Below are 94,546 nucleotides of genomic sequence, written 5' to 3'. Positions count from 1 at the left end.
TGGCTGCCACCCTGTTCCCCAACAATTGCTCCTCTTGAGCTCGGCCCACATCAGCTCGGAGCGATACCAGCCATCGGCCAGCCAGATTGTAATACGGTTCACTCCTTCAACGAGCAGGTCGGTGACGTCATAGCGCTGATAGCAAAGACGCTTGTCGTAGCTGGTCCAAGCCCGGTGTGAGCAGATCCTGCCCGACTCTCTTTCCGTTGATGAAAGCGCGATAGAGCCCGAGTGCCGAAATGGACAGAAAACCGCTCCCGGTTTGTTCGACCCAAAAACCTGTCGTAACAAAACTGGCTCTGTTGCCAGTGCCCTTGATCTCGGGAAGGCGCGATCATGTGCGCTTGCCACTCCACGGCACCTGTGTCTACCGATTTTGTCGAACTCATTTTCTTGCCTTCTTGTGCAGGAACTCTCGACCCACTCCCTATTTTGTGGATCGGTTTACATGGATCGTTCCACATTTCATCTTGAATTGCAAGCGCATTCCGATTATTCGTTATTGGCGAAGAGGGAGAGTGAGGCGAAATGACCAACACGAAGCTTGCCAGACCGGCAAAGGCAACAATCAAGGATGTCGCTGAAGATGCGGGTGTTTCCCGGTCTGCCGTTTCCAAGGTGCTAACCAACGCATATGGCGTCAGCGACAGCATGCGCGAGAAAGTGGAAAAGTCGATTGCCAAGCTTGGATATCGACCCAGCACCGCAGCACGTGGCATGCGCGGCAGAACCTACGCCATCGGAGTGCTTCTGGTCGAAATGGAAAACCCGTTCATGGCGGAACTTGTCGAGGGTATCCGGAAGATTCTCAATGATGCCAACTACAAGATGCTGGTCGGAGTGAGCGAGGCTCGTGTCAATATCGAAACATCGCTGATCGAATCCATGATGGATTTCAACCTCGATGGTCTTGGTGATCATTTCGCCGGGTATGGATCCGGATCTTTTGTCAGATTTCGCCCGACAATTGCCGATTGTCGTACTGGGGCAGCATGTGCCAGAGGCAACCACCTTCGATACGGTGAACAGTGACGACAGGATGGGAGCTCTATTAGCAGTCAAGACCCTCATTGAAGCCGGCCACAAGCGGATTCACATGATTTCCATTCCCGAACACGGCTCGAACTCGGACGTTTTCTGCATCCGTGAGACGGGGTATCGGGCTGCCATGGAAGAGGCCGGGCTCGGAGGGCTTGCGAGCGTTCATCGCATGAAAGGCGATACGATCCGCGATCCTTCCATTCGGGACCAACTGGCCCGCTTATTGGCTGAAGACAACCGTCCAAGCGCCTTTTTTTGCTGGAGTGACATTCACGCGCTGGAACTGATCGATCTGGCCGAACAGTCCGGACTTGTCCTGCCCGATGATCTTTCGATTGTGGGCTATGACAACAGCAAACTGGGGGCGCATTCCCGTATCAATCTTTCCAGCGTCGATCAGAAGGGGGAGGAAATGGGGGCCTTGGCTGCGAAGGCCATCCTGTCCCGCATCGAAGGGCGTCAGGATGCCGTGCATCACATCGTGCCGCCAGAGCTGATCCTGCGCAAAAGCTCGGGGCTCTGGACTGGGCAATAAAAGCCGCCCGGACGGGCTGGCTGCTGCTTGGATAGAGTTGGTGAATAGACAATCTGAACTGGAACACATCACATGGCTGAAAATGAGCACAAGGCGGCGGATGCCGAAATAGAGCGGTTGCTGGATGAGCTGACTTTGGAAGAGCAGATTTCCCTGCTGTCTGGTGAAGATGGCTGGTCCTTGCCTGCCGTCGAGCGCCTCGGGATCGGCAAATTGCGGGTGACGGATGGCCCCAACGGAGCGCGAGGCAACAGCGCGCCGCAGAATGGCAAGCCATCCGCAGCCTTTCCTGTCGGAATCAGCATCGGCTCGTCCTGGAACCCCGGGCTTGCCGAGGCGATCGGTGCGGCAATTGCTCAGGAGGTCAAGACCAAGGGGGCCCATGTTCTCCTTGCGCCAACGGTCAACATCCAGCGCTCTGTTACCAATGGCCGCAATTTCGAATGCTATTCGGAAGACCCCGAACTGACCGCAACGCTAGCTGTCGGCTATGTCAAAGGTGCCCAGGGCGAGGGTGTGGCGACAACCATCAAGCATTTTGCGGGCAATGAGTCCGAGTTTCAGCGGACCACCATCAGTTCGGTTATCGACGAACGCTCTTTGCGGGAAATCTATCTGCGTCCGTTCGAGGATGCCGTCAAGGTGGCCCAAACCTGGGGCATCATGACCTCGTACAATCGGCTCAACGGTACATACACCTCCGAGCATGGCTGGCTATTGAGTGATGTGTTGCGGCAGGACTGGGGCTATGACGGCGCGGTCGTCTCCGACTGGTACGGCTCCCACAGCACGGCAGCGACCATCAATGCCGGGCTTGATATCGAAATGCCCGGTCCGAGCCGGGATCGCGGTGCAAAGCTTGTGTCTGCCGTTCAGGAGGGCGAGGTATCTAGGGAGACCATCCGTGAGCGGACGCGCGCCGTTCTTTTGCTGATGCAGCGCTGCGGAGCCTTGTTCGATACCAAGCCTCTCATCGAGCGTTCGGAGGATCGCCCCGCGCATCGCGCCCTGATCCGAAGGGCCGCATCAGAAGGAGCGGTCCTGCTCAAGAATGAGGGAGAGTTGCTTCCGCTTGCCGACAAGGGTCAGACAATCGCGGTCATCGGCCCGAACGCAAAGCACGCTCGCATCATGGGCGGCGGGTCTTCCCAGCTCATCCCGCATTACCAGGTGTCGCCATGGCAGGGACTGGAAAACCGGATCGGCAGCGACCGGCTGCTGTTTGCCGACGGCTGCACCAATCATCGTTGGGAACCGCTTTGGCACGGCGATATTCGCGTTGATTTCTTTGATAATACGCGCTTTTCCGGCGATCCTGTTCACAGCGAGATGATCTCCGAGGCGAGCGCCTTCTGGGAACATGAATTCGCCGAGGGCAAGGTGGAGAAAGGCAATTTCTCAGCACGCCTTTCCGGCATCTTCACAGCCGAGCGCGACGGCATACACCGGTTTGGTCTTGCGACAGCCGGTTATGGCAAGATGTATTGCGACGGGCAGCTTGTGGCCAATGCATGGGACGGCTGGAAAGCGGGCAGAACCTTCTTCGAGGAAGGGTGCGATGAAGTGATCGGTGAGGTGGAACTGGTTGCAGGTCAGACCTACGACATTGTCGTGGAATTCAAGGCCAAGCAGAATATCCTGATGAAAATCGCCGCGCTCAGGGCGGGCATCGGCTTTCCCATGGGGGACGAGGCCATCAGCGAAGCAGCAAGTCTTGCAGCAAAGGCGGATACGACGGTTCTGTTCATCGGACGCAACGGCGAGTGGGATACCGAAGGCAGCGATCTGGACGGCATAGCCCTGCCGGGACGACAGGATGAGTTGGTACGGGCCGTGGCAAAAGCCAATCCGCGCACAATTGTAGTGTTGCAGACCGGCGGACCGGTGGAAATGCCATGGATTGACGACGTGCCAACTGTGCTTGAGGTCTGGTACCCGGGACAGGAAGCAGGCAACGCCATTGCCGACATGCTGTTCGGCGATGTCGAGCCGTCTGGCCGACTGGCGCAGACCTTTCCGCGCAAATGGTCGGACAATCCGGCCTTCAGCAGCGATCCTGCCATCTATCCGGGGGTAGACGGTGTTGTCACCTACGGGGAAGGTCTGATGATCGGCAATCGGCATTATGAGTCTGCCAGACTCGTTCCGTTGTTCCCCTTCGGCCACGGGCTCGGCTACACGCAGTTTGCATTGTCTGACATGAAGGTCACCGCATCGGGAGAGGGTGTGGATGTGACCGTAACACTGAGCAACAATGGCCCAAGATCAGGTGCTAGCGTTGCCCAGATCTATGTGAGAGGCCCGGTAGACAGTGGTATCAAGGGTCAGCGCTATCTCAAGGCCTTTGTCAAGCAGACGCTGGCAAAGGGTGAGCAATGCACGCTTGTCTTCCACCTGCCTGCCCGTTCCTTTGCGTGGTTTGATGCGGAGGCGGGCAATTGGCGCGTGCCTTCAGGCCGGTTCACCATCGAAGCGGGGCTGTCTACTGCCGATATTCAGGGCGTCGCTGATTGCGAGATGGCGAAGCAGACCCTTTCCAACTCGGCTCCAACCCGCTTTACGGTACAGTACATTCTAGCTGGATGAGCGCAAATAAAGCATAACACATTGACCCGCCCACATGCAGAGCATGGGCGGGTCTATTCGCGTATCGTCAGAAGGCGCTTGCGCTTTCAAAGCTGCCCAGTGCCTGCGATGTAAATGACCACCTTGCCTTTGGCGTGGCCCTTTTCGAGATAGGTCATGGCCTCGTTGACCTCGGAGAAGGGGAAGACCCGGTCTATGACAGGACGGAGTTTCTTTGCCGCCACGAGGCTGGCGGTGGTTGCAAGTTGCCCACCGTCGGCGCCCTGATGATGGCACGGGCTATCAATGATGCCGACCTTTCACAAGAAATACTGGAGACAACCCGTGACTGGATCATGATGGGTTAATTGCAGGCGGAAGTGGGACCGATAGACTGCGAAACCATCTGAAAGGTTTCCCATTGCTGCCATTCGTTCGAAACGCCGCAATTTCGTGGTCGGGAAACAGGGCAAATCATCGAAGCCTTTTGCTGACTGATCCTAGGCTATTTTGAGAATGTTTTCAGTGAGCATATCGCTGAGCAACCTTGGGAGAAGATCCTGCGCGGCGTCCACTCCGACAAGATCGATGATCCTTTCAGGAATGACATCGCGCACTTGCTACGCTTTCGCGTCGAACCGATTAGCAAGACAGGCGGGGCACGATGATAAACCACGCTTGCCTTGCTAAACAGCTCCCGTGGGGGGGGAACCGGCTAGAATTTGTATCCAATCGACAGCATCCCGGATGGCTGAAACTTGTCTTGCACTATCGGACTATCTGCAGCATCGCCAAGAAGCTGACCGACACCAGCTTCACCCCGGACCAACCAGTGATCGGTGATCTGGTAAGTGGCCGAGGCGGTAAAGTCGACACGTTTGAAACCGGCCTTGGCTTCATAGGTCGGCAAGCCTGATCGCAGCGACTGGGCTGATGAGACGCCAAAATACTCTTCCATATACTGGTCATCGGCCCATGTCGCGGAAACACCGGCTCCAATCCTAAATCGGTCAAAGCTGTGCGAGACCTCTGCTCCGATCTTTGCCTGGAGACCATCACTTCCGCCTACGATTTTATCGACCGAAGAATAGACTCCGAAATCACCAACGCGATAACCGAGTTTAGCGCCAATCACACCGCCAGCATCGATATCACCCATCCCCTTGAGATAGTCGGAATCGTCTTCCTTGCGACCCAGGTCATAACCTGCCCGAACCGCTAAACTGAACCCATTTGTCTGATAAACACTTGCAGTCAATCCGCTAGGGTCAAAAAAGATCCAGTCCTTGTAGGAAGCGAAAACCACCGGAAACGGCGTACCCTTGAATTTGTCCGATCCTTCGAATTCCGGCGAAAGCAAAGCTCCGCCCCCCAGAACCAGATTCCAGTTGTTGGGCTGATTTTCTGTTCCGCTAGACTGAGGTTCGCTGTAGATTGCTCCCTCCGACGGAAGGTTTGCGGCAAGTAGTCTTTCGGGATGACAGATAACACCCGCAACGCCGATTGATAAACTGACCTGAAGCAGCTTAAGCCCAAGCGGAACACATTTCATAGATTTTCTCCAATAAAGCCGCATTCAGTTGAACACGAAACACTTCGCCCTTGGCGTTGTAACTCGAGTGATTATCCCACGACTGCTATTTTGGTGTGTTTTGAAATGTTAAGTTTTGTTGCTGATGATGTAACAGCGGGCAAATTTCTTTATAGGGTATGGTGTTTCTGCAATGATTGTTCCGGCAGCGAAGACACTGAAAGATGGTAGTCATGATTGACATGGCCTCAGAAAGGACTGGAGACGCCTTCGCGGCTGCGCACTTGGTTGTGGTCGAGGACGACCCCGGCATCGCACAATTGCTGGCAGAACTCCTATCTGAAAACGGGTACTCAGTTTCCTTGGCTGCCTCAAGCATAGAGCTCGACAATTTGCTGAACAGGGGCCGTGTTGATCTCATCCTCCTAGATATCATGTTGCCAGGCGAGGATGGCTTCAGTATCTGCCGAAGAGTTCGAACAACCCGTAAAACTCCCATACTGATGCTCACAGCAATGGGCGAAGATACAGACCGGGTCGTCGGACTGGAACTCGGAGCTGACGACTATGTTACAAAGCCTTTCAAATCGCGCGAATTGGTGGCACGAGTTAAGTCATTGCTTCGAAGGGCATCCTACAATAATCCGCATCAAGTAACCCAGTCGGTCTTGTCTTTTCTCGGATGGAGGCTCGAGCCCAATACCCGCCAACTGTATGATCCGGATGGTGTGGAGATAACCTTGACAACGGCTGAATTTGATCTGTTGCTGGCATTTTGCCAACATTCAGGTCAGGTGATGACACGCAAAAAGTTACTGACACTGACGCATGCGGGATCAGCCGGTCCGGTTCCTCGCAGCATTGATGTTCATGTCAGCCGCCTGCGTCAAAAGCTTGAACCTGATGCAAAGGAGCCGAAATTGATCAAAACTGTGCGTCTGGGAGGCTATTTGTTCACTCCGACGATTACGCGGCTATGATGTTCACTCGCCTGAATTTTTCATCGATGAGAACGCAGATTTTCCTGTTGGCAGTGATCCCTATAGCCCTGCTCGGTTTTTTTGCGTCCATTCACGGTACGTTGCGCGAGGCGCGTCATGAGCAGCAGGAAGCGCTGTTGTCTCAGGCGGCGAAAATCCTTCTGATTGCAAGTCAATGCGCCAATTATTGTTCTGAGGGGCAACCAAAGCTCATTGAGGATGCCGCATCACGACTTGGATTGTCCGTCAGGGTAACTGACGATTTGAGTTCCAATGATATCGATCTTAGGTTTCCTTCACATGTCAATAATGATGATTTCAATAATTTTATTGAACAAATAAGCCGCAAGATTAGTAGTAAGGACACAGATATAATAAAAATAAGAATCAGCGATTCAAACTCTATTGTTTTATATAATAAATTAATTCAGAACGAATACCAAGTAGGGTCATTTTTACCGGTTATGATTCTTACATGCTTAGTTATTCTGCCAATTTTACTCCTTTCTTACTATTTGAGCTATATTTTCACCGCTCCAATTTCTAAATTTGCGGAAGAAGCACAAAGGATCAGCGCGCTTGAAGACACTCAAGAGCTGTTTGAAACAAGAGGGGCCTTGGAATTTTGCAGTTTGAGAGACTCTCTCAACACGATGCAAATGCGTGTCAGAGGCATGGCGGAAAAAAGAACGATGATGCTCCGTTCTCTCGGACACGATCTTCGCACGCCGCTAACGCGCTTGCGCATGCGTGCGGAACGGTCGCTCGATCCTGACTTGAGGCAATTGCTTTTGCGCGACATCTCAACTCTGACGTCCATGATCGATGAGACCATGCTGTATCTGAAATCCGTTGAGCCAGACTCCCCGGACCTGCTTAAGAAAGTAGATCTGAGCAGTCTTTTGCGGACAATCACTTCCGATTTTACTGATACCGGCGTATCAGTTTCATTTTCCGGTCCAGTTCGCCTTGTGTGCAAGTGCCAACCACGCAACATAACACGGGCTGTCGCAAACCTGATCGACAATGCCGCACGGTATTCGGATAAAATAGAACTTGTTCTGGCTCTTTCAGGCCAGGGGGTCATTTCAATTCAGGTTCGAGATTTCGGGCCGGGGCTGGATGACGCTCTCAAAACGCACGTCGTCGAGCCGTTCTTCAAGGCCGATCCATCGAGGCGAGCGGACAAGGGTGGGCTTGGATTGGGTTTATCAATCGTGCGCGGCATTGCCCAAGCACATGGAGGACATCTGACGATCAGAGACAATCTCCCTCATGGTCTGATCGTGGAAGTAGCGTTTCCTAGCCAGGGAAGTGATCCGCAAAGCTGAGATGGGCGCTAAATAATTGGATTATGCTACCGGACGATGGAGTGTCCGCTGATGCCTTGAACTTCGGTAAACGAACGCTTCCTTCCCGACCATGCCGTTGCAACAAGTACAAGTTTCACGAACGTCCGCATCGCAGTGATACTGCAGGAGCAATGCAGCATGGCTGCATGTCTGATTCCCGCCCGTTTTACCAATTCACCTTGCCTGTGGAAGTGCGCAAATGCACGAGTGTTGTCTATTGCGGCCTAGGAGAAAGTCTTCCGTGAGGAAGTTCTGAGTTGGTCATCACCTAACTCTGTTCAATGTCCTGTAAACGGTCGGTCTCGAGACTGCGAAGATTTCGGCCAAGTCGCTGATAGAGTGATCCCCTGTCTCATGCATCCGTTTGAGCCCATTCTGTTGTTTCGGAGATAGCTTCGGCTGTTTCCCGCGCAGCTTACCTTTGGCTTTGGCAATTGCCATGCCTTCCCTCGTTCGCATTCGGATCAGGTCTGCCTCGAATTCGGCAAAGGTGGCCAGAATGTTGAAGAACATCTTGCCCATTGGGTCTGCTGGGTCATAGATGGATTGTCCCAGGGCCAATTTTACACCCTTGCTTTCCAACTGGTCAGCGATTGAACGGGCATCAGGAACGGATCGTGCCAACCGATCCAGTTTTGAAACAATAAAGGTGTCGCCTTCTCGGGATGCAGCAAGGGCTCTCTGGAGGCCGGGGCGGTCCCGGTTGGTTCCGGTCAAACCATGATCCATATGAATGTTCTCTTCCGAGACGCCCAGATCTATCAGAGCCGTTTTCTGGACCATCAAGTCTTGTTTGTCAGTGGAACAGCGAGCGTATCCGATTTTCATGGTGATTTGTCCGTAAAAGGGGCCTTGAATGAGAATTAAATCGTACCACTCTTACGTTACAAATCAAGTGAAGAGAATTCCTCAGATTGATGAATGTTGAAAAATGTACGATGAAGGATCCTCTTACGGACAGGCGAGGGATGCATGATGATTTAAATGAGGCAACCTAATTCTTCTTGACATAGTTAGGTAGCAAACAAAAAGGCTTTCACTTGCAAACTGGCCACCATTAATCCACCGGCGGTTGGGTCAAGAGATATCACTTCGCTGCGCGCTCGGTCATAGAGGCAACGCTGCGACCTTCGTGTAGAGGGCCCTGAAAGGGGATTTGGACAACCGTAGGTCAATACGGTGGACGACGTCTCCATGACAATAGGTGAGTTGAGTGCGATTGCGGGGGCGCCCATGGAACCGAGGGAAGGTTTTCTTGCCAACCCCTGATCTGGAGTTCTTGATGGAACGCTTGCTCAGAGCTTGGGTTTCATTCCGCAGATGGTGACGACCTGGCAGGCCAATCGAGAAAATGCGCGAAAGGGTACCCCTGTTGATGGTCTCTTCAACATGGGATGTTCAATGAAACATCTCTCTCGTGTACGGCGATACTGGATTGTAACCTGCAGCCTAAATTTCTAAAGATTAGAACACTGGCAACATATTGATATAGTTGAACTACTTCTGAAGTTGGCTTTTTCTCTGCCGGATCAGAAAGCTGGCAATTTCGAAATCGATCATTTGACGTCGTTTGCTTTCTGTATCCACCACTAGGTCTTCCCAAACAGTGTTTGCCCGTCTTCGTTGTGAATGCTGTCACTAAACGATTATTGCAGTCATCTCCGGTTGATCAGCAAGAGTCCCAGCAGTTTTTTTGGCGACAATGACAAATCCCTCGAATTCATGCTCAAGGCAGGATACCCTGTTTTCAAGTAGCTGCATAGCCAACTACACTTCTGCACCTTTTTGTTGACAAAAACTACTTTACCAAGAACGTGCCTTGGTGTGAGTAGGGCAGTCTCGCCTCTTCAAAAGGCCGATTAGGATGAGAGTTCCTTTTGGCCAACCAACCGATAGCTGGTGCTGCGCCCACCACCTTCATTCTGAACAAAGATGTCCCACTCGAGAAGAGCCCGGATATCTCTAAGGGCGGTGTCGTTGGAGCAATCGGCAAGTTTGGCGTATTTTGAAGTGTTCATATAACCCTCCCAACGATCATCGAGAATGCGATTGATGATCTGTCGCTGCCTATCGTTGATGGGATTGCTTTTGATGTGATTCCACAGTTGCGCTTTATACAGGATGTGCCCGAGGGCTGTCTCTGCATTGCTTAAAGCGTGTCCCAGACAGTTCAGAAACCATCCCAGCCAGCCGGTGATGTCCAAATCTCCGCGCTGTTGCTTTTCCAGATATATGTAATAGTCCTTTCTTTCCCGCTCGATCTGCGTGGAAAGGCTATAAAAGCGATCAGGCAGACCATCGGCGCGAGCAAGTGCCATGTCACATATTGCCCTAGCTATTCGACCGTTGCCATCTTCGAATGGATGGATGGTGACGAACCACAGATGGGCGATGCCTGCCTTAAGAACCGGGTCGATACTTCCTTTGCTCTCGAACCAGGACAAGAAAGACTGCATTTCCGTTTGGAGCCGTGTTGCGTCTGGAGCCTCAAAATGGACGTTCTCGTTACCTATAGGCCCCGAAATAACCTGCATGGGTCCCGCTTCAGCTGGACGCCATCCCCCAACTAATATGCGATGCATTCCACTTCGTCCGGTTGGGAACAAGGCGGCATGCCAACCAAACAGGCGTTCCTCGGTCAGAGGCATTGCATGATTGCGGGTCGCATCCAGCATCATCTCGACAACACCATCGATATGTCGACTGACAGGAACCATGCCGCCGACGTCTATTCCAAGTCGGCTGGCAATGGAAGACCTGACTTCCATACGGTCCAGATTTTCGCCTTCGATCGCAGAAGATTTGACGATGTCGTTCGTGAGGGTTTCGAGGCTTGCTTCCTGCCGCAGATCAAATCCAAGACTTTCCATACGACCAAGTAAACGTCCTTGACGATACCGAATGTCCGCGAGGTCGAGTGAAATGGCCTCGGCATCCCAGCGAAAATTGGGCCAGTCCTGTCGTTCATGGATCCACGTATTGCTCATCTCACATCCTGCGGCGAAATTGCGGCATAATCGCCGCAAAATTTAATGAGAATATGCATCCCATTCGCCGCAGGGTCAAGGATTTGTTTGTAACTGAGCGTCGAAAAGAAAAGGCATATTTAAAAGGATACCGTGTGTTTCAGAGGTCCACTTCGGTTCAGTCATCGATCCCCTTTCGGATGCTGCATTTAATTTAGAATATAGTTTTTCGAGGGGCTGACAGGCTTTATAGAAAAAAGCCAGGCAATCCTATAATCGCGTCGAGCATCCATCCGTGAGATTGTCACAATTGATCAGCATGAGCGGACCAACTGTGCCGTCGTAACGATAAGAAACCACACGGTCGTTATTGCTCTCGCGTACTATTGATTAGTCCTGCTTATCACCTCATGCGCATCAAAGTGCATATTACGGTTGCCTTTAACGGCCTAAAATCTCTCAGCAATACATAAGTGAATCCAGTTGAACTTTCGAGGCATCAAGCCTGTTGCCGGGGCGGTGATTGATTTTCTCGCCGAACGAAAAGCAGGCATTTCGGTATGTTCGAAGCCAATGAACAAGCCATCCAGTTGGTCCCTCGGAGCACTAGAACAGAAAGCCTCTCTGTACCCGCAAACACCCTTTCCAGTTTCGGGTTCAGGCAGTGGGCTTAACTGGGTATGTCAAAGCAAAAAGTTTGAGAGGCTATTAACAACATGACTGATATCAGATATTCCGACCCGGGCGGTCGTGGACACGAACGGCTTAGGCCACTCCTTCATACCGTCGGAACTATTGCAGTTGCAGCTTTGGCCTGGGCAACGCTTGCTTCGTCATCCTCTGTTGCTCAGTCCGTTAGCATCGACTCAGGATCATTGCGCGGCGTTACCGAGGACGGTGTCACAAGCTTCAAGGGAATCCCCTTCGCCGCCCCGCCAGTTGGCGACCTTCGCTGGCGAGCACCCCAACCCGTAGCGCCGTGGGGTAATGAACTCGATGCGAGCAGTTTCGGCAAAGATTGTGCGCAGATACCATTCGGCGGTAACGGGGAAACGCTGTTGCCGAATTCTTCAGAAGACTGCCTCTACCTCAATGTTTGGCGTCCCTCAGACACTGATACCGATGCGAAGCGTCCGGTGATGGTCTGGATTTACGGCGGTGCATTTCTGGTCGGTAGCGGGGCTCGGCCCAGCTATGATGGCGCTCAGTTCGCCAAGGATGGCATCATTCTGGTGACATTCAATTACCGGCTCGGGCGCCTGGGCTATTTTGCCTTCCCGGCCCTGACACAGGAGTTCCCGGACGAACTCAAAGGCAATTACGCATATATGGATCAGATCGCGGCCCTCAAATGGGTGCAACGGAATATTGCATCATTTGGTGGCGATCCTAACAATGTCACGATTTTCGGGGAGTCGGCGGGTGGTGTCTCCGTGCATACGATGCTTTCCTCTCCTCTGGGACGAGGTCTCTTTCACAAGGCGATCATCGAATCCGGTGGCGGTCGGGATGGTATTCTGACAGGCATACCCCTGAGTGAAGACCAGCCGGGTGTCTTGTCGGCGGAAACGATCGGTGTAAATTTTGCACGCGCACACGGCATAGAAGGTACAGACGCCGCAGCGCTTACCAAATTGCGCACGCTCAGCACACTTGAGATTGTTAACGCAGGCCAGACGGCACCTCGTGCTTCTGAAACATATTCTGGGCCAATTATTGATGGCAAATTGGTGGTTGAGACAGCCCAAAGCGCCTATGAAGCAGGTCGCCAGGCGCGCGTTCCGCTTATAATAGGTGCCAACAGCGCCGATTCCGGTGGTATAAGTCTTGGAAGCACGAAGGAAGAGGTGTTTTCCAGTTTCGGAGAGCGCAAAGCCGACGCCATCGCGGCCTACGATCCGGGCGGAACCCTCTCCCTTGCCACGCTCGACTCGCTAGCCAGTTCCGATCAGGTCCAAGCTGAACCGGCTCGCTTCACCGCCAGAGCCTTCGTGTCGCAAGGCAATCCTGCCTATGTGTATCGTTTTTCCTATGTTGCCACGGCAATGCGTGAGGCACTTCCAATCGGGGCGCCGCACGGATCCGAAATTCCCTATGTTTTTGACACTTTGGGAACGAACGCCTATGGGCCCCCCACCCCACCGTCAACCGCCAAAGATCAAGCTGTTGCCGATGTGATGCATGCCTATTGGGTTAATTTCGCAAAAACAGGAAACCCGAATGGACAGGGCCTTACCAACTGGCCAGCTTACGATCCCAATATGGATGAAATCATGGATTTTCGACCGGATGGATCGCAGTTTGCCGGGCTCGATCCCTGGAAGGCGCGTCTGGATGTGAACGAATACGCCTCGGAACAGGTAAATCACTGAGAGATAATGGCCGCAGGAATAATTGGGCTCGTATCACACGGGCTCAATTATTCCTGCAATGATCTAGAAAAAATTGCTTGGAAGAATAAACTCGATGAAAGTTAACGCTTCAGAGCTAGAAAGCGAACTCCTTGCGTCCTGGACTCAATTCCGTGAAGCTTTAGTACGCGGAGACACTGATGCTCTCAGAACGCTGCTGAATGATGATTTCACACTCGGCCATATGACTGGTTACCTGCAACCACGGCAGGAATGGTTGAAGGAGATAGAGGCGGGAGAAGCTGTATATCATTCCATTCAAGATGCTGAAGTCACTGTCCATCTCGAGACAGAAAACCGTGCCACTATAATCGCGCGCACAATAACAGACGCAACCGTTAGAGGCGCAAAAGGCCAATGGCAGATGAGCTTTGTGACTGAGTTTATGAGAAGACCTGGCGGCTGGGTAGCAATGCAGACCCATGGTTCAACCTGGTGACAAGACCTCATGCAGATTGAAAAGCGTAACCAATAAGGAAGAACAGCAAATGACACAGGGAATTGAAGGAAAAGTCGTTGTTATCACCGGAGCAAGCAGTGGTCTTGGAGCTGAGACCGCGCGGCATCTTGTTCAAGCAGGTGCCAAGGTTGCCTTGGGTGCTCGTCGCCTAGACCGGCTCGAAGCCCTGGCCGGTGAGCTGGGCGACGAGAATTGTGTCGCCGTCAAGGTTGATGTGAGTGATCGCGAGGCAGTTGCCGCATTGGTCGATCAAGCGGTCAAAACTTTTGGACACATCGATGTGATGATCAACAATGCGGGTATCATGCCGCTCGCCCCCCTCGAATTTCTCCGCTTCGAGGAATGGGACCAATGTGTCGATGTGAATATCAAAGGTGTTCTGTGGGGCATTGGTGCCGCTCTTCCGCACTTTAAGGCGCAAAAGTCCGGTCAGTTCATCAACGTCTCGTCGGTTGCGGGTCACAAGGTCGGACCCGGCGGCGTGGTCTATTCGGCTACCAAGACGGCGGTGGGTGTGATCTCGGAAGGGCTTCGCCAGGAGGTCAAGTCCTACAACATTCGCACCACAGTCCTTTCTCCGGGGGCCGTCGCAACGGAGCTACCCGCCTCGGTCAAGGCCGAAGGCTTAGCCGAAGGTGTGGCACAATTCTATGAATCCACGGCCATCCCGGCGTCGAGCTTTGCGCGCTGCGTTCTCTTTGCGATGAGCCAGCCAGAGGATGTCGATATCAATGAAATCCTGTTCCGTCCGACCAAACAAGATCTTTGAGATAGTCATAACCTACGGTGCCCCGCTTCTGGCGGGGCACCACAATATCCTTGGGTCAGCGCGCAGGTTTCCAGTTTCCATCGGGAAAATCGGTGCCAACACTCACGTCTTTCCACGCCTCGAGCTCGGCAAGCTGAGCCTCGAGTTCGGCACGAGCGTTTCTCAAGGCATCACTTCCCAGCAACAAGCGGAAGGGAGGATTGCTACTCCCGACGATATCGATCAGGGCACGCGCACCCCTTGCTGGATCGCCCTGTTGGGTGCCGTCGGTCGTATCGTTTTCCTTGCGCCGTGGACCGGCGGTTGGCGCGTAGTCCTCGATATTTGCCTTTGCCTGCTGTAGCGAGCGGCCTGCAAAATCGGTTCTGAAGGCACCCGGCTCGACGACGATGACACGTATGCCCAACGGTGCCAACTCCTTGCGAAGTGCATCCGACATGCCTTCGACAGCGAATTTTGTTGCCGAGTAATAGCCGGAGCCCGGAGCTGCGAGCCGTCCCGCGATAGCCGTAGCCGGCATTGTTGAGAAGAACGTCAATCGCGCCAAACCGCTGTTCGGCAAGTTTTACGACGCTCTCGATCTGAGCTTTGTCGGTTACATCGAGTTCGGCCGCGACAGCCCTGTCGGGATATTGCGATACGAATTCATCTAGAGCTTGTACGTTACGCGCTGTTACGACAGCATTGAAGCTGGCTTCAAGGACGGCACGGGCAAAGCTCTTCCCGAGACCGCTTGAGCAACCGGTAATCAGCCAGGTCGTCATGGCATTTCTCTTTCGTAGTAATGATGCTTGCTGAGGACTGCAGTCCCAATTGATCTTGTATAATTCTTCATCAATGGTATTTGTCGTCTTTCATAAAGCATCTTCAGATGTTTAAAGGCTATCGGCTTACCACTGATAGTCTGGAGAGAGAATTTTCATAAGGTTCCTGTCATGCCCGTGGACTAGCGAGCTTTCAACATCCAGAATCATCGTTGCTCCATTAGTGCGCTTATATGCTTCCCAAACAGGAAGAGATGCAGCAGAAGGTTGCCCGGTCTTTGCAAAGGAGATCCAGGCACTACTCATAGTATCTGCGATTTGTGCTGCTGCTGCCTTCTGGGCCTCAGTCTTGGTTGCACCGGAAGAAATTGGCGGGTTCTCGTCTGCGTTATTAAATACGAATGGAATTTCCGCTGTATGAATTGCAAGTGGGGATCCATATGTAAATACATACGCGAAAACAGGAGCTCCTTTTTGATCTGCCTTGTGTGACATGATCTTGAGCATCGGGAGACGAAAGTAATTATCTATGTACAGGGCGTCGAGTTTTGACTTAGAGGGATATGCCTTAAGGAATTCGTTGACAGTCACGTCCTTTTTGACCCCATAGGCTGCCTGCAAGCGATCCTCAATCTCTGTTTCAGAGAATTTTTTCCCCTTTTCCTCTCCGACGACCAGATTCATTGATGTCCATTCATTTAGATTCGAGCCGATAAGCAGAGGAATATCTTTTCCGGCGACTGCAAATGAATCGTGTGTTACAGGGTTCGTTGGAAGAAAATCCCCATCGACAACGGGCTCCCACTCCATCGTCACCTGGCCACTAAAGTCATTAACAATCCCAAATTCACCCGCCGTCTCAACTTTTGCTTTCTGGGTGGCTTCGATAAGCTTTTCATATGGAACAGACTGAATAGCTTCTATGTTTACATCAGAGATACCGAGATTTCTGAGCGTCAACTCTCCCAATCGGCTGCTGGGTTCGATCTGAGTAAAATTGACGCCAATTGATTCCGAAGCACCACTTTCAATGATAGCCTTCTGAAATAGTCCTTTCGCATATGGCGTCGTCATCAGAGCCAGAATTTTTGCGCCACCGCCCGACTCTCCGAATACGGTCACATTCTCTGGATCTCCACCAAAGCTCTCTATGTTCTCGTGAATCCACTTCAAAGAATCAACGATATCCAACATTCCCACATTTGCTGAATATCTATATTTTTCACCATAAGCAGAAAGATCAAGGTATCCCATTACATTCAGCCTATGATTGACGGACACTACGACCACATCGCCTTTTCTGCTCAGGTTTTCTCCATTGTAAGCAGGCACTTCTTGTGCAGAGCCGTTCGAAAACCCACCGCCATGCAACCACACCATGACAGCACGCTTCTTTCGATCAATGCCAGGTGTCCAGATATTTAAGTTCTGGCAGTTGTTGTCCAACGTTCCCGTTGGGACAGGAAAACCTGTTATTGAAGATTGCAGCGAGATTGCTCCATATTCGGTCGCATTCCGCACACCATCCCAATGTTTGACGGCTTCTGAAGGCATAAAACGTCGAAGAGCCTCAGCATAGGGTACTCCAAAATAGGTAAAAATGCCCTCACTTACCCCGCCTTGCAGCAATCCCGATTGTGTTTGAACAATCCCGTTGGCACTATTGTCTGCAGACGCCTGTCCGTTAGTCAGTGCCAACACTATGGTTAAGCTAAGCGCTTGTATAAACCTCTTCATACCGAACCTCATTTCGAATTTTTCGACTATATTTATAATTTCAAATATTTATAACTATTTCATTTGCCGTTCCCAAAATTTAACAGCATTATCGAGCCATCCTTCAGAGATTGTTCCTGTTCCAAGACCAAATCCATGTGGAAGCCCTTCAAACACTTCAATCTCTGTGTCGGTCCCGTTTTCTTTAATTGCATTTATCCTTCTTTCCATAATTCTATAGTCTGCTATAGCGTCTCGGCTTCCGACATTATTATATGTTGGAGGTTCGTCACCCGTGACTTCAGACAATGCCGTATACTGCATGACAACGGCAGCGGGCCTGGGATATGTACCTTGCCCATAGCTTTCAGTGCCATTTGCACCGAGCCATGCGGCGATCCGAGCTCCTGCTGACCCCCCCCATAGAGAGTAGTCTTCTGTATCAACCTCTAGTTCATCGGCATTATCGAATATAAACGCAATCGCCCTCGCAAGATCTTCGCAGCCGGTAATCGTTCCTGGACGATAAATCAATGCAAATGCGTTGTAGCCTTTTTTTGACAGCTCTAGGGCATGAGGAAAACTATCGTGCATGGCTCCGACATACACAAAGCCACCGCCCGAATTTGTAATTGCTAGTTTTTCTCCGGGATTACCTTTGAAAAAAAACAAGCCCGTATCCATTTTTGTTGGATCGGCCGCCTTTTCTTCTTTCGTATAGATGTCATAGAATATGGATTTTCCAGCATCTACGTGTCTCTTCATATAATTTACGATTTCTACTGTCTTATCTGGCTGAATATTGTTGTACCAAGTAAATGACAGTGTTCCGAGAGTGTTTCCGCTGAAGTAATCATTTCTCACCGGAAAAATTAACCTACCAAAGTCGCCAAAACCCGGATATGTCATGACATCTTGGGGTGAAGTAATATTTGAAAACACTGGCGCATTGGAAGAAGAATCTCTATGTTTTTCTCCGGCTTTAGAGTTTAAAATTACCTCAGAAAGAACTTCTTCCGACTTCCCAGAAGTTGGCCAATTCCCTATAAAAATCAGAGAAATAAGACCCAAAATTCTTAGCGATACTAATAAATTTAATTTGCTAAATGCTGTGTTTTGGCTTTTCATCTGTTTCTTCCATTGCCATTCATTATTGTTCATTTATTGAGCGAACAACCAAATCGGAAACGTCAACATTTTGAGGCTGAGATACAGCATATAAGACAGCGTTGGCGATAGCGTCAGGCTTTAGAGCAACATTTCGATAGAATTCTTCGACTATTGTTTTTGTGTCTGATGGTGCAATTGTATTCAAGAGTTCCGTCCGAATAGCTCCTGGATAAATCAATGTCGTACGAATGTTCGTGCCCTCCATAACAGATTCAGTTCGAAAAGAATCTAGCATTGCTCGTACAAAATGCTTTGTGCCACAATAAATGGCATTTCCAGGAACACATTTTGTTCCTGCAATAGAAGAATTTACTACGATATGACCACTCTTTTGCGCGATAAATTCAGGAAGAACTGAAGATATTGTATTCAGCACACCCTTGATGTTGATATCAATCATACCCATCCAATCGCCCACCTTCAGTTCTGACATCCGACTCCCTGGCATAATGCCTGCATTTGCAAACACGGCATCTACCTTTCCGAATTTAGACTTTGCCAGTGCAACTATTTCTTTCATGCTATCCGCATCTGCGACATCGGATTTCAGGTATGTTGCGTTTTTGCCAATTGTTGCTGCAACGTCTTTGAGCCGAGATTCACGTCTAGCACTCAAGACGACCTTTGCCCCATTTTTCGCCAATACTTTTGCCGTCTCTTCTCCAATGCCAGAGGATGCTCCTGTGATGATGAAGACCTTGCTTTCAACATTCTGCACTTAGTGTTCCTTCTATTTAGGAAGTTTAGTCGGTTCAAATGTGGTTGGTAATATAGCAAGGTTGTGACGAGGTTCGTTAGTGTGATAGGGCTATTTTCTTGCCTAATAGACCGAAGAAGAGTTTAGAAAATCACAAAGCAAATTTAGACTAGGAGACCCTAATGACGAGCACTGAAATAGTCAGCTTGGAGCGTTCCATCGAAATATTGAAAAGCAAGGTCATTAGATTGACCGAAAGTTGTCCCGTATTTGAAACTCCGGTTTCAGGCCTTTTGCTTTATCAGCATGATCAACCCAGCAAACCAGAAAATGCGGTTTATGAGCCTTGTATTAGCGTAATTCTGCAGGGCGCTAAACGAGCAATTTTGGGAGAAGACAGCTATATATATAGCCGGACTCAATTTCTTATTGCCTCAGTGCATTTGCCTACAGTGGTACAAATTGTCGAAGCTAGCCCAGAGAAGCCTTGTGTCGGATTAGGGTTAAAACTAAATATTCAAGAAATTTCTCAATTGATGACCGATAGCCATCTCCCGAGCGCAATAGGTCAGCAAACCAGCCGGGGATTGATGTTGGGGATGACCACATCCTCTTTGTTAGATGCGTTTTTTCGTCTAGTGGCTTTGCTCGATGAACCGAGAGACATACCCATACTAGGCGACTTGATTAAGCGCGAAATTTATTATCGACTACTGGTGGGAGACCAAGGTGAGAGGCTACGCCAAATTGCATCGATTGGAAGCCAAAGTCATTTCATAGCCCGCTCAATTGATTGGCTGCAAAGCAACTATACTGAACCATTTAGTATAGAAACCCTTTCAGGGTTAGCTAACATGAGCAAATCGACTTTTAATCATCACTTTCGTTTGATGACTGATTTAAGCCCACTCCAATTTCAAAAGAGACTGCGCCTTCAAGAGGCCAAGCGTCTAATGCTTGCAGAACGAATGGATGCAGCAAGTGCTGCCTTTGTTGTGGGTTACGAAAGCCCATCACAATTCAGTCGTGACTACAAAAGATTGTTTGGAAAGTCGCCACTGCGCGATGTGAATGATTTGCTAAAAGATGCAAAAAGAGACCATGAATAGGAAGTTCCGAGATTACTTACTCTACCTTGAAGATGCACTCATAATTTTATTTTGTTCCAATTTGAATTTGCCCTCATCCAAACTTTGGCCACGTATTGGTTGCTTCTTGGTGCTAAAAAAATAGCGGTAGCGCATTAAATAGGTACTCCTGCACGGCCTCAAAATTGTGTCTACCATTCTGCTTTTGATAGTAAACTACGTGATCCGGAGGAAACGCCTTTCTACGTTTCAACATTTCCTGCATTTGTATCTCCACCTGATCGCGGACTACATCCTGAGTTCCCGTTGTTGCATAGATGAAATAACCACGTTTTTTCAGACTATTTTTCTTTATCAAATCTTCAAAAAAATCTGCGGTTTTAACTGGGTAGTAGTTTCCATAACTTCCGTAATACCAAGAGGAACCACTCATTGGCAGAAAGTACCGGATATAATCATAGTCATAGCAGAATTCCATCCACGTTGTGACGGAACCAAGCGAGAAGCCGCCGAAAGCACGATGACCTCTTGATGCGGCAAGATCTTCTGCTGATGTTGACACCGCATATGTATGGAACTGCTCTTCTACAGCAGGCATCAAATTGTTTACAAAATCCTTATGAAAAACACGAAGTTCTCGAATCGATCCTTGAAAGTCAGTTTCGCTATTTTTATTATAAAATGTCGCCGACACAATGATCGATGGAGGAATATCTCTATTTCCTATCAAATGATCAAACATATTGCGAATTTTCTCTAATTTAAAATATTCTCCCGCTCTTCCACCCATTCCATGCATTAGATATATTATGTTGTATTTAGTATTTAAATCATTTTTATCATACCCATATGGAGTATAAACATATGCTTCTTTAATTATATCCGATTTATCCCTAGCGTAATCCTTTGAATTGTACTCTATTCGTGCAACTGTGCCATGGTGATCCATAGGCGTCAGATAGATCAATGGAACAGCTCTTGTCATTCCAGTTTGAGGAAGAACACGTTGGTCATTTTCAATGCCGGAAGCCACCGAGACAACCTCATTATGATTGGTTGCTATTTTTTCCAATACGTTTTTACCACGCGCTTTCCTAGCATCTGACGATAGTACTCCGTGGCTTCCTCCAAAGACGAAAACAGACATTGCAAAAAACGAAAATCTTATGGCTTTCTTCCAAAACATTTCACAATCACCCTGGTAACAACAGTTAATTTCTCCAACTACTGGTAACCCCTTGAATACCAGGGACTGCCAAAGCAGATTTAATTTCAGCGCCTAAAAGAGGCTTTGGAGCGATTACTAACGGTCTTTCAGCCTTTCTCCGGTGCTTCCACCCCAGACATCACCTGAACGGCATCAGGCAAGCGTGCTCCCTCAATCTTGATTGCACGAACAGCGGCGTTGAGTTCTGTGAGCTCGTCGCTTGTAAACGTCACAGACGTTGAGCCCACATTCTCAACCATGTGTGCCATCTGTGTCGTGCCAGGGATTGGCACGATCCAGGGTTTCTGTGCCATCAACCAAGCCAGAGCGATTTGGCCCGGTTGGACATTTTTCCGCTTTGCCCAGCTCTTTACAAGATCAACAAGAATCATGTTCTTTGAAAGGCTTTCCGGCTGGAAACGACCTTCAGTTCCGCGGAAATCACCTGCTGCAAAGCGGGTTCGCTCATCGATTGCCCCATTGAGGAAGCCAACACCGAGAGGGCTCCATGGAACAAACCCGATGCCGAGTTCTTCACAGGTTGCCAGCACATCGTCTTCCGGACCTCGCCATAGCATGGAATATTCACTCTGAACGGCCGTGACCGGAAGAACTGCATGGGCACGGCGCAAGGTTTTCAGTCCCATTTCGGACATGCCCCAATGCAGGATCTTGCCTTCATCCATGAGTTCCTTGACCGCGCCAGCAACATCCTCGATCGGCACTTCTGGGTCTACGCGATGCTGATAAAGAAGATCAATGCGGTCGGTGCGTAGCCGCTTGAGCATGCCTTCCACAGCCAGTTTGATATGGTCCGGTTTGCTATTGAGGCCGCGTCCGAATGCACCGGTTTCAAGATCGACATTGAAGCCGAATTTCGAGGTGATGACGATATCGTCACGGAACGAACTGATTGCTTCTCCCAGAATGCGTTCACATTCGTGAGGACCGTAGGCTTCCGCCGTGTCGAAGAAGGTGACACCGTGGTCGAAGGCCGATTGGATGATCCGATGCATCTCCGAACGATTGGGAATAGTGGTCGGATAGGCCCGATGCATGTTCTGTATGCCGATGCCGATGCTGGAGACTTCAAGTGTTCCAAGTTTTCGGCGGCCCTCAACACGGATCAGCTTATTGTCTTCAGTTTGAGCTTTCGCCTCTGTTACAAGAGTTCCTGCGACCGGGGCGAGCGCCAGCCCGCCAGCAGCAGCCAGTATGCTTCTGCGATCAAAGCCTGATTTTGATTTTTCTTTGTCTTCATGTTTCATGGGATTATTTCCATTTGAAATTTATGGTCAATACTGTCTGCTCTAGAGCTTTTCGCCAAAGAAGGTCGTCAGCTTGGCCATTGCCTGATCGACATATTCAGGAACCCAATAGGTCTGGATGTGTGTTGCCCCATTGATCAGAAACAGTTCCTTATCCTCAGTACCCGTTGCCTTTTCGAAGGCATCTTCCGTCATGTAGAGGCTGTCTGCCTTGCTACCCGCGATCATCAGAAGAGGTTGATTGATCAGATCCATGCTGCTAGACGCATCCCAGCTCATGAGGCTGAGAAGGCTGCTCAGAGGATAGTTGCCTGATGAATTCGGGTGAAAATGGGTCTGGGCGTAATAAATATAGCCTTCGCGATAGAGATCGACCGGGATCTGCGCGATTTGTTCATCTGACAGTGGTGCGGGATTTCCGCTTCTGATACGAGGGATTTCTCCGCCCGCAGCTTCTTGGGCTCGAGCATCGGAGGCCTGCTTCAGGCGTTCCTGCACAGTATCAAGTTGTGAATTCATGTAGCCGTTTCGCCGGACAATGCCAGTGTTGAACATGCTGATCGTTGCGAGCGCTGCAAAACGTTTATCGGTTTGGGTAACTTTCACCGAATAGCCGCCGCCACCGCAAATGCCCAGCAATCCCAGTCGAGCGGCATCAGCACCGGCATATTGGGTGATATAATCAGCCATCCCGCGGATGTCTTCTGTACGGTTTGCGGGGGTATCTGTGCCCCGGGGCTCACCACCACTTCCTCCCTGATAGGCGGCATCGGCGGTAATGGTGATATAACCTTGTTCAGCGAGACGTTGCGCATACAAACCTGCAACCTGCTCTTTCACGCCACCATTGGGATGTGCGACCACGACTGTCGGATATTTTCCATTCGGGTCGTAGTTTGCCGGGGTGTAAATGTTGGCTGCAATGTCAATGCCGTGCAGTTTGTAGGTGACCGGATGGATATTCACGGCTCCTTCCACATTTTGTGTTAGCGCCCCTTCATAGGTCAAGGTGAACGGGTTTTGTTTGTAGTCAGCGGCAATTACGGAACCTGAAGCTGCGGCGAGTGCAGCTGTTGCAGCTACGGTGCTGATAAATAATGATTTCATGCTATTGGTCTCACTCTGATTTGTCATTTTTGTTTGAAGGATTACCGTCTCTACTTGCAAAGACGTCCTTGGCCTGAATGACCGCTGAAACCGCATTGGGCCATCCGGTGTAAAAAGCCAGTTGGGTGAAAACTTCTGCCAGTTCGGATCGTGTCACGCCGTTCTGAAGCGCCAGTCCGATATGACTTCGGAGCTGTTCTGGCCTGTTCAACGCAACAAGGGCGCTGACAGTGGCAAGGCTACGATCTCGCTTTGACAACCCTTCGCGCTGCCAAATATCGGCATAAAGGACGTTGTCGGTAAGCTCGGCCAGCTTGGGCGCCACGTCGCCCATGAGCTGTTGGGCGCGCGAAGGACCGGTTGGCTTTGAAGGTGCCTCCGACGCTTGATAGACAGTATCATTGACTTGATCGAACCACTCCGTGGAATGACCTTCCATTTGTTCCTGCACAGCAAGATGCGTCATTCCATCTGAGGCTGAGGCCCCGTGCCAGTGTTTCTGGTTTGGGGGTATCCAGACCACATCGCCATTGGTGATTGTCTGGCGTAGCCCGCCCTCGAACTGCACATATCCGGTTCCGTCAGTGATCACCAGATGTTGGCCAACAGGATGAGTGTGCCAAGCTGTTCGGGCTCCAGGTTCAAAGGTCACATAAGCAGCAGATGCTCTTGCCGGCGCCTCTGGTCCAAACAACGGCAGCACAGATGCCATTCCAACAAAATGCTCCGCTGGAGCGTTCAGACTGGGGCGTTGTTCGCTTCTTGAAATATGAGCCGCAGTAAGATCATTGGTTACGGGTTCAGCCGCATCGGCCTGCGAAGATATAAAAAGGCCAACAAGCAATGCGAAGGGTATTCTCCGCATTGTATTGGAACTCATTGTGACTGTTCGCATGAGAAATCCTTGATCTGGAGAAACTCGGAATTGACATAGTAGAAAATAGTTTGTCTTATACAATTCAACAATACATCGAACATCGAACAGTCTATGAAATAGGACTAAACAATCATGAAGACATCTCTATCTGAATTGAACGCCTTTATGACGATCGCCGAACATCAGAATTTTCGTGCTGCTGCGCGCGAGCTTGGTATTTCACCCTCAGCATTGAGCCATACGATCAAGAATATGGAAGCCAATCTCGAGGTGCGCCTATTTAACCGGACAACACGCTCGGTTGCCTTGACGGAAGCTGGCACCGAATTTCTTCATAGGGTCGGGCCGGTCATGGAGGAGTTGAAAAATGCCTTGGAGGATGTTTCCTCGATCGGCAACAAACCAAGCGGCACCATTCGGATTAGTGCCGCGGAGAGCGCGGGCAAATTGCTAATCAACGGGTTCCTGCCAGACTTTTTGAAAGCCTATCCCGAAATCCATGTCGAGATTGTCGATGACACTCGCTTCATCGATATTGTCGCTGAGGGATATGATGCCGGCATGCGCATTCTTGACGACATTCCTCAAGATATGGTCGCCATTCGACTGACAAAGGATTTTCAATTCATGGCAGTGGCATCACCACAATATCTTTCTATTCACGAGGCGCCTCAAAAGCCACATGATCTCTTCGACCATCAATGTATTCGCTTTCGCTTCAGGAGCGGAGCACTGTACCCTTGGGATCTGGAGCGACATGGACAAAGTTCCGATATCAATGTCAATGGTCCCATGACACTCGGAAATTCTAATTTGATGGTCGATGCGGCACTGGCCGGGATCGGGATTGCATGGACCCCTGAATATCTGGTTGCGCCACACTTGCAAAGCGGTCGCCTGGTTCAGCTCCTTAAGGACTGGAGTCCAACATTTCCCGGCGTAGGCCTCTATTATCCCGCAAACCGGCATCCACCGGCGGCCTTTCAATTGTTCACTCAAGCCTTAAGAACATGGGCAAATTTCGACAATCAGCCAGAGTTGCCTTCATGAATGGAATATCCAAACAATATTCAATCCATGATGAAAATGGGCAATTTCTCCCATTTGAAATCGCCCATTTCGGATTTCATCCACCCGGTCAGTCCGCGAAGGAAATCGCTTCAGCCCGTTGCCTGATGACATCAGCTCCGCTCGGAAGCAAATAGCCTTCCTCAATCAAGCCCTTTACATCGTCATCGACCGCTTTCAGATAGGTTTCCCGATTTCCATAGCGAGACAGAAGTTCTGCCGTGCTAAGGTCAGTTTGATATCCAGACAAAGTGCAGAATATGGTTGGACCATTGATTTTGTAGCTTGTCGTCGGAACCGAGAATTCAGGAAGCTGGAGCCCGCCTTCAGGAAGACCTTCAGGGTCATGTTTGACTTTTCCAGCTTCATCGCGAGCAAACATTTTGCTTGCTGCTGCTGGCTTGCCTCCAGCAGACCAGACCTCGACAGAGCGAAGTGCTGATGCCAGTACGTTCCCAGTCCCAACCTTGGAATAGGACGGAGGTAGTGTGCAGTTTTGAGATGCCAGCATCTGGGTGAATGTCTGCGGACCCGACGGCCCCTTAAGGGACTTGTCTCTCAAGACCATGCCATCGACATAGTCTCGCCCATAAACTGAGCTATGAGCTGCACCGGCAAGATCCCAAACACGAGTAAATTCGCTCGTTGTCGTTGGTGCAAAAAGGTCTGCTGTCGTTTCAGAATTGACACTGATTGCTGGGACAGTCTGGTCACCACGAAGCTGAGTTGCCAAATCATACATCACGAATCCGTCGAACAGACTGGTGAGCGGTTGAATGGTGTTGTAATAGATCGACAGCCGAGACGCAGATTGTGACTGTCCAATCGCAATAACTGAGCGCACGTCATAGCCATCCAGCGGGGAAACGCCTGCTTCCTTTGATTCCAAAGCTGCAACAGTCTGAGAAAGAATGTCCCAGGAAAGTGGATCACCGGGGCACCCGACGCTCCCACGACAGGAATCTACCCGTGACTCGTCTGCTGGATCCTGATTGTTGGCATCAACTGACAATGTTTCATAGCGTTGAGGGCTCCAGCTGCGAAGGCGATCAACCCCGATTTTCTGCGCAGAAACTGTCGCGATGGCATAGCCTTCTGAGGTGAGAAAGTCATGCATCTCTGCGAATGCGAAGTCGATGTCTTGCCCCGCAGTCACATTCGTCCACTCAACAACCAGTGTCCCGTTGAATTTTTCTGGTCTGGGGGTGCGAAGCAATACGCGGCTTTTATAGGACCAGCCATCGTCAATGATGCTTGCCGTATCCAGAGCGCCGATCGTTGCACCTCTATACCGATGGGCTTTGCCTTCGGTGAAATACTCGGACTCGGTGTAGCCTTTTGACGACAGATCGATTGCAGCGGCAGACATGGGGGATGTTGCGGGAACATCAATCAGCGTCAATTTGGCTGGAATGGTCTCGTCCGCTTGGGCCGATAAAGTGGCAACACTGGCAAAGAACATCGCCGATAAATAGAGAGGAATAGCTCTGTGGGAGTGGGCGTTCATTTTGTGCACCTTCAAGGATTATCCAATTTGTTTCAGAAAGAGAGTTGCTTTTGTTCGTTGGTCTATAGCTAATCAATTAAGTTGAGTGATATAATCCCTGAAAACCAGCAAACCTTATGAAGCAAAACTGAACAATGATAGAGCCCTTAAACGACCTTTCAAGCTTTGCCGTTGTAGCAGAAGAACTCAATTTCAGGCGCGCAGCTGCGAGGCTCAATGTGAGCCCGTCAGCCCTTAGCCAGACAATTCGAAAACTGGAAGAGCGTCTGGGAATGCGATTGCTGACCCGCACCACGCGGTCGGTCGCCCTGACCCCTGCCGGAGAAAGGTTGTCTGCGGCTGTCACCGACGGACTTTCGATTATTCGTCAGGAAATTGGCACCATGAGTGCGCAATCGGACGCTCCTGCGGGGAACATAAGGGTCAATGCATCAGAATATGCGGCTCTCCGCATTTTGGAGCCGGCTTTGCGAGATTTCTTGCCCGATTATCCGAAAATTTCGGTCGAAGTGGTGATCGACAATGGCTTTGTCGATATAGTGGCACAGAAATTTGATCTTGGCTTACGTGCTGGAGAAAGTGTCGAACGAGATATGATTTCGTTTGCTGTCCGCCCTGAAGAACCCTTTCGGATCGTCGGATCACCTGAATATTTCGCCCACCACGCAAGACCTGAACACCCCAACGATCTTCTCCAGCATCACTGCATCAATATGCGCTTCTCAGGTAGCGGAGAGTTATTCCCATGGGAGTTCGAGAAGGATGGATGTGCATTTCGTGTCCGGGTTCCTTCCCGCTTCATCGTCTCAGGAGCGCAAATCGCCAAGAACGCCACATTTGCCGGGATGGGGCTTTGCTATATGCCGCAGAATCTGGTTGAGAAGGATTTGGCGGAGGGAAGGCTCATCTCCGTTCTTGATGAGTGGACTGTTCCTCTCCCCGAATATCACGTCTATTATCCTAGCAGGTCCTATCAAACGACGGCCCTGTCGCTTTTCCTCAAACATCTGCGTGCGTGGGGCAAAGAGCAGTTTCGCGATCTATAGGGCGATAGATTTGCGTTTTTGAAGCATTTCTACCCCACGGAGGATCAGGCAGGAACCGAACGCCAAACCACTCAAAGCTGCCGCCCAATGAAGGAAGAAGGGCAGGACTGATTGGTTGAAATCCCACATCGATAGGGAATACTGAAACGCCAGCCTGTCCCAGAGCCCCACGATCATGCCACTCTTAGCGGCCTGAACGGAAATGGCCATGGCCGTTGCCCATCCTGCCATCTTCAGCCATCGGGGAAAATCGCGCTTTGCAGCGAGCCGCAAAGTCAACGCAACAATCCTGTTCCAGTTCACCCCGACATGCATCGCAGAAAGTGCTATGGCCCAATAGGCCGAGAACCAATGAATTTCCTGCATCACGAATACGCGCGGCAAGGGGAATATCATTGGCAGAATGCGCGATAGAAAAATGCTGCTGACAAGCAGCGCCAACAGAGCAATCGCCAGCAAGACGCCAAGAACCAGATTGAATAATCGCTGAGGCGTCCACTTTCCTTTTGAAAGGCTCTTCCACCAGAATAGATTGTTTGCGACATGTCGAAGGACGAGGAGCAGCCAGGCGCTCCCTATGATTTCATGCACCCCATTGCCCAGCCACCAATAGGCAAATGCCATGACCAGAAGGGCAAGCAACAGCCCGTCCAGCATCACTCGTGGCAATGGCCTTGTCCATTGCATGCTCATTTGCCGAACTGCCAGGCATCGGAATAGGTAAACATATACTGACGGTCCTGCCGGGACATATGACAGGAACGGCAGCGCTCTGTATTCTCATCCATGTTGATCGAGCCATCGGGCCAGAACCATTGGAATTGCCAGTCGTCAGTCCGGCTCCGTTCGTCATAGTCGGCACCGAAGCCTTCGCCCTTCTCCATCACAAACAGGCGATAGACACTCCCCTCACGCCAATCCTGCAGGATCACCTGAGTGCCATCCGGCAACTCCTTGCCTGCCTGTAAAGCATCCAAAGCTTCACGCGAGGTGTACATATATTCGGTCACATCGCCTCGTGTGACAGTGGAATAGTGAGTGAGAGCATCAATTGTCTCGCTATCCGGAAAACGGACCCTGTTCGGCTCGGCGATAGCGGAAAAGACCAGCAAGCCTGAAAGAGCGAGGCTGGCAGAAAGGGTGGCAAATGGCTGTCCCATACGGGTCTCCCTTGGTGTCGGTGCGCTCGGCCTTTCAGGCTCGAGACTGTTATTCTCTAGATGTAGGGCTGCCTGACCGCATGATTAGGCAGCCTGTACGTATAAGCCCTATAAGCAGGGCAGATTAATCAAAGGCCGGTCATTTCCATCAAAGGGGCTGGAAGGCGATCTCCGGTGATGGCAATTGCATCGGCTGCTTTGGTGAGTTGCGCGACGTCCGCTTCGCTCAGAGTTAGGGATAGGGTACCAAGATTTTCGTCCAGTCTGTGCTCCTTCGTGGTACCCGGAATTGGCACGATCCAGGACTTCTGAGCCATGAGCCAGGCGAGAGCGACCTGAGCAGGGGTTGCGCCCTTCTCAGATGCCATCAGACGAACCTGATCGACCAGCGCCAGATTGGCCTTACGGGCTTCGGGCGCAAACCGCGGGACAAAATTGCGAAAATCATCCGGCGCGAAGACCGTGTCCATTGTGATCTGCCCCGTCAGGAAACCTGCACCCAGCGGACTGAAAGGCACAAAGCCGATGCCAAGCTCTTCGAGCAGATCCAGAAGGCCTGCTTCAGGGCCGCGCCAGAAGAGGGAATATTCGCTTTGTACGGCTGATAGAGGCAACACGGCGTGGGCACGGCGGATGGTGTCGAGACCGGCTTCGGACAGCCCCCAATGCAGGACTTTGCCTTCGCGAACCAGATCAGCCATAGCACCTGCAACATCCTCAATCGGAACATTCGGATCGACGCGATGCTGATAGAACAGATCAATATGATCGGTCTTGAGGCGTTTGAGGCTGGCTTCTGCGACCGCCTTGACATGCTCCGGCCTACTGTTGGTGCCACCTCGGCGCTCGCCGGTTTCAAGGTCGATGTCAAAGCCGAACTTGGTGGCAATCGTCACCTTGTCGCGCACAGGAACCAGCGCTTCGCCAACAAGGACTTCGTTGGCAAAGGGGCCATAGGCTTCAGCGGTATCGAACAGGGTCACGCCCTTGTCGACCGCACCCCGGATGAGAGCGATCATGGCGTCATGATCGGCGGCCGGACCATAGGCGGAGGTCATGCTCATGCAGCCAAGACCCATGGCAGAAACTTCCAGAGAACCAAGCTTACGTTTTTCCATTGTGTTTTCCTTTCTTATTGTTTTTCTGATGCTGGACGCAGAATGAACATCCATGAAACGAGGAGAGCGGCGAGAACGAACAGGGCACCACCCTGCAAGGCGTGAGCCGTCCGTTCGGCGATGGCGAGGCGGGTTGCCCCTGTTGTGGAGGTGAGCGCGGCCAGAGCCACCAGCAGGGCAAGACCGAGAGATGATCCAAGCTGATGGGCGACATTCACCGTACCGGATGCAGCGCCCACATCCTCGGTTTCCACTCCAGCAATACCGGATGACGTGAGCGGTGCCATGGCAGCCCCCTGACCAAAGCCGACAAACACCATCGGCAGCATGATCTCGGTCCAGAGGTTGCTGTCTATTCCCAGGAGAGACAGCCAGGCGAGCCCGACCCCGCATGTCAGGTAGCTCACCATCAGCACTGATCCGCGACCGAACCGAGCCATCATCTTGGGCACATTCATCGCGGCAATGAAGTTGACGAAGGTCGCCGGAAAGAAGGCAAGGCCTGTTTCGGCAGCACTGAGCCCCAGAACCTCTTGCATATATTGCGCAACGAAAAAATAGAAACTGACATTGGCACCAAGAAACAGCAACCGAGCGCCATAGGCCCCACCGCGCTCAGCATGGGTCAATAGGCGTAAAGGCAGCAATGGCTCGTGAACCTGCGCCTCATGAACCAGAAATGCCGCCAGAAGGACAAATCCGAGAGCAAGCACGCCGAAGGATCCCCAATTACCCCAGCCTTGTTCTGCAGCATTAACGGATGCGAAAACCAAAGCCCCCAAGCCTATCGTCGACAGGAGAGCTCCCAGAACATCGATTTTACCGGCAAAGCGATCCGTCTCCTTGACGTAGCGAAGCGCGACCACCAGCAGACCGATACTGATCGGGAGATTGATGAAGAAACCTGCCCGCCAGGAAATCATATCTGCCAGCACGCCGCCAAGCACCATGCCAAAACTTGCTGAAACGCCTGCGGCGGCGGCATACCAGGCAACGGCGCGATTGCGCTCTTCTCCTGCCGGAAAAGTCACCTGCAACAGAGATAGCGTGGAGGGAGCAAGAATGGCGGCTCCCATTCCCTGTACAGCTCGCGCGGCGACGATGAACCCGGCGCTCTGCGCGGAGCCAATGGCCAGAGATGCCAGAGCAAAAATGCCGAGGCCAATCATATAGATCCGGCGTCGGCCATAGAGGTCTCCAAGCTTGCCACCCAACAGCAGAAAGCCGCCGAAGAAAAGCGTATAGATGCTGGAAACCCATGTAAGGCCCGCATCGGAAAAGCCAAGATCCGCCTGCAATCGCGGCAATGCGGTCAAGACGATTGAAATATCGAGGACGATCATCGCATAGCTGAGCACGACAAGGATCAGCACTGCTCTGGTATGGAGAGAATTGTCTTTTTGTTGCATTGAGAGGTCCCGCATTTAGTCATTGGCCCTTTTGGCCTTGATACAAATATATATTCTGGGTTATTGATCTATTAGATCGATAATTGCGGATGTCGTTATTAGAAAACAGGCATAATCTATGCGCCGTACTTTCAATGAACTTTATGCATTCACCGTGGTGGCTCGACATCGCAGCTTCACGCGTGCGGCAGCGCAGTTGGGCATGTCTCAGTCGGCCCTGTCCCAGACGGTCAAGAATCTGGAAGAAGATCTGGGTGTGCGGCTGTTAACCCGTTCCACACGTAGCGTCTTTCCGACAGAAGCCGGGGAGCGCTTGCTGTCGCGCCTTGGGCCCCAATTTGACGACATGGAAGAGGCTCTGGACGAGTTGAACAATGTACGGACAAGCCCACGGGGAACCATCCGTATCAGCGCGGGAGAGCATGCCGCGATCACGCTTCTGCAGCCAAAGATCACTTCGTTCCTCTCGGACTATCCCGACGTGTCTGTCGAAATTGCCGTCGATGCTGGAATGATCGATATTGTGGCTGAAGGGTTTGACGCTGGCGTTCGACTTGGCGAACAGGTTGCCAAGGACATGATTGCCGTTCGCATCAGCCCCGATATTCGTATGTGCATGGTAGCCACTCCGGATTATCTGTCCCAATATCCAGCCCCGACCACTCCCGAGGAGCTGACGAACCACCGCTGCATCAATACCCGCATGCCGACACATGGCGGCGTCTTTGTCTGGGAAATGGTGCAGAATGGCGAAGAGATAAGGGTTCGCGTCGAAGGGCCTGCGACCTTCAACAGTCTGCCACTGAGGCTGGCTGCCACCCTTGATAGTGTCGGCATCGGATATATGCCCTTCGATGTTGCGGCGCCCCACATCACCGAAGAGCGATTGTTGCCGGTTCTGGAAAGCTACTGGCCAACGTGGGACGGATACCATCTCTATTACCCGAACCGTCGCCAGATGAGCCCCGCTTTCCGGCTACTGATCGACCACCTGCGCCATCGCTGATGGCAGACAGGGCCGAGCTATTTGGCAGCCATGCCACCTAGTCCCTTTTCTTCGATCCATGCGGTTGCAAGATCAGCGATCTGCTGGTTGTTGAGGTCAGAGAACAGGAAGTGGGTATTGCCATGAATCCCCTGTTCCGGCAGATGCACGAGCGTCGCATCCCCGCCGTGACGGTTGATGGCAGCCACCCAAAGACGCGCCATCACCAGACGAGTGCGCCAGTTGTCGAGACCGAAGTCATCGGTGGGGGCTTCCGGGATATTGTCGCCATAATAGATCACAATTGGGATCTCGGTAAGTTTGGCGAAATCCTCTGCGGACACAGGTTCGGGTTTCAATGTACCTGCAGACCCTGAGATCGGCTCTGGCATCTCGTTTTCCGGAAAGACATAACCACTACCCGGCTCGTAGGAAATGATGGCCTTCACATTGGCATTCTTGATTGCGGTCAGCCAGCCCGGACCACCGGCCTGAGAATGGGTGACAAGAATAGAAGGACCGATCTTGTCGACGAGGGCCGAAACTCCATCGCTGACAACCTCAGGATCAAAGGCACCGGTGTTGGGTGTAACCGAGCGGAGGAATTCGGCAAGCGTATCCTCGGAGGTATCAAACTGGACATTGTCAAAATAGTTCGGCCATTGCCCGATCCGAAACATGTCAAAGAACAACTGGTCAAATGCGGTGGGCTTGACTTCGGCTGTAACCGTACTGTTGCCGGCCTTACCGCGACGTGGCTGGTCAATGGTGTGCACGGCAAAATGACGACGGAGCATCAGCGTCTGGAAACCTTCGCGACCATCCGCAGTAGTCTCCCAGCTTTTACCCGACTGAAAGGCACCATGCCAGAGTACCAGCGGCAGCTCTCTAGGCGCTTCCGGCACCTGATAGAAGCTATAGGCATGATCACCATGGAAGGTTTGACCGGCTGAATTGAGAGGAGCCTTATTGTCGAAGGTGCCTGCTTCTGTGATCACGGTGCCACCAGCACTGAAACTGCCCTGATCAATGATCGTCAGCGGCTCGAAAGCCCAGACCGAAGAGGCCAGCGAAAAGCTGGCAGTTGCCGCAAGAAAGAGTGTTCCCAGCCTCATGGAGCATCCTTGTTTTGAGAGGTTCATGAAAGAAGTCTTGCAGAAACCCTAGCTCAAGTTGCCCAACCCGATTAGCTACATCTTCTCGATCAAGCTTATTAGCAAGATCGATGAATAAGAAATATATTATCGCCATTCATTCAATCTGCTTATGGTCGTTAGAAAGACAAGCTGGCTAATCAGGGATGCTCACCTCTCCTAAATTGAGCATAAGATCGCACAGGAGAGAGCGGAGCCACACCATGGTCCATTCAAAATCTGACTTCCGTACTGGCAAGCATTCGCTGAAGCGCCTTGCCGTCGCAATGACCTGTCTGACCATCGGGTTGGGTGAAGCCGCAGCACAACATTCCCCCACTGGGGATGTCATAAGTCAATCAACGGTTTCCGATGCGCCTCCGATCACTGTGCCTCTGACAGGCGAAAGCACGATCGGCGAACTGCTTGCCCATCCGGCTCTGCGCGCCTTTACCACCCATATATTGCCATGGGCCAACAGGAACTATCAGGAGGATATGCCGCTTACCCAGATCGCCCGGCTGCTGCCCTATCATAGTGCCGTCAACCTGGAGACCGTGCTTTCCGGTGTTAACCGTTTGATCGAACTGCATCAGCAAGGTGTCACCGTCTTCCATGAAATCTACTCAGAGGTAGAGCGAGCACGGCGGTCAGATCTTGATGAAGCGGGGCTGTTCTTCTTTCCCGGCAAACCCGGTGCTCCCTTTGCGGTCATCGCTCCTGGCGGCGGCTTTTCCTATGTGGGTTCAGTGCATGAAGGCTTCCCCTATGCAATGGTGTTGGCGGATCTGGGCTTCAACGCCTTCGTTGTAACCTATCGAACCGGGCAAGGCGGAATTTCTGCGACGGAAGATATGGCCCGCGCGGTGGACTATATCCTGGCCAATGCAGACATCCTCAAAGTAAGCCGCGAAGGTTATTCAGTTTGGGGTAGCTCTGCCGGCGCCCGAATGGCGGCGTATCTCGGAAGCCACGGTCCCTCTGCCTTTGGGGCCAACACCACAAAGCGCCCCAGCACCGTTGTCATGGCATACACCTCCCATAGCGACATCGGCGAGACAGAACCGCCAACCTACGTGATTGTCGGTGAGCGTGACGGCATAGCCCCGCCCTCAAGCATGCTGCCACGCGTCAACGCACTTAAGCAACTCGGCACGGACGTGGCCTTTCGCGTTGTCCCCGACATAGGCCATGGCTTTGGAGCCGGAACGGGCACCGCGGCAGAAGGCTGGATCCAAGAAGCAGCCTCATTCTGGAGGGAGCACCTTCCTAAAAATAGGCTGAGCCCTTTTCCTGCTCTTCCAAATAAAGGCACAAGCAATTGAACGGTACAAAAGGGATCAATCGCCGGAGCGCCTTCTTCCAACTTCTAGGAACGACGCTTGGGTTGGGAGTGGCAACACATAGCGTTGCTCAGGCTGAGCAATTTTGGACAGGCAACGGTTCCTCATCAACGCTCGTCGCCTTTCTGAGCCGAAGCGGCAACACTCGGATGATCGCGGAGACGCTCGCCAGACAAATGTCTGCGGACCTGTTCGAAATCAGGACGTCAGAACCCTATCCCGACGACTATCAGGCCCATGTGCGGCTTGCCCGCCAACAACAGGAAACGGGCGAACTGCCTGCTCTTTCTGGTGGCGTGCCGGGTCTTGAAGGCTACCAATCAGTTGTTCTGGCGTTCCCAGTTTGGGGGCAGGATATACCGGCACCGGTTCGCAGCTTTCTCGCAGGCAGGGACATGGGCAACCGAAACCTTTTTCCTTGCATCACACACGGTGGTTACGGACCAGGCCGCAGTCTCGAAACTCTGGGGCAATTGGTTCCTGACGCCCAGATCAAAGCTGCCTTCATCAAGCAATGTGATTCCGAGCGAGAAACCCTCGGTCTGCTGGCTGATTGGACTGCCACAGTGATGCCCTCCTGAGCCATTCATACATCAGACAGATAAGGCCAATCTTCGAAAGTTCGGTAATCACGAGCCAAATCTGCAGCTACCCAGCGAATGGAGCTGGGTGGGAAGCTCAATCAGAAGCTTTCGAAATAGACGACGAACCTCACCGGAGACAATAGGCCTTGCAAGCATAGTTGTCTCTGTACTTCCTCAGCATAGAAATGGAGATTTCCCATGCAGAAAGACGAAGGCAAAGTCACCAAAAGCCCAATCGCGCGCCGTAGCCTACTCGCTGCAGCAGGTGGACTGGCGCTGACACCTCTGGCCGGTGCTTTGGTCAGCAATGTCAACGCCCAGACAACCAAAGAACAGCAGCCAACGGTCAAAGGCCGCAGAATGCTCGGCTCTCTGGAGGTGTCCGCCATCGGAATGGGGGTGCAGAATATGCATCGCGCCTATCCGACCACCATTCCCAACCGTTCAGAAATGCTCAACATCATTCGCACCGCCTTTGATCACGGCGTCACCTTCTTTGACACGGCCGAAGCCTATGGACCGCATGAATGTGAACGCATTCTTGGAGAAGCAATTTCGTCCTTCCGGGATCAGGTCGTCATCACATCCAAATTCGGTTTTGACGTCGATTTCGAAACGGGTGAACGCCGCGGCGGACGGAACAGCAAACCAGACCATATCAAGCTGGCGGTTGAGGGCATGCTCAAGCGCCTGAAAACGGATCGCATTGACTTGCTCTACCAGCACCGCGTCGACCCTGAAGTCCCCATTGAGGATGTCGCTGGCGCAGTGAAGGATCTCATGGACGAGGGCAAGGTTCTGCATTGGGGCATGTCTGAGATGGGCCTCAAGACCTTGCGTCGCGCCCACGCTGTGCTTCCCCTGACAGCGGTGCAGAGCGAATATTCCATGGTTTGGCGTGGACCTGAGCAGGAGGTTCTGGCGACGTGCGAGGAACTGGGTATTGGGTTCGTTCCGTGGAGCCCACTGGGCGTGGGCTTCCTGTGTGGTGCCATTGATGAGAGAACACGGTTTGCAGAAGGGGACTTCCGCGGTCTTACGAGCCGGTACCAGCCAGAGAACCTTCCCAATAATCTCGCGCTTGTTGATCTGGTCAAGAGCTGGGCAGAACGCAAAGGCGCGCAACCTGGACAGATTGCCCTTGCATGGCTAATGGGACAAAAGCCTTGGATCGTGCCGATTCCGGGCACAACACAGATGGCACATATGCGAGAGAATGTCGGCGCGACATCGGTTGAATTCACAAATGAAGAACTGGCAGAACTCAATACAGCGGTTCGGGCAATCGAAATCAAGGGCGCTCGCCTGCCTGATGCCGTTCAAGCCATGTCCGGCGTTGAGGCCCCGGAAAAGAGTTAAACCGTAAGCGACGAAGCCTTCCAGAAGAAGGCAGAGGAGTGTCCGGTTTATGCCCCATCTCAGTTTTGCAGCAATTCGAACAAAGCAAACTGAGGTGGGGCCTCATCTTCTAAGCCAGGAACGGACGATTGGAGTTCAAACTCTCCTTTGTTCGAATATGAGACTCAATCAGCTTTCAGACATCTTTGACTTTATACGTGATGGCGGTCTCCTCTCGTCTGGCGGTTAGGCTGGCACAGGATTTTTAGAGATCAACGGTTCACCAATAAACTCTCCCCCGGCGCACTGCGCAAACAGGCTGGATAACGCCCGCCGCACGGATGCGGCAGGCATTATTGCTTCAGCTTACTGACCAGATGCCTGAGCGGCGGAGAAGCTGTAGTGCGTGAATTTCCATTCCTCACCATTCTGGCGGGCGAGCAGAAACAGCTCCTTGAAGGCAGCAGGCGCTGCAGGTTGATCAGAGCCATTCACTTTAACGGTTCCGTTCGAATGACTGCGCAACAGGGCAGCGTCTGGTCCCAGAAGCTTCACCTCATCAATGGTGAATGCGAGCTTCAGGGCAATTGCCTTGAATGTTCCGTCATAGGAGGCTGCAACGGCCTTGCTGCCGACCGCAGCGGGAAAGTCCGGCGCCATTTGCACGCCGTCAGCGGTGTAAAGGTCAACAATCGCCGCCGTATCAGCAGCGTTGAGAGCTTTTTCGTAAGAGGCCAGAACATCCCGGATGGCGGCCTTGTCAGATGCTTCATCAGCGAATGCACCTGCGCCGGAAGAAAGAAGCAGAAGGGCCGGTATCGCGGCTTTGAGAATGAATTTCATGGTCTTTCCTTTCGTCCATTCAGGATGCAGATGGCGCGATCCATGCCGGCGCGACCGTCGGGCCACGCCCAAGGAAGAACCCGAAATGGATATTCATTTCGCCAATAGGCTCAAGAAAGCGGGCATTGGAAAGCGGACCGGCATCAACCGGTTCGAAACCGATGGAGCGCGCCAGCTCGGTGACGGTCTGTTTTGCGCCATCCTCATCGGACGCGACGAAGACCTGCAGGGCCGCATTGGAACGCGCCTCTGAAGGCAACAAAGCGGCAAAGATGGTGTTGAAGGCCTTGCCACAGAGGCAGACGGGATGAGCTTCTGAATCTCTTCTGCCGCCGAGCTGGTATGCCCCACGGTCAGTCCCTTGAAGTCTTCTGTGATCGGATTGGTGATGTCAATTACCACCTTGCCGGTCAGGTCCCCGGCCGCTTTCAGTACAGCTGGCACAGCACCATATGGCAAGGCCAGAATGATGATATCGGCTGACTGGCTGGCAGCAGCGATGCCGCCACCATTCGCCGAAGAACCAACAGCTTCAGTAGCGCTGACCGCTTTGGCAATATCCCGCACTCCAATCGTGACCTCGTGCCCCGCTGTAGCGATAAGACTTGCGAGACCAGACCCCATGCTGCCTGCACCCAAAATAGCAACTTGCATATTCGTTTCCTTTCTTAGTTTTGGCTCTGAATGTGAAACGACGTTGCACTGAAAACAAATTTCGATAAATATCTTGATTTGAGATAGATAAAAAACGGATAGTTTATAATGGACCGTTTGACCAGCATGGCTGCCTTCGTTCGTGCCGTGGAACTGGGTTCCTTTTCTGCTGCTGCCGATGCAATGGATATGTCGCCCCAACTTCTTGGCCGTCATTTTCAATCGCTGGAGCAGTCGCTGGGAGTGAGATTGCTCAACCGGACAACGCGGCGTCAGCATCTGACCGATGTTAGTCGCGATTTCTATGAGCGAGTCAAAATCATTCTGAGCGAAGTGGAAGCCGCCAATGCCCTGGCCGAGGAAACCCGTGCCATTCCGCGTGGCCGCTTGCGACTTAGTTGTCCGGTTTCTTTCGGCATTCACAGGCTTGCGCCAGCCCTATCTGACTATCTGCATCAATTTCCCGAAGTCGATATCGATCTGTCGATGTCCAATCGCTATGTCGATCTGATCGAGGAAGGATTTGATCTGGTCTTTCGGGTCGGTGAGCTGACGGACAGCAGCCTCATAGCCCGTGCACTTTCCCCTTACAGGCTGACCCTTTGCGCAGCGCCGTCTTATCTGGCCCGTTGTACCCCGATCAACCAGCCTGAGGATCTGATCCAGCATGATTGCCTTGGCTTTTCCTATTCCAGCCTCAGGACACATTGGACCTTTTCTGCCGTCGACAAGGCCGTTACCGTCCCTGTCTCCAGCCGGGTGATGATGGACAGCGGCGAAGCGCTGCTCCCGCTCTGTCTTGCCGGGCTTGGCGTGATGCTGCAGCCTACTGAATTGGTGGAAAAGGACATCGCGAACGGCAAACTTGTTCAGTTGCTGCCCGACTATCCGATACCAACACGCCCCATGCATCTGGTCTTTGCCCCTGACCGGAGAATGACCCCGAAATTACGCAGCTTTATCGACTTTGCAGTGGAACTATTTGGCGGCAATGGGCACGAGTGAAGCGACTTCGACTGTCGAAACCATATTACATGCCAACGCGATGACATTTCTTGTTCTTCTTCCCGCTTCCGCATGGGCACAGATCATTTGGCTTGGTGTATCTTGGCAAGAGTTTCCTTATTGCCTCTACCTGCGCATATTGAAGGTCTTCCATCTCTTCAGCCAGCGCATTCATAATTCTCCCAGAAAAATCTTTCAAAATGAACTCGACATATTTTGCTGACATATCCGCCTTAGTCGCTTTGCGGAGAGACCTATCACCAGTAAGCAACAGGCCATCTTCAACATACTACAACGTCGTCAAGAAAATGCAGTCGGGGATAGAGAGCGCGCAATACTTGCTATCAAAAGCCATCGCCTGTTCGAGAGCCTCTCTTGGAAAATCGAGAATTTCCACTCCAGAAGCCCAAAGCCTTTCTTTGCCCTCATCAGAAAAAACACCCAACGACGGATCTTTGAATTACTTTCCATCAATATCACCTGCTCTTTCCTCCGCACTTGGTGTGCGGGGATCGTCAGATACAGGTGGGTCTATTTTACACGCCGATTCACACTATTGACAGTCAGGCCAAATCCTTTCATCGTTATAAATAGAGATGTTTAGGGCTTTGATTAATATTGAAGGTTCATAAATGAAGAGAGATGAACTGGGCGATCTCATCGCCTTTCTGGCCGTTTGCGAAGAAAGAAGCTTCACCAAGGCTGCTGCACGACTTGGTACATCCCAATCCTCGCTCAGCCATACGGTTAAGAGGCTGGAAGAGAGATTGGACTTACGTCTTCTGACGCGCACAACTCGCAATGTTTCGCCCACGGAAGTAGGCGAACAACTGGCGTCGACTCTGCGCCCTTCACTCGACAATATCGAGAATGAACTGCGAAGCCTCAGTGTCTTCCGCTCCCGACCAGCAGGGCTCGTCCGGCTGACCAGCTCTCGCAAGGCTGCACAGGATATTCTCTATCCCAAGCTTACCCCGATCATGAAGGAATATCCCGATATCCGCATCGAGATCTCGATTGATGCGAAATGGACGGACATTGTAGAAGAGCGTTTTGATGCCGGGGTAAGGCTGGGCGAGAGCGTAGAGAAGGACATGATCGCCGTGCGGATCGGCCCGGAACTGCGCATGTTGGTGGTTGGCACGCCAGACTATTTCGCAAAATACGGGCATCCGAAAACACCCCATGATCTGACGGAACATACATGCATCAATTTGCGCCTGCCGACGCTGGGCGGGCTCTACCCCTGGGAATTCGAAAAAGACGGCAAGCCGCTCAATGTGCGTGTCGAGGGGCAATTCACGTCCGATGATCCAGACATGATCATTCAGGCCTGCTGCGATGGCCATGGGCTGTGCTGCCTGACCGATCATCATGTTGAGCCCTACCTGAAAAGTGGCGAGCTTGTTGCCACGCTGGAAGACTGGAGCCCGCTCTTTCCCGGCTATTATCTCTATTATCCGTCACGGCGACAGGCCTCTTCGGCCTTTGCCATCGTGCTGGATGCCTTGCGCTGGAAGGTGCGATAATTGCTGACCTTGTAGCGCAGATGCACGGTCTGATGTGGTTTGGCTTCAACAGACAGGAGACTGAGCTTGAGGCTATCCTTCAGGCTCATCTTTCCTGTATCGAAGACATTGCGCGCGCCTTGTGCGCCATCGATAGCCGGCACCATGAGCAAGCTGATCTCGTCAATCAGGCCAGCCTTGAGAAACAGGCCATTGATGATCCCACCTCCTTCGACCATGACCCTTTTTGCGTCAAAATGGATTGCCAGTTGGTCTAGAAGCCAGGACGGATCAATATCTGCCTCGGGCGCAATGAGATAGGAGACGCCCCGCGCTGCCAGTTCTTTCAAATGAAAATCGCTGACCTCTGACCCAAGCACCATTAGCAGATGGTCACCATCGAGCATCCCATCCTTCCAATGCAGTTTACCTTTAGGGTCTAGTACGATGGCAAGGGATTCCTGAGCATTGTCAGCGATATGGATCGTGCGGGATGGTTTGGGCAGCACTTCGACTTCTTCATGGGAGATGATACCAGCTTCAGCATAGGGTTCCATCGTCATGCGACCGACGATATAACCCCTTGCCCCGAAGGTTTCCTGAAGCTTGAAATAGAGTTCGACCTGTTCATCCCGGTCGGCTCCCTCTGTCTGGCACCAGCGATCCACTTCAACATGGGCATCAAGACTGGTGATCATATGGCAAATGGTTTCGGGGCGCTGGCTCATGGCTCTGTTTTCTGATCTCAGGTTTTCAATCCAATGGCCGGATCATCATTCCGGATCCGGCCATTCTGATTCCGTTTTATTGATGCTTCAGCACTCAGGCGAGTGTGGACATGTCGATCACGAAGCGATAACGCACATCGTTCTTTTCAAGGCGTTCGAAGGCCTCGTTGATCTGATCGGCGTTGATCAGTTCGATGTCGGCGACGATGTCATGCTCGGCACAGAAGTTGAGCATTTCCTGCGTCTCCGCGATTCCGCCGATGTTGGAGCCGGAGAAGCTGCGTCGGCCTTTGACCACATTGAAAGCACCCACTTCCAGCGGCTCGGCAGGAAGGCCGACCAGCACCAGAGAGCCGTCGATGGCCAAGAGGTTGAGATAGGCGTTGACTTCATGCTTGGCCGAAACCGTGTCGATGATGATGTCGACCTTTGAGGCAAAGGCCTTCATCTGCTCCGGATCGGTCGACAACACAGCCTCATGAGCTCCGAGGCGTTTGGCGTCATCTACCTTGGCAGCCGAGGTGGCAAAGACCACCACATGCGCACCCATGGCCTTGGCGATCTTGATAGCGACATGGCCCAGACCACCGATGCCAACGATACCAACAGTTTTGCCTGCACCGGCGCCCCAATGCTTGAGTGGAGAGTAGACCGTGATACCTGCACAAAGCAGCGGCGCTGCGGCGGCAAGATCAAGACTTTCAGGCACATGCAGGGTATATTGCTCTTTGCAGACATAAGTCTGGGAGAAACCGCCATAGGTCATCCCGCCCATATATTTGTCCGGCGTGTTGAAGGACAGGGTCGTCCCCTCTTCCCCTTCGCAGAACTGCTCCAGATCATGACGGCAGGCCGGGCAATGGCCGCAGGAATCAACGATACAGCCAACAGCGGCAAGATCACCGACCTTGAAACTCTTGACGTCACTGCCGACAGCGGTCACGCGGCCGACGATTTCATGGCCTGGCACCATTGGGAAACTGCTGCCACCAAAATCATTGTGAACCTGATGCAGGTCTGAATGGCAGATGCCGCAGTAAAGGACTTGGAATTGGACATCGTCCGGCTGCAGATCGCGCCGGGCAATATCCATTACTTCCAAAGGTTTCCTGGCTTCTGTCGTACCGACAGCTTTGATGTGTGTGGGCATATTGGTCCTCTTTGAAATGCTTTGTTGTTGCGATCAGTCTTCAATCACGAAAGGGAAGGCCTTGCGATCGGAATGCTCCGGATCCGGGCCACCACGCTTGCCGGTGTCGAGCGCGTCGATGCTGGCAATGTCTTCAGCTGTCAGAGCAAAATCGAAAATATCGAAATTCTCCAGAATGCGGATCGGGTTGACCGATTTCGGGATGATCGAAATGCCAAGCACCAGATGCCAGCGCAGGATGATCTGGGCCGGGCTCTTGCCGTATTTTTTCGCCAGCGCCGCAATGGCTGGATGAGTGAGCGGGTCGTCCTCGGGCTTGGCATCCTCGCGCCAATAGCGTTGCACGCCACCAATGGGCGACCAGGCTTGTGTGAGAATATTGTGCTTCTTGTGGAAGTCGATCAGCGCTTTCTGCGTGAAGAAGGGATGCAGCTCGACCTGATTGACAGCGGGCACGATGTCGGTCTCTTCCATCAGACGCTCGATATGGGCCGGGCTGAAGTTGCTGACGCCAATGGCGCGGATGCGGCCATCGGCCATGAGTTTCTCTGCGGCCTTATAAGCACCAACAGTACGATCGAATTCAGCCGGGGAGGGCTGGTGCAGAAGATAAAGATCGAGTTGATCGAAGCCGAGTTTCTTCATCGAACGCTCGAAACCGTGCATCGCGCTGTCATAGCTGTAATCGCTGATCCAGAGTTTGGTCTGGATGAAAATATCGTCGCGGGCGACATCGCTTTCGCGGATGGCCTCTCCGACTTCGGTTTCATTGCGATAAGCAGCAGCGGTGTCGATCATGCGATAGCCGGCGTCAAGAGCCGCTTTCACTGCACCACCGGTGTCTTCGGGGCTGGAACGATAGACGCCAAGGCCAACGGCCGGCATCGTCACGCCATTGTTGAGAGTAATTGTAGGATTGAAACCTTGCATGGTTGTCTCCTGCTTTTGGGATTCATTCGAAAGTTTGTACGATCAGGCCTTGTGCACGCCAAAGCTCTCGCCAATGCCAAAACCCGGCACGGTGGCGCATTTGACAATCAGATCACCAACGCTCTTGCGCGAAACATAGGCTTTCGGGGTCTTGAAAGGCTCGCCCTTGACCGTGGTGCCATAGGAGATTTCATCACGGTTATTGAGCCATTCGGGACGAATGATCGTATAGTCAAGGTCAGATGCTTCAATTGCGAGTGCAGAGTCTCGATAAGGATTGAGCACACCGGAATAGCTTTGCCCTGGTACTTCGTCATAGATGCCATGGAGCTAATGAAAATTAGACGTTTGATCTTGGCATTGTGCATGGCCATGATGATGGTTCTGGCCTGCGCGGCCATGTTGCCAGAAAGATTGGCATAGACCACATCAACGCCATCCATTGCCGCTTCCAGCTTGACGCCATCCATGACATCGCCATCAATGATCGTGATACGGTCATTGTTGGCAAGCCCATCAAGACGGCGAGCGTTGCGAGCGAAAAGCACGAGTTCCAGATTGGTCGTCTCCAGAAACAGACCTGTGGTCACACGAGCGATCTGTCCCGCAGCGCCGAGAATGAGAATTTTTGTCATGAAACCTATCCTTGAAAAGGTGAGGCAAACGCGTCGGGTCGCCATGCGGGAGCGGCTTGCGTTCCCCTTGACGCAAAGATAGGCGCTTTTTATTCCATTGATTAGGCGCTGAATGTGGATTGAACTTATATCAGGAACTAATGAATTCAGGAGAACGTCGAACGGCGTCCATCAAACCATTCATGAAATTTGAGCATAAGCGCAAGTCATATTATGCAGCTTATCGCGCTCTGCATTTTTCCTCATATTGGCCGCGACAGGAGTTCCTCCAGCAATCTGGCCCTCCGCCCGCAATCCAGCCAAATGATGAAAGTCCATGACCATAGACACCAATCAACAAGATCGAACCCATTCGACATATGCCCATATCGTCTTCATCATCATTCTAAGTGCGTTGATGGCATTCACTTCGCTGTCGACGGATATTTATCTGCCCGCTATGCCGATGATGGCGAAAGAGCTGAATGGTAACGCAGAACTGACCGTTACCGGCTTCCTGATTGGTTTTGCCATTGCTCAGCTCATTTGGGGGCCGATCAGCGACTCGATCGGACGCAGAAAGCCGCTGTTCATTGGCATGCTGGTCTTTGTGATTGGCTCAGTTGGCTGCGCTTTGGCGCAGTCTATGGAGCAAATCATCTTCTGGCGGGTCTTTCAGGCCTTCGGCGCCTGTACCGGACCGATGTTGTCCAGGGCCATGATCCGCGATCTTTATTCACGAACACAGGCGGCGCAAATGCTTTCAACGCTCGTAATGGTGATGGCGGTTGCTCCCATCATCGGGCCGCTTCTGGGTGGGCAGATCATTCACTTCAGCACGTGGCACACCATTTTCTGGCTGCTCGCTGGCATTGGATTGCTCATGTTCCTGTCGATTTTCAAATTGCCGGAAACCCTGTCAAAAGAGAATGCTGCGTCCTCTTCCCTTTTCTCGGCCTTGCGCAACTATGCGACCCTGATGAAGAACCGGGAATTCATGCGCTACACCCTTTGCGTCACATTCTATTATGTCGCCGCCTACGGCTTCATCATCGGCTCTCCCTTTGTCTATATCAATTATTTTGGCGTGAACTATCAATATTACGGCTATCTGTTTGGCTTGAACGTCGTCGGCGTGATGGTTGTCAGCTACTTCAACCGTTTCCTTCTGTCGTGCTATTCCATGGATTTGCTTCTCAAGCTTTCGACATCGGCGGCGTTTCTGGCCATCATGGCACTTGCCCTTGCTGTCTACTCTGGCGCTGCCAGTTTGATGTTCGTCATCGTCACGGTGTTTGTTTTCTTCTCGCTCAACGGGATCATTGCGGCGACGGCAACGGCTGCTGCGTTGGACGAAGTGAAAACAGCGGGCTCGGCCTCCGCCCTTATTGGCTCGCTTCAATATGGCAGCGGCATCATTTCGTCGCTTCTACTTACGATCTTTCGCGACGGCACGCCTTGGCCCATGGCCTGGATCATGGCCCTGTTCACCTTTGCTTGCATGGCAACGGTGCTGTTCAAAAGCCAGCACCACTCCTGATCATTCTGCGAACAACTGGCATTTCGTCATTCATGAATTTGGCACATTAGCTTAATTCGTACAGAGTGGCTAATCTCTCCGGTCGGGTTGCTCTAATCTCTCAATGAGCTGTTAGGCATTGAAAAGTCTGCCCATTCGTACTTTCCCCTAGCAAGCAAGAGCCATACAGCACGACAACAGACCCTCCAAAGTCCAATTTGTTGTACGTGAGTTCTGAAGCCCTGCCTTGGAGACTTGAGCATGCCCTTACATGGACATTTTGATGTTGTAGGAGGGATTTCCGGCGATATGACGCTGGGCGCCTTCATTGATGCGCTGCCTCATCTTGAACAGTCGCTTCGCGATGATCTTTCTGCTTTCGGTGTGCTTGACCATGTGACCTTGACGATCCGCAAGGAACGAGTCATGGGACTTCATGTTACGCGCATTGATGTAGATGTTGTTTCAGATGCTCCGCCAACTCATCACTGGCATGACATCAGGGCCTTCATCAACCAGGCCGATGCCAACCCCAAGGTCAAGATGCTTGCCATCGACATCTTCACCCATCTCGCCGAAGCAGAGGCTCAATGTCATGGCGTGCCGGTTGATCATGTGCATTTCCACGAAATCGCGGACTGGGATTCATTGGCTGACATCATCGGGGTCGCCAGCTGTGTCATTCACTCCGGCATCGAGAGCTGGAGCTGTAGTGCCCTACCGCCTGGCAGCGGTCGGGTGAAAACAGCGCACGGCTTGCTGCCAGTTCCAGCGCCTGCGACTGTCCTTCTACTCAGAGGGTTTGAATTGTCAAATGACGACGAGGCTGGAGAGCGCATCACACCAACCGGAGCCGCCGTGCTGAAGACGCTTGTTTCCACACCCAAAGCCGCCGCTCCGTCGGGCTGGCTAAACGAAATTGGCATTTCGGCTGGTGCGAGAAGTCTTGCACAAAAACCGAACATCCTGCGCCTGTTTGTGAGCGAAGTCGCCATCGACAAGCGCGGCGACACCGTGACGCGCCTGTCCTTTGATATTGATGACATGACCGCAGAGGAACTCTCCGTGGCTCTGGACCAGATCAGGGAGGCACCGTTTGTCCTTGATGCCGGCTATCATGTCGGCTTCGGCAAGAAGGGGCGCATGCGGTTCTGCATTGAGGTGCTGGGTATCGCCGGACATGAAAGCAACCTCATTGACCTTTGCTTTGCCGAGACCTCGACCATTGGTCTCAGGATCGACGATTGCCACCGTCGTGTTCTCGAACGTCTCGATGCGCCTGAGAATGTCAAGCGTGTAAGGCGTCCCAATGGCGTGACCGCCAAGATTGAAAGTGACAGTCTGGCCGCAACCAAGACCCTCAAAGACCGACGCACCCACAGCCGGAACACAGAGCAACAGAATGAATCCTGAACTCAGTCGCCTTTCTGCTTCCCTTGATACCCTGCCTAAGCTCGCATTTGCGGTGAGCGGTGGGGTAGACAGCATGACGCTGGCCCATGCTGCCCGGTTTCTGGCAATCGACTTTGCCGTTGTTCATGCTATCTCGCCAGCAGTCCCCTCCTCGGCAACAGAGCGTGTCAAGCGCCATGCCGATGCTGGAGGATGGAATTTGACTATCATCGACGCAGGTGAATTCAGAGATGAGAACTATCTCAAAAACCCCGTCAATCGATGCTATTTCTGTAAGTCAAACCTCTATGGCCGTATTCGCGAAATCATCAAGGACGGAATGATTGCCTCGGGCACAAATCTTGATGATCTCGGGGATTATCGCCCCGGCCTCAAGGCGGCCAGCGAGATCGGGGTTGTTCACCCCTTTGTTGAGGCCCGACTGCGTAAGCAGGATGTGCGATCAATCGCGCGTTTTCTCAAGCTTGATGACATCGCCGAACTCCCAGCCCTGCCCTGCCTTGCCAGCCGCATCGAAACCGGCATCGGCATCAACGCCAGTGATCTCATTTTCGTCGACAAAGTGGAACGTCTTGTACGCAGCGCCATACCTGATGCCGATGTGCGATGCCGGATCACCCACGATGGCGTCCAGTTACAAAGCTCCGTATCGGTCGCAACGGATCTGGTTGAAGAAATCGCCGCTCAGTGTGAAGCTGAAGAGCGTATCTGGCTTGGCGTTTCTAGCTATAAAAGAGGCAGTGCTTTCAAACATGACCACAAAGAATGATGATCCCTCTGTTCGGTTTGACTGGGTGCGTAACGACAGAACCGGTGTGCCCGAGGTGGTCTTTTGTGAAAACAAGACGGTTGAGCAACTCTCGTCCATCATCGCCATGGCTAAGAAGCAGGCTTATCCCCTTTTGCTGACGCGACTTGATGCAGAGAAGGCGGCTCAGCTGGCCTTGGCGGACCTTGACTTCGAGCCTCTGTCACGGACAGGCCTAGTGGGCGGACCGGCAAAGGTGCGCTTTCAGGGCCCTGTTCTGGCGATCGTCGGAGCCGGAACCTCTGACCTGCCGGTCATGATGGAAGCCAAACGCAGCGCGGAATATCTCGGCATTGAAACGACACTTTTTACCGACGTTGGGGTGGCCGGACTGTGGCGCCTGCTCGATGCCATGCCAAAGATCAGCAGATATTCAGTCATCATCGCGGTCGCCGGGATGGAAGGGGCGCTTTTTTCAGTCTTGGCGGGACTGGTGTCAGCCCCCGTGATTGCAGTCCCCACATCGGTAGGTTACGGAGTGGCAGCTGGTGGAAAAGCGGCCTTGAGTTCTGCTCTTAGTGCCTGTGCTCCGGGCGTTATGGCGGTCAACATCGACAATGGCTTTGGCGCGGCAGCAGCGGCTGCAAAAATCCTCGCTCTGACCCGATCAGAAGACCTGACGCAATGAAAAAGGCAGCTCCCTGAACTGCCCTTTTCTCTCAGTTTTGTCTCTCTACGACTTTACCGATCAGATTTGAACCAACTCATAATCGGCATTGCCCATGCCGAGTGCCTTCATGTGCTTGAGCTGATGCAGACCCTGACGGCTCTCAATGCGCTCAACGATATCGTGTCGGTCTTCTTCCGGCATATTGTAGACAAGATCCACGGATGCCTGATCGATGGCCAGAATGTCGGTTGAGGCAAGAATACCGATATCGCGGCACGTTGGTGCGACACCGTGGGCATCACAGTCGCAGTCAACCGAGATGTTCTTCAATACGTTGATATAGGTGATGTTGTCGCCGAAATGGTCCGCAATTCCTTTGCCCGCTTCGACCATCCGTTCCAGGAACAAAGGCCCGCGCACCCAATCATCGCCATGGATCATGCGTTTGCCGACCAGACCGGACGCGCAGCCGATAGCGATATTTTTAAGCGAACCGCCAAAACCGCCCATCGCATGCCCCTTGAAGTGGGTGTAGACCAGCAAGGAATCATAATTAAGCAGGTTCTTGCCGACTGCAACCTCGGCATAGTGCTCGCCTTCGGTCAATTTCACGGCTCCAGAACCACTTCCCTGAGCGTCTATGATCTCCTGCATGCCAGCAATCGGCAGCATGGCGTCGCCGTTTTCGTCCATGATGTCAACTGCACAGAAGTCGAAGCCGTTGGTCTTGATCACCTCACGATGGGTGTCCGCATGTTGGCGAGGACTAGGATACAGCACATTGCACTCGACGATATTACTGTTGGGAATTTCGGCTTGCAAACCTTTGATAAACTCTATCGGTAGCAGGTTCGGCCCATTGGGCTCACCGGTATGAAGCTTGATGCCGATCTTGCCGGTCATGCCTTGATTGACCTTGGCATAAAGCGCCAGAAGACCTTCATAACTCAGATCCTTGGAGAAAAAGACCTTTGATCTGTCTGCCGGAGATGCCGCTTGTGATGAGCCACTCCCGACAGAGCTCAGAAGTGCCGCTCCAGCCACCGCAGCTCCGGACTTCAAAAAACTGCGCCGTTCAATCTTCTTTACCATGGTCTGTCTCCACTTTGTTCAGAGGAATGCCATGTGTGCCGACCTCCCAACTTAACACAAGGAGGATGCAAATCCGCCAACAGCAGGCATTTGATCAAGTTTACCAAGCAGAGCCGATCAGACTAGGCAGTGAAAAGACATAAACTCTATGCCCTGATTTCATAAATGTTTGTAATATAGTCGTTATTACTTATATAAACGGCTGGATAAGCCCAAAAGATCCAGCCGTCTTTGCTTGATTTCTCAACCCGTTTCTATACCCGCAAGAGAGCCTTGATGGCACGACGTTCGTCCATGGCTTTATAGCCTTCGGCAACATCTGCAATCGGGATCTGCAGATCAAAGACCTTGCCCGGCTCGATCTTGCGATCAATCACCAGCTGCATCAGATCCGGCAGGAAGCGACGAACCGGTGCCGGTCCTCCCATCAGGCCAACCTGTGCGAAGAACAGGTCCTGACCATCGATCTTGACGCCATGAGGCACACCAACGAAGCCAACGGTAGACCCGGGGCGTGCGCAAGCAATGGCCTGCTTCATGGATTGCTCGGTCCCGACGCACTCCAGCACGGAGTCCGCGCCGATCTTTGCGGTGAGTTCCCGGATTTTGGCAACACCTGCATCACCGCGCTCGGCAACGATGTCGGTTGCACCGAATTCAAGAGCGAGATCCTGCCGGGATTTGTGGCGGCTCATGGCGATGATGCGTTCAGCGCCCATCTGTTTGGCGGACAAGACACCCATCAGACCAACGGCACCATCGCCGACCACGACAACCGTCGAGCCGGGCTGAACGCGTGCTGCATCAGCTGCATACCAACCAGTGCCGAGCACGTCAGATGCGGCAAGAAGATGCGGGATAAGGTCTTCGGATGGCTGTCCGGCGGTCTTGACCAGAGTGCCATCAGCCAACGCCACGCGCGCCATTGGAGCCTGTGCGCCAGTCATGAATTCGCGCTGTTCGCAGGACGAATGGAAACCATGGCCGCAGTGCGGGCAAGTGTTGTCGGACAGGCAGAAAGATCCCACAACAAAGTCACCCGGCTTGACTGTGGTAACAGAGTCGCCAACCGCTTCGACGACACCGCAATATTCATGCCCCATGGCCATTGGGGCGGTCACATCATTCAGGCCACGATAAGGCCAGAGATCGGACCCGCAAACACAGGTGGCTGCAAGTCGGATAATGGCATCCGTGGGATGAACTATCTGAGGTTCGGGAACCTCTTCATAACGGACATCTCCCGGACCATAGAGCATTGTTCCCAGCATAGGCTGTCTCCTTATAGAACGAGCGGATCACTGCGATCCATCCGATTCAAATGGCTTTTTGATTTTATTGTAAAGGGGTCAGTATATAGGTAGAATCCCAAGGATAAAGCGCCTTAAACCGCAAGGACCTATCTTCAGCATTCATGAATACTGAACTGTAAAGCGACTACGCATCTGGCCCGTAGAAGAAATTGGCTGTTGCTCCACCATCGATAAGGAAGTCACTGCCGGTGATGAAACCGGCTTCGGGGCCCATGATGTGAGCAGCCAGAGCCGCCACTTCATCGGGGGTTCCGGCCCGACCGGCGGGCATTTTCTTCAACATCGTTTGGTAGAAGTCAGCGCGTTCGCCATAAAGCTCGTCATGAGCCAGAGGCGTGACGATGATGCCCGGACTGATGGCATTCACCCGTGCGTTCCGTTTTGCCCAGTTGATCGCCTCGCCTCTTACCCTTAGAGAATTGCAGCGTTTGGACATTTGATAGGCGTGCAGTGTGTCCTTGACGCCCTTGACGAAATCAAGTTTCAGAAGGTCTTCAGCCGGAGCCGTCGCCAAAAGAGCATCCTGTTCCGTGGTCAATGCTGGCATGCGATAACCCGACTGGGAAGAGATCACGACACCAGCCCCTCCCGGCGCAATCACCTTACCGAATTCTTCAAGCAGGATTGCCGTGCCAAATAGATCAACTTTGAGAATTTGCTCAATGGGCGCTTGCGATGGAGAAACGCCAGCCGCCTGAACCAAAGCCTTGATCGGTCCCAGGTCCTGCGCTTTTGCCACAACAGCCTGAACCGCTGCTCGGTCCGAGATGTCGGCCTCCATGGCCGTCACATCATACCCCGCAAACTCAAGCACTTTTGCCGCTTCCTGAGCGGATTCTTGAGTATGGTTTGCGATCAAAATCTGGCGGTCGTTACTGATACGACGCGCAATAGCTTGGCCGATGCCTCCGGCACCGACAACTACGGTTACGTCTTTCATGTCGATAGTCCTTGTTTTTAGCCTGTTCGGATTTTCAAGTGGAAGCTAAAAACCCTCTGTGTTTAGTTGAACCAATATGTGGGGTCATCCATAGTGAGAAATTGTGAAGGCAACCAGGAGGTCCTGCATGCAAATCAACTTACACGAAGCAAAAGCCAAACTTTCGGCCCTTGTCGAAAAATGCCGCTCGGGTGAAGAGGTGATCATTGCAAAGGCGGGCAAGCCGCTTGCTCGACTTGTCAAATACGAAGCCGATCCCTCTCCCCGTAAATTGGGCCTCTACAAAAATGCCGGTTTAGCAATGGGCAAAGGTATCCATGATGGTGACGCCGAAATCGCGACCATGTTCGGGATGGAAGATTGATGAAACGATTGCTTCTAGAAACACCCGCACCTTCATTTGGGCTCTGACGGGTGACCTTGAGCTGGGAACATTTGCAAAATCACTCCTGGTCGATGCTGGAAACGAAATTTATGTTAGTGCGGCGAGTGTCTGGGAGGCTGGTATCAAATCGGCATTGGGGAAATGGTCGATTCCCCATGATCTTGACGAAGCGATAGATGCCTTCGGCGCCAAACCGCTCTCAATCCAGAGAGGCATATTCTTCATCAGAAACTGGCTCCAGCCATTCGTTGGAGGTGTTCTCGCCTGGCACTTCAACAGCGAGGTGGGCGAACCAGCTGTCTTTCGCTGCACCGTGCCAATGTTTGACACCCGCAGGGATTTTGACCACATCGCCGGCTTTCAAAGCTTGTGCAGGCTTACCAGCTTCCTGATACCAGCCCTTGCCGGAGGTACACAAAAGGATCTGCCCGCCGCCCTTATCGGCCTTATGAATGTGCCAATTGTTGCGGCAGCTCGGTTCGAAGGTGACATTACCGATGAACACCCCTTCTCTGGACAGGATATTCAAATAGCTCTGTCCTAAAAAATACTGCGCATAGGCTGTGTTTTCAGGCCCGCGTTCAAAGATACCATCAGAGTTATTTTCGTTAGACATTTTCTTTTACTCCATTGAGGTTTAAGCTGAATTGGCAATTCAACGCTTGCGATCAACCCGAACCAAAGCCGATATGCCAGACTGGCAGCTATGATCCATATCCTTTTGATATAATCTGGTTCGCAGGCCACATTGTTGGGATTTGAGGAACATCTCTCCGCGTTGACCGCACCGTCTACAGTCAATTTATGCCTTTGATGAGAAATGATAAGACGATAAAACAAGCTTGCTTTTATGCGACGCATTCATCAATCGCATCGATCAGTAAGGATGGCCTTCCGCAGCCCTAAGCTGATGCTGACACTCCAGCTTTACGCCGTCCCTTGCCTGCAGATCCCCGCCGCTTGCTTTTGCCCTGCAACTTGATGTTTCCATAGTGACCGATGGCAGCATAGAGCGTGATGATGGCTCCGTAGTTGGCCAAGAACCGCAGCCAATCAGCATCAAAATCCCAATAGCTGAAGGTGAAGTAGAGGATGAGTTTGTTACCGAGATTCGTTTCGAGCGAGGCCAGGATCCCATGGGCCGCTCCCAACATGGTCAGGCCTCTCAACGCCCATGTTCTGAGGCGGCTTCTTGAGGTGATGTTTAGCAACACCCTCGCCGCCACCATGATCATGAACCAGTGCATGCCGAGGTGGATGCCGACAATAACCAGCATCCAGTAGGCCGAAAGCGTGTGGATCTGGCGTGCCAGAAAATCGCCATCAAGCCGAAGAAACCAGAAAAGATCACGCGAGATCATGAGGCTCGTGACCAGCAGTGCGACGCAGGCAACAACAAGGCTGAGGTTGATCAGGGTCGTCACCAGACGACGCCGGTTCTGGGTGGCTTTCGGCACGGAAGCAAACCAGCGCCGGTTGAATGTTATATGGGCGATCAACAGAAGGAAGAAGACCGTGCCAAGGATCTCGTGCACCAGAGAGCCGAACCATTCAAAGGCAAGAGCCAGAACGAACAGTCCGGTCGCGATGAAATCGAGAGCAAGGCGGAAGAACAATTGCCTGTTCACCGCGCAGCCTCCGGCTCAACCTGCTCGATGCGCCAGAGCGAAGACGATCCCAGAGTTTTAAAATCGGTTAGGTCAGACGTGATCCTGCCCATGATGATCAGATCATTGAGGGAATTCCCGTCCGGGGTGTCATAAAAGACGGCAAAGGAACCACCCGGCACCCAGTAGGTCACGTCACCCTTTTCAAAGTGATCGACCATCGACCCTTCGGTTGACAGGGTCTCTGATAGCTTGCCGTAATATTCCCGGTCACCATATTCCGTCATGGAAAGCTCCATGGGCAATTTGGACAGAAAATCTCGCGCAGTCGCGTTGTCGAAAAGGTCTGCCGTAATGCGCGTCTCGCCTGCACTGATGACGATGGCCGCCAGAGCCTGCTGGTTGGACTTGTCTCGGGTCATTGCAGCTTGTCCCTCATTGCTTGAAGCAGCATTTGCCGGATCGTTGATGGCTGCCAGAAAGGCCATGGCAAAGCCGAAAAACACCGGTTTGGCGTTGATCATCATGACTATCCCGCCAGTTCCAGTTCACTGACCCAATCCCGCACAGCTTCCTGCGCATCAGCAGACGCCGTTCTAATCGAGCCATCGCTCGCGCCGCGTAGGGAAAAACCCTGCAGAAGTGTGGCCTGAGGGCATAGGGCCTCGATGTCTTCTATGCTGCGGCCAAGTCGGCTGCCTTCATGGGTGCAGAAAGGAACGATCGACTTGCCTGCAAAGTCATAGCTCTCCAGAAAGGAAAAGAAGGCCATCGGCATGGTTGCCCACCAGTTGGGATAGCCGATAAACACCACGTCATAATCCGCCATATTCTCGACCTGTGCTGTTAGCTGCGGGCGGAAATTCTCCTGCTGCTCCCGTTTGGCCTGATCGGTGGTAGCGCGATATTCTGCCGGATAGGAATGGGCCGTCTTCAGCTCGAAGATGTCCGCACCGGTGAGCTGCTTGATCTGTTCTGCGACGGTGCGCGTGTTGCCGGTTCGTGAATAATAGGCGACAAGAATTTTGCTCCCCTGGCCGGCCTGCTGGGCGCGCGCATTCTCCATAAGGAAGGGGATCGAAAGGCCGATGGAGGCTGCAGCTTTCAGGAAGCTGCGTCTGCTGCTCATCGCGGTAATATCTGTGCTGGCTTTGCGGGTCATTGTTGTTTCCTTTCCCGTCATCTGACAGTGAGAGCAAAGATCCGGCTCATCACAGGAGAGCCGGATCCGTTTGCCTTTGCTACAGTCCGGTCATGGCTTCGGTTGCTTCGGTGTAACGCCCGCCCTGCACCATTTCTGCGGCAAGATTGATGCGGTCCAGATCTTCCTCTGAGAGCGCCACTTCGATCGCGGCCAGATTTTCCTTAAGGCGGTGCAGTTTCGTCGTGCCGGGGATCGGAACGATCCATGGTTTGCGCGAAAGGACCCAGGCAAGGGCGATCTGAGCCGGTGTTGCCCCCTTCTCGTTGCCGATTTCAGTCAGCAAATCGACGACAACCCTGTTATTCTTCATTGCTTCTGGCTGATAACGAGGCAGAGCCTTGCGGAAGTCGCCATCCCTGATTTCGGCGGCGTCCTTGATCGCTCCGGTCAGAAAGCCCTTGCCGAGCGGGCTATAGGCGACCCAACCGATGCCCAGCTCTTCCACCACGGGCATAATATTTTGCTCGTGCTGGCGGGTCCAAAGGGAATATTCGCTTTGCAGCGCGGCTACCGGCTGGACGGCATGGGCGCGTCGGATGGTTTGCGGGCCAGCCTCGGACAGTCCGAAATGGCGTACCTTGCCTTCGGCTATCAAGTCCCTGACGGTTCCGGCCACATCCTCGACGGGGACGGAGGGGTCCACGCGGTGCTGGTAGAAAAGATCGATGACATCGGTACGCAGGCGTTTCAGTGACCCTTCACATGCCTTGCGGATATCGTCTGGCCGACTGGTCAGGCCGTTCCAACTGCCGTCTTCGCCTATCTCGAAACCGAATTTGGTGGCAAGAACAACCTTGTCCCGGATCGGCTCCAGCGCTTCGCCCACGAGCAATTCGTTGGTATAGGGCCCGTAGATTTCGGCGGTATCGAAAAAGGTAACGCCGAGATCGTGGGCTTGATGGATCAGCTTGACCATGTCCTTGACCGGCGGGATTTCTCCATAGGAGAAGCTCATTCCCATGCATCCGAGGCCAATGGCGGACACTTCCAATCCATGGTTCCCAAGTTTACGCTGTTTCATCATCAAACCCTTTCGGTCAAATTGACCTGCTTCATTGTCGATGATGAGAGTCTAATTGCTGCGGATTGATTTGATTAGGAGGAGATTTCGGCAAGAGTTTATATCTCCGCTTCATGAAAGCAGACAAAATCGGTCCAATTTTCGCCCTGATTGGTGAATGTCAGATATAAGGGCTATTACTTATTGCTCTCTAATCGCCATTGGCCCCGATGACCATCTTTAAAGCTGCGCCGCAAGAATGCGCATCAAGACCCAATAGATTGACATCACCAAGAGGGACCATTCATGGCACTCAATTTCATCAAGCCAATCTTCGGCCTTGCGCTTCTGGCGCTGAGTTTTACCAACAGTCCGGCATTTGCCGAAGCCAACCGCGTTACGCTGCCTGACATCAGCCAGTTGGAGCATTTCTCCACCGTCAGACGTGGCGAAATCACCGAGCATATGATGACCACCCGCGAGGCGATCGGTGCCGTCAAGCGTGGTGAGCCGATGCCCGATGGCACCCATGTCGTGTTGGTCGATTATCGCAGTGGCGAAATCTATCGCTACTTCGTCATGCAAAAAGGCGGGGATTGGGGCCAGGATTATGCTGAAGCTGATCGAACAGGAGATTGGCAATTCCAGTGGTTCTGGGGCAATGGCCAAATCAACATGGACGAAAACACCCAAAGATGCCGCTCCTGCCATGCTTCGCAGGCCGACAACCGCTATATGTTCACTTATGATGATTTGCTAGATTTCGAATGAGATTGCACATGAATCATAAGACGGCAAGGCTCTTCGTCGATAGCGCCGCCGCTGCCCTTTTTCTGTTATCGATGGCCTATTACTGGCTTGGTAATTTGGCTCATGAGGCTTTCGGAGCCAGCTTCTTCGCCGTATTGATCTGGCACAACTGGCGCAATTGGCGTTGGTATCTTGCTTTGACGAAAGGCAGATACAATGCGCGGCGGATTGTATCGCTTCTGCTGAATTCGTCAGTTCTGATCGCAATGACAGTTCTGGTCATCACCAGTTTTTCGATTTCCCGCTCACTGTTCGAGTTTCTCTCATTGCCGAGCGCATATTGGGTCAAAGAATGGCATTGGTTTTCAGCATGGTGGGCAATTATCGCAGTTGGTGCTCATATCGGCATACAGTGGCCCAAATTGCGGGCCCTACTCAGGCTAAGACCCACGCCTTGGCTCTGGCTGTGCACGCTGTTCGTTCTTCCGTTCGCACAGGATAGCTCAAAAGAACTCGGTCTGTTCTCGCGTCTTTCTTTGCAATACAGTCTCGACTTCTGGGATTTCAGCCAGGCAGTGATGCCCTATTTCCTTTATCTTGCCTGTGTTATTGGCTCTATAGCCATAATATCGCACGGGACCATGGTATTCGTGGAGAGGTTAAACATGTGGCGCAAACTATCGGGGACATGAAACAGCCGACGGCTCTGATCTTGTAATATACTGAAGGCTTCTCAATGCAGCTTCCTTGCAGCTGTCTTATTGCATTCTGGTTACCCGTTGGGTTCCAACCACTCTCCCGAGAAGTCAAACACGAAGCTTTGAGAGTTTGTTTACCGCGTACATTTTTAGGACATCCTGTTCGCATGTTAAATGCGGAATCGCATCGCTAATCACCACTTTGCTTTTATTGCTGGTTTTTGATGGGAAGCAACAGCGATCGTCTTTGATTGCGAAGCTGTTCTAGAACATTGCGCGTTTGAGCACTTTGCCGATGCAAACTATCTGCCGGTCAATTCCAAGGCTGCAGGTGAAAGGCGGCTTCCTGGAAGGAGCAAGGAGTCTGCGGCTTCGCTCAATTCAACCCATATTTTAGGGTCAAGGTCCAGGATCGTTGCTCCGATATTTTCTTGTAAACGGTGACGCTTCGTAGTTCCAGGTATGGGAACAATCCAGTCCTTCTGAGCCAAGAGCCAACCGATTGCGATTTGTGCTGGCGTTGCATTCGCTTCGTTTGCAATTTTTCGAACGAGCTCAACAAGTTCCAGATTTTGCGCCCTGTTCTCCTTACTGAACCGAGGCACTGAATTGCGATAATCATGTTCTTCAAATGAGGTCTGGGCTGTGATCGAACCTGTCAGGAACCCTGCACCCAGTGGGCTGAAAGGAACAAAGCCTATACCCAGTTCTTCGCAAAGTGGCAGAATTTCTTCATCTGGGGCTTGCCACCAAAGTGAGTACTCACTTTGCAGAGCGGTAACAGGCGTTTCTGCATGAGCTTTTCGAATGCTGGAAACGCCTGCCTCCGAAAGGCCAAAATGCAAGACCTTCCCCTCTTCAATCAACTCTCCGATCGTGCCTGCAACGTCCTCCATTGGAACTTTAGGATCCACGCGATGTTGATACAGCAAGTCAATTCAATCGGTTTGCAGTCGCTTCAATGACCGGTCCACTGCAGGACGAATGTGTTTCGGGTCGCTATTCACTCCGGCTCGCCGTTCGCCGGCTATGGCATCGAAATCAAAGCCGATCTTGGTTGCGACAACCACTTCATCTCGAAATGGGGCCAGCGCCTTCCCAACAATCTCTTCATTGACGAATGGCCCATAGGCCTCCGCCGTATCAAAAAGGGTAACCCCGTCTTCATAGGCGTCCCGAAGAAAGTTGATTGCGTCCTGTTCTTCAAGAGCGGTATCGTAAACCTGAGTGATGCCCATGCACCCAAGGCCAATTTCTGACACCTCAAGCCCATTTTCTCCCAATATTCTGGTTTTCATTCATCAAAACTCCCGCATAGACTGCGTTTTTGTTGGTATCTATGAAGCTATAATTTTATCCTTTGACTTAGTTCTTTTATCGGTTGCAGATTAGGGGGGCATTTTCGCTTACATTAATCTTGAATCTCAATGAATGAAGACTTCTTTGTCGCGATAACGAAAAGGCCTCTCACGACCTCCATGCCTTGCTGCCCAGAAGCGGCAAAAGCACTCGCGCCACAGCTGAACCGTGATCCGTCACAGACTTCTCGCTTTGCAACACACGTTGATCCTCGGAGGTGTGATGCCTTCAGCATTCCAGCCTTGGCCATAACAGCTGTCACGGTTGACACAGAACGCCACCATGAACACGCACAGCTCAAATCGAACCAGCATTGGCATGCCAGGTCACGAATGCCGCCTCAGTTGCGGTGTGAATCTCATTCCTGACACTTTGGTCATTTCCCGCAATTCATCGACGAAAACGTCTATTGGATAATTGCGCAAACCTTTACGGACCCTGCCGACCAACATCATGATGTGAGGGTAAATGCCTGTGTCACGCCCGTGATGGTTGCACTGGCAGTGTTGACGGGAACAAAAAACGCAATCCGGAGTACCGAACGAAAACACATCCATTGAGCAGAAGCCGCATTGTGTGATCATTGTGTCGACATTTTGCGCGAGAACCATGATGCGCGTAGTCGACGTGTCAATGTGAGCTCAGATTGTGAGCTACCAAAACGGCCTGATGGTCAACACCGAGAGGTTCGTATTTTCCCCAGAGATGGCTCTTGATTGGCATGAAGACAGAATCGGACCTGCCACGCGAATAGCCGCAAGGCACCTTCACCACAGTATTTCACGACAATCACAAGGCATCTGATCGAGCGGAGACGCATGACCCTGATATTGCCCGCTTCAAAGGATGAGAGGGCAAGACCGGTGCCACAGGATCCATTCAATCGGCAACAAGGCAATTATCGCCTCAAAAGCAGGCCGGGGCCAAAGAGCGCGGCCAATTCGATGACAAAAGCCAGTAGATAGGGCAGTCGCATTTTATGATCATCACCATAAAGATGCATATTTTCGAAGGCATGCACCAGACCTGCGATCATTTCCGGTGGTCTTTCTACCTGCTTTGACATTTGGTCGAGCTGATCTTGGGCGTCTTTTGCCTGTAATTCCTTCGCTTCGGCGTCCTTTTGCAGCTTTCTGGCTTTGGGGCCGCACCCTCCATGCGCGCACTCTTCGTCTGCCTCCGCCTGCAAAGCAATCGCTCTTTGGCGAAACTCCCTTGCATCAACCACCAGCCTCTCGATTGTCTCCTGTTTTTTATCGATCCGGATATTGATCAGTTGCCCCTGCGCAAATGACGCGGACAACATCGAGCTCGAGCACAAAAATGACACCGACGCCAGCGTAAAACCAATCGTGAAGTAAAGCGTAGCCTCACGACGCAGGCGCCTTGAGAGGACATGCATGCCTTTGGCCATAAACAAGGGGCGACCTAGATCCAGAGCCGCCATGATTGTCACCATGGTCCATTGGAAGAACGGATCAGCACCCGCCACCTCCCAGGCAAACCGCACATTGATTGCGATCTGAGCTCCCCAGATTAAAAGACACACAGCGACGGAAAAGCCCAAGACAAGTGTCTTCAGGAACTCGGGTCTTTCCGTCTTGATGCCAGTGGCTTTTTGCCACTTTCCCTTTTTGGCTCCAGCCCTGATCTTACCGTCCCGCTTGCATTGTTGCAAAACGCGTTGATGCACTTTTTCATCATCGGCACCTCTTTGTCCTGCAGTCGTAAGAGCTGAGACGAACTCCGCTGTGTCGAATGTGTCTGCCAGCTGCAAAAGTGCGTCATCGACATGTCGCGTCAGCACCGACACATCATTGTATTTCCCGAAAATCTCATTCTGATCGCTCATATTGATCCTGTTCCTCGGCACATACCGATCATTGGTTTTTCGCAATGAGGCCAAAGGAACGATTGGTTCAGATCACAATCCTTGTCCAAGAGCCTTGAACGGGACTTAGGGCGGATTTCAGCGAACCAGAAAAAGTGATCGCATTTTCTTGCAAGAGAGGACGTGTCGATTACGTCGAGCTCATCAATCTGCCCGCGGTTGCTTGGCCTTGCGGGCGATTTCAAGGGCAAGATCCAGTCGCTTCTGCTTTTCTTCAAGCTTTTCGATCTCAGCAAGGATCCTTTCAAAATGGGGCAATACCCATTCTTCGCCATCTGAAATCAACACGGCTGCCTTGTCACGAGCGGCATACAGGCGTGCCAGATAAATCGCCGTTTCGCTTTTGGGCTGGCTTTTTGCTGCTTTATGGAGATCGGCAGATCCGCATTTGGGATCCATGTCGCAGGATAACGTCATGTCAGACCATCCATGCGAAGCATCTGCAGGACAGCATTGGACAGCATCCATGGGTGGCAATGAGCATGCCTGCCATGGATTGGCACTCTCTCGAACTCAATTGTTGAGCATTGCGGTACCATAACGCCGGGATCCGATCTCCGATCGCGGGATTGCGATCACGGCCAGCGATCACACACCGGCCCACATCAAGGAACTACGGCGATTGCGATACAAACCCAAACGGACCCGTGCTTTTTTCGGTCGCAAGGAGAAAATGGGGAAAAGAACCGCAGAATTCAGCGATTTCCGGTAAAGGAGTGCGGAACAGATATTATGGATGATCCCGTCCCGCTCATCCAACAACTGAAACTGTAACAATGTAAATCACAGATCAATCCGCCCAGACATGACCTGATTGGCTGCCGGATGTCGAAAAGACCGGAAAAAAGCGAACAGGTTCTGTTGGATGTCGTTACACTGGCGAAAGTAGGGCGGATTACGACGAGGCCCAAACGAATGTGCCAAATTTATTGAATTTTTTGCCACCTTTATAGATGGCCGTTGGAAACAATACATAACACTCCCAATTGTCTTGGCCGACTCCGTCGCCAATATACGCATATTTACCTAAAAATATGACCGAATAAGCGTTTTTCGTCCGTCCTTGATCGTCCTATTTGCTTTCAGGGAGCGATCGCCTGCTGCTTTTTGCAGAGGCATCCTCCTGTCTTGTGAAACCAATGATGGAGATTGTGATGATAAAATCGATCATCAAAACCGAACAATTCCGAAATGAACCCAACTTTGCTGAGTTGGTGTCCGATATCGCACGGATCAAGTCTGACTGGCTTGCTCCTAATGCCTTTGATGGCCTCGAAGACACCTCACGCGATTTTTTGCTGATAATGCTCGAAACTGGCTGCAGAGCAGGAGATCTCACAGGCCTTGCCCCCTGCGACATCGTCCTTGACGATCCAATCCCTCATATATGCATTGGGGATAGCATCCGGTCGAAAAATCCAGATAGCCAACGCAAGGTGCCCTTGGTCGGCCTGTCGTTGGCCGCAGCAAATAGACATCCTGATGGCTTTCCAGATTGTCGGGGCTATCACACACTTGCAAAGCTGCGTCGTTTTTTTGATCGCAAAAATCTTAATCCGGGCAGCGCCCCGCTCTTGGCTTTTTTGCGTGCGCAATATTACTACAGGTTCATGTGCGGATGTCACGCCGGCATTCCAATCGTAGAAGAGATGATGGGTTGGCGACGTGTATATGTATTAAACAAACCAACGTCACTGGCTGAGAGGCAACGCCTGGCAACCCTTATCATGTATCCCGTGCCTCCGCATCTTGCATAAACAACCAGCCCGGCGATTGCTTCACTGTCGCCGGGCCAAACTGTTTGCCCCTGCTGCTATCATCTCACATACTTCCGGCAATAGATTTCATAAACAAATACAATAACTTGTAAAATAATTACTAAAATGTTGCATTTTTATTTTGGTTTCTCGGAAAATTTTTCCAGTTCCCTTTATATGACAAAATGCAAAGACAGTTACATCAACCGCAAAGACCTGATCGCCTTTTTCGGTGTGCCGGCACGGAGCCTCAAAGAAGTCCTACAGGACGCAGGCATCGTGTTGCGCGCCAACGGCACCCGCTGGTCCGTCGTCTTTGAGGCCCTCGGACTTGCTGCCGACCAGTCTGCAAAACATTGGGAAGAGTTGACAAAGCCTCTCTTGACAGCAAGTCAGGTGGCCCAAGATATGGGTAGGACAGATCCATCGATCATCTATCGCTGGGCCAATCCTTCCTCACCCAATTATAGTCCAGACTTTCCCGCGCCAATCGATCTTTCGTTTGGAAAGCGCCCTAACGCGCGGAATCGGAAACGTTGGCGTAGAGCTGATGTGATTGCCTGGCAGAGCAACAAGCCCCAACCGAAATATCGACACCTGTCCAAATCAGGTGTCGTGCCATCCCCATCACAGGTTCCATCTGCTGACCCTGCACCAACGACTGCTGTCGGCATCTTCTCGTTGCCACAAGTAATCGATGGAGATGCGCAATGAATACATCGGACACAGCAAAATTCGCATTTTCGACCGGACGACCGGGACTCGCCCGGGATACATATACCCACCGATTATCGGGTCCGGAAAATTCAGTGGTGTGTGTGTCCTGCATGCACTTAAGCGACCGGAAGTGCATTTGAACGACCACACTCAAACCAAAGAAAGGTTAGCAAATTGAATAACTTATTCGACCCCCCGCCACCAATACCGGCATCTGAGGTGCATCAACCCAAACCCAAAACATTTGAGGATCTGCTCGCTCATGTCGAGAAGCGAACAGACCTCAGCGACGACAGCAGGAAGCGTTATGTATCTTCGATCAAACGGGTTGGCGACATTCTGAACGAGCCCTTGGCAAACATTCTTGCCTCATTGGATCTTATCAAGACCAATTTCCCGATTGACGGGTATGATCCAAACTGGTGCACCACCGACAACGCCTACCAGCTGCTTCGCCGCCGTACCCTGGCATCTCTTAAAGAATTCCTGGGCGTCGATAAAGCCCTTGAAGAGGCACGGGCCCAGCAAGATGGGTGGTATCATTTACTTGATGCGCTTGATTGCAACGCACCGGATATCCCGGATCTGGATCCTTATCGCAAAACCAATTTTGTTGCGGTAAGAAACCTTGCCGATTTCATGCGATCTGTAGATATCCAACCACAGGACATCACCAACGACATCGCCAACAGCAATTATCTTGACTGCCCGACGCACATACGGGATTCCTATCGCCGCGCCGTGGCGTTTCTTGACAAGCTCCGCGAATATGATTTTGCTCGCCCCCATCTGCCACCGGAAAGCATCGGCTTTTCGGCCATCCGCTTGCGTCAGAATCAGGAGCCGATCCCGCTAGATTGGCAGGAAGACTTTGATGCGATCTATGCGATCTTGGCTGACAAGGATTTCGATCCTGTATCAAAGACCTATGCCAATCGCAGCCCCGAAACGCAAACCCTCTTCAACTCGACGATGAACTCCATCACGCGCACGTACCTCGATGCGCATCCCGAAACTGACATCAGTCAACCTTGGGATCTTATTTTCGTCCGCGGCGATGTGATTACTGAGGTCCGGAATCTGATGGTCGCCCGCTGTCAGTTGCCAGACCGGGATGTCCGCAAACTAAAACCTCGGACCGTTCGGAAATATCTGTCCAAATACAAACGGGTCCTCCATGCCCTTGACGCTGACCCGACAGCCCTTGCGGCGCTGACACAAGCACTCAAAAACAATTCGTTCCTGGATGAGGGCAAGAAAGCAGAAGAAGAAATGGCCGAAGCCAATAAGCAGTTTTGTTCAAAATTGTTTGAATCCACCCCCCTCACAAAGCGCTTCTTTAACTCGCCTTTTGCCTTTCGGGATGCAGCCATGGAAATGGAATCCGTAGCCAGTGCACAAGGGCGTGCATTGACGAAGATGGAACTGGTGAAATACCGCTGGATCGGCACCTGTGCCGCCTTTTGCGCCATCGAAATCGGCGGAGCACCAATCCGCTGCGAAAATGCCATGGGCCTGACTCTGCATGGCACTGATGCGCATATCATGATGCCCAAGAGCAAGAAGGATCCCATCAAGCTTAGGATCCCGCCAGGCAACGTCAAAAACAAAAAGGAAATCAAGGTTGAGATACACCCAGGCAAACAAGACTATCTGGGAGTCTTGAACTGGTATCTTGAAACCATCAGGCCCTTGTATCAGCACGCGGCCAACAACCCATATTTCTTTCCAGCCCCGGAAAGTGCCACAAAGCCGATGAATGAGAGCTATTTTAGCGCACGTTATTCGACTTACACGCGCACGGTCCTCAACTTGCCCATGACACCTCAACAAATGCGCCATGGGCAGGCCTCACTCTTGCTTCGGGCACATCCCGACAAGATCGTGGTCATTGCTACGCGCCTCGGCGATACGGTCAATACGGTTTTAACCTATTACGCATGGATCGAGGGAGTGGAACAGGTGCAAGACGGCCAAGAACTGATTGCGGAGATGATCGATGAATAATGGTAACAAGAAAGACAAATTGAACACAGAAGCAGCGAACACCCCATCCGATGACGAGTTGCTCGCTCCTTATGAGACAATGCCAACATTCGGTCAGTTGGACGATGGACACAAAAAGCGATTGGCCAAGTTTTTGCGTTACACTCATCTACACGGCATAACCGCTCCAACCAAACAGGACTTTTTAGATTATTCGGCAAAGCACGAGCCGCCGAATACCCTGTTTGCCTTAAGATCGACGTTCAACATCCTGTTTCCGGGTCATCCGGTTGTCGGTCCAGCCCTGCAGGCAGCGATTACCGAAAAGACGATTGCATATGACAAGGCCCACAGGAAACCGCGAAAAAAGGCAAAAAGAAAGCCAGCAAAGTTTCGAAGCCCTGTCTCGGAATGGCCCGTCCCTTGGCAGCAAATCTGGGAACAGTTGCGAAATGGCCATCGCCCTTCTGGCGGCAAAGCATTTTCAGCAAGCCTGCTGGAAAATATGCAAGATGTCATCAGCGAGTATGTCTGGACCCTCAAAACAGCAGGCGTTCCGGTCGTCATCGATGCCGCAGGTGTGCGCATTCTTGAACAGACGAAAAAAGATCGGGCTCCGTCTGCAGAAGAAGCCACCTATCAAAATCAGAGGTGCCGTGCCCGTACCTTGCAAACCGCAACAATGCGATTACGCCAGTTTGGAAAAGAGCTGGGTGTCAGCCCTCAGATTCTGGCCGACTTAAACAAGCATATCAACAAACTCGAAAGCGATGCAGCCGCAGAAAGTCCCCTGAAATTCGGCCGCTATGAACGAGTGCCATCTTACAAGGATATCTACCGACTTGCTTGCCAACTCCTCAAGGACAGCACAACTGCCACACATCGAAAGACAAAGAACAAGTTGCGCAATCAGGCAGCAGTCATCGCACTTTGGCTCTTTATACCACTGCGTCTGACCGATGGGTTATTGCTGTGGGGTGACGACATCACCTATGACGCAGAAACAGGCCTATATAAAATCAATGTAGCCACCAACAAAACGGGCCAAGCGATCAGGGTGCCACTGCATCAAAAACTCAATAAATTCTTCGATACCCTGATATTTAGTGAGGTTAATCCCAATGTCGGCAATGGGTGGCTCAATCAAGAAAGACAGAGGCTGATCACAGCAAAAGCCCCGGTGTTTCATGATCATTTGGGCAAAATGTATGTCAAAAAGCGGCCCTCCAAGGTTTGGGTTGAGCATTTCGGAACCGGCGCTCACATCGCACGGACCATGGCACATACCGAACTTGGCAAACGTGGCGCAAAAGGCGTTGCCATGGCAATGGCGCTCTGTGGCCAACGTGACGTCAAAACCAGACTGGCCTATCAGGCTGATGCCTTGCGCGATACTCTCTTCAAGGAATCCCAGTCCCTGATGGACCAATTGGTGGCAGATACCTTGTCATTACCGGACGAGGATGAAGACACCGAAACCGACAAATAGATCGTTTGTCCATCTCCAAGCCGATCATCTCTCGTGAGACAAAACACCCCTTTCCTGACGTGAAAGGGGTGTTTTTTGTTAGAAAGAAAACAGTTCTGATTGGCGCGACAGCCGGGATGTCGCCGCGCCGATCTGAACCTTCAAACCTTTCAGAAGAGCAAAAGGCGTCTGTTTTCACTTTTAGAAGGAAGTCATAAACATGACCCATGCCATCAATCCATCCCCCGACAATTGGCTCAAGGATCTCAAACCCGGAGATATCGTCCAGTTTCCAGCCTACCCACCGGAAACTCCAATCCTCCACAACGCCTTCGTCGTGATCGAAATCGCACAATTCGATTCTGAAACCCTGCTGCTGATGGGCATCGGTCGTGATGTCGATCCGACATCATCAAACGCCTCAGAAATACAGATCACCGAAAAAGCGGATCTGCAAATGGCAGGCCTTTCACAACCAATCACCTTCTCGGTCAATTTCACCCGAACGGTTCTCATCCCTCATGATGATTCCAGGCTGCCTTCAATTGCCTCGCCCGTGATCGGCAGGCTACCAAACAAGGGACTTCATCGCATGCAATATATTCGAAGCCCTCAACGCATTGAGGCCGATCGCCTTCTGCTTCACGAGGCTCGTCATCAGTTGACACATCCAGGAGAAAGAGGCCCAAAAGCTCTGATATCGGAGAATGATCTCGAGCGGCAACAGGCTGCATGGGATGCCATCTCTGCCCGGTGATCCGAAGACCACCTTCTGGCTCGCTGCCAATGGTGAGCCAGACATCAGGTGAAGGAAGAGTTGGAAACAATGCGCAATAGAGGGATTCGAGATCGATCACGGCAGCCTTGATGACGCCGCGCACGATCCGATCCCCCAAAACAAAGGAAGAGGAAAAGACAGGCGTCAAACAAGCCTCTAACGTAAGGACGCAAAAAGCCCATGCTCATCAAGGCCAAACAAGATCATCACATCGCCCACCCCCGGCAAGACTGGAAAGACAAACTCAAATGGGGCGATGTCATTCTCTTCCCCTTCCCGATCGCTGAGAAACGAAAGCAAAACGCTCCTGAACCACGCCCTTGTCTCATCCATGATATCCGCAACATCGGCGGGATGCGCTTTGTCACCCTTGTCTGCGGATCAAGGCTCGAGAACAAATCCAGCTCATCCCTTCAAACAGACATCACCAACCCGATTGCTATGGCCGCAGCCGGCCTCAACTCACCAACGGTCTTTGACAGCAATGTCCGAATTACCGTTTCCCTCGACCATAACGGATTCAAGAAATGCAGATCAGCCTCCCCTGTCATCGGGCGTCTGATCGGTCCTGACAGATTGCGTTTCAGTGCCATCCGCGCTCGTGTTCAGGCCAATATCGACATGGCGGCAGTCTGCTATTTCGAGAAGGGCCGAAAGGACCGCTCCCCCCAAAAGCCGACACTGCCATCGATCAGCCTTACCAAAACAGCAACAGCGGAACTTGATGAGCCCCTCATCTTAGCTCCTGGATCGGTTGAGAATTCGCCTTCCTGCATAGACAGGAAACACCGACGCTTCAGTTTCGCTTCTACCGATATTGTTTCCGCATCTCAAAACACTCATCGAAATCGAGCCTGAGGATCACGCATCGGTCACGGCGTCAAACTGTCGCCGTGACTGAGACAACAACAGCTTGCACCAACATTGTTCACCCATTGAATGGCCTGCCGTGTTCTACCAATCGATCCGTTCGCCAGCCGCACTCCATTCAGTTTTCCTTATTTAGGAGACACTTTAATATGAAAGACCTTTTCATCAGTTTTGGATCATCCATCTGCGTTCAGAATTTCGTTGAAGGCCCACTCTATTGCAAAGAGCTTCAGCCTGACGAAGTCGCGGGCATCATCGCAACCACAAGAGAAGAAGGAGGCAAGATCAAAGGCTACTACGATTTCAGCTCAGAACTGTCGGAAGAAGAAGACCGGCGTCTCCAGCAGCTACTTGTCGCTTTTGAAACGGCAACAGGAACCCGGCTCAGCAATGATTCCTTTTATTATGAATGCGATGAAGACGAAGACGACGAAGACTACGACCAGCTACCGATCATCAACTACGTTCCAACCGTGACCGAAACCTGCAGCATGCTGGTGGTGGAGTATTTCATCCAATGCACGATTCTAGAAGACGGACAGATATTGAAACCAAGCAACCCATATGCAGCAGATGGCATGTCCTTCTTCCTCTTCGAGAAACCACAAAAGCAAGCCTCAACGCAGAAGGCCTTCTTCTCTGACGAAATCACGGATGACATCAGTGAAGCCTTCGACAGCAAGATGGACAGGTTGCTTGACCGGTGAAGAAGGCGATGTCTGTAGTGAAAAACCGCAGTTTGTTCAACCCGTACCCGCGAAAGAGGAGCATTGCCCCGACTAAAGAAATTTAGATAACCATCTGTCACAAGATGATTGCCTGCGGCAAACCTTGGGCGTCAAGAGACTTGAGTTGCTCGAAAGATGGTTACAGAATTGGCTTATCTCGAATGAACTTCAAAGGCCTGCTTTGTAGAAAGGCTACCCAACCATGTCCACGCACTTCGATAGCAACAATCAGATCTTATCTGCACGAGCATTCGCCAACAGACTTGGAATCACTCAGACAGAATTGGCTCTGTTGACCGGTGTAGATCGACATTCATTTTATAGGCAATCCGGCTTACGAAAACTGAATGAAGCAGTTCGACCATTAATGCGCATTCTCACGATAGCAGCCGAAATGACGGGGTCTGATCAACGCGCGGTTCTTTGGTTTAAACATCAACCAATTCCTGGTTGGGCCGGAAAAACTGCGTTTGATTTGGTGTCGGAGCGTAAATCTGACAGAGTTCTTGCCTATTTGCTGTCGGTCCAATCAGGCGTCTATCCATAAGCGCATATGCAATGCTCAGATTGGCATAATCCTGACCAGTTCTCATTGAGGCCTATGGAAGAAGCGGCCCCTTGCGGTCACTCGACGGAAGTCTCAACCCATAGCTTTGCTTCCGCATTCCAGCCGTTCGAGCAAGCAGCAGCATTCCCGGCGGTCCAAGCTTGGGGCTCAGTGCAGCACATTAGCAGGAAGGTTGCAAAATGGCACAAGGCTTTGCGGCATGCGGGTGACCGGCGTGGCAGTCGGGATATACGCCCCTGCAATTGTTCCACCCATGACTTTCTAGCAATCGCTTCCAGCGCATAAATTGCTCTTCTTCGGGATCGCCAGAAGTCTGACAATGTTGTGATTGGCTCTGAAACGACCTTCTGATAGGAAAACGTCCAACACCTTGCACTTAGATAGCGCGCACCTCAAGCCTCCAATCCTCTAGATGTATTTCCGATAATCTGAACTAACTGATTGACCTTCATCAAGATATTTGAGCACCTCGCCGACCTTCCGAGCTGCTCGGATCGGAATAGGAAGTTTTTGATTCATCTGGGTTGAGTTCCAATTGATCTTTGTGAGCGAAAACACTTCATCTGCGATCTGAGTGACGGTACTTTCGCTTGATTCATGTGGGCATAGAAGAAGAGGATTGGGAACGTACTGACCTGGATAGGTCCCGTAATAAGGAATGCTCCCATTGGTATAGAGCAAACCCTTTCCATCAAGATCGATGAAAGTCCCGCGCAAAACCGGGTAATCGCCGTCGCGAAGAATTTTCGCTGAATAATGCTCTTGAACCCAAACAAGGTCTCGAAGATCCGCGCCGCATTCATCCAAGGCTTCCAAAAACCCATTTGCTTCTTCGTCGCGAAAGCGCGACGTCTTCATGATAATGACTCTAGCAGGATAATGCTTATGGTGTGCCCGATAAGCGCTCAGAACGTTCTTGGCGAGTTCATATGCGTCTTTTCGCAACATATATGGGTGCCTTCCTCGAGATTCTGTTTGGGCACGTCCTCCTTTCAATATGAAACCTCTACCGCGCTCATCGAACATTTGTGCCGCACTTGTCCAAAGTTGCTGACCGTCAATGTCTCGGTAAAAGCTGATGCCAATGTAGCAAGCTTTATACTCACCCTCTTGCGGCTGCCTCCGCCAAGGAACGCGACCACTGCCTTTGTAATAAAGGGTTGTTAGCAAGTTCCAGCTGCACCCTGCTGCATTCTGAATCTTACGATCAGAGGAATCCTTTAGCTTCCTGGGTATCTTTGCGGTATCGTCAAGCACATCTTCCCAAACAATCTGGATAGGGAAATTTAAAGGCATGGCTTTGGCCTTAAGCAAACCACGAAAGTTCGGCGCATCTGATCCTCCGCTGTCTTCCCTCTCATTAGAGGATTTTGCTTCGACTTTTGCACCCCAAACCCGTTCTATTAAACCTACAGGAAGAGCGACTATGGCAACATCCGGTCGATTTCCACCATCTTCCAAGACTTGCAGTCTTTCGCAAATCATCTCTACGGCCATCTCGACCGCAGTTTTGTGGTTTGGCTCTTTGATTACTTTCTCAATCTGTGACTTAGAAAGTGCCTCTACTGAAAGGTCGCCGATTTCAAAACCGCATCTGAAGGGATTTCGATTCTTCAGTCCGGGAAAATCAGGATGAAGATTTGGGTGTTTTTCTGTTTCGCCTTCAAAGCCTTCCGATGCTGCCTCTAAAAAGGCCTTGGCGTCTTCAATAGTCTTTGAACTACCTACAACCCCAATTTTGATAACCTCTCCAACATATGTTTGATGTGGGCCGGCATCACTCAGGCCCAACCTAGGGTCAGAGTGGCTGTGTCTATCTCCAAACTCAAGCAATGGCTCATCAAAAATTTTGCCTATAAATTTAGTCAAGCTAGAGACCCTCCAACAAATCGTCTTGTGTCTCTGGAACCTTCTTTGGCTTTGCCGATACCCAAGCCTGCTCGGGGACTGTTGTTGGCAAGCTGACTGACGGAGGAGAGCCGAAATCCAAGTACTTTTCACCTGAGTGATGCGACCCAAAAAGATCATCTTTGGGCACCTCACTACCAGATAAGAGGCGATGCCACATGATCACTTGACCGCGGAGGGATGCGTTATTATCTAGGCGCTTTTTCCCCGCCAACAGTGCGGCTGGATAGGAATGTGGGATAAATCCATTGGTTGTAAAATGATATGTTGGACTAATAATCAGGAACCACTGATCGAGCAACAACTCGAACCGAGCAGAAAAGGCGTGGTGACGAACGAAGGAGACCCTGTGGTCCTCCTTCCTATCCTTGACCACATTCACAACATCTGCCTCAGCACGATTCACTGAAGACCTATATCTGAACGCTCTGTTTTGATTTTCGGCTTCCGCTAGAAAATAGAAAATTTTGCGCTCCTTATTCCACCCCAAATCTTGTTTAAATTGGTGACGTAGGACCTGCTTTAGCAAAAAAGAGAAATTGTGCTGCTCATCGATTTCGTCGTGATATGCGATCGTGGACGTTTCGATTGCTTCGACCTGATCAAAGTCCACGATCTGTGCTGTGCATTCTTTTCGCGGATCATGAAACGACCAAAAGGTGCGGCCTTTAATAGCCCAGTCAAACCGAGGCGGTTCATCTTTATCCAACAAGATCGCCATGGCTTGTTTTGGTGAGTATGGCGTGGATGCAACAAAGATCTCGTTAGGTAGCTTGATTGGAAGCATGTTCACCAGAGCATCTTCCCCTCCACCTAAAGGAGGAACATAGTAGCCATGTCCAGCCTTGGATACTGTCAGTTGGGCTATACTATCAGCGGCCTGATGATTCAGAAGATCTGCATTTTTGTCGAAGACCAGTTTTCTCTCTTCTACACTGAATGCGTCCGGAATCTCCTTCCAATAGAAGCTATCATCAGACCGACGATACAAAACTAAGATGACAGGTAGATTAGAAGTGCGCCAATAGTGAAGGTCTTCAGCTTGAAGCAAATATGTGAAACCTTCATCTGTCTCATTTGAATACTTTGCTTTGTCCGTAGCTTTGACCTGAACAGCGATCATTTTTGCAAGAGGTGTTCCATCGTTCATGATCTCAGCAATGCCATCAATACCTGCTTCAAGGCGCGATCGCCCATCAAACTGAAACCCAATATTCAAGAAACGGGTTTTGGCGGCAGATTCCCCGATTTCTCCAATGAGCTGACTATCTGTGATCCTTTTTGACATATCTTATCAATAGAACAATTAGGAAACAAATGCTACAACAATTGCAACTTTGTCGGGCAGTTTCGCTTAACTCAACAATCTAACCATAGGGGATTTCTCCTTAGAACCGTTGCTCAGACATGACCTTGCACGATTGTTGAAACTATAACCATCGGCGTCCTGATATGATCCGGCAGAGAGTTGCGATGTTTAGGTCCTCGAAGCTTCGGCAATATCGCGCTCTATCTAGTATCCAGAATCAGTCCGAAAAGATGTCTCATGCTGGACGTAAACACTCGATCTCTCGAATGTCCGCTTTGACCAGCAGCATCTGATATCTCGCTTTTGCGAGATTGAAAGCTCACCGCCAAGAACAGACCTGCGTGGAGCAGGTACAAAATCGCTCGTTGCAATTCGCGCACATCGACCAGCGCCGAACTACTTGGTTTGAATGCATCCATTGCAGATTTAAGCGTTCAGTCAGCTCCACTCAACATGAAAGAATTAAAGAAAACCGTGGAAAGAGCCATAGACCTTTGCATAGGTTTGTGTAGCAAAATGTGTAGCAAATTTGGGGGATTTCGCGGGAGATCTCGCATCAAGCGATTGAATTTACTATATAAATTTCAATTTATCGCTCGGAAAATGGCGGAGAGAGAGGGATTCGAACCCTCGGTACAGTTGCCCGCACAACGGTTTTCGAGACCGCCCCGTTCGACCACTCCGGCACCTCTCCACGTCTTGTTTTGAGCTTTAAACGGTCGCATTTTGCTCAAAAAAGGTGGACGGACCATACACAGCAAGTCCGGCAAGCTCAAGATGTGAGACAAAGAATCCCCATTTAAAGCGGCCCACACAATATGAGCCACCCTCTCCTTTAAAAAGACGGTTTGTCTTCGGGGCAAGGATCGCGCATCCCCAATGCCGACTTTCGCTCCCATGGCGGAGCGCCGTCAGAAGCGCAGGTTACAGGAAGTCAACCCCGACCATGACCATGAGAACAAGCTGCGCAAGAAAACCGACTATATAGAAAACACTCCGCAAACTCGGATTCTTGTGTGTCGCAACGAGATAGTAGGTCACCATGTGAGCAAGACGCGCCAGGACAAAGATCCAGCAAAGAACCCCCAATTTGTCTGGGCTGAAACCGGACAGAATCGCCAGAAAAACCAGCCCCATCATGAAGGGGACATTTTCAATGGAATTCATCAGCGTTCGATGGCTTCGAAAAACGAACGAACCGGGCCCCAACGTCGGATCGACAACACCGGGCACATAAGACGCCTGCGCCCGATGAGCGACAGACGCCACAAGCCCCTGCACAGCAACCATGACCAACAGGGCGTAAATTGCGTAAAGGGAAAAGGAATAGGCACTAAAATCCATCTCGAAAAGTCTCCATGTCTTTTGTCCAGCACAGGCGCAGTGGCTACGCCTGCAAATGACATGTATGAAGACATCCTCGGGCATGCAAGCCAAACGGATACACACAAAAACGCTCCGCAACGAAAATGATCCACGCTTTCAAGACCTTTTGAGCCAGTTTGTGACCGACCCAAAGAGAACAAAGAGAATTTGCAACAAATCCAAGCTTTTCCTTGACTCTCATCTCGTTCCGACTATATTGCCCGAGAATACTGGCGTGGGTTGATTTCCCGCGCCTTGCCTGTTTTTCTGACGGATTTTATCCATTTGATAAATCAACGAAAACTGGCTTCCTGAAACCTGACTGAAAAAAGACCGGCCTGAAAGGACTCCCTTTGCAGAGCTTGGACTGAACGGAGAAAAAAATGTTCGCAGTCATCAAGACCGGTGGTAAGCAGTATTCTGTTTCCCCCGATGATATCATCCAGGTCGAACGCCTCGAAGGCGAAGCCGGCGATGCAATTGTTTTTGAAAATGTGATGCTGGTCGGCGGCGAAGGCGACGCAGCTGTAGGTGCTCCATTCGTGGATGGCGCTTCTGTTGCCGCTGAAATCGTTGATCAGGGCCGTGGCCGCAAGATCATCATTTTCAAAAAGCGCCGTCGTCAGAATTCTCGCCGTCGCAATGGTCATCGTCAGTATTTCACGTCTGTCAAGATCACCGAGATCCTGACCGGCGGCAAGGCTCCGGCAAAAGCCGCTAAAAAGGCCAAGCCAGCCAAAGCCGAAGCCGCACCTGCTGAAGCCGCTCCCGCCAAGGAAGCAAAAGCTCCGGCAAAGAAAGCGGAAAAAGCTGCTGATGCTGCAACCACCGCGCTTTTCACCGCTCCTGAGGGTGAAAAAGACGACCTGAAAAAAATCTCTGGTGTTGGACCAGTGCTTGAAGGTAAACTGAACGCCCTGGGCATCACCACTTTCGCCCAGATCGCAGCCTTCTCCGCTGACGACATCACTAAAGTAGACGATGCGCTGAATTTCAAGGGCCGCATCGAACGTGACAACTGGCTCGAGCAGGCTTCTGCTTTCGCCGCTGAGAAATAGAGTTAAGGACGAGGAGACACCAAAATGGCACATAAAAAGGCAGGTGGTTCATCCCGTAACGGTCGCGATACAGCGGGCCGTCGTCTGGGCGTGAAAAAATTCGGCGGTGAATCTGTCATCGCAGGCAACATTATTATTCGTCAGCGCGGCACCAAGTGGCATCCGGGCAACAATGTTGGCATGGGCAAGGACCATACCATTTTTGCCGTCGCGGATGGCAACGTGGAATTCTGCACCAAGTCAAACGGCCGAACTTACGTGTCCGTCAACCCGCTAGCAGAGGCGGCCGAATAACACTGGCATGAAAATAACACGATTTGCCGGTGTCCCTGACCCCGGCAAGTCGAAGCGACCTCCCTCCCGATGAGAGGCAAAAGGTCCAAAAGATTTGAAGGGGAGATGGGACACCATCTCCCCTTAACTTTTGACCAAACGCCAATCTCAAGCCCAACAGGAGGGACAGATGTTAGAAATAGATGAAAGCTTGCAGCAGACCGAACCCGACAGTAGAGAGGGTTCGGAAAGCAAACCATTCTTGCTGCGTCGCCCGACCCACCGTGATCTTCCAGTTCTGGTATCGCTTGCCACCACGCCCGTTCTTGCAAAGAATCTTTGCAGCAACTGGCTGCCAACCTCTCCGGCAAGCGCCAAAGCGTGGTATGAGCAAAGCATCGAAGCCTCAAACCCGTCCGACTTTCCCTTCATCATTACCGATATGAGCGGAAAGATGGTTGGTGCGATTTGCCTCATGCTTGAGTCCCGTGCTCGTGAAGTGGAAGTCAGCGTGATGATCAAACAGGACCACTGGCACCATGGCTATGCCACCCGCGCGATTCAGGCGGTGGCCGACTTTGCCTTTTCGAACCCGACCATGAACCGACCCACTCTTGACGCACTCGTCGCCCGCTGCCGGGTTTCCTGCGGAGCCTCGCGCCGCGTCGTCGAGAAGTGCGGATTTCAATATAGCGGCACCGGAATGGCTCATTCCCAACATTATAACGGGATGATTCCGATTGATCGCTACAGCCTCGACAGAGGTGTCTGGAAAGCAATTCGCAGTTGGTCCGGAATGGGGCAAAGTGACTTCTGGCCACATCCTCCCGCCCGCACGCCCCGCAACTTCGACTTGAGAGGAGCGGCCTGATGAGAATGCCCAGTCTGAAAAGTGACCGCCTCGTGTTGCGTCCCCTGCTGCCCAAGGATGTCCCTGCAATTGAGGATCATCTCTCCAACTATGATGTAAGCTGCTATTTGGGCCGCGTGCCCCATCCCTATGCCAAGGGAAATGCCATAGAATGGATTGAGGCCCAGTCCCGGGGAACCGTCGGGATCAACATGGCCATCACCCAGAATGACACCCTGATTGGCACTGTCGGGCTCAAAGCGTCGACTGAGAAGGATATCGGCGTCTTTGCCCCAACAATTGGCTATTGGCTTGGTGCCCCTTTTTGGGGTAAAGGCATAATGAAAGAAGCTGTGCGATGCCTTCTGGAGTGGTACCTTCCGAAGGAACCGACCGAACGCATCTGCGCAAGCGTGATGGAAAAGAACGCGCGATCACTCAATGTCCTGACCAAACTGGGCTTTGCCGAGACTGGAAAAGGCGCAATTTACAGCAAGATCCTGGATCGAGACGTTCCGGCGATCTTCCTGGAGCTGACGGCACAACGCTATTATGAGACCATACGATGAAATTTCTTGACCAGGCGAAGGTCTATGTCCGCTCCGGCGATGGCGGAGCGGGCTGTATTTCCTTTCGCCGCGAAAAATATGTTGCCCTTGGTGGCCCCGATGGTGGTGATGGCGGCAAGGGCGGCGACGTGATCGTGGAATGCGTCAACGGTCTCAACACCTTGATCGACTATCGCTTCAAACAGCATTTCAAGGCCGAAACCGGCATGCATGGCATGGGGCGAAACCGCAACGGCCGCAAGGGCAAGGATGTCATCCTGCGTGTCCCGGTGGGGACACAAATTCTGGACGAGGACAATGATACCATCCTCGCCGATCTGACAGAAGAAGGGCAGACCTGTCTGCTCGCCAAGGGTGGCAATGGCGGTTTTGGAAATACCCATTTCAAGTCGGCCACCAATCAGGCACCGCGCCATGCCAACCCCGGCCTCGAAGGCGAGGAGCGTTATGTCTGGCTTCGCCTTAAGCTGATCGCTGATGCGGGTCTTGTTGGCCTGCCCAATGCCGGCAAGTCGACCTTTTTGTCATCGGTTTCCTCAGCTAAGCCGAAAATTGCGGACTATCCCTTCACGACCTTGCACCCCAATCTTGGTGTAGTAGGAATTGACAGCCGTGAATTCGTCATGGCTGACATCCCCGGTCTGATCGAAGGGGCCCATGAAGGCCTTGGCATCGGTGACCGGTTCCTGGGCCATGTCGAACGCTGCCGCGTTTTGCTTCATCTGGTCGATGCCACACAGGATGATTTTCTCGACGCCTATCGCATCATCCGCGGTGAGCTGGAAGCTTACGATCAGGGATTGGGTGAAAAGGACGAAATTGTCGCTCTGACCAAGGTCGATTCCTTGACCGAGGACGATATTGCTGAAAAAATGGCAGCGTTCGAAGCCGCTTACGGTTTCCGACCCCACGCCATCTCTGCTGTCGCAAAAACCAATATGGACACGATCCTGCGTGCCCTTATGGACAAGATCATTCTTGAAAACCGGCAAGAGCAAATAGCCGCACAGGAACCACAAGCCTGGCGTCCATAAAGGGCCTGCAAATTCTTGCAGTCCGCTTTGCTTGAACCCGCCTTGTGCCGACGGCCCCTAGAATTGGATCATGATGTGAGACTTGAGGATCAAAAACGAATTGTCGTCAAGATCGGTTCGGCGACCTTGGTGGACCAAGCAACCGGACGCCTGCGTGCGGCCTGGTTGCAAACCCTGATCGACGACATCGCCATGCTCAAGGAACAAGGCAAGGAAGTCATCATTGTTTCTTCTGGCGCCATTGCATTGGGGAGGCGCAAAACAGAGCTTCCCCCAGGCAAACTCCGCCTTGAAGAAAGCCAGGCAGCCGCGGCAATTGGACAGATCGCTCTGGGTGAAGCCTATTCTGATGCCCTGCACAAGGTAGACCTTACCGCCGGGCAGGTTCTCCTGACCCTGAGCGACACCGAGGAGCGTCGCCGCTATCTCAATGCCCGGGCGACCCTTACCACTTTGCTGAAGTTGGGCGCGGTTCCGATCATCAACGAAAATGACACCGTGGCGACCTCCGAAATCAAGTTTGGCGACAATGATCGCCTTGCCGCCCGTGTCGCCACCATGATCAGCGCCGACTGTCTCATTCTGCTCTCCGATATCGATGGTCTTTACACCGCCCCTCCCCTTGATAATCCCGACGCCAAACATATTCCCGTCATCGAGCAGATCACGCATGATATCGAGGCCATGGCAGGGAGCGCCGGATCGAGCCTCGCCAAAGGCGGCATGACGACCAAGATCGCAGCTGCAAAAATCGCCGTCAATGCTGGCACCGCGATGATCATCGCCGATGGCAGCGACTATAATCCGCTCAATGCAATCATGAAGGGTGCGAAGCACAGCTGGTTTGTGCCCAATTCCACCCCGATCAAACAGCGCAAACGCTGGATCAATGGCCATCTGGAACCACATGGCACCCTGATGCTCGACAAGGGGGCCGTCAATGCGCTTCTGTCTGGCAAAAGCCTGCTTCCGGCAGGCGTCAAGAAACTTGGTGGCGATTTTGCCAAGGGGGACGCGGTTATCATTACCGACCTTGACGGCGAGGAAATCGCACGCGGCCTCATTGGCTATGACAGATCGGAAGCAGATCAGATCATGGGATGCAAATCCACCCTGATACCGGACATACTTGGGTATGATGGCCGCCCCGAGCTGGTGCATCGTGACGACATGGTGCTAAGCGGCAGCGACCATGTCGACCACTAGGCAAGTGGACAGGTCAAACATTGCTTGACCCGGCAAAAACATTGAACCTATATGCGCAATAGACGGCTTTTCTTGAGAAAAAGGGCATGCCATGACTGACAAACGAGACAATGTGACAGACATCATGAAGGCGTTGGGCGAAAAGGCACGCCTTGCCTCGCGTCTGTTGGCCACAGCCCAGACCGTGCAAAAGAATTTGGCCCTGAAGGAAGCGGCGAAATCGCTGCGCTCTCAAAGCCCGTCCATTCTCGAGGCCAACACCAGGGATATAGCCAAGGGTGAGGCGGATGGCATGAGCAAGGCATTTCTTGATCGCTTGACGTTGAATGAAGCCCGCATCGAAGCCATTGCCGCCGGTCTTGAAGCCATCGCCGCTCTGCCCGATCCGGTTGGCAAGATCATGTCACGCTGGGAACGCCCCAACGGCCTGCAAATCGAACGGGTCCGCACACCTCTTGGAGTGATCGGGGTAATCTATGAAAGCCGCCCCAACGTCACTGCGGATGCCGGCGCCTTGTGCCTGAAAGCCGGCAATGCCGTGATCCTGCGCGGCGGTTCGGACAGCTATCACTCATCTCGCGCCATACACGCCTGCCTGACCGTGGGCCTTGAGGCAGCAGGCCTGCCTGTTGACGCCATCCAGATTGTCCCAACCACGGACCGCGCTGCTGTTGGCGAGCTTTTGACGGGCCTTTCCGGCAATGTTGACGTCCTTGTTCCGCGTGGTGGCAAAAGTCTTGTCGCCCGTGTCCAGTCGGAAGCCCGTGTTCCTGTCTTTTCCCATCTTGAAGGCATCTGCCACGTCTATATCGACAAGAGCGCGGATCCTGCAAAAGCCGAGGCGATTTCTGTAAATGCCAAGATGCGCCGCACGGGCATTTGTGGCGCAGCGGAGACCTTGCTGATCGATAGGTCTGTTGCCGAAACGCTCGGCAAGCAGGTTCTTGAGGCCCTCAGCAAGAGCGGTTGCACCATTCGCGGAACCGACGATATTCAGGCTCTGATCGCATCGGCAGAAAAGGCGACCGAAGAAGATTGGTCGACCGAATATCTCGACACGATCATTTCGGCAAAACTGGTTGACGGTGTCGGGGATGCCATCGCCCACATTGCCAAATATGGGTCAAATCATACCGAAAGCATCATCGCCGAGGATATCGAAGCTGCCGAAACATTTCTCAACAAGGTGGACAGCGCCATTGTTATGCACAATGCCTCAACGCAATTTGCCGACGGTGGCGAATTTGGTATGGGGGCCGAAATCGGCATCGCGACCGGGCGCATGCATGCACGTGGACCGGTCGGGCTGGAACAATTGACGAGCTTCAAATACCGCGTCCATGGAACCGGCCAGATCCGTCCCTGACCTTAAGATCCCGTCCACCATCTTTTGATAGGGTCCAAACTGTCTCTTTGTTTTTCTCGAACCAGTCTCTTCGGTTGGCGCAATGACACGATCCGGAATTCATGATTATGCTTTGCCCCCTGCCTATTCCGGCATGCGGATCGGTCTTTATGGCGGCAGCTTCAATCCTGCACATGCAGGCCACCGCCATGTTGCGGTTACGGCTCTGAGACGATTACAGCTGGATCGCATCTGGTGTCTTGTCACGCCTGGTAACCCGTTGAAAGATATCACGGAACTGCCAAGTCTGGAAACAAGACTGAAAAGAACCGCCGATGTCATGGACCACCCACGGATCGATGTAACCGGCGTTGAGACAACAGCCAACACCCGTTTTACCGCTGAAAGCCTCGACTGGATAGCGGCAAAAACCATGGGTGTCCATCTGGTCTGGATCATGGGCGCTGACAATCTTAAGCAATTTCACAAATGGCAACGCTGGGAAGACATTTTGCAGAAAGTTCCCGTTGCCATTATCGACCGTCCCGGCTATAGTCTGGCACCGCTGTCCGCGATTGCTGCCCGGAGTTACAACTGGGCGCGTTTGCCATCCCATGAGGAAGGAAAACTCGCGACGGCGCCATGCCCTGCCTGGTCCTTTTTGTATGGCCCGAGGTCAGAGCTGTCTTCCACCGCTTTGAGACAAAGCGCAAAGGCCAATCACCCAATTTGAGTGATAGCCTTGAAAATGTCACATAGCATGACTTATTCTGTAAGGGCGGAGACCTGATTTGCTTATCAGTCTTTCGCCTGTCCATTTCCGTTCATCGTCTCTTGATGGACTGATGAGCGGGAGAGAAGCTGTCTGCAGTTTGATAAAGAGGTGCATTCCTGTCCACCGCAGCACAAATGGAGATCATGCCCGAAGGCCTTTCTCCCCTACGCCTTGTTTCGGATCGCAAGGATCCTGAACTGGCTCTCGACGCCATCCTGAAAAGCCTGGATGAATCCAAAGCCGAGGACATCCTGTCAATCGACTTGCGCGGCAAATCCGCTCTTGCCGATTTCATGGTCATCACGTCCGGTCGCTCTCACAGACATGTCGGCGCCGTCTCTGATCGTCTTCTCAAGGACCTCAAGGACAATGGCTTTGGCAATGCCAATGTGGAAGGTCTGCCCAATTGCGATTGGGTTCTGATCGACACCGGCGACATTATCGTACACATCTTCCGCCCTGAAGTCCGCGAATTCTACAATATCGAGAAAATGTGGGCAGCCGACGCTGAAGGCGAAGACTAAGCCTGTCGGCCCGGTTTCGACCGCCTTGGCAAGCTAGAATGACCAGGCAGATAGAGACCGGCTGGAAAGAGAAAGATGAAGCTGATTGTTGGTGCTATCGGGCGGCAAAAGTCTGGCCCGGAGACTGAGCTTGTCGCTCGTTATCAGGATCGCGCTCAAAAGGCGGGGCGCAGTCTTGGTCTGTCTGGCCCGGACATTGTGGAATTTTCCGAAAGCCGGGCGCGTAGCGTCAACGAGCGAAAAAATCAGGAAGCCGAACAATTGCTCAAAGCCTTGCCCGCAGGCAGTTTCATCATCGCCCTTGATGAACATGGCAAGAGCATTTCAAGTGAAGCCTTTGCTCAAATAATGGATCGGCAGCGCAATCAGGGCTGCCCTGCCATGGCGCTTTGTCTCGGAGGCCCCGATGGTCACGGACAGGAATTGCTGGCACGCGCCGACATGAAACTGGCACTTGGCGCAATGACTTGGCCGCACCAGATCGCCCGAATCCTTGTCTCTGAACAGATTTACCGAGCCATAACAATTCTCAGCGGCCACCCCTATCACCGTTCCTGACTGGAAAAGCGTGGTCCTTGCCCAAAAAGTCAAACATTCCGCCACAGAAGTGGCACAAGGTGATTCCACCGGAGATTGGCTTGCACTACATTGCTTGCAAATCGACGCCACAGGTGATTCGCGTGCATTTGAAGACCCATGAAAACAAGCCGACCAGCAAAGGACGGTGCAGGCCAAGGTGCGGGCTTGCCACCTTCGCTCTCGGTCTTGGTCTGTGTCTGCCGCCGCAGATCGGTTGGGCTCAAGCAAGCATTCCGCAACAGGGTAGCGACCCAACCCAGAAGACAAACACAGCGTCCAGCTCAGAGCTTGCCACTGCAACTGACGCCAACGAGGAAACCGGCACAGCCCCCCTCGACGCCGACGACCAGTCAGAAGCCGAACAGCAAGCCCAAAGAGCGCTTGAAGCGCGCCTGAAAGCCCGCAAGGAACAGCAAGAAGCGCTTGCCCGCATCGAGGAAAATATTGCTCTCTCGCAAAGCCACCGGAAGGAACTGGTCAGGGAAATCGAGCAATTGCAATCGGATCGGGAGACGATACAAAGCAATTTGATCGCCACCGCCGAACGCCTCAAAAATCTGGAAACGTCCATTTCCAGTCGAGAAAAGAAACTGCGTGACCTTTTTGCCGACCAGACCGAACTGAAAGTGTCTCTGGCCGAGCAACGCGATGCCCTTTCTGAAATTCTCGCAGCCTTGCAGCGGATTGGTCGAAATCCCCCGCCAGCCCTTGTCATTCGCCCCAATGAGGCCCTCAACGCCGTCCGCTCGGCCATCCTGCTTTCTACGCTGGTGCCAGAAATCCGGGTTGAGGCCAAGGCATTGGCCGATCAGCTGGCCAAGCTGATCGATCTGCAAAGAGAGATTGAGGAAGAAAAGAACGCCCTGCAATCCAACCTTGCCAAGCAACAGGAAGAGCGCCAAAGGCTGGATCTCCTGATTGCCAAAAAGAAGGAGCAGGAGAGCAAAACACGCCATGCAGCCAAACAGGAAGAACAGAAAACCATCGATCTGGCAGCAAGAGCAAAGTCCGTGACACAGCTGATTGAGGGCATGGAAAAAGAGATCGAAGCTGCACGTCTTGCCGTAGAAGAAGCCAAGGAAGCGGAGAAAAGGGCTCTCCAGCAGGAATTGGAAACCAAAAAACAGAAAATTGCTGCGCTAAAAGATGCTGCCCGCCTTTCTCCTGCCATACCTTTCATTAATATGAAGAGCCTCTTGCATCTTCCCGCAAGCGGAGAAATCGTCAAGAATTACGGCAGCACTGACGGATTTGGAGGCCAAACCAAGGGTCTGTCGATAGCAACTCTGTCGGATGCCCAGGTGACAAGCCCGGCCGATGGCTGGGTTGTTTACGCAGGACCGTTCAGATCCTTCGGTAAGCTCTTGATTATCAATGCCGGGGATGGCTACCATATCGTCTTGTCAGGGTTGGACGAGATTTTCACCGAGGTTGGAAATTTCGTATTAACGAATGAACCTGTAGGACGGATGCAGAAGACAAAACTGGCTGCAAGCGATCTATTGGATGCCAATACGGCGCGGCCGGTGCTATACATGGAATTGAGACAAGATGGTGTTGCGATCGATCCTTCACCATGGTGGACAGCAGATTTGGAAGAAAAGGCAGACGGATGATCCGTAAACTCTCACTATTGCTTATCGGCGCTCTCATGGGAGCAAGTCTGGTCGTGACATTGTCAGTCGCCCCTTGGCAATCGACGGGCACGGCAAACGCGGCCAGCTCGGACACTTACCGCCATTTGAATCTGTTTGGCGATGTGTTCGAGCGTGTGCGTCGAGAATATGTTGAAGTCCCCGATGATGAAAAGCTCATCTCATCGGCACTCAATGGCATGCTCACCTCGCTCGACCCGCATTCCAGCTACATGTCCCCCGAAAGCTTCGAGGACATGACGGTCGAAACGCAAGGCGAATTTGGTGGCCTTGGCATTCAGGTGACCATGGAAAATGGCGTGGTGAAAGTGATTTCACCAATGGACGACACCCCCGCCCATGAAGCAGGGATCCTCGCCGACGACTATATCACGCGCCTTGATGGCCAGGCGGTACGCGGTCTTACCCTCAATGAAGCGGTAGACAAGATGCGCGGCAAGGTGGGAACGAAAATCAAGCTCACCATTGTTCGCAAGAATGTCGAAAAGCCGATTGAGGTCGAAATCACCCGCCAGATCATCAAGCTCAAATCCGTCAAGTTCAAAGCCTATGATGATCTGGGCTACATTCGCATCACGCAATTCAATGGCCAGGCCTTTGCCGGTCTTGCCGAAGCGATTGAAGCTCTGGAAAAGGAAATCGGTGAGAAAAAGCTCAAAGGCTATATTCTGGATTTGCGGTCTAACCCCGGTGGTCAGCTTGACCAGTCGATTGCCGTTGCCGATACCTTCCTTGATCAAGGCGAAATCGTCTCGACACGCGGTCGCAACAAGGAAGAAGTCAAGCGCTATTACTCTCGCGCAGGCGATATGACCAAAGGTCTGCCAATGGTTGTTCTGATCAATGGCGGCTCGGCATCCGCATCCGAGATTGTGGCAGGAGCCTTGTCCGACCATCACCGCGCAACGCTGGTTGGTTCCAAATCCTTCGGCAAAGGCTCGGTTCAGACGATCATCCCGCTGAGCAATGATGGCGCGATCCGCCTGACGACAGCACGTTACTACACCCCTTCGGGAACCTCCATCCAGGCCAAAGGCATTCTGCCGGACATTTTTGTCAAACAGGAACTGCCCGATGATCTGAAGGACAAGTTCCCGCAGCAGACCACAACAGAGGCCAACTTGAAGGGGCATCTGGAAGCGGAAGGCATGGAACCGGAGGACACTCCAGTAACAACGGATGAAAATGAGGAAGTAAAGGACGTAAGAGAAACCTACTCACCTTCCTACGTTCCCACAGAACTGGAAAAAGACACCCAGCTTCAGTATGCTCTCAAACTGATGCATGGCGAAATCGAAAACAGTGCTTTTCCGCCCAAAGCGGAAAATTAGACAGTGACGAAAAAGGTGGGCGCTTTCGCTCACCTTTTTCCTCTTGAGGAGACGGATCGTGGCGGCGAATGATCTCAGCAAGCCTCTTGGCCAAGGCAAAAAGGCAGGATTGAGCTCAAGCAAACTTTTTATGCTGGGCGCCTTTTCGGCTTTGGCACTTGTATTGGTCGGACTGCCGGCAACCATCCTCTTTAGCGACAATCCGAACGGGGGCCACCCAACCGCAGAAGTCGATCTGGGCTCCACGATGCCCACCAACACGCGCGTCGGTGTCGCCAGCATAAGGCCGGGCATCAAGCCCGGAATTCCCGAAACATCCATGCCAACCCCGCTGGGCATGGAGACTGGCTCCTCCGATAGTATGGATTCAGGTGCCGATAACGCCGGCACGATTCGCGTGCTGGATCCCTCTGATCCCAGCCTGAACACATCCCCGGTAACCAGCGGAGATGCTCCATTCCAGACTTTCGCGCGACCGGTCAATACTGATGCAATTGCCGGGCTGCCGAAAATTGCTGTTATCATTGATGGTCTGGGCCTGTCCCAGACGACAACAGAAGAAGCGCTCACGCTGCTTCCGCCCGACATTTCTCTGGCCTTTGCGCCCTATGGCAACAGCCTTGCTCGCTGGGCGCAGCGAGCCAGAAGCCAGGGCCATGAGCTGCTGGTTCAGGTTCCCATGGAACCATTCGATTATCCGAATAATGATCCGGGACCGCACACCCTGCTTTCATCGGCAAATGCGGATGCCAACAAGGCAAATCTGCATTGGGTTCTGGGCCGTTTGGATCAGTATGTCGGTGTGATCAACTATATGGGCGCGCGTTTCTCCTCTGACGAGGTGGCTGGATCCGAGTTTATCCACGAGCTGCGCGTCAACGGCCTCATGTATGTTGAAAATGGGGATTCCGGTCGCAGCCGCCTTACCATGATTGCAAACAAGATGAATGTCCCGAACCTGCGATCAGATCTGGTCATCGATTTCCGCGGGCGACCCTCCGACATTGAAACCCGTCTTGTACAGCTTGAATCGATTGCTCAGGAAAAGGGCGCAGCTCTTGGCGTCGCCTCAGCTTTTCCCGCCTCTATCAAAACCATTTCCGACTGGACCCAGTCCTTGCGCAAACGCGGCTTTGCTCTTGTTCCGGTGACAACACTTCTAAATCAATAGGCGCAATCACATGCCCAAGAACAAAGACCTTCCCTATCGCGACTGCGTTGGCATTTGCGTCTTCAACAAGAACAATCAGGTTTGGATCGGCAAGCGGGTTTCGGCCGCAGAGCTGGAAAACAGTCCCTATTGCTGGCAAATGCCGCAGGGCGGTATCGACAAAGGCGAAGAGCCTCTTGAAGCGGCCATTCGCGAGCTTTACGAAGAAACCTCCATCAAGCATGTCAGCCTGCTGCAAGAAGCCTCTGACTGGCTCTATTATGATTTCCCTGACGACATCGTCAAGGCGGGCAAGGTTGGCAAATACAAGGGGCAACGTCAGCGCTGGTTTGCCTTCCGCTTTGAGGGCGATGAAGAGGAAATCGAGGTCATCAGTCCCGCCAAAGGCAAACATCCTCAGGAATTCGAGGATTGGCGCTGGGGCGACCTCACAACGACACCGGACCTCATCGTGCCGTTCAAGAGAGATGTCTATGAAAAGGTTGTCGCTGCGTTTCTGAATTTGGTCGAATGACGACCGAGCCCACCCTTTGCTCAAGCCTGCAAGTCTGACTGAAAAGCAAAAAAGGCTGCTCTCCCATGAAGAGAGGCAGCCTTTTCGCGCTCACCCTTCAAATCATCCTTCCCGCACCTTGGCGATGAACTTCTCGACTTCGGCCTGAAGAATGCTCGATTGCTTGCCAAGCTCGACAGCAGCGGACATGACCTGAGTGGATGCCGCCGCCGCTTCCTGAGATGCTCTGGAAACGGACTCGATATTCTCATTGACCACTTCGGTTCCCTGTGCGGCATGGAAAATGCTGCCGGAAATCTCTTTCGTCGCCGCATTTTGCTCTTCCATTGCCGAGGCGATTGCTGTCGAGATTTCATCAAGACTCTGAATAACGTGGCTGACTTCCTGCATCGAGGTCGAGGCTTCTCCCGTTGCCGTCTGAATTTCCTCGATCTGTTGAGCGATTTCATCGGTCGCCTTGGCCGTCTGCCCTGCCAGCGCCTTCACTTCACCGGCTACCACGGCAAATCCCTTGCCAGCTTCCCCAGCCCGTGCGGACTCGATCGTGGCATTCAGAGCCAGAAGGTTGGTTTGCTCTGCAATGCTCGAGATCATCTCGACGACCTTGCCAATCTTGGATGACGTTTCTGCAAGCATCGTCATCTGCTTCGTGGTGAAGTTGACCTTGTTGACCGCTTCACGCGCCGATTTCGACGCCTGCAAGACCTGCTCGCTGATCTCGCCAATCGTGCTTGTCATCTCCTCGGTCGCACTCGCCACGGTTTGAACGTTGCCCGATGTCTGCTGGGAAGCAGCAGAAGCCTGCGTCACCTGCTTTTCCGTCCGCTCGGAAACATCGGCCATGGACTTGGCACTGGCATTGAGCTCTTCGGACGCGGAAGAGACGGACTGTACGATACCGCCGACATGGGCATCAAAATCATCTGCCATCTTGAGCATCATCGCCCGCTTTTCTTCTTCGGCGCGCCGCGCCTGTTCTTCCTGTTCGGCCTCAAGATCCCGTGCCCTGATGGCATTGAGCTTGAAGACTTCTACCGCCGAGGCCATTTGCCCGATCTCATCGCCACGTTCAGAGCCGAGAATCTTGACCGTGAGGTCATTATGGGCCAGCCGTGCCATCACCGTGGTGAGCGTCAGAACCGGCTTGGTGATCCCCCGCGCAATGATAAAGGCGCTGACGAGCCCCACGAACACGGCAACCACGCCCACGACAATCAGCATCATTTGCGTGGAATGGATCTGCGCATTCACTTCGGCCTGCGTGCTTTCCTCATCCGCTTTTGCCAAAGCGGTAATGTCCCTCGACTTCGCCAGAATGTCCGATGCTCCAAGATCGAGCGTTTGCTCACGGATCTGATTGCTTTCCTCGATCGACTGGAACATCATCTCGAATGATGTCCGGTAGAGATCTTCCTTGTTCAAAGCCTCTTCAATAAGGTCAAGCTGCGCAGAACCCGCCAGAAGTCCTTTGATTTCCTTAAGCTTTTTCTCAAGGCTTCTAAGATTGTCATTCACAAGATCCGCGGACTTCCTGTTGCTGTCAGCCCAGTATTTCATAACGAACAGGCGTGCCAGCAATAGGTGTTTCTCTGCATCGGCAACTCTGTCCATCACCACAATCTGATTGCTGTCAAAGGCATTTTCACGAATGGAGTCGAGCGCCTCCATAACCCTCGTCCCGGCAGGGGCTATCACATCATAGAGCAAAGTGTGAAACTTCCCTTTGTGCCTCGTAATGTCGGAAAAGCCCGTTTTGTACGAATTGAGATGATCATCAATCTTGTTCAGAAGCGCGACGCGATCAGGCTGCTGTAGTTCTCCCTTTGCGTCAACCATGAGATTGAGAACGTTGTCATATTGAGAATTGAAGCGTATCGCAGCCTCTTTCGCCCCCTCGGGCGTAATGGTTGCAACATATTCACGCGCTGCCAGTTGAGTTTCCAAAACGGCGCGCTGAAAATCGGAAACAAGCAATGCGTCGCCCGCCTTGTCTCCATAGAAAACGATCCTCTTTTCAAGGCTCGCCATTTGCAGAGCCCCATACACCGTCATGCCTACCAGCAGAAGTAGGACGATCGTGAATCCCAAATAGATTCTGTGCCCGATCTTGAAGCCCATCGACTTCTTCGAAGACGCCTGCTCCGCAGGTCTGCTGGTGATAGCTGACAAGTTTGCGTCTGATACAATAGCCCCGGTCTGCAACGACATCCCTTGTGTCTCCAAACAAAACTAAAAAGAGCGAATAGTAGTCACTGCAATTCAAGCTTTCTAATTATGGTTAACAAAAGATTAACAATTGCTGGCGAATTAAGATTGTCTTAATAACCGATTGATGCAAAATGACATATTTAGTTTATTAATTGTTATAATTACCGATTTATACGGCAGAAACCAATATTTCGGATAAGGATAGCGACAGACCTGAACAGAATTATTGCCAAAAAGCATTTATAATATAAATACTTACAGTTACGTTTATTATATTTGAATATGTAAAACTGAGAAATGAAATGCGCACTCGGCAGTCAAATACCAAAATAAATGCCGCGAGCCTGTCGACCCGCGGCAATGATTTAGTGTCAAGATTTCCTGATCCTTCACCTGTCGCCATTCACGGTGACAGGTGCTGAGGATGCGCAGAAGCCATCATGCTAACCCTGGCGGATATGCGTAATGAAGCTGTTGACCTCTTCCTTCAGGAACTCGGACTGTTTTTGCAGCTCGCTTGATGCTTGCATGACCTGGTTGGCTTCCTGCGCAGACTTCTGAGAAGCAACGGAAACTGTTGAGATGCTTCCATTGACAATCTCGGTCCCGCGTGCGGCCTGTTGAATACTATTTGAGATTTCGTTGGTCGCACCGGTCTGCTGCTCCATAGCGGTCGCAATCGTCGCGGTGAAAATGTCGAGCTGTTCGATGACATGACTGACATCCTGCATCGACAGGGACGCTTTTTCAGTACCAGACTGAATCTCATGAATTTGATGCGCGATTTCATCTGTCGCCTTGGCGGTTTGGCCAGCAAGTTCTTTGACTTCGCCTGCAACCACCGCAAATCCCTTGCCAGCTTCGCCAGCGCGGGCAGATTCGATCGTTGCATTAAGCGCCAACAGGTTGGTCTGTTCGGCAATCTGGGAAATCATCTCGATGACTTCACCGATTTTGGTCGAATTCTGTGCGAGCAAGACCATCTGCTCATTCGTCGCATCAACCTTGCCAACAGCATCTTTAGCGGACTGCGACGCCTGTTTGACCTGCTGACTGATTTCAGCAATCGTGCTGGTCATTTCCTCAGTCGCAGTTGCAACAGTCTGAACATTGCTGGAGGTCTGCTCGGAAGCTGCCGAAACCTCTGACACCTGATGTTCGGTCTGTTCCGAAGCTTCAGCCATCGAGCTGGCGCTCGAATTGAGCTGCACGGAAGCGGTAGACACGCTATCAATGATTCCGCCGATATGCTCGTTGAAATTATCTGCCATTTTTTCCATCATGGCGCGTTTTTCAAGTTCGGCGCGTTTGGCCTGCTCTTCCTGTTCTGCTTCCAGCTGCTTGGTACGAATGGCATTTTGCTTGAAGATTTCGACGGCACCAGCCATCTGGCCCACCTCATCTCCCCTGTCCTTGCCGACCACATCGACTTCAAGATTGTTGTTGGAGAGCAATTGCATCACTTTTGTGAGTGAGATCACGGGTTTGGTAATGCTGTTTGAAATCAGGAAGGCTGCAACAAGGCCGATGACAATGGCAACGATGCTGACAATCAATGTAAGCTCACGTGTGCTATCAAAGCTTGATTGCACGGTGCCCTCGATCGACTTGCTGTCTTTGGTCAGGGAAACGACGATTTCTGAAGCCAGAGTCAGAATTTCATTTGCCTTGCCATTGAGCGTTTCCACACGCACGCTATTCCGCTCGTCAATCGTCTGCCGCAACAGTTCAACCGACTTCTCATATTCATCCAGCTTCTTGATCAAGGCAGTCAGGTCGCTTGTAACCGGCCCTGAGGGAAGCTTTCTTCTAAGTATTTGTTCGTGAGTGCGCAAGTCTTCAAAATTCTTAATGACACTATCAGCTGTCTCTGACTTGTTGTCATCGACATACTTCATGATGTTCAAACGCCCCTTGAGCATGTTTTCCTGAATTTTCGCTGCATGCAGAGCCAGAGTGCTGTCCATGGACGTCGAGAGACTTTGGTTGATATTGTTGACCCTGTCATTCACCTCGTTGCCAATTTTTGCCATCGTGGTGTAGATCGTCAGATTCCGCAAATTCATCAACTCGACCAACCGCTCAAAACCGGCCTTGTAGGTGGCCAGATTCTCGTCAATCTTTTCGATCCGGCTCACACGATCCGAATTGTGGATCTCTTCGTGCACCTGAGCGAGAATTTCTTCCAGCACACGATATTCATCCTTGAATTTCTTTTCATTCTCAGGTGTCGCCGTGGACATGAAGTTCAGGGCAGAAAGCTGCACATTTGTAAGTTGGGTCTTGAGGTTGGTGGCAAGAACGGCGTCTGCCGCGAAGTCACCATAATGCTCGAAATTCGCGTCCAGCTGATTGAGGCTACGGTATGAGAATGTCGAGAGCCCAGCGATAATCAGAAGCACGAAAATGAACCCACCAAATATTCGGTAACCGATTTTCATGTTTGAAAAGGCCAGGGATTTTTTTTTGGAATTCGGCGAAAGAGTGGCCCCTTGTCCACTCGCGAGATCCGAAACTACGGAACTATCCGACATTGTTCATGCCCCCATTATTGTTTGGAAAAGACGGGTTTGACGCACACACTTCGATAAAGAATAATATTTGAATGTATGGTAAATTTTTCCTTAAAATTCGGAGATTTGTTATCTATAACAAAGTAAAAGTCATAAAATCATAAGATAAAATCATTTCTTTATTGTAATAAATTACAGGGATTGTCAAACTTTACTAATACGGATCAGCTATGTAGTTTTGTCTATGTCAGTTTTATTGATTTCAAATATTTTGAAGTTTGAAATAAAAAACCGCGGGTAAATACCCACGGTTCATGCAGTTCATAAATGGAATAGTGGCGTTACTTGTCGACAGCACCCTGAATTTTTTTAAGACGCGCCAATCGCAATTCTGCTTCTTGCCGCAGGTCCGCATTCTCGGCGTCCTCGATATCTTGTTCCGCGGCCTTGATGAGTTCAACGACCTTTTCGTGATCCAGTTCTTCAACAGGCAAAGCCTGCTCTACCAGAACCTTCAAACTGCCGCCATTCACATCAGCAAAACCACCACGAACATAAATATCGCGGCGGCTGCCATCTTCCAGTTGAGCCTCGAGAATTCCCGGACCGATAGACGCTATCACGGGAGCATGATCGTCGAGTACGGTGAAGTAACCGTCGGACCCTGGTACGATAACCGCAACGCAGGCCTCAGAAAGAACAAGCCTCTCTGGTGATACAAGTTCAAAGCTGAAAGCATTGGCCATAACAAATACCTACTTTCTTCCCGCTTGCGCGCGCTTTCCCGTCAAGCCCTCGCGGGCCGGAAAATGAATCGCGCCTTGACAAACAGTAGGAGCATGCCGAATGTCGCTTGACCAATCGACATGCCCTTAATGGAGTGACATTGCCTACGCAGCGTCAGCAGCGAGTTTTTCTGCTCTTTCGACGGCTTCCTCAATGGACCCAACCATATAGAAAGCAGCTTCTGGCAGATGATCATACTCACCATTGCAAAGACCCTTGAAGCCCTTGATGGTGTCTTCCAGCGAAACCAGTTTGCCAGGAGAGCCGGTAAAGACCTCCGCAACATGGAACGGCTGGGAGAGGAACCGCTCGATTTTACGAGCGCGTGCAACAGCCATTTTGTCGTCTTCAGACAACTCGTCCATACCGAGGATGGCGATAATGTCCTGAAGAGCTTTATAGCGCTGCAAGGTTTCCTGTACCTGACGGGCAACCTGATAATGCTCTTCACCGATAACACGCGGGTCAAGCATACGGGATGTCGAGTCAAGCGGATCCACTGCCGGATAGATGCCTTTTTCAGCAATCGCACGGTTCAGAACCGTCGTTGCATCCAGGTGGGCAAAGGAGGTCGCTGGTGCCGGGTCAGTCAAGTCATCGGCCGGCACATAAATGGCCTGCACGGATGTAATCGAGCCCTTGGTCGTTGTGGTAATACGTTCCTGAAGCGCGCCCATGTCGGTTGCCAGAGTTGGCTGGTAACCCACAGCAGACGGGATACGACCCAGAAGCGCAGACACTTCAGAACCGGCCTGTGTGAAGCGGAAGATGTTGTCCACGAAGAACAAAACGTCCTGACCTTCATCACGGAAATGCTCTGCGACCGTCAATCCGGTCAAAGCAACACGGGCACGCGCTCCGGGAGGCTCGTTCATCTGGCCATAAACAAGGGCGCATTTGGAGCCTTCTCCGCCGCCTTCCTTGTTCACGCCGGATTCGATCATTTCCCAGTAAAGGTCGTTCCCTTCACGGGTCCGTTCACCAACGCCTGCAAACACCGAATAACCACCATGGGCCTTCGCGATGTTGTTGATCAGTTCCATGATCAAAACGGTCTTGCCCACACCGGCACCACCGAACAGGCCGATTTTACCACCCTTGGCGTAAGGAGCCAGCAGGTCCACGACCTTGATGCCGGTTTCCAGAATTTCCGCTTCGGTGGACTGTTCGACAAAGGCCGGTGCTGGCTGATGGATTTCGCGGGTCAATGAGCCATCAAGCTCAGCCGCTTCATCCACTGGCTCGCCAACCACGTTGACAATACGGCCAAGCATCTGTTCGCCAACCGGCACTGCGATAGCTTTGCCGGTATCGGTTACGCCCTGACCACGCACAAGACCTTCGGTGCTGTCCATCGCGATGGTGCGAACGGTGTTCTCACCCAGATGCAAAGCAACCTCAAGTATGAGGCGATGACCATTATTTTCTGTTTCAAGTGCGTTCAGAATAGGTGGAAGTTCACCCTCGAACTGGACGTCCACAACA

The 94,546-nt window shown here is 52.0% G+C and carries 85 protein-coding genes, 1 tRNA gene and 6 pseudogenes (1 of these 92 running past the window's edge); 46 read left to right on the top strand and 46 right to left on the bottom strand.

Annotated features, from left to right (window positions below; all coding sequences use genetic code 11):
• Window positions 1-389 (bottom strand): annotated as a pseudogene (locus ACHZB8_RS17040) (alpha-L-rhamnosidase N-terminal domain-containing protein); the annotation flags it as partial.
• Window positions 390-528: 139 nt separating this feature from the next.
• Here ACHZB8_RS17040 and ACHZB8_RS17035 point away from each other — a divergent pair.
• From ACHZB8_RS17035 to ACHZB8_RS17025, 3 genes are all read left to right on the top strand, one after another.
• On the top strand, window positions 529-1,032 hold the full coding sequence (locus ACHZB8_RS17035; RefSeq protein ID WP_316862070.1) for a LacI family DNA-binding transcriptional regulator: 504 nt from the start codon (window positions 529-531) through the stop codon (window positions 1,030-1,032).
• Window positions 947-1,576, top strand: coding sequence for a substrate-binding domain-containing protein (locus tag ACHZB8_RS17030; protein WP_316862068.1), 630 nt, complete (start codon window positions 947-949; stop codon window positions 1,574-1,576). Before ACHZB8_RS17035 ends, ACHZB8_RS17030 begins: the two co-directional genes overlap by 86 nt.
• Window positions 1,577-1,648: 72 nt before the next feature.
• Window positions 1,649-4,162: a glycoside hydrolase family 3 C-terminal domain-containing protein gene (locus tag ACHZB8_RS17025; RefSeq protein WP_316862067.1), complete on the top strand. Its 2,514-nt coding sequence runs from the start codon at window positions 1,649-1,651 to the stop codon at window positions 4,160-4,162.
• Between the two features lie 86 nt (window positions 4,163-4,248).
• On the opposite strand, the gene ACHZB8_RS17020 is transcribed toward ACHZB8_RS17025, so the two are convergent.
• Window positions 4,249-4,386, bottom strand: a complete 138-nt coding sequence (locus ACHZB8_RS17020) for a zinc-binding dehydrogenase (RefSeq protein ID WP_394706213.1) — start codon at window positions 4,384-4,386, stop codon at window positions 4,249-4,251.
• 470 nt (window positions 4,387-4,856) lie between these two features.
• Window positions 4,857-5,693 (bottom strand): MipA/OmpV family protein, encoded by an 837-nt coding sequence (locus tag ACHZB8_RS17015; RefSeq protein WP_316862065.1) that lies wholly within the window; start codon window positions 5,691-5,693, stop codon window positions 4,857-4,859.
• A gap of 212 nt (window positions 5,694-5,905) precedes the next feature.
• Here ACHZB8_RS17015 and ACHZB8_RS17010 point away from each other — a divergent pair, with 212 nt between their 5' ends.
• Entirely contained in the window at window positions 5,906-6,652 is a 747-nt protein-coding gene (locus ACHZB8_RS17010) for a response regulator transcription factor (protein ID WP_316862064.1), read from the top strand.
• Window positions 6,649-7,983, top strand: a complete 1,335-nt coding sequence (locus ACHZB8_RS17005; RefSeq protein ID WP_316862063.1) for a HAMP domain-containing sensor histidine kinase — start codon at window positions 6,649-6,651, stop codon at window positions 7,981-7,983. Before ACHZB8_RS17010 ends, ACHZB8_RS17005 begins: the two co-directional genes overlap by 4 nt.
• A 285-nt stretch (window positions 7,984-8,268) precedes the next feature.
• On the opposite strand, the gene ACHZB8_RS17000 is transcribed toward ACHZB8_RS17005, so the two are convergent.
• Together ACHZB8_RS17000 and ACHZB8_RS16995 are read right to left on the bottom strand one after the other, a co-directional pair.
• Window positions 8,269-8,832, bottom strand: coding sequence for a recombinase family protein (locus ACHZB8_RS17000; RefSeq protein ID WP_316862061.1), 564 nt, complete (start codon window positions 8,830-8,832; stop codon window positions 8,269-8,271).
• A gap of 1,031 nt (window positions 8,833-9,863) precedes the next feature.
• On the bottom strand, window positions 9,864-10,991 hold the full coding sequence (locus ACHZB8_RS16995; RefSeq protein ID WP_316862059.1) for a Fic family protein: 1,128 nt from the start codon (window positions 10,989-10,991) through the stop codon (window positions 9,864-9,866).
• Window positions 10,992-11,686: 695 nt separating this feature from the next.
• On the opposite strand from ACHZB8_RS16995, the gene ACHZB8_RS16990 reads away from it, so the two are divergent.
• From ACHZB8_RS16990 to ACHZB8_RS16980, 3 genes are all read left to right on the top strand, one after another.
• Window positions 11,687-13,342, top strand: a complete 1,656-nt coding sequence (locus ACHZB8_RS16990) for a carboxylesterase family protein (RefSeq protein WP_316862058.1) — start codon at window positions 11,687-11,689, stop codon at window positions 13,340-13,342.
• A gap of 94 nt (window positions 13,343-13,436) precedes the next feature.
• Window positions 13,437-13,820 carry a nuclear transport factor 2 family protein gene (locus ACHZB8_RS16985; RefSeq protein WP_316862057.1) on the top strand — a complete coding sequence of 128 codons (384 nt, stop codon included), beginning with the start codon at window positions 13,437-13,439 and terminating at the stop codon, window positions 13,818-13,820.
• Between the two features lie 49 nt (window positions 13,821-13,869).
• On the top strand, window positions 13,870-14,610 hold the full coding sequence (locus tag ACHZB8_RS16980) for an SDR family oxidoreductase (protein ID WP_316862055.1): 741 nt from the start codon (window positions 13,870-13,872) through the stop codon (window positions 14,608-14,610).
• Window positions 14,611-14,665: 55 nt separating this feature from the next.
• Here ACHZB8_RS16980 and ACHZB8_RS16975 read toward each other — a convergent pair.
• The 4 genes and pseudogenes from ACHZB8_RS16975 to ACHZB8_RS16960 form a co-directional block, all read right to left on the bottom strand.
• Window positions 14,666-15,374: pseudogene (locus ACHZB8_RS16975) on the bottom strand (SDR family NAD(P)-dependent oxidoreductase).
• Window positions 15,375-15,500: 126 nt separating this feature from the next.
• On the bottom strand, window positions 15,501-17,111 hold the full coding sequence (locus tag ACHZB8_RS16970; RefSeq protein WP_316862054.1) for a carboxylesterase family protein: 1,611 nt from the start codon (window positions 17,109-17,111) through the stop codon (window positions 15,501-15,503).
• Window positions 17,112-17,165: 54 nt separating this feature from the next.
• The gene (locus ACHZB8_RS16965; protein WP_316862053.1) at window positions 17,166-18,251 is read right to left on the bottom strand and encodes an alpha/beta hydrolase; all 1,086 of its coding nucleotides are present in this window, start codon (window positions 18,249-18,251) and stop codon (window positions 17,166-17,168) included.
• Window positions 18,241-18,978 carry an SDR family oxidoreductase gene (locus ACHZB8_RS16960; RefSeq protein WP_316862051.1) on the bottom strand — a complete coding sequence of 246 codons (738 nt, stop codon included), beginning with the start codon at window positions 18,976-18,978 and terminating at the stop codon, window positions 18,241-18,243. Before ACHZB8_RS16960 ends, ACHZB8_RS16965 begins: the two co-directional genes overlap by 11 nt.
• A gap of 161 nt (window positions 18,979-19,139) precedes the next feature.
• Between ACHZB8_RS16960 and ACHZB8_RS16955 the strand changes: the two genes are divergently transcribed.
• Window positions 19,140-20,066 carry an AraC family transcriptional regulator gene (locus ACHZB8_RS16955; protein WP_316862049.1) on the top strand — a complete coding sequence of 309 codons (927 nt, stop codon included), beginning with the start codon at window positions 19,140-19,142 and terminating at the stop codon, window positions 20,064-20,066.
• A gap of 112 nt (window positions 20,067-20,178) precedes the next feature.
• On the opposite strand, the gene ACHZB8_RS16950 is transcribed toward ACHZB8_RS16955, so the two are convergent.
• From ACHZB8_RS16950 to ACHZB8_RS16930, 5 genes and pseudogenes are all read right to left on the bottom strand, one after another.
• On the bottom strand, window positions 20,179-21,231 hold the full coding sequence (locus ACHZB8_RS16950) for a hypothetical protein (RefSeq protein ID WP_316862047.1): 1,053 nt from the start codon (window positions 21,229-21,231) through the stop codon (window positions 20,179-20,181).
• Window positions 21,232-21,359: 128 nt separating this feature from the next.
• A complete protein-coding gene (locus ACHZB8_RS16945; protein WP_316862046.1) occupies window positions 21,360-22,520 on the bottom strand; it encodes an aldo/keto reductase in 1,161 nt (386 codons plus the stop codon).
• 42 nt (window positions 22,521-22,562) lie between these two features.
• A complete protein-coding gene (locus tag ACHZB8_RS16940) occupies window positions 22,563-23,627 on the bottom strand; it encodes an alpha/beta hydrolase (protein ID WP_316862079.1) in 1,065 nt (354 codons plus the stop codon).
• Between the two features lie 10 nt (window positions 23,628-23,637).
• Window positions 23,638-23,979, bottom strand: a pseudogene (locus ACHZB8_RS16935) (carboxymuconolactone decarboxylase family protein); the annotation flags it as partial.
• Window positions 23,980-24,063: 84 nt separating this feature from the next.
• Window positions 24,064-24,339, bottom strand: a pseudogene (locus ACHZB8_RS16930) (cupin domain-containing protein); the annotation flags it as partial.
• 297 nt (window positions 24,340-24,636) lie between these two features.
• Between ACHZB8_RS16930 and ACHZB8_RS16925 the strand changes: the two are divergent.
• On the top strand, window positions 24,637-25,554 hold the full coding sequence (locus tag ACHZB8_RS16925; RefSeq protein ID WP_316862044.1) for a LysR family transcriptional regulator: 918 nt from the start codon (window positions 24,637-24,639) through the stop codon (window positions 25,552-25,554).
• Between the two features lie 88 nt (window positions 25,555-25,642).
• Here the strand turns inward: ACHZB8_RS16925 and ACHZB8_RS16920 are convergent, their stop codons facing one another.
• Complete coding sequence (locus ACHZB8_RS16920; RefSeq protein WP_316862042.1) at window positions 25,643-27,079, bottom strand: alpha/beta hydrolase domain-containing protein; 1,437 nt, start codon at window positions 27,077-27,079, stop codon at window positions 25,643-25,645.
• A 134-nt stretch (window positions 27,080-27,213) separates the two neighbouring features.
• Between ACHZB8_RS16920 and ACHZB8_RS16915 the strand changes: the two genes are divergently transcribed.
• Window positions 27,214-28,125, top strand: a complete 912-nt coding sequence (locus ACHZB8_RS16915) for a LysR family transcriptional regulator (RefSeq protein ID WP_316862040.1) — start codon at window positions 27,214-27,216, stop codon at window positions 28,123-28,125.
• Here the strand turns inward: ACHZB8_RS16915 and ACHZB8_RS16910 are convergent.
• From ACHZB8_RS16910 to ACHZB8_RS16895, 4 genes are all read right to left on the bottom strand, one after another.
• Window positions 28,120-28,818, bottom strand: a complete 699-nt coding sequence (locus ACHZB8_RS16910; protein ID WP_316862038.1) for a DUF4405 domain-containing protein — start codon at window positions 28,816-28,818, stop codon at window positions 28,120-28,122. The two genes, ACHZB8_RS16915 and ACHZB8_RS16910, sit on opposite strands and share 6 nt — an antisense overlap.
• Window positions 28,815-29,285: a cytochrome P460 family protein gene (locus tag ACHZB8_RS16905; protein ID WP_316862037.1), complete on the bottom strand. Its 471-nt coding sequence runs from the start codon at window positions 29,283-29,285 to the stop codon at window positions 28,815-28,817. Before ACHZB8_RS16905 ends, ACHZB8_RS16910 begins: the two co-directional genes overlap by 4 nt.
• A gap of 128 nt (window positions 29,286-29,413) precedes the next feature.
• A complete protein-coding gene (locus tag ACHZB8_RS16900; RefSeq protein ID WP_316862036.1) occupies window positions 29,414-30,403 on the bottom strand; it encodes an aldo/keto reductase in 990 nt (329 codons plus the stop codon).
• 14 nt (window positions 30,404-30,417) lie between these two features.
• On the bottom strand, window positions 30,418-31,812 hold the full coding sequence (locus tag ACHZB8_RS16895; protein WP_316862035.1) for an MFS transporter: 1,395 nt from the start codon (window positions 31,810-31,812) through the stop codon (window positions 30,418-30,420).
• Window positions 31,813-31,930: 118 nt separating this feature from the next.
• Between ACHZB8_RS16895 and ACHZB8_RS16890 the strand changes: the two genes are divergently transcribed.
• Entirely contained in the window at window positions 31,931-32,818 is an 888-nt protein-coding gene (locus ACHZB8_RS16890; RefSeq protein WP_316862034.1) for a LysR family transcriptional regulator, read from the top strand.
• Window positions 32,819-32,835: 17 nt separating this feature from the next.
• Here the strand turns inward: ACHZB8_RS16890 and ACHZB8_RS16885 are convergent, their stop codons facing one another.
• Window positions 32,836-33,912, bottom strand: a complete 1,077-nt coding sequence (locus ACHZB8_RS16885) for an alpha/beta fold hydrolase (protein WP_316862033.1) — start codon at window positions 33,910-33,912, stop codon at window positions 32,836-32,838.
• A 242-nt stretch (window positions 33,913-34,154) separates the two neighbouring features.
• On the opposite strand from ACHZB8_RS16885, the gene ACHZB8_RS16880 reads away from it, so the two are divergent.
• From ACHZB8_RS16880 to ACHZB8_RS16870, 3 genes are all read left to right on the top strand, one after another.
• Entirely contained in the window at window positions 34,155-35,255 is a 1,101-nt protein-coding gene (locus ACHZB8_RS16880; protein WP_316862031.1) for an alpha/beta hydrolase, read from the top strand.
• Window positions 35,252-35,854, top strand: a complete 603-nt coding sequence (locus ACHZB8_RS16875) for a flavodoxin (RefSeq protein ID WP_316862029.1) — start codon at window positions 35,252-35,254, stop codon at window positions 35,852-35,854. The genes ACHZB8_RS16880 and ACHZB8_RS16875 overlap by 4 nt, the downstream gene beginning before the upstream one ends.
• 363 nt (window positions 35,855-36,217) lie before the next feature.
• Window positions 36,218-37,216: an aldo/keto reductase gene (locus ACHZB8_RS16870; RefSeq protein WP_394706215.1), complete on the top strand. Its 999-nt coding sequence runs from the start codon at window positions 36,218-36,220 to the stop codon at window positions 37,214-37,216.
• Window positions 37,217-37,561: 345 nt separating this feature from the next.
• Here the strand turns inward: ACHZB8_RS16870 and ACHZB8_RS16865 are convergent, their stop codons facing one another.
• Together ACHZB8_RS16865 and ACHZB8_RS16860 are read right to left on the bottom strand one after the other, a co-directional pair.
• Window positions 37,562-38,038 (bottom strand): SgcJ/EcaC family oxidoreductase, encoded by a 477-nt coding sequence (locus tag ACHZB8_RS16865; RefSeq protein WP_316862026.1) that lies wholly within the window; start codon window positions 38,036-38,038, stop codon window positions 37,562-37,564.
• Window positions 38,039-38,131: 93 nt separating this feature from the next.
• The gene (locus ACHZB8_RS16860) at window positions 38,132-38,692 is read right to left on the bottom strand and encodes an NAD(P)-binding domain-containing protein (RefSeq protein WP_316862024.1); all 561 of its coding nucleotides are present in this window, start codon (window positions 38,690-38,692) and stop codon (window positions 38,132-38,134) included.
• Between the two features lie 108 nt (window positions 38,693-38,800).
• On the opposite strand from ACHZB8_RS16860, the gene ACHZB8_RS16855 reads away from it, so the two are divergent.
• Window positions 38,801-39,697, top strand: coding sequence for a LysR family transcriptional regulator (locus ACHZB8_RS16855; protein WP_316862022.1), 897 nt, complete (start codon window positions 38,801-38,803; stop codon window positions 39,695-39,697).
• 25 nt (window positions 39,698-39,722) lie between these two features.
• Here ACHZB8_RS16855 and ACHZB8_RS16850 read toward each other — a convergent pair whose 3' ends face one another.
• Window positions 39,723-39,851, bottom strand: coding sequence for an SEC-C metal-binding domain-containing protein (locus tag ACHZB8_RS16850; RefSeq protein WP_394706214.1), 129 nt, complete (start codon window positions 39,849-39,851; stop codon window positions 39,723-39,725).
• 478 nt (window positions 39,852-40,329) lie between these two features.
• Here ACHZB8_RS16850 and ACHZB8_RS16845 point away from each other — a divergent pair, with 478 nt between their 5' ends.
• A complete protein-coding gene (locus tag ACHZB8_RS16845; RefSeq protein ID WP_316862020.1) occupies window positions 40,330-41,226 on the top strand; it encodes a LysR family transcriptional regulator in 897 nt (298 codons plus the stop codon).
• Here ACHZB8_RS16845 and ACHZB8_RS16840 read toward each other — a convergent pair.
• The 4 genes and pseudogenes from ACHZB8_RS16840 to ACHZB8_RS16825 form a co-directional block, all read right to left on the bottom strand.
• Window positions 41,154-41,933 (bottom strand): dihydrofolate reductase family protein, encoded by a 780-nt coding sequence (locus tag ACHZB8_RS16840; RefSeq protein ID WP_316862018.1) that lies wholly within the window; start codon window positions 41,931-41,933, stop codon window positions 41,154-41,156. The genes ACHZB8_RS16845 and ACHZB8_RS16840 overlap by 73 nt on opposite strands.
• Window positions 41,934-42,027: 94 nt before the next feature.
• Window positions 42,028-43,083, bottom strand: a complete 1,056-nt coding sequence (locus tag ACHZB8_RS16835) for an NAD(P)-dependent alcohol dehydrogenase (protein ID WP_316862016.1) — start codon at window positions 43,081-43,083, stop codon at window positions 42,028-42,030.
• A 33-nt stretch (window positions 43,084-43,116) separates the two neighbouring features.
• Window positions 43,117-44,013 (bottom strand): aldo/keto reductase, encoded by an 897-nt coding sequence (locus ACHZB8_RS16830; protein WP_316862015.1) that lies wholly within the window; start codon window positions 44,011-44,013, stop codon window positions 43,117-43,119.
• Between the two features lie 42 nt (window positions 44,014-44,055).
• Window positions 44,056-44,648 (bottom strand): annotated as a pseudogene (locus ACHZB8_RS16825) (NAD(P)H-binding protein).
• Between the two features lie 316 nt (window positions 44,649-44,964).
• Between ACHZB8_RS16825 and ACHZB8_RS16820 the strand changes: the two are divergent.
• The 4 genes from ACHZB8_RS16820 (at window position 44,965) to larB (ending at window position 48,995) form a co-directional block, all read left to right on the top strand.
• Window positions 44,965-46,167 (top strand): multidrug effflux MFS transporter, encoded by a 1,203-nt coding sequence (locus ACHZB8_RS16820; protein ID WP_316862012.1) that lies wholly within the window; start codon window positions 44,965-44,967, stop codon window positions 46,165-46,167.
• A gap of 240 nt (window positions 46,168-46,407) precedes the next feature.
• The gene (locus ACHZB8_RS16815) at window positions 46,408-47,559 is read left to right on the top strand and encodes a LarC family nickel insertion protein (protein ID WP_316862011.1); all 1,152 of its coding nucleotides are present in this window, start codon (window positions 46,408-46,410) and stop codon (window positions 47,557-47,559) included.
• Window positions 47,549-48,328, top strand: coding sequence for an adenine nucleotide alpha hydrolase (locus ACHZB8_RS16810; protein ID WP_316862009.1), 780 nt, complete (start codon window positions 47,549-47,551; stop codon window positions 48,326-48,328). Before ACHZB8_RS16815 ends, ACHZB8_RS16810 begins: the two co-directional genes overlap by 11 nt.
• Window positions 48,312-48,995, top strand: a complete 684-nt coding sequence (gene larB, locus ACHZB8_RS16805; RefSeq protein WP_316862007.1) for a nickel pincer cofactor biosynthesis protein LarB — start codon at window positions 48,312-48,314, stop codon at window positions 48,993-48,995. Before ACHZB8_RS16810 ends, larB begins: the two co-directional genes overlap by 17 nt.
• A 60-nt stretch (window positions 48,996-49,055) precedes the next feature.
• On the opposite strand, the gene ACHZB8_RS16800 is transcribed toward larB, so the two are convergent.
• The 3 genes from ACHZB8_RS16800 to ACHZB8_RS16790 form a co-directional block, all read right to left on the bottom strand.
• Entirely contained in the window at window positions 49,056-50,069 is a 1,014-nt protein-coding gene (locus tag ACHZB8_RS16800) for a DUF362 domain-containing protein (RefSeq protein WP_316862006.1), read from the bottom strand.
• 254 nt (window positions 50,070-50,323) lie between these two features.
• A complete protein-coding gene (locus ACHZB8_RS16795) occupies window positions 50,324-51,340 on the bottom strand; it encodes a zinc-dependent alcohol dehydrogenase family protein (RefSeq protein WP_316862005.1) in 1,017 nt (338 codons plus the stop codon).
• 166 nt (window positions 51,341-51,506) lie between these two features.
• Entirely contained in the window at window positions 51,507-52,322 is an 816-nt protein-coding gene (locus ACHZB8_RS16790) for an SDR family oxidoreductase (RefSeq protein ID WP_316862004.1), read from the bottom strand.
• 127 nt (window positions 52,323-52,449) lie between these two features.
• Between ACHZB8_RS16790 and ACHZB8_RS16785 the strand changes: the two genes are divergently transcribed.
• Window positions 52,450-52,686, top strand: a complete 237-nt coding sequence (locus ACHZB8_RS16785) for a type II toxin-antitoxin system prevent-host-death family antitoxin (protein WP_316862003.1) — start codon at window positions 52,450-52,452, stop codon at window positions 52,684-52,686.
• A gap of 220 nt (window positions 52,687-52,906) precedes the next feature.
• On the opposite strand, the gene ACHZB8_RS16780 is transcribed toward ACHZB8_RS16785, so the two are convergent.
• The 5 genes from ACHZB8_RS16780 to ACHZB8_RS16760 form a co-directional block, all read right to left on the bottom strand.
• Window positions 52,907-53,323 (bottom strand): cupin domain-containing protein, encoded by a 417-nt coding sequence (locus ACHZB8_RS16780; protein WP_316862002.1) that lies wholly within the window; start codon window positions 53,321-53,323, stop codon window positions 52,907-52,909.
• Window positions 53,324-53,609: 286 nt separating this feature from the next.
• Entirely contained in the window at window positions 53,610-54,335 is a 726-nt protein-coding gene (locus ACHZB8_RS16775) for a DUF4405 domain-containing protein (protein ID WP_316862001.1), read from the bottom strand.
• Window positions 54,332-54,841, bottom strand: coding sequence for a cyclophilin-like fold protein (locus ACHZB8_RS16770; RefSeq protein WP_316862000.1), 510 nt, complete (start codon window positions 54,839-54,841; stop codon window positions 54,332-54,334). The genes ACHZB8_RS16775 and ACHZB8_RS16770 overlap by 4 nt, the downstream gene beginning before the upstream one ends.
• Before the next feature lie 2 nt (window positions 54,842-54,843).
• Entirely contained in the window at window positions 54,844-55,476 is a 633-nt protein-coding gene (locus ACHZB8_RS16765) for a flavodoxin (RefSeq protein ID WP_316861999.1), read from the bottom strand.
• 79 nt (window positions 55,477-55,555) lie between these two features.
• The gene (locus ACHZB8_RS16760; RefSeq protein ID WP_316861998.1) at window positions 55,556-56,539 is read right to left on the bottom strand and encodes an aldo/keto reductase; all 984 of its coding nucleotides are present in this window, start codon (window positions 56,537-56,539) and stop codon (window positions 55,556-55,558) included.
• 285 nt (window positions 56,540-56,824) lie between these two features.
• On the opposite strand from ACHZB8_RS16760, the gene ACHZB8_RS16755 reads away from it, so the two are divergent.
• Window positions 56,825-57,289 carry a cytochrome P460 family protein gene (locus ACHZB8_RS16755; RefSeq protein ID WP_316861997.1) on the top strand — a complete coding sequence of 155 codons (465 nt, stop codon included), beginning with the start codon at window positions 56,825-56,827 and terminating at the stop codon, window positions 57,287-57,289.
• Between the two features lie 8 nt (window positions 57,290-57,297).
• Window positions 57,298-57,960: a DUF4405 domain-containing protein gene (locus ACHZB8_RS16750; RefSeq protein ID WP_316861995.1), complete on the top strand. Its 663-nt coding sequence runs from the start codon at window positions 57,298-57,300 to the stop codon at window positions 57,958-57,960.
• 308 nt (window positions 57,961-58,268) lie between these two features.
• Here the strand turns inward: ACHZB8_RS16750 and ACHZB8_RS16745 are convergent.
• The 3 genes and pseudogenes from ACHZB8_RS16745 to ACHZB8_RS16735 all read right to left on the bottom strand — a co-directional run bounded on the left by ACHZB8_RS16745 (window position 58,269) and on the right by ACHZB8_RS16735 (window position 61,633).
• Window positions 58,269-59,264: pseudogene (locus tag ACHZB8_RS16745) on the bottom strand (aldo/keto reductase).
• Between the two features lie 959 nt (window positions 59,265-60,223).
• Window positions 60,224-61,177: a hypothetical protein gene (locus ACHZB8_RS16740; protein ID WP_316861994.1), complete on the bottom strand. Its 954-nt coding sequence runs from the start codon at window positions 61,175-61,177 to the stop codon at window positions 60,224-60,226.
• A gap of 183 nt (window positions 61,178-61,360) precedes the next feature.
• On the bottom strand, window positions 61,361-61,633 hold the full coding sequence (locus ACHZB8_RS16735; RefSeq protein ID WP_316861992.1) for a hypothetical protein: 273 nt from the start codon (window positions 61,631-61,633) through the stop codon (window positions 61,361-61,363).
• A 737-nt stretch (window positions 61,634-62,370) separates the two neighbouring features.
• Between ACHZB8_RS16735 and ACHZB8_RS16730 the strand changes: the two genes are divergently transcribed.
• The 8 genes from ACHZB8_RS16730 to ACHZB8_RS16695 all read left to right on the top strand — a co-directional run bounded on the left by ACHZB8_RS16730 (window position 62,371) and on the right by ACHZB8_RS16695 (window position 70,067).
• On the top strand, window positions 62,371-62,973 hold the full coding sequence (locus tag ACHZB8_RS16730) for a hypothetical protein (RefSeq protein ID WP_316861991.1): 603 nt from the start codon (window positions 62,371-62,373) through the stop codon (window positions 62,971-62,973).
• A gap of 177 nt (window positions 62,974-63,150) precedes the next feature.
• Entirely contained in the window at window positions 63,151-63,687 is a 537-nt protein-coding gene (locus ACHZB8_RS16725; RefSeq protein ID WP_316861989.1) for a hypothetical protein, read from the top strand.
• 222 nt (window positions 63,688-63,909) lie between these two features.
• On the top strand, window positions 63,910-65,697 hold the full coding sequence (locus ACHZB8_RS16720) for a hypothetical protein (RefSeq protein ID WP_316861988.1): 1,788 nt from the start codon (window positions 63,910-63,912) through the stop codon (window positions 65,695-65,697).
• On the top strand, window positions 65,690-67,165 hold the full coding sequence (locus ACHZB8_RS16715) for a hypothetical protein (protein ID WP_316861987.1): 1,476 nt from the start codon (window positions 65,690-65,692) through the stop codon (window positions 67,163-67,165). The genes ACHZB8_RS16720 and ACHZB8_RS16715 overlap by 8 nt, the downstream gene beginning before the upstream one ends.
• Window positions 67,166-67,364: 199 nt before the next feature.
• Window positions 67,365-67,901, top strand: a complete 537-nt coding sequence (locus tag ACHZB8_RS16710) for a hypothetical protein (protein ID WP_316861986.1) — start codon at window positions 67,365-67,367, stop codon at window positions 67,899-67,901.
• Between the two features lie 201 nt (window positions 67,902-68,102).
• Complete coding sequence (locus ACHZB8_RS16705; protein WP_316861984.1) at window positions 68,103-68,780, top strand: hypothetical protein; 678 nt, start codon at window positions 68,103-68,105, stop codon at window positions 68,778-68,780.
• Between the two features lie 161 nt (window positions 68,781-68,941).
• A complete protein-coding gene (locus ACHZB8_RS16700; protein WP_316861983.1) occupies window positions 68,942-69,499 on the top strand; it encodes a hypothetical protein in 558 nt (185 codons plus the stop codon).
• A 223-nt stretch (window positions 69,500-69,722) separates the two neighbouring features.
• On the top strand, window positions 69,723-70,067 hold the full coding sequence (locus ACHZB8_RS16695; protein ID WP_316861982.1) for an antitoxin Xre/MbcA/ParS toxin-binding domain-containing protein: 345 nt from the start codon (window positions 69,723-69,725) through the stop codon (window positions 70,065-70,067).
• A 429-nt stretch (window positions 70,068-70,496) separates the two neighbouring features.
• Here ACHZB8_RS16695 and ACHZB8_RS16690 read toward each other — a convergent pair whose 3' ends face one another.
• The 4 genes from ACHZB8_RS16690 to ACHZB8_RS16675 form a co-directional block, all read right to left on the bottom strand.
• Entirely contained in the window at window positions 70,497-71,957 is a 1,461-nt protein-coding gene (locus tag ACHZB8_RS16690; RefSeq protein ID WP_316861980.1) for a hypothetical protein, read from the bottom strand.
• A gap of 1 nt (window position 71,958) precedes the next feature.
• Window positions 71,959-73,284 carry a DUF4365 domain-containing protein gene (locus ACHZB8_RS16685; RefSeq protein WP_316861979.1) on the bottom strand — a complete coding sequence of 442 codons (1,326 nt, stop codon included), beginning with the start codon at window positions 73,282-73,284 and terminating at the stop codon, window positions 71,959-71,961.
• Window positions 73,285-73,909: 625 nt separating this feature from the next.
• Window positions 73,910-73,999: transfer RNA gene (locus ACHZB8_RS16680), tRNA-Ser, on the bottom strand.
• Window positions 74,000-74,229: 230 nt separating this feature from the next.
• Window positions 74,230-74,649 carry an MAPEG family protein gene (locus ACHZB8_RS16675; RefSeq protein WP_316861977.1) on the bottom strand — a complete coding sequence of 140 codons (420 nt, stop codon included), beginning with the start codon at window positions 74,647-74,649 and terminating at the stop codon, window positions 74,230-74,232.
• A gap of 404 nt (window positions 74,650-75,053) precedes the next feature.
• Between ACHZB8_RS16675 and ACHZB8_RS16670 the strand changes: the two genes are divergently transcribed.
• The 14 genes from ACHZB8_RS16670 (at window position 75,054) to ACHZB8_RS16605 (ending at window position 87,554) form a co-directional block, all read left to right on the top strand.
• Window positions 75,054-75,728 (top strand): 50S ribosomal protein L21, encoded by a 675-nt coding sequence (locus ACHZB8_RS16670; protein WP_316861975.1) that lies wholly within the window; start codon window positions 75,054-75,056, stop codon window positions 75,726-75,728.
• Between the two features lie 24 nt (window positions 75,729-75,752).
• Window positions 75,753-76,022 (top strand): 50S ribosomal protein L27, encoded by a 270-nt coding sequence (gene rpmA, locus ACHZB8_RS16665; protein WP_316861973.1) that lies wholly within the window; start codon window positions 75,753-75,755, stop codon window positions 76,020-76,022.
• A gap of 169 nt (window positions 76,023-76,191) precedes the next feature.
• The gene (locus ACHZB8_RS16660) at window positions 76,192-76,872 is read left to right on the top strand and encodes a GNAT family N-acetyltransferase (protein ID WP_316861971.1); all 681 of its coding nucleotides are present in this window, start codon (window positions 76,192-76,194) and stop codon (window positions 76,870-76,872) included.
• Window positions 76,872-77,420, top strand: coding sequence for a GNAT family N-acetyltransferase (locus tag ACHZB8_RS16655; RefSeq protein ID WP_316861970.1), 549 nt, complete (start codon window positions 76,872-76,874; stop codon window positions 77,418-77,420). Before ACHZB8_RS16660 ends, ACHZB8_RS16655 begins: the two co-directional genes overlap by 1 nt.
• The gene (obgE, locus tag ACHZB8_RS16650; RefSeq protein ID WP_316861968.1) at window positions 77,417-78,454 is read left to right on the top strand and encodes a GTPase ObgE; all 1,038 of its coding nucleotides are present in this window, start codon (window positions 77,417-77,419) and stop codon (window positions 78,452-78,454) included. The genes ACHZB8_RS16655 and obgE overlap by 4 nt, the downstream gene beginning before the upstream one ends.
• A gap of 75 nt (window positions 78,455-78,529) precedes the next feature.
• A complete protein-coding gene (proB, locus tag ACHZB8_RS16645; protein WP_316861966.1) occupies window positions 78,530-79,660 on the top strand; it encodes a glutamate 5-kinase in 1,131 nt (376 codons plus the stop codon).
• 91 nt (window positions 79,661-79,751) lie between these two features.
• Window positions 79,752-81,026, top strand: coding sequence for a glutamate-5-semialdehyde dehydrogenase (locus tag ACHZB8_RS16640; RefSeq protein WP_316861964.1), 1,275 nt, complete (start codon window positions 79,752-79,754; stop codon window positions 81,024-81,026).
• An 82-nt stretch (window positions 81,027-81,108) separates the two neighbouring features.
• Window positions 81,109-81,738, top strand: coding sequence for a nicotinate-nucleotide adenylyltransferase (locus ACHZB8_RS16635; protein ID WP_316861963.1), 630 nt, complete (start codon window positions 81,109-81,111; stop codon window positions 81,736-81,738).
• A gap of 185 nt (window positions 81,739-81,923) precedes the next feature.
• Window positions 81,924-82,304, top strand: coding sequence for a ribosome silencing factor (gene rsfS, locus ACHZB8_RS16630; RefSeq protein ID WP_316862075.1), 381 nt, complete (start codon window positions 81,924-81,926; stop codon window positions 82,302-82,304).
• A gap of 75 nt (window positions 82,305-82,379) precedes the next feature.
• Window positions 82,380-82,862, top strand: a complete 483-nt coding sequence (gene rlmH, locus ACHZB8_RS16625; RefSeq protein ID WP_316861961.1) for a 23S rRNA (pseudouridine(1915)-N(3))-methyltransferase RlmH — start codon at window positions 82,380-82,382, stop codon at window positions 82,860-82,862.
• A gap of 122 nt (window positions 82,863-82,984) precedes the next feature.
• A complete protein-coding gene (locus tag ACHZB8_RS16620; protein ID WP_316861959.1) occupies window positions 82,985-84,499 on the top strand; it encodes a peptidoglycan DD-metalloendopeptidase family protein in 1,515 nt (504 codons plus the stop codon).
• On the top strand, window positions 84,496-85,869 hold the full coding sequence (locus ACHZB8_RS16615; RefSeq protein WP_316861957.1) for a S41 family peptidase: 1,374 nt from the start codon (window positions 84,496-84,498) through the stop codon (window positions 85,867-85,869). Before ACHZB8_RS16620 ends, ACHZB8_RS16615 begins: the two co-directional genes overlap by 4 nt.
• 58 nt (window positions 85,870-85,927) lie before the next feature.
• Entirely contained in the window at window positions 85,928-87,040 is a 1,113-nt protein-coding gene (locus tag ACHZB8_RS16610; RefSeq protein WP_316861955.1) for a divergent polysaccharide deacetylase family protein, read from the top strand.
• A gap of 10 nt (window positions 87,041-87,050) precedes the next feature.
• Window positions 87,051-87,554 (top strand): RNA pyrophosphohydrolase, encoded by a 504-nt coding sequence (locus ACHZB8_RS16605; protein ID WP_316861953.1) that lies wholly within the window; start codon window positions 87,051-87,053, stop codon window positions 87,552-87,554.
• A gap of 102 nt (window positions 87,555-87,656) precedes the next feature.
• Here ACHZB8_RS16605 and ACHZB8_RS16600 read toward each other — a convergent pair whose 3' ends face one another.
• The 4 genes from ACHZB8_RS16600 to atpD all read right to left on the bottom strand — a co-directional run.
• Window positions 87,657-89,762 (bottom strand): methyl-accepting chemotaxis protein, encoded by a 2,106-nt coding sequence (locus tag ACHZB8_RS16600; protein ID WP_316861951.1) that lies wholly within the window; start codon window positions 89,760-89,762, stop codon window positions 87,657-87,659.
• A gap of 443 nt (window positions 89,763-90,205) precedes the next feature.
• The gene (locus ACHZB8_RS16595; protein ID WP_316861949.1) at window positions 90,206-92,203 is read right to left on the bottom strand and encodes a methyl-accepting chemotaxis protein; all 1,998 of its coding nucleotides are present in this window, start codon (window positions 92,201-92,203) and stop codon (window positions 90,206-90,208) included.
• Window positions 92,204-92,616: 413 nt separating this feature from the next.
• The gene (locus tag ACHZB8_RS16590) at window positions 92,617-93,021 is read right to left on the bottom strand and encodes a F0F1 ATP synthase subunit epsilon (RefSeq protein ID WP_316861948.1); all 405 of its coding nucleotides are present in this window, start codon (window positions 93,019-93,021) and stop codon (window positions 92,617-92,619) included.
• A 144-nt stretch (window positions 93,022-93,165) separates the two neighbouring features.
• Window positions 93,166-94,546 carry the 3' portion of a F0F1 ATP synthase subunit beta gene (atpD, locus tag ACHZB8_RS16585; protein WP_316861947.1) on the bottom strand. 47 nt of this gene lie beyond the right edge of the window, so only the last 1,381 of its 1,428 coding nucleotides appear in the window; its start codon lies beyond the right edge, outside the window; the stop codon is at window positions 93,166-93,168.

It is taken from the genome of uncultured Cohaesibacter sp. (genome assembly GCF_963556055.3).
In the GTDB taxonomy this organism is placed as follows: Bacteria; Pseudomonadota; Alphaproteobacteria; order Rhizobiales; family Cohaesibacteraceae; genus Cohaesibacter.
This window is presented reverse-complemented; position numbering and strand designations above follow the sequence as displayed.

Coding starts and splice junctions, on each gene's coding strand:
- ACHZB8_RS16990 (WP_316862058.1), top strand. CDS start 11,687: ATGACTGATATCAGATATTCCGACCCGGGCGGTCGTGGACACGAACGG.
- ACHZB8_RS16980 (WP_316862055.1), top strand. CDS start 13,870: ATGACACAGGGAATTGAAGGAAAAGTCGTTGTTATCACCGGAGCAAGC.
- ACHZB8_RS16865 (WP_316862026.1), bottom strand. CDS start 38,038: ATGAAATTCATTCTCAAAGCCGCGATACCGGCCCTTCTGCTTCTTTCT.
- ACHZB8_RS16730 (WP_316861991.1), top strand. CDS start 62,371: ATGATAAAATCGATCATCAAAACCGAACAATTCCGAAATGAACCCAAC.
- ACHZB8_RS16845 (WP_316862020.1), top strand. CDS start 40,330: ATGAAGAGAGATGAACTGGGCGATCTCATCGCCTTTCTGGCCGTTTGC.
- ACHZB8_RS16945 (WP_316862046.1), bottom strand. CDS start 22,520: ATGAAACATGAAGACAAAGAAAAATCAAAATCAGGCTTTGATCGCAGA.
- ACHZB8_RS16970 (WP_316862054.1), bottom strand. CDS start 17,111: ATGAAGAGGTTTATACAAGCGCTTAGCTTAACCATAGTGTTGGCACTG.
- ACHZB8_RS16590 (WP_316861948.1), bottom strand. CDS start 93,021: ATGGCCAATGCTTTCAGCTTTGAACTTGTATCACCAGAGAGGCTTGTT.
- ACHZB8_RS16770 (WP_316862000.1), bottom strand. CDS start 54,841: ATGATGATCAACGCCAAACCGGTGTTTTTCGGCTTTGCCATGGCCTTT.
- ACHZB8_RS17025 (WP_316862067.1), top strand. CDS start 1,649: ATGGCTGAAAATGAGCACAAGGCGGCGGATGCCGAAATAGAGCGGTTG.
- ACHZB8_RS16995 (WP_316862059.1), bottom strand. CDS start 10,991: ATGAGCAATACGTGGATCCATGAACGACAGGACTGGCCCAATTTTCGC.
- ACHZB8_RS16985 (WP_316862057.1), top strand. CDS start 13,437: ATGAAAGTTAACGCTTCAGAGCTAGAAAGCGAACTCCTTGCGTCCTGG.
- ACHZB8_RS16735 (WP_316861992.1), bottom strand. CDS start 61,633: ATGACGTTATCCTGCGACATGGATCCCAAATGCGGATCTGCCGATCTC.
- ACHZB8_RS17010 (WP_316862064.1), top strand. CDS start 5,906: ATGATTGACATGGCCTCAGAAAGGACTGGAGACGCCTTCGCGGCTGCG.
- obgE (WP_316861968.1), top strand. CDS start 77,417: ATGAAATTTCTTGACCAGGCGAAGGTCTATGTCCGCTCCGGCGATGGC.
- ACHZB8_RS16790 (WP_316862004.1), bottom strand. CDS start 52,322: ATGAAAGACGTAACCGTAGTTGTCGGTGCCGGAGGCATCGGCCAAGCT.
- ACHZB8_RS16750 (WP_316861995.1), top strand. CDS start 57,298: ATGAATCATAAGACGGCAAGGCTCTTCGTCGATAGCGCCGCCGCTGCC.
- ACHZB8_RS16910 (WP_316862038.1), bottom strand. CDS start 28,818: ATGAGCATGCAATGGACAAGGCCATTGCCACGAGTGATGCTGGACGGG.
- ACHZB8_RS16780 (WP_316862002.1), bottom strand. CDS start 53,323: ATGTCTAACGAAAATAACTCTGATGGTATCTTTGAACGCGGGCCTGAA.
- ACHZB8_RS16740 (WP_316861994.1), bottom strand. CDS start 61,177: ATGAGCGATCAGAATGAGATTTTCGGGAAATACAATGATGTGTCGGTG.
- ACHZB8_RS16880 (WP_316862031.1), top strand. CDS start 34,155: ATGGTCCATTCAAAATCTGACTTCCGTACTGGCAAGCATTCGCTGAAG.
- ACHZB8_RS16925 (WP_316862044.1), top strand. CDS start 24,637: ATGAAGACATCTCTATCTGAATTGAACGCCTTTATGACGATCGCCGAA.
- ACHZB8_RS17015 (WP_316862065.1), bottom strand. CDS start 5,693: ATGAAATGTGTTCCGCTTGGGCTTAAGCTGCTTCAGGTCAGTTTATCA.
- ACHZB8_RS16615 (WP_316861957.1), top strand. CDS start 84,496: ATGATCCGTAAACTCTCACTATTGCTTATCGGCGCTCTCATGGGAGCA.
- ACHZB8_RS16685 (WP_316861979.1), bottom strand. CDS start 73,284: ATGTCAAAAAGGATCACAGATAGTCAGCTCATTGGAGAAATCGGGGAA.
- ACHZB8_RS16800 (WP_316862006.1), bottom strand. CDS start 50,069: ATGGTAAAGAAGATTGAACGGCGCAGTTTTTTGAAGTCCGGAGCTGCG.
- ACHZB8_RS16965 (WP_316862053.1), bottom strand. CDS start 18,251: ATGAACAATAATGAATGGCAATGGAAGAAACAGATGAAAAGCCAAAAC.
- ACHZB8_RS16785 (WP_316862003.1), top strand. CDS start 52,450: ATGCAAATCAACTTACACGAAGCAAAAGCCAAACTTTCGGCCCTTGTC.
- ACHZB8_RS16670 (WP_316861975.1), top strand. CDS start 75,054: ATGTTCGCAGTCATCAAGACCGGTGGTAAGCAGTATTCTGTTTCCCCC.
- ACHZB8_RS16700 (WP_316861983.1), top strand. CDS start 68,942: ATGAAAGACCTTTTCATCAGTTTTGGATCATCCATCTGCGTTCAGAAT.
- ACHZB8_RS16695 (WP_316861982.1), top strand. CDS start 69,723: ATGTCCACGCACTTCGATAGCAACAATCAGATCTTATCTGCACGAGCA.
- ACHZB8_RS17005 (WP_316862063.1), top strand. CDS start 6,649: ATGATGTTCACTCGCCTGAATTTTTCATCGATGAGAACGCAGATTTTC.
- ACHZB8_RS16820 (WP_316862012.1), top strand. CDS start 44,965: ATGACCATAGACACCAATCAACAAGATCGAACCCATTCGACATATGCC.
- ACHZB8_RS16895 (WP_316862035.1), bottom strand. CDS start 31,812: ATGCAACAAAAAGACAATTCTCTCCATACCAGAGCAGTGCTGATCCTT.
- ACHZB8_RS16640 (WP_316861964.1), top strand. CDS start 79,752: ATGACTGACAAACGAGACAATGTGACAGACATCATGAAGGCGTTGGGC.
- ACHZB8_RS16655 (WP_316861970.1), top strand. CDS start 76,872: ATGAGAATGCCCAGTCTGAAAAGTGACCGCCTCGTGTTGCGTCCCCTG.
- rpmA (WP_316861973.1), top strand. CDS start 75,753: ATGGCACATAAAAAGGCAGGTGGTTCATCCCGTAACGGTCGCGATACA.
- ACHZB8_RS16755 (WP_316861997.1), top strand. CDS start 56,825: ATGGCACTCAATTTCATCAAGCCAATCTTCGGCCTTGCGCTTCTGGCG.
- ACHZB8_RS16660 (WP_316861971.1), top strand. CDS start 76,192: ATGTTAGAAATAGATGAAAGCTTGCAGCAGACCGAACCCGACAGTAGA.
- ACHZB8_RS16940 (WP_316862079.1), bottom strand. CDS start 23,627: ATGAAATCATTATTTATCAGCACCGTAGCTGCAACAGCTGCACTCGCC.
- ACHZB8_RS16710 (WP_316861986.1), top strand. CDS start 67,365: ATGACCCATGCCATCAATCCATCCCCCGACAATTGGCTCAAGGATCTC.
- ACHZB8_RS16870 (WP_394706215.1), top strand. CDS start 36,218: ATGCTCGGCTCTCTGGAGGTGTCCGCCATCGGAATGGGGGTGCAGAAT.
- ACHZB8_RS16920 (WP_316862042.1), bottom strand. CDS start 27,079: ATGAACGCCCACTCCCACAGAGCTATTCCTCTCTATTTATCGGCGATG.
- ACHZB8_RS16835 (WP_316862016.1), bottom strand. CDS start 43,083: ATGCCCACACACATCAAAGCTGTCGGTACGACAGAAGCCAGGAAACCT.
- ACHZB8_RS16900 (WP_316862036.1), bottom strand. CDS start 30,403: ATGGAAAAACGTAAGCTTGGTTCTCTGGAAGTTTCTGCCATGGGTCTT.
- ACHZB8_RS16725 (WP_316861989.1), top strand. CDS start 63,151: ATGACAAAATGCAAAGACAGTTACATCAACCGCAAAGACCTGATCGCC.
- ACHZB8_RS16765 (WP_316861999.1), bottom strand. CDS start 55,476: ATGACCCGCAAAGCCAGCACAGATATTACCGCGATGAGCAGCAGACGC.
- ACHZB8_RS16860 (WP_316862024.1), bottom strand. CDS start 38,692: ATGCAAGTTGCTATTTTGGGTGCAGGCAGCATGGGGTCTGGTCTCGCA.
- ACHZB8_RS16675 (WP_316861977.1), bottom strand. CDS start 74,649: ATGGATTTTAGTGCCTATTCCTTTTCCCTTTACGCAATTTACGCCCTG.
- larB (WP_316862007.1), top strand. CDS start 48,312: ATGACCACAAAGAATGATGATCCCTCTGTTCGGTTTGACTGGGTGCGT.
- ACHZB8_RS16915 (WP_316862040.1), top strand. CDS start 27,214: ATGATAGAGCCCTTAAACGACCTTTCAAGCTTTGCCGTTGTAGCAGAA.
- ACHZB8_RS16890 (WP_316862034.1), top strand. CDS start 31,931: ATGCGCCGTACTTTCAATGAACTTTATGCATTCACCGTGGTGGCTCGA.
- ACHZB8_RS16950 (WP_316862047.1), bottom strand. CDS start 21,231: ATGTTTTGGAAGAAAGCCATAAGATTTTCGTTTTTTGCAATGTCTGTT.
- ACHZB8_RS16705 (WP_316861984.1), top strand. CDS start 68,103: ATGCTCATCAAGGCCAAACAAGATCATCACATCGCCCACCCCCGGCAA.
- rlmH (WP_316861961.1), top strand. CDS start 82,380: ATGAAGCTGATTGTTGGTGCTATCGGGCGGCAAAAGTCTGGCCCGGAG.
- ACHZB8_RS16810 (WP_316862009.1), top strand. CDS start 47,549: ATGAATCCTGAACTCAGTCGCCTTTCTGCTTCCCTTGATACCCTGCCT.
- ACHZB8_RS16600 (WP_316861951.1), bottom strand. CDS start 89,762: ATGTCGTTGCAGACCGGGGCTATTGTATCAGACGCAAACTTGTCAGCT.
- ACHZB8_RS16715 (WP_316861987.1), top strand. CDS start 65,690: ATGAATAATGGTAACAAGAAAGACAAATTGAACACAGAAGCAGCGAAC.
- ACHZB8_RS16885 (WP_316862033.1), bottom strand. CDS start 33,912: ATGAGGCTGGGAACACTCTTTCTTGCGGCAACTGCCAGCTTTTCGCTG.
- ACHZB8_RS16635 (WP_316861963.1), top strand. CDS start 81,109: ATGACACGATCCGGAATTCATGATTATGCTTTGCCCCCTGCCTATTCC.
- ACHZB8_RS16760 (WP_316861998.1), bottom strand. CDS start 56,539: ATGAAACAGCGTAAACTTGGGAACCATGGATTGGAAGTGTCCGCCATT.
- ACHZB8_RS16830 (WP_316862015.1), bottom strand. CDS start 44,013: ATGCAAGGTTTCAATCCTACAATTACTCTCAACAATGGCGTGACGATG.
- ACHZB8_RS16905 (WP_316862037.1), bottom strand. CDS start 29,285: ATGGGACAGCCATTTGCCACCCTTTCTGCCAGCCTCGCTCTTTCAGGC.
- ACHZB8_RS16595 (WP_316861949.1), bottom strand. CDS start 92,203: ATGAAAATCGGTTACCGAATATTTGGTGGGTTCATTTTCGTGCTTCTG.
- ACHZB8_RS16955 (WP_316862049.1), top strand. CDS start 19,140: ATGACGAGCACTGAAATAGTCAGCTTGGAGCGTTCCATCGAAATATTG.
- rsfS (WP_316862075.1), top strand. CDS start 81,924: ATGCCCGAAGGCCTTTCTCCCCTACGCCTTGTTTCGGATCGCAAGGAT.
- ACHZB8_RS16855 (WP_316862022.1), top strand. CDS start 38,801: ATGGACCGTTTGACCAGCATGGCTGCCTTCGTTCGTGCCGTGGAACTG.
- ACHZB8_RS16605 (WP_316861953.1), top strand. CDS start 87,051: ATGCCCAAGAACAAAGACCTTCCCTATCGCGACTGCGTTGGCATTTGC.
- ACHZB8_RS16850 (WP_394706214.1), bottom strand. CDS start 39,851: ATGGAAGACCTTCAATATGCGCAGGTAGAGGCAATAAGGAAACTCTTG.
- ACHZB8_RS16815 (WP_316862011.1), top strand. CDS start 46,408: ATGCCCTTACATGGACATTTTGATGTTGTAGGAGGGATTTCCGGCGAT.
- ACHZB8_RS17035 (WP_316862070.1), top strand. CDS start 529: ATGACCAACACGAAGCTTGCCAGACCGGCAAAGGCAACAATCAAGGAT.
- ACHZB8_RS17000 (WP_316862061.1), bottom strand. CDS start 8,832: ATGAAAATCGGATACGCTCGCTGTTCCACTGACAAACAAGACTTGATG.
- ACHZB8_RS16840 (WP_316862018.1), bottom strand. CDS start 41,933: ATGAGCCAGCGCCCCGAAACCATTTGCCATATGATCACCAGTCTTGAT.
- ACHZB8_RS16795 (WP_316862005.1), bottom strand. CDS start 51,340: ATGCTGGGAACAATGCTCTATGGTCCGGGAGATGTCCGTTATGAAGAG.